Source organism: Streptomyces mirabilis, from assembly GCF_018310535.1.
Classification (GTDB): domain Bacteria; phylum Actinomycetota; class Actinomycetes; order Streptomycetales; family Streptomycetaceae; genus Streptomyces.
This window is the reverse complement of sequence record NZ_CP074102.1, coordinates 4,294,362-4,406,943: the sequence shown is the minus strand read 5'-3', so window position 1 is coordinate 4,406,943 and position 112,582 is coordinate 4,294,362. Positions and strand designations below refer to the sequence as shown.

The following is a 112,582-nucleotide window of genomic DNA, read 5'->3' as shown; positions in this document are numbered from 1 at the left end:
CGGCCGCCGTCCGCGCCTGGGCCCGCTCCAACAAGCTGGACGTCCCCCCGCGCGGCCGCATCCCCAAGAAGGTCTACGAGGCGTTCGCCGAGGCGCACTGAATCCGAGGCTCCGGCGGATGGCTCGCCGGGCTCCCGCTCCGGCCGGCTCGCCGGGGCCCCGCTCCGGCCGGCCATCCGCCCCCGCACGCAACCGACTTGCGCTGACCCCCCGCTGATCAGCTAGAGTCTGGAGCACGCCGAGGGGCAAGGCCGAAAAGCCGGACCCCGAGGAGTTACGCGGGTGTAGTTCAGTAGCAGAACATCCCCCTTCCAGGGGGAAGGCGCAGTGTGCAATTCCTGTCACCCGCTCTGCAGCCCTTACCGACCACTGTTGTGGATCAGGTAGGGTGGTGCTCGCACCGACCGGTGAAAGCTGGTCGGAGGCAATGCGGACGTAGCTCAGTTGGTAGAGCGCAACCTTGCCAAGGTTGAGGTCGCGAGTTCGAGCCTCGTCGTCCGCTCCAGGAAGCAAAGACCCCGGTCATCGACCGGGGTCTTTCTCGTGTACGCGCACGACCGTCCCCTGACATTTGTCATGCGGAGTGATGACACCGCGCACTGCTGTCGGGTCCCGTCCGCGGGGACGCTGATTTCATGAACACGAACGAGCGAGATGACGTGATCGAGGTCACTGATCTGCGGCGCGTGTACGGGGGAGACCGGGGAGCCGGCGGCGATTTCGAAGCCGTGCGCGGAATCACCTTCTCCGTGGGCCGCGGTGAGCTCTTCGCGCTGCTGGGGACCAACGGCGCGGGCAAGACCTCCACCGTCGAACTGCTGGAGGGCCTCGCCCCTCCGGCGGCCGGCCGGGTGCGGGTCCTCGGACACGATCCGTACGAGGAGCGCGCGGCCGTCCGGCCCCGGATCGGCGTGATGCTGCAGGAGGGCGGCTTCCCCTCCGAGCTGACGGTCGCGGAAACCGTACGGATGTGGGCGGGCTGCACGAGCGGAGCCCGGCCCACCGCTCAGGCCCTGGAGATGGTCGGGCTCACCCGGCGGTCCGGGGTACGGGTGAAGCAGCTGTCCGGGGGCGAGAAACGGCGCCTGGACCTGGCCCTCGCGCTCCTCGGCCGCCCCGAGGTCCTCTTCCTCGACGAGCCGACGACCGGCCTGGACGCCGAAGGACGCCGGGACACCTGGGAGTTGGTGCGCGAGCTGCGCGACGGCGGCACGACCGTGGTGCTGACCACGCACTACCTGCAAGAGGCGGAGGAGCTGGCCGACCGGCTCGCGGTCCTCCACGAAGGGCACATCGCGGCCTCCGGCACCCCTGCCGAGGTGACCGCGTCCTCACCGTCCCGGATCTCCTTCGAACTGCCCGACGGCTACTTCCTCGGAGACCTGCCCCCGCTCGCCGGACTCGGCGTGACCGATCACGAGACGGCGGGCCGCGCCGTCAGGCTGCGCACCGACGAGCTCCAGCGCACCGCCACCGCGCTGCTCGTGTGGGCCCACCAGAAGCAGGTCGAGCTGCGGGGGCTCGATGTGCGGTCGGCCTCACTGGAGGAGGCGTTCCTGCGGATAGCGCGGGACGCTTCGGGCCGGGGCGCGGGTGTGCGGGAGCGGGAAAGGGGGACGGCGGCATGAGCGCGACAGTCCCGGCGACCGGGAACCCCGGTACGGACAAGGGTGCGGGTGCGGGTATGACGACGGCCGCGGGGCGGATGGCCGCCCTGGCGCGCGCCGAACTGACCCTGCTGGGCCGCTCGAAGGCGACCCTCGCCGCCGCCGTGTTCATGCCGCTGCTCTTGCCGTTCAGCCTCCGCTCGACGGTCGACCAGATGGACCTGAAGGGCACCGGGCTCTCGGTCGGCTCGGTCGTCCTGCCGTCCTCCGTCGGCTTCTCACTCCTCTTCGCGGTCTACAGCTCGCTGGTGAGCGTGTACGCGGCCCGCCGCGAGGAGCTCGTCCTCAAACGGCTGCGCACCGGGGAGCTGCGGGACACGGAGATCCTCGCGGGTGCGGCCCTGCCCTCGGTCGCGATCGGCCTGGTGCAGTGCCTGGTCCTGACGGTCGCGTGCGCCGCGCTGCTGGACGTCGGCGCGCCCCGGGCACCCCATCTCGCCGTCCTGGGGCTGCTCCTGGGCCTGGCGATGTGGCCCCCGCTCGCGGCGATCACGGCGAACTTCAGCAAGAGCGTGGAGGGTGCCCAGGTCGCCGCCATGCCCTTGATGCTGGTGTCGCTGTTCGGTTCCGGCACCTTCTTCCCCCTCCAGGTCATGCCGGACCAGCTGGCCTCGGCCTGCGAACTGCTGCCCCTGACCCCGGTGATCACGCTGATTCGCGGTGGCTGGACCGGTGACCTCTCCGCGCACGACACCCTGGGCGCGCTCGGGACGGCGGTGGCCTGGATCGTCCTCGCGGTGTTTGCTGTACGGCGGTGGTTCCGCTGGGAGCCGCGGCGTTGACCAGGGGCTTGGTGGTGGGCATGGGCGGGCGCGATGGCTGGTGGCGCGGCAAGAGCACACCGGCGAAGGTCGAGACGTACACGCGGTGGTCGTTCCACACCTTCCCGTTCGTCGAGGTCGCCGCCTTCGCGCTGCCGGCCTTCGGATATGTGCCCGCCCCGGTGAACTGGTTCCTGTTCCTGCTGGTGAGCGCGCACGCCGCGCTCGGCGCGGTGACCGCCTCGCTGACCCTGGACTGGACCCGCGGCCGACGCCCCCTGCCGGTACGGCTGCTCTGGGCGCTGGGCACCGCCACCGTGGTGATCGCCGTCGTGAGCCTGGTGGTCGCGCTGCACGGCCCGCGCGGCGCGGACAACGGGGCGGCGGCGGGCACGGTGTTCGTCGGCGTCCTCTCCTTCGGGATCGGCACCCTGGCGCTCGCGGTGCGCGAGACACGACGCATGGTGTACGGCGTGCTCGCCGCCGCCCTGGGCGCCGGCGCCGTGGCCGTCCCGGCGGGTGTCCCGGCACCCGGCGCCGCCGTCGCCGCCGGTGCGGTCGTCCTCGCCGCCGGTTTCTTCACCTTCACCTCCGCCTTCTCCGTCTGGATGCTGAACGCCGTCTACGAACTCGACGAGGCCCGCGAGACCCGGGCCAGGCTCGCGGTCGCCGAGGAACGGCTGCGCTTCGGGCGCGATCTGCACGACGTGATGGGCCGCAACCTGGCGGTGGTCGCGCTGAAGAGCGAGCTCGCCGTGCAACTGGCGCGGCGCGGGCGGCCTGAGGCCGTGGAGCAGATGATCGAGGTCCAGCGGATAGCGCGGGAGACGCAACGGGAGGTCCGCGAGGTCGTACGCGGCTACCGCGAGGCCGACCTCCGGACCGAACTCGCGGGCGCCCAGGGCGTGTTGACGGCCGCCGGCATCGACTGCGAGGTCAGCGGCCCGGTGACCGGTCTGCCCGCGGAGATCCAGTCCGCGCTCGGCTGGGTCGTACGGGAGGCGACGACGAACGTGCTGCGGCACGGGGACGCCGGAAGGTGCGCGGTGTCCCTGCGCGTGGCGGAGGGCCGGGTGACTCTCACCGTCGAGAACGACGGGGCGCCCGGTACCGGCAGCGGGTCCGGTACCGGACCCGCTGCCGCCGAGCCGGGAAGGGGGTCCGGGCTCGCCGGGCTGCGGGAGCGGCTCAGGGAGGTGGACGGGGTGCTGCGGGCCGGGCCTGCCGGGAGTGACCTGTTCCGCCTGACCGCCGAGGTGCCGCTGCCCCCTGCCTCGGCGCCGGTGCCGGCACCGGCACCGGGTGGCTCGCCCCCGCCCGTCCCCCACCCCGTGAGTGAGGTCACCCCATGACGCCCACCCCACCCGCCTCATCCACCTCATCCGTCCCGTCCGCACCGCCCGTGCGGCTGTTGCTCGCTGACGACGAGCACCTGATCAGGGGTGCGCTCGCCGCGCTGCTGGGACTGGAGGACGACATCGTGGTGGTCGCCGAGGCCGCGACCGGGCCCGAGGCGCTGGCGATGGCGCTGGCGCACGAACCCGATGTCGCCGTCCTGGATCTGCAGATGCCGGGGGCGGACGGTGTGAGGGTCGCCACATCACTACGGGCCGAACTGCCCGGCTGCCAGGTGCTGATCGTGACGAGTCATGGGCGGCCGGGGCATCTGAAGCGAGCGCTTGCGGCAGGTGTGCGCGGGTTCGTCCCGAAGACGGTCAGCGCACAGCGGCTCGCGGAGATCATTCGTACCGTGCATGCGGGAAACCGTTATGTGGACCCGGAATTGGCCGCGGACGCGATCTCCGCCGGGGACTCGCCGCTGACCGCGCGCGAGGCCGAGGTGCTCGAGTTCGCCGCCGACGGGGCGCCCGTCGCGGAGATCGCGGAGCGGGCGGCGCTGTCCCAGGGGACGGTACGCAACTATCTTTCGTCGGCCGTCTCGAAGCTGGGGGCGGAGAACCGTCACGCGGCGGTGCGTCTCGCACGGGAGCGAGGTTGGGTATAGTTGGTCTCGCACCACAGCGCATGCGGACGTAGCTCAGTTGGTAGAGCGCAACCTTGCCAAGGTTGAGGTCGCCAGTTCGAACCTGGTCGTCCGCTCGGAGAAAGAAGCCCCCGGCCCTTCAGGGTCGGGGGCTTCTTCGTGTGCTCCTTCGCGTCCTCAGCTCCAGCCGATGCCGGTCAGGCGCTCGTACGCCTCGATGTACTTGGCGCTGGTCGCGTCCACGATGTGCTGCGGCAGCGGCGGCGGGGGCTGCTCGCTCTTGCGGTCCCAGCCCGACTCGGGAGACGTCAGCCAGTCGCGGACGAACTGCTTGTCGAAGGACGGCTGGGCGTGGCCCGGCTCCCACTCGTCGGCGGGCCAGAAGCGGGAGGAGTCCGGGGTCAGCACCTCGTCGGCGAGGACGAGCGTCTCGCCCTCGTAGCCGAACTCGAACTTGGTGTCCGCGAGGATGATCCCGCGCTCGCGCGCGATGTCACGGGCGCGGCCGTAGACGGCGAGGGTCGTCTGACGCAGCTGGGCCGCCGTCTCGGCGCCGACCTGGCGGGCGACCTCCTCGTACGACACGTTCTCGTCGTGCTCGCCGACCGCGGCCTTGGTGGCGGGGGTGAAGATCGGCGCGGGGAGTTCCGAGCCGTCGACGAGGCCCTCGGGGAGGGCGAGGCCGCAGACCGTGCGGGACTCGACGTACTCGACGAGGCCCGAGCCGGTGAGATAGCCGCGCGCGACACACTCGACCGGCGTCATCCGCAGGGACTTGCAGATGAGGGTGCGGCCCTCCCAGTCTGCGGGGGCGCCCGGCGGGAGCTCGGTGCTCAGCACATGGTTGGGGACCAGGTCGGCCAGCTTGTCGAACCACCACAGCGAGAGCTGGGTGAGGACCCGGCCCTTGTCGGGGATCTCGGTGGGCAGCACCCAGTCGTAGGCGGACATGCGGTCACTGGCGATCATCACGAGGTCGCCCGCCTCGTTCTGGTACAGGTCGCGCACCTTGCCGGTGTGCAGATGCACCAGACCCGGGACCTGGAGGGGCTCGGGCTTTTCGACGAATCCGGACACGGTTCCTCCCCGTGGTTCTGTCCAAGTGGCTCGATTCTCCCGTATTCGGGGAGCGGCTTTGGCCAGGGGGGTGGGCGGGGGCCCGTGGTGGTCGTGCGGGGTGCGCGTTCTCAGTCGCGTTTGCAGATGCGGTCCAGGAGGTTCGCGGTGGCTCGCTGGATACGGGCGTCGACGTGGCCGGGCCGGTCCAGGGCCGGGGACCAGGCGAACGTCCCGGCCGCGAAGACCAGGGCGCCGGAGGGGGCTCGGTAGAGGGAGGTCTCCTGGTGGCGGGTGACGCCCTCGCTGTCCTGGTACGGGGAGTGGGCGAGGAGGATGCGGCCCTGGTGTTCGGGCAGCGGGGTGCGCGGGAAGTAGCGGTCGGCCTCGCCCGCGACCATGCAGTCGAGTTCGTCGCCGTCCTGTGCGCCGGTCGCCTCCCACAGCCAGTGGTCGGCGTTGCGCACGACCAGGGGGTGGGGTTCCGGGACCCTGCCCGCGTACTGGATGCCGATGAGCTGCTGCTCAGGACGGTCGATCTCGCGCCACAGCGCCGGCCTTCCCGGGCCTCTGCGTTTGCGGCAGGTCAGCAGACGGTCGGCGACGCCGGACGGGGACGGGGCCAACTCCACCTGCCAGTACATGGTGTTGGCGGAGAGGAAGACCAGGGAGGTGCCGCTTTCGCGGGCGAGTTCCACGGTGCGGCGCATGGCCGACGACCAGTACTCGTCGTGCCCCGGGAAGACCAGGCCGCGGTAACGGGTGGGGTCGACGCGGCCGGCGTGCAGGTCGCGGGCGTCGGCGTAGGCGATGTCGTAGCCGTAGCGCTCGGCCCAGCGGATGAAGTCGTAGGCGTGGCCGACGTGGAGGGGGAGGCCCGCACCGGCGTACGGGCGGTCGAAGGAGACCGTCGTCGCGGCCTCGGACTCGCCCAGCAGACGGCCGTTCTCGTCCCAGGCGTGGTAGAGGCTGGCACCGGTGTGCCCGTCCTCCGGATAGAGGTTGTACGCCTGCCAGGTGATGTCCGGGAGCAGGAGGAGAAGGTCCGCGGGGTGGTTGTCGCGGACGGTGAAGGGGATGTGGGAGCGGTAGCCGTCGGCGGTGGTGAGTACGGCCACGTACGCGCCGATGTTCCAGTAGCTCGGGATCTGCAACCGCCAGGAGAGCCACCAGTGATGACAGGAGACGGTTCTGTCGGCGGTGAGGGGTGGCGGCTGGACGATGCCCGACAGGCGGGGGCTGGTGGTGATCTTGCTGGCCCCGTCGCCTCCGTAGTGCCCGATGCGGTAGATGTCGACGCTGAATTCCTGGGGCGGGTCGACGGTGACGTGGAAATCGATGGCCTCGCCCGGCGCGGCCGCTCCGTTGGAGGCGAAGCCCTTGATCTGGCGGTGCACGTCGTCGGCCGAGCGGGGACCGCCGGCGCGGGGGTGGGGGATGGGGGGCCTGCGGGAGCCCTGGAGGGTGGCGGAGCCGCCGGGGCCCCCGGACTGACCGGCCTGACCGGCCCGACCTGTCTGATCGACATGATCAATGTGATCGATGTACCACGGGACGACATGACCGGTGTCGTCGAAGTACTGCTCGTCGCCCCTGAGCCAGGGAACGGGGCCCTGGCCGAAGGGGTCCGTCACGGCGTGCGCGAGTGCGCCCGACTCCCAGCGGCGGATCTGCTCCGACCCCATGCCTGCTCCCCTCCCTCGTGCCCCCGTCGGTTCTGTAAGCCTCTGCCCTGCGCGCGATCGGTCCCAGCACATCACATTACGCACGCACTCCGTCACCGTTCGTCGCGAATTGACGTGAACGGAACGCGGTCCTCCGATCCTGGAGGCGGATACGGGCGGCTGGGAGCAGGGACGGTGGTGGCGGCGTCAGACCAGGCGGACCGGTTTCTCGGGGCGGACGCCCAGGTGGCGGAGCCAGTCGCGGAGAGGCTCCGGGTCACCGTCCTCGACGAGGGTCAGGATCCGCGGCCCCAGATCCGCGGCCCGCACCCCGTCGACGAGAAGGGCGGGTCCGTCGAGCCAGTCGAGTCCCGGCGCCGCCCCGGCGGTGTCCATCGCCGCACAACAGACCATCGCGGTGACATGGTCGGCCAACAGCTCACGCCCACTGCGCGGCGGCTGGAGCGGAAAGAGCGGCAGCATCCCGTCGTCCCAGAACGACCAGTCGGGGCCCGGCTGCTCCGCGCCCCCGCTCGGCCCGGACGCGACGGCCGGCGCCGCCGCCTCCTCACGGGCCAGCTCCGCGCTGAGCCCGGCCGCGAGCGCCGCCGTCCGCTCGCTCCCGAGCACGGGCTCGCCGTCCTCCCCGACCTCCTCCTCGACCTCGACCTCGTTCACGCCCGTGCCCCTCTCCTCGTACGCCTCGCGCCGATCGATGGAGAGGCCGGCGTCGTCCGTGGCCGGCGTGGCCGGCGCGGTCAGATGGTCGAGCACGCGTGCCAGTGTCGGACCGCCCTGGTCGGGCTGGGTCGGATCCGTGGGGTGGCGGACGCCCAGTGCGTCCAGCACCCGGTGCAGCCGGGCCGCTTCGGTGCGCCAGGTGCGGTCGACCACCTCGTCCGGATACTCCTGCCAGTCCACCGGCGCCCAGTCGGGCCCGGGCTCCGCGGGCCCGCCGTGGAAGAGGCGCGCGGCGAGGAGCGAGGCCGCCTCGTCCACGGAGCCGGGCTCTTCGAGCAGGTCGCAGGCGGGACGTTCGCCGAGGCGGGAGGCGAAGCCCTCGGCCAGCCGGTCACGGCGCGACAGCTCGGTGAGGGCCGCGACGACACCCGCGTCCAGCCGGGACGGCCAGCGGCCCATCCGCCAGGCGGGCAGCGCGACCCTGGTCAGCAGCCGGTCCCAGCCCGCGTACGCCAGGCCGACCTGTTCCTGGGCGACGATCCGCAGACCGTAGTCCACAGCCTGTGCACGCTCGGCCGCCGCAGCGGCCACTCCCCGTTCCATCTCGGCCGCATGACCCCGACAGCTGCGCAGCAGCAGGCGGGTCACCCAGCCGACACCGGCGAGGACCGTGCGGACCAGGGGGCCGCGGGCCGGCTCGGAGGTCACGGCCACGGCCGCGTCCAGACCCCTTACGAAACGGCGGGCCGCGGCTATGTCGGGGTGCGCCGAAGGGCCCGTACCGGCGACGACCGGGGCGAGGACCGCACGCAGCTCCCCGACCCGCATCCACCACAGGAAGGGCGAGCCGATGACGAGGACCGGAGCCGCGGGGGCCCGACGGGAACGCCCGGCTCCGCCTCCTACCCCTCGTGCCCCCGCTATTTCGTCGCGGTGCTCGGGTGGCGGCGGCCCGTGCGCGGGGTGGGTGCGGTCCTCCAGCCAGCTGTCGCAGTCCGGGGTCAGCGCTATCGCCGAGGGCGGCGGGACGTCGAGGCGGTCGGCTAGGTCCCGGACCAGGCGGTAGAGGTCGGGAGCGGACGCCTCCGCGATCGGGACCGTGGGACTCACGGCGGGCCGCGCGCGGGCGACGACGAGCGCGATGCCCGCGGCGGCGAGCAGCACGAGGGCGGCGAGGACCGTCACGATCCAGCGAGTGACGGGCCAGCTTCCGCCGGTGATGTGCCCGGTCGAGCCGCCGACGAGCAGCACGACGGCGACGGCCGCGGGCAGCAGGGCGACGGCCAGCGCCCTGCTGCGGATACGCAGCACGGCGAGCGCCCGGGAGCGCGCGGCCTGCGCGCCCACCTCCACACCCATACCGGTCACGACCGGATGTCACCCCCTGCTGTCGGCCCGGCCCGGGCTGTCTCGCAGCCCGCGCCGAAGGATGCCCTGGTGTTGCTCACTCCCCCACTGTGGCACCCACCACCGACATCGCAATGCCGGTGGGCCAAGTGCCGGAACGCTTTCGCCGCACCCTAGTTGGGGCCTCGGCCCCCGTCAGCCGGATGGGGCATCGCTCACTCGATGGAATGGCTTTGGGGAAAGGTGGATGACCGTGGGCAAGGATCAGGCCCCGGATTCCGTACAGAATCCGGGGCCTGGTGGCGCGTGCGGGGGTGGGGGCTACGCCTCCGTCAGGGGCTCTACGCCTCGGTCGTGGCGTCGGTCGTGGCGTCCGCCGCCGCCTTTGCCGCGATGTCCGTACGGTGCTGCGAACCGTCGAGACCGATGCGGGCGACCGCCGCGTACGCGCGGGCGCGGGCCTCGGTGAGGTCGGTGCCGGTCGCCGTGACGGAGAGCACCCGGCCGCCCGCGCTGACGACCGCGCCGCCGTCGTGCTTCGTCCCTGCGTGCAGGACGTACGCGTGCGGGGCGTCCAGCGCCGCCACCTCGTCGAGCCCGGTGATCGGGTCGCCCGTGCGCGGGGTGTCGGGGTAGTTGTGGGAGGCCACGACCACGGTGACCGCCGCGTCGTCGCTCCAGCGCAGCGGCGCCAGATCGGCGAGGGTGCCCTCGGCGGCGGCGAACAGGACGCCCGCGAGCGGGGTCTTCAGCCGGGCCAGGACCACCTGGGTCTCCGGGTCGCCGAAACGGGCGTTGAACTCGATCACCCGTACACCGCGGCTCGTGATCGCCAGACCCGCGTAGAGAAGGCCGGAGAACGGGGTGCCGCGGCGGCGCAGCTCGTCGACGGTCGGCTGGAGGACGGTCTCCATGACCTCCTCGACCAGCTTCGGGTCCGCCCACGGGAGGGGCGAGTACGCACCCATGCCGCCGGTGTTCGGTCCCTCGTCGCCGTCCAGCGCGCGCTTGAAGTCCTGGGCGGGCTGGAGCGGGACGACCGTCTCGCCGTCGGTGATCGCGAAGAGGGAGACCTCGGGGCCGTCGAGGAACTCCTCGATGACGACGCGGTCGCAGGCGATGGCGTGCGCGCGGGCCTTCTCCAGGTCGTCGGTCACGACGACACCCTTGCCGGCCGCGAGTCCGTCGTCCTTCACGACGTACGGGGCGCCGAAGGCGTCGAGCGCCTCGTCGACCTCCTCGGGCGTCGTGCAGACATACGAACGTGCCGTGGGGACGCCCGCCCCCGCCATCACATCCTTGGCGAAGGCCTTGGAGCCTTCCAGCTGCGCGGCCTCCTCGGAGGGGCCGAAGCAGGGGATGCCCGCCGCGCGCACGGCGTCGGCGACCCCGGCGACGAGCGGCGCCTCCGGGCCCACGATCACCAGCTCGGCGCCGAGCTCCGTGGCCAGCGCGGCCACGGCGGCGCCGTCGAGGGCGTCGACCGGGTGCAGCTCGGCCGTCTCCGCGATGCCTGCGTTCCCGGGGGCGCAGTGCAGGGCGGTGACGTCGGGGTCGAGGGACAGGGAACGGCACAGGGCGTGTTCGCGGGCGCCACTACCGATGACGAGGACCTTCACGGGGTCAGCCTATCCGTCGGGGCCGGGTGCCTTTGTGGGGGCTTCCGAAGCGGGGGGTGGGGAGAGTTGGTGCGATCCTCCGAGAGAGGCTCGGGTGTTCACTCGTTGGAGAACTCCTCCACCACCGTCGCGCCCAGTTCGCGGACGATCAGGTCGTGGCCCGAGAGGGCGGACTCGTCGAGGTCGGGGTCGTCGTCCTCGGGGATGTCGTCCTCGGGGGCCACCGGAGGCGGCTCGTAGGCGGCGGGAGGTGGGGCGGGCGTCGAGGCGGGCGCGGCCGAGGCCTGGCCCGCGGGCGGGCCCTGCGGCGCGGCGGGGCGCGGAGCCGGGGCCGGGGGCTGCTGGGGGGCGGGGCGTGAGCCGGCCGGAGCTCCGCCGTAACCGCTGCCACCACCAGCGCCGTAGCCGCCGCTGCTGCCGCCGCCGAACCCGGGACCAGGGCCGGAGGCCGACATCGGTGGCGGTGCCGAGCCACCGGAGGTGTCGACGATCGCCTCGATCTTCCACTGCACGTTGAACTGTTCGGACAGCGCCTGCTTCAGGACTTCCTCGCTGCCGCTGCTCGCGAAGTTGTCGCGCGCACCCGCGTTGACGAAGCCGATCTGCAGGGTCGTGCCGTCATAACCGGTGACCTGCGCGTTCTGGCTGAGCAGGATCCAGGTGAAGCGGCGGCGGTTCTTCACGGCCTCCAGGATGTTCGGCCAGAGCATGCGGGGGTCGACGCCTCCGGCGGCGGAGGCCGGCGCGGAGGCGGGGCCGGGGCCCGGGCCGGGGGTGGACACCGTCGGCGCGGCAGCGGGTGCGGGTGCGCTGGGGGCGGCGGGGGCCTGTCCCCCGCCCGCGGGTGTCGCGGTCGGCCAGCCGCCCGGACGCCGACCGCTGCCCACGGCCGTCGCAGTGGGCCAGGCGCCGGGCGCGGCTCCGGACGGGGACGCGGGCGGAGCCGTAGCGGCAGCCGGAGCAGCCGCGGGCGAGGCCCCGGCAGCCGCGGGACCCGGAGCGGGTGCCGGGGCCGAGGCAGGAGCAGCCCCAGCACCCGGTGCCGCGGCAACCCCGCCGGCACCCCCCGCACCACCGGCCCCGTACCCCTCGTTCGCCGCTCCCTGCCCGCCGGGCCCCGTCGCCCGCACGGCGGCCCGGGCCGCGGCGACCCCGCCGCCCGGCGAAACCATCGGAGCGCCCGCCGGAGCCCCTCCATGCACTTCGGGGCCGGGTACGTACCCCATGGTGGGGGCGCCCGCGCCGGCACCGGAGAAGTTCACCCCGCGCTCGATACGGTCCAGACGGGCCATGACGGATCGCTCGTCCCCGTACGCCGCGGGCAGGAGCACGCGCGCGCAGATGAGCTCTAGCTGGAGTCGCGGCGAGGTGGCGCCGCGCATCTCCGTCAGCCCCTCGTTGACGAGATCGGCGGCGCGGCTCAGCTCGGCGGCGCCGAAGACCCCGGCCTGGGCCTGCATGCGCTCGACGACATCCGACGGGGCGTCGATGAGCCCCTTCTCGGCGGCGTCGGGAACGGCGGCCAGGATCACCAGATCGCGCAGCCGCTCCAGCAGGTCCGCGACGAACCTCCGGGGATCGTTGCCCCCCTCGATGACGCGGTCCACGATCTCGAAGGCCGCGGCGCCGTCGCCCGCGGCGAACGCCTCGACCACGGAGTCCAGCAACGACCCGTCCGTGTACCCCAGCAGCGAGGTGGCCATGGCGTACGTCACACCGTCGGTGCTCGCCCCCGCGAGGAGCTGATCCATGACGGACATGGAGTCACGCACGGAACCGGCGCCGGCCCGCACGACCAGCGGCAGCACGCCGTCCTCGACGGGAATGCCCTCACGCCCGCAGACCTCGCCCAGGTATCCCCGCAGGGTCCCCGGCGGCACGAGCCGGAACGGATAGTGATGGGTCCGCGACCGAATCGTCCCGATGACCTTCTCGGGCTCGGTCGTGGCGAAGATGAACTTGAGGTGCTCGGGCGGCTCCTCGACCACCTTCAGCAGGGCGTTGAAGCCCGCCGGGGTGACCATGTGGGCCTCGTCGATGATGTAGATCTTGTATCGACTGCTCGCAGGCCCGAAGAAGGCCTTTTCCCGCAGGTCACGAGCGTCGTCGACACCACCGTGCGAGGCGGCGTCGATCTCGATGACGTCGATCGACCCCGGCCCGTTGCGCGCGAGGTCCCTGCAGGACTGGCACTCCCCGCAAGGAGTCGGCGTCGGCCCCTGCTCACAGTTCAGACACCGGGCCAGAATCCGCGCACTGGTCGTCTTCCCGCACCCGCGCGGACCGCTGAACAGGTACGCGTGATTGACCCGGTTGTTCCGCAGCGCCTGCTGCAACGGGTCGGTGACATGCTCCTGCCCGATGACCTCGGCGAACGACTCCGGGCGATAACGGCGGTACAGCGCGAGAGACGACACACATACGAGGTTATAGGCGCCCACTGACAACAAGGACCGCTCACCGAGCCCCGGGCCCCGGCGGCCGGACCCCCGTGCCGCATCCCGCCCCGCGAACGCAAGCGCCCCCCACGCACCCGCCAGAGCCAACCTACCCTTGCTGCCTTCCGGCCCTGGGGGAGTTCAGTCAGATAGCGCCACGTGAGGGGCTCCGCACAGAGTACCTGATCCGGGAGGGGGGAACGAGTTCGCGAGCACTCCTCAACGTCTTGTATTGTTTGCCGCGGAGGATTCGCCTAGAGGCCTAGGGCGCACGCTTGGAAAGCGTGTTGGGGGCAACCCCTCACGAGTTCGAATCTCGTATCCTCCGCCAGTGCCTCACCGGGCACGATGTCGAAGGGCCCCACCGTTCGCGGTGGGGCCCTTCGACGTTGTCCGTCCCGGTTCTGGTCGGCACTGTCCGACGGGGCAGACGGCAGGCGGGGTCAGTCGCGCAGGGAGTGCAGCATGGTGCCGATCCTCGCCGCGACCGTCTCGGCCGAGCCCTGGGCGTACGACGAGTCCATCGCCTCGTACGTGATCCGCGCGTAGCTCTGTGCCTCGGCCATGTTCTTCGAGCCGCCTTCGAGCATCGACATGACGGCGGTGTGCGGGAACGGCGAGTGCTTCTTGACGGCCAGCGCGGTGTCGGTGGACAGCTCCGGTTCCACCCCCACGAACACGCCGTTCCCGACCTGGAGGATCCAGACCGGCACGTCGGCCGTGCCGTTCGGGGTGAAGTCGTACGTCTTCGTCGGTCCCGTCGGGTGTCCCATCGCCATCGTGTTGACCGTGACGGTGTCGGTGAGCAGGCGCACCGTCGAGCCCGAACCGCCGTCGGAGGTCTTGATGGTCTCGCTGACCCGGACGACCTCGGCGCCCAGCCGCTCGCCCTGCACCGTGAGAAGCAGCCAGCCGGCGTCCTGGGCATCGACCTGGGACCACTTCTTGTCCTTGTCGATGGTGTACCGCTTCGACCTGAACGCCGGTGACTGGTCCCCGCAGGAGCCGACCAGGAAGAACCCGACGGCGGCACCGGCCGTACGGCCGAGGAAGCCGCGACGGGCGAGGGCCGTGGGGGCCGGGTCGCAGGGATGGACGTCGCGTAAGGACACGGGAGCTCCCGAGTGGGGGTGGGGGATGGAGGAACAGAGGGTTCTCGCCCACTCTGTGCCCGGTCCCGGGAGGCGGCAAAGAGCTCAGCCGTGACTCACAGTGTTCAGCCTGGGAACTCAGGTTGCGCACCGGGCGGGTTGACTGCCGCGTCCGGACGGGTCGCCGGTAGCTCTCCCCCGGGGCGGGGTACAGCTGGCTACACCCCCGGTTCGGGAGTACACCTCATCGTTTCGGCGCGCGGACGACGGCATCGTTGAACCCAGCTGGTCCCAGAGGTTCACAGCTCCCCCCGTCCGGAAGGAAAGCCCCCATGAACGCGCTGCTCTCGTCGAAGCCGGAGACGGAGACGGGCACGGAGACGGGCACGGACATGGGGGCGGAGACGGGGGCGAACACGGCGTCCACGGTGCGGGGTGCGGAGCCGACCGGGACCGTCGTCTACGACGCCCGCCTGATACCGGCGGCCCCGGCAGCCCCCGGTCCGCTCGCCTCCTTCGCCCGGTTCGTCCTCTGCGGCGGCGGCATCGGCGTCCTCTCCAGCTTCGCCGTCCCCCTCGTCGCCGGACTGATGACCTGGGCGGTGGCCAACGCGGTCGTCACCGTCGCGTCGACCGTCCTCTGCACCGAGCTGCACGCACGCTTCACCTTCGGAAGCGGGAAGCACGCCGGATGGCGCCAGCACTGCCAGTCCGCAGGATCAGCCGCGGCCGCCTACGCCGTCACCTCCGTCGCCATCCTCGTCCTGCACACCCTCCAGACCTCTCCGAGCATGCTCACCGAACAGATCGTCTACCTCAGCGCTTCCGGCCTCGCCGGCATCGGACGCTTCCTCCTCCTGCGCCTCTACGTCTTCGCCGGCGGACGGACCAGGGCCACGGAACCGGTACGGATGAACAGCCCGGCACGCCGGCCGCACCGGGCCCTGGCCTGGGCCTAGGCCCCGCCGGCCCGGAGAGTCGGAGGGTGACCGCGACCGCGTTGGCCGCACCCGTACGATCACCCGTCATGGAGGACTGGCTGGAGCGCGCGGCGAAGCTGAGGCAGTGGGCCGGCAACGGGGTCCGCGCCCCGCACAAGCCCCTGCTCCTCCTCTACGCCCTCGGCCGGTTCCAGCGGGACGCCGACGGCGAGTTGCGCTACAGCGCGGTCGAGGACGACCTGAAGCGGCTGCTGGCCGAGTACGGTCCCGCCAACCGGACGACACCGGCGTACCCCTTCCACCACCTGGTCGGCGACGGGGTGTGGGAGGTGCGGACCGATCGCGGGCCCGGCAGCCCCGGCAGCGGGGTGCGGGAACTGCGGTCGACGGGCGCGGCGGGACGGCTGGCGCCGGAGCTGCGGGCGGCGTTGCGCCGCGAGCCCGCGCTCCTCGGCCGGATGGCCCGGATCCTGCTCGACCTGCACTTCCCGCCCTCGCTCCACGACGAACTGTGCGAGGCCGTGGGCCTGGAGTGGGAGCCGGAGGGGTCGGCGCCCCTGCCGGGCGCGGGGCCTCGGGACCGGCGCCGGCGTGACCCGCGGATGCGGGAGCTGGTCCTGACGGCGTACGAGTACCAATGCGCGTTCTGTGGGTACGACGGCCGGATCGGGGCGGTGCCGGTCGGGCTGGAGGCCGCGCATGTGCGCTGGTGGGCGTTCGACGGGCCGGACGACATCGACAACGGCCTGTGCCTGTGCTCGCTGCACCACAAGCTGTTCGACAAAGGCGTCCTCGGCATCGGGGACGGGCACCGCATCCTGGTGTCGCAGCGCTTCGTCGGGCGGAGCCCGGCGGCCCGCGACCATGTCATCGCGCTGGCGGGCCGTCCGCTGACCGGCCCCCAGCCGGGCACCGCGCCCGTCGCGGCGCGCCACCGGACCTGGCACACCCGACAGGTGTTCCACGGAGCTCCGCGCCTTGCCGCGCCGGCCTGAACCGCACACGACGGGGTGTGACGCAGGTCACGGGAAGTCGGTGTGGGGTGCCGGACAGCTCATAGGGGTGAGCATTGATATGCGTACCCGGGTACGGGCCGGGGAATCGAGCGCCTTCGCGGAGCTCTTCGACAGTTATGCGCGCGCGGTCTACAACCATGCCTTCCGGCTGACCGCCGACTGGTCGACGGCCGAGGACGTGATGGCCGCGACCTTCCTGGAGGCATGGCGGCTGCGCGACCGGGTCGACCCCGAGGGCGGCTCGCTGCGCCCCTGGCTGCTGGGCATCGCCACCAACACCGCGCGCAACCAGTACCGGAGCAACCGGCGTTACCGGCAGGCGGCCCAGGCCGCCGCCGCGGCCGAGCTGTCGGTGCCCGACCACGCCGAGGACGTGGCCGGGCAGGTCGACGACCGGCGCCGTCTCGCGACCGCCCTCGCCGCCCTCGCGAAGCTGCGGCCCCCGGAGCGCGAGGTCATCGCGCTCTGCCTGGGGGAGGGCCTGGACTACGAGGCCGCGGCGGAGGCGCTGGGGATTCCGGTCGGCACGGTCGCCTCCCGGCTCTCCCGCGCCCGCAAGAAGCTGCGCACCCTCACCGACCCCGGACCGGCGCGCCAAGAACCCGGACCGCCGCTGAAAAAAGTTCGCGGAAGACGGGAAGGCAGCCGCCTCGACCGACAGATAACAGGCGATCGCACCCAAGTGATCCGGCCCGCACAGGAAGGAAACCGATGAACGAGAACACGCCCCGGCAGAGTCCGGCCGAGCGGGACGAGAGCGCCCAGCAGCTCCTGTCACGCACGGCGCGCGATCTCCCGGCGGGCCGTCACCAGTTCCACAAGGAGCGCCTGATGGCCCAGATTCACCAGATCCAGCAGGAAGAGCGCACGGCGGCCGCCGAGGCGGTGGCCCCGGCGCGGACCCGACGGTTGCGGCTGCCGCGCCCGGCGATCACGCTGCCCGCTCTGGCCGCCGCCCTGGCCGGTACGGTCGTCGCCGGAGTGGCGATGAACGACGCCGGCGGGGTCAGGGACGGCGGTGTCGCCACCGGACCCGCCCTCACCACCCACATCGGTGTCGCGACCTCCAAGGGCGTCCCCCAGTTGCTGGGCCAGATCTCACTGGCGGCGGCCGAGACCGGGGGAAGCCACCCGGCCGTCAAGCCCGGCCAGTACGTCTACATAGAGTCCAAATCGGCCGACTCGTTCGTGAAGACCGTCGACGACAAGAGCAGCCTCGCCAGTCACGCGCTGCACCGCCGCCAGGTCTGGATGTCCTCCGACGGCACCAAGGGCTGGCTGATCGACCCGGCCGTCAACGACAGCTCCGAGGGCGAGACCCTGAGCCTGCCCGACGAACAGGGCAACACCCCGGTCGGCGGCCTGAACCACCCCACGTACGACTACCTGGCCAAGCTGACCACCGACCCCGACAAGATCCTGGCCAAGATCTACAAGGAGACCAAGGGCCACGGCAACTCACCCGACCAGGAGGCGTTCACCACCATCGGCGACCTGCTCGTCGAGAGCTACCCGCCGGTGGAGCTGTACTCGGCCCTGTTCAAGGCCGCCGCAAAGATCCCCGGAGTCGTCGTGGTGAACGACGCGGTGGACGCGGTGGGCCGGCACGGGATAGCGGTGGCCCGGCTGGACGAGACCAGCGGCGAACGCGAAGAGTGGATCTTCGACAAGAAGACCCATGTCTTCCTGGGCGACCGCTCGGTCAAGGTGACTGCGAGCACCGGCGAGGACGCTCTGATCATGCCCGGCACGGTGACCTTCACCAACGCCATCATCACCCGGGCCGTCGTCGACGGCATGAAGCAGACCCCGTGAGCCGACGCGGTGGTCCCGTCAGCTGATCTTCACGGTCTTCGACACCGTGACCTGGTCGATGTCGGTGGTGCGGACGGTGACCTTCATGGTCCAGGTGCCGCCCACCGGGAGGGTGACGCCGTCCGCGGCCCAGTAGCCGCCCTTGTCCGTCAGCTCGGCGTCGATCGGGCCGATCTGCTGGGATTCCAGAGTGAAGGTGAGGCGCAGTTCGGGCACGGTGGCGAAGCCGCCGTCGGGGCCGTAGATCACGGCCTGCACGGAGTTCTCGCCCACCCGGCTCGGTGTCAGTTCGATCTGCACCTTGCCGTGTCCGCCCTTCGTGCCGACGTCGAACGGGATCGTCGTCGTCGAGGCCGTGGTCTCCCCGGCGGCCGCGGTGGCGGAGGCCGCCGCGGCCTCGGTGGCCGCGCGGCCCGGCTGGGTACCGGTGAGCAGGGTGGTGATCACCAGCACGACGATGCCGACGAGGACCTCGACCAGCACCGAACGGCGCAACGCCCGCCGGTACGGGTCGGCCTCGTCGGAGGCCGTGCCCGAGACCTTGTCGGAGATCTTGCCCGAGCTCTTTTCGCAGGCCTCGTCCGAGGGCTCGTGATCCGGATCCGGTGCGCCGTCGTCCGATGCACCGTCGCCCGATGCACCGTCGCCCGATGCACTGCCGTCCGAGGGGCCACCGTCCGAGGGGCCGTCCGCCCTCCCGACCCGTACGTCGGCGGGGACGGCCGAGGCCCCCACCGTCTGCGGCACCCGTTCCTCCACCAGCACCGCCGCCGCTGTCCGTGCCTCCTCCGCCGCGAGCATCAGCCGCCCGGTCCAGCGCCGCGAGGCCCCCGCCCCCGCCAGCAGCACCAGCACCGCCACCAGCTTGGCGAGCAGGAGCCGGCCGTACGAGGTGGAGGTCAGCGCGTCCCAGGAGCCGAGGCCGCGCCAGGACTGGTAGACGCCGGTGACGACCAGGACGGTGACCGAGGCGAGGGCGAGGCGGGAGAAGCGGTTGACGACGGCCGCGGGGAGCGGCTCGGCCGACCGGTACAGCGCGGTGAGCAGGGCCGCGAGGCCGCCCAGCCAGACCGCCATGGACAGCAGGTGCAGTACGGAGGAGACCATCGCCACGGGGACCTGGATCCCGGCGGACGCGTGCTCGGCGACGGCCCAGGTGACGGCGAGGGAGACGGTGAGCAGCCCGCCGAGCGCGAGGACGAGCCGCCCCCGCGCCTGCTCGCGCACCGGATAGAACACCGCCGCCCCGAGCAGCACCAGCCGCGCCAGCAGGGCCAGTCCCGGCCTGCTGGTCAGGGTCTCGCTGAGGACGGACGGGTCGAAGGCGTCCGCCGGGCCGCTGCCGCGCTCGTAGGGTCCGCGCAGGAGCAGCAGCGCGACGGTGGACCCGGCCAGGATCCACCAGCCGGTGAGGAGCAGTCGCCGCACCGGGCCCGGGAACCCGCAGACCAGGACGAAGGTGGCCGCGCCGATGAGGAGGGCCAGACCGCCGTACGCCAAGTAGCGGGCGGCGTCGTAGAGCGTGCCCGCGACGGTGTTCCCGGAGGGGTCCACGGGAACGGGCGGGGCGGTCGCGGAGGGTTTGCCGATGGAGAAGGTGAAGGCGCCGGAGACCGGGTGGCTGTCGGCCGAGACGACCCGCCAGGCCACCGTGAAGGTGCCCGTGCCCAGGCCCTTCGGCAGGGTCACACGGGCGGTGTCGGAGCGGTCGCCCGCATGCCCCGGATCCCCGGTGTGCACGCGCCGGTTGTCCGGGTCGAGCACGCGGAAGGAGTCGTCGAGGAGCCCGATGGACTCGCTGAAGGACAGCGTCACCTCGGTGGGCGCCGTCTTCAGCACGCTGCCGTCCTGCGGATCGGTGCCGGTCAGCGCGGCGTGGGCGGACGCGCCGCCGACACCGCCGAAGAGCAGCAGGACCAGCACCGTGCCCAGCAGCGCGAGCCCTTGGGCGATCCGCCGTCGGTCCCGCTGTCCGCCTCCGCGTACGCCCACACGCCGTCTCCGTCGTCTCCGCGGCGTCCGCACAGGCCTGCGCGGGCTCCGCATTTCCAGAGTCACGGATACGTACGGACGAATCCGGCGCCGTGCTCACTCTCCCGGCGAGGAGCCCACCGGGGAACCCGCCGACGAGCCCAGCGGGGAAACCCCTGCGAGGGCCGCCTCCCGCGTCAGGAAGGCCAGCCGGGCCCGCTTCTCGGGCAAGTAGACCTCGGGAAGGTCGATTTCGGGAAGCACGATCTCCCGGCCGGGTACGAAGCCCTGCCGGATCAGGCGCGTGATCGCCTTCTCGTTGCGCGCGTCGGGTTCGACCACGACCCGCTGCCGGTCGAGGCCGATCAGCACGTACACGGTGAACGCGGTCAGCAGCGCGGACGACCAGCCCGCCCGGCCACCGCCGGACCCCGCGGGGCCGATCAGCAGGTGGACGCCGATGTCGCCGGGCTCGACGGCGTAGCACTCGCTGACCCGGTCGGCCTCGGGCTCGTACGTCTGGAAGAGCGCGGCGGGCTCGCCGTCCTTGAGCGCGAGGAAGGCGTGGTGGGTGTCGAGCGAGTCCAGGTGGACGTACGTCTCCAGCACCTGCTGCTTCGTGAGCCCGTTCATGCCCCAGAACACGGCACGCTCCTCGCTCACCCAGCGGTGGATGACGTCCAGGTCGGCGTGCGGCTCGACGGGCAGGACGCGCACGGTCCCGAAGCCGTCGATCTTCTGCTCGTGCACGGCCTCGCGGTCGGCGGCGTACGGCTCACTGCTCATGGTTGTCCTCAACCTTCTCTGTCTCCTGCTCCTGTGTCAGCCGGCTCCAGTCGGTGACGACCGGGGCCAGTTCTCCCTTGAGCCACAAGGGGAGTTGGTCGCGGTGGTGGGCCGAGCCCGGGACCCCCGAGGCGCCGAAGGGGACCACCCAGAGGCTCTGGCGGCGGTCGGCGAGGTCCCAGACGTAACGGGCCGCCGGGCCGCGCGCGCTCAGGTCGGTCAGGCCGGGGACCGTCGAGGTGCACAGCACGCAGTCGTGGTCTCCGGAGAGCCCCGGTTCGTCGTACGAGGTGGTCGTGAGCGCGCGCCAGGGCGCGAGGCGGTGGGTGTCGCCCCAGACGCCGAGCGGTTGTGCGGCCGCCTCCTCGACGGCCTCGCGGACGAGGGCGGCGCGGTCGATGCCGTACAACTCCTCGGCCTTCAGCAGGTGTTCGAGGGCGAGGCCGACGCGGGGGAGGAGGGCGAGCCAGGGGCGGAAGACCTCGGGGTACGCGGGCGGGTCGGCCAGCGCGGCGAAGGCGGGGTGCGCGGCGAGCCGCCGTACGACCGCGCCGCGCACCGCGGAGTAGGCGGCCGCCGCCATGCTGTCGGCCGCCATCCGGCGGTCCCAGCCGAGCAGCCAGTCGCGCAGGGCGGTCGCCTCGATGCCGAGTCCGTCGAGGGCGGCGAGGTGGCCCATCAGGGGTGCGGCGGAGGCCAGATGGGTGTCCATATGGATGTCCGCCATGTCCTGGGCCGACCACTTCGGCCGCTCGTCGAGGAGTTGCCGGATCCGGGCGGCACGGTGGAACGGGGCGAACTCGACGCCGAGCGGACCGGCGGGGCCGCGCTGGTTCGCCATCACGGCGACGCCGTCCTCGACCGTCCCGTACGGCATTTCGTGCCAGCCCAGCCATTCGTGCCCGGGCTCCCAGGCGGCGACGATCCGGGTGCGGTTGTCCGCGCCGCGCAGCGGGACCCGGCCGGCGACCCGGTGCAGTACGCCGCCCTCCGTGTCGGCGGCCTGGACGACGTTCACGGGCTCGGCCCAGTGGTCGAACGCCCGGTCGACGTCGGCGACTTCGCGGGCCCTGAGGAGGGGGAGGAGCGCGCTGAAGCCGAGGTCTTCGGTGACGCGGGCCGGGTAGCGGAGGCTGATGGGTTCGACGCCCTCGGTCATCTCCGCTCCCCCGATGACGACCGGTCCGCGCGGGGTCTCGACAACCTCGACCTCGACGGGTTCACCGCCCGCCACCTCGACCGTCTCCATGTGCCGGGCGACGGCCCGCCACTCCCCGTCCGGGTCGAGCGCCTCCCAGCTGCCCGTTCCCTCCGGTCCCTGGGGTCCGACGCGTCGCAGTCGTTCCCGGTACAGGTCCTGGTAGTCGGCCATCGCGTTGGTGATGGCCCAGGCGACCGTGCCCGTGTGGGCGAAGTGGGCGATTCCCGGGACGCCGGGGACGGCGAGGCCGACGACGTCGAACTCCGGGCAGGAGAGGTGGATCTGCTGGTAGACGCCGGGGTCCTCGATGAAGCGGTGGGGGTCGCCCGCGATGACGGGCTGCCCGGCGCCGGTCCGCTCGCCCGTGACGAGCCAACCGTTGCTGCCGGAGGTGCCGGGACCGTCGGCGGCGAAGAGGTCCACGGCCTCCGGTCCGATCCGGCGGACGACCTCCTCCCTCCACAGCTTGGCGGGGAAACCGGCGAAGAGGATGTGCGCGCCGAGCCAGACGCCGAGCGGGGTCCAGGGCTCCCAGCGCCCCGGGGCGAGCCCGGTCTCCGCGAACTCCGGTGCGCGCCCGGCGCCTTCGGCCAGTCCCTCGTTGACCCCGTCGACGTACGCGACGACCCAGTCGGCGGTCTCCGGATCCCGTCTCTCCAGCGCCGTGAAGCAACGTCTCGCGGTGTCGTCGAGCCGGGCCCGGCGTGCGAACCGGTCCCAGCCGACGGCCTCGGCGCCGAGGAACGCGGCGGACGTGCCCTGCGAACGGTGCCGTTCGACCTCCAGTTGCCAGGCACGGTCGAGGGCGGTGACACGCCCCTGGGCACGGGCGAGGGCGCGGGCGCCGGTGGCGCGCAGGTGGGGGATCCCCCAAGGGTCACGGTAGAGCTCGGCGGTCACAATCCATCCCCACTTTTATGAGGTTAGGCTAACCTAACTTCCATTGGGGCGAAATCGTACGCGAGGGGTGGAGAGCCGATGGGCCAGGGGCATGGCTGGGAAGGCGCGGTACTCAAGCTGCTGCGCGGCAAGGACTTCGAGTTCACGGTGACCGGAGCCGATGACATCACCCCGCGCCACCGGCGCCTGCGCCTCACCGACGGCGGCATGCTCGCGGCGACCGGAGTGCACCCGACCATGTGGGTCCGGCTGTGGTTCGACAACGCGGGCAAGCCGCACCAGCGGGCGTACACCCTGGTCGACCCCGACCCGGCGAACGGCACCTTCGGACTGGAGTTCGCACTGCACGAGGGGCGCGCGAGCGACTGGGCGCGGGCGGCGAAGCCCGGGGACACCATCGAGGCCACGGTCCACGGCACCGCGTTCACGGAGCCGGACCCGGCCCCGTCCCACGTCTTCGCCGTCGCCGACTCGGCCTCCCTCCCCGCCCTCAACTCCCTCCTGGAGGCGGTCGGTACGGTCCCGGCGACGATCTGGTTCGAGACGGACCACGGCACGGACGGGCTCCCGCTCCGCACCCGCCCGGCACTCCACGACCTGCGCGCCGTCCCGCGCCGGGGTGCCCCTCTCGTCACCCGGGTCAAGGAGTCCCTCCCCGACCTCCTCAAGGACCAGTCCGCCCCGTACGTCAGGATCACCTGCGACACCACCACGACCCGGGCCCTCACGACGTACGTCCGCAAGGAACTCTCCGTCCCGAGACAACGGGTGAATGCCATGGGCCACTGGCGCACGGGGGCCTGAGAGGCGTTCCGCACCCTCACGCGGGATCATCGAGGCATGGACGTCAGCCTTCACATCGCCCAGGATCCCGAAGCGGACGCGCTGCTCAGCCGCAGTCCCCTCGCCGCCCTGACCGGGATGCTGCTGGACCAGCAGGTGCCGATGGAGTGGGCGTTCAAGGGACCGCGCACGATCGCCTCGCGCATGGGTGCGGACGAGTTGGACGCGCACGAGATCGCCGCGTACGACCCGGAGAAGTTCGCCGCGCTGCTCACCGCGAAGCCGGCCGTGCATCGCTATCCCGGGTCCATGGCCAAGCGGATCCAGCAGCTGTGCCAGTACCTCGTGGAGCACTACGACGGGAACGCGGCCAAGGTCTGGGAGGGCGTCACGACCGGCGAGGAGTTGCTGCGGCGGCTCAAGGAACTGCCCGGCTTCGGCGCCCAGAAGGCCCAGATCTTCCTGGCCCTCCTCGGCAAGCAGTTCGGTGTGCGGCCCAAGGGCTGGCGCGAGGCGGCGGGGGCGTACGGCGAGCTCGACTCCTTCCGCTCCGTCGCCGACATCACCGACCCGGAGTCCCTGGCGAAGGTCCGCGCCCACAAACAGGAAATGAAGGCCCAGGCGAAGGCCTCCGGCAAGTAACCCGCCACTTTCCGACCCCGGGGCGAGTTTGTCGGCTGCGGGATGGTGGGGGCTGGTCGCGCAGTTCCCCGCACCCCTCGGGCGGGGGCTTCGCCCCGCGTCTTCAGCCCGTCCGGCGTTCGCGGACGAGGCCGCCCGTGGGTCCGTCGGATGGGTCACCGCGGTGGCAGGGCGGCCCCGCCCGGCCAGAGCATGGAGCATGAGTGAGGTACCGAACGCTCCCCGCCACGGCCCGCAGTACGACGACCGCCACATCCACGACCGCCACATCCACGACCGCGAGCCGCACGTCGCCCCCGAAGGCCCCCTGCACCTCATCGCCCGCAGCGCCTGGCAAGCCGTCCTGCTCGCCGGCATCGCGGCCTTCGTCCTGGGCGTGCTGGTGCTGGTCTGGCCGGGCGCCTCCCTGCTCGCCGCGGGCGTGCTCTTCGGCCTCTACCTGCTCTTCAGCGGCGTACTCCAGCTCGTCGCCGCGTTCGGCACCCACGTCGCGACCTCGCTGCGCGTCATGGCCTTCATCAGCGGTGCCCTCTCGATCCTGCTCGGCCTGTTCTGCTTCCGGGGCCCGATGCAGTCGACCCTCCTGCTCGCCCTGTGGATCGGCATCGGCTGGCTGTTCCGCGGCATCACCCAGACCCTGGCCGCCGCGTCCGACCCGACCGTGCCGGCCCGCGGCTGGCAGATCTTCCTCGGAATCGTCAGCTTCCTCGCGGGGATCGTCCTGATCGTGTCCCCGTTCACCTCGGTCGCCGTCCTCACCCTCGTCGGCGGCTGCTGGCTCATCGCGGTCGGCGTCACGGAAATCATCACGGCGTTCGTGATCCGCGGCCGCGCCAAGCACATCCCGGCCGTCGTCTGACCGAACGACGCGTCCACGCCGTACGTCAACTCCGCGCCTCACCGGTAGCCCATGAGGGCGGATCTCGCCGCCGACCCGATGAACCACCCACTCCGGATGGGGACACGACCTCCTATGAGCCCCTCTCCGCACCGCCGGCCGCGCCCGCCGCACCGGCACGTGTGGATGCGGGTTCTGACGCTCCTCGTCGTCACGATCCTCGCGGCGGGCACCCACGTCGACGCCCTCGCCCCGACCCCCGTCGCGGCCTCCGCCGAAACGGACTGTGGCGCCGAACACGACGTACTCGACACGGCCCTTCGCCCGCCCACCCGGCAGGACCACCACCCCCTCAACCCGCTGCGCCCCGCACCGACCGCTCCCGACGGCCCGGAGCCGGCGTCCCGCCCCCGTCGCGTACCGCCGTCGCACTCCCGCACACTGCACGCCCTGCGCTCAGTGGTCCTGCGCTGCTGACAGGCCCGGCCCGGCCTCCGGACCGTCCCCACCAGCCAGTCAGTGCACCAGCGAACGCAAGGACACAGTCATGCCCACCGACCCGTACGCGGTCCTGCGCGCCCTCCTGCGCGCGGAAGCCGTCCGCAACACGCCCAAGCCGCAGCCCGAGTCCAGGACCGCTCCTGACGCCCGGCAGGTGCGGACGCCCTCGCCCAAGGAGCACGGAAACAGCTAGGCACAACGGCCTGGCACAACCGAGGGAACACCGAGGCGGGCGCCCCGACCGCGTGCGGGGCGCTCGCCTCACTTCCTGTCAGCTGACAGGTCACAGGTCACAGGTCACAGGTCACAGGTCACAGATGACAGATGACAGATGACAAACACCGACTACCAACTACCGGCTGGCGGCTACCGTCTGCGCCGAGCCGTTCCGAAGAGGGAGCGGGTGATCTCCCTGCCGATCTGCGTGCCCATCGACCGCGCCAGGGACTTGAAAATGCCGCTGCCGACGACCTGTTCGACGACCGAGGGTTCCTCCTTCGCCCGGCCACCGCCCTTCGCGGGCGCCCGCCCGGCCTCCGGAGCCGCCTGGGCGGCGGTCTGCGCGGCTGCCGCGTCCCGGGCCGCGAGCTTCTCGTACGCGGACTCGCGGTCGACCGCCTGCGCGTAGCGCCCGTACAGCGGGGACGCCTGCACCGCCCGGTCCAGCGCGGCCGGATCGACGGGGCCCATCAGGGACTGCGGGGCCCGCAGCCGGGTTGCCGCGACCGGCGTCGGCGCGCCCTTCTCGCTCAGCACGGTCACCACGGCCTCCCCGGTGCCGATGCCGGTGAGGACCTCCTCCAGGTCGTACGCGGAGTTGGGGAAGGTCTTCACCGTGGCCTTCAGCGCCTTCTGGTCGTCCGGTGTGAAGGCGCGCAACGCGTGCTGGACACGGTTGCCGAGCTGGGCGAGGACGTCGGACGGCACGTCCTTCGGGGTCTGCGTCACGAAGAAGACGCCGACCCCCTTCGAACGAATGAGCCGCACGGTCTGGGTGATCGACTCCAGGAAGGCCTTCGACGCGTCGGTGAAGAGCAGGTGCGCCTCGTCGAAGAAGAAGACCAGTTTCGGCTTGTCGATGTCGCCGACCTCCGGGAGGTCGTGGAAGAGATCGGCGAGCATCCACATCAGGAAGGTCGAGAAGAGCCGCGGTTTGTCCTGGACCTCGGGGAGTTCGAGGACGGACACCGTCCCGCGCCCGTCCGAAGCCGTCCGCAGCAGCTCGCTCGTGTCGAACTCCGGCTCCCCGAAGAACGGGCTCATGCCCTGCGCCTCGAAGGCGGTCAGGGAGCGCAGGATCACGCCCGCCGTCGCGGGCGACAGGCCACCGATGCCCTTCAGCTCCGCCTTGCCCTCGTCCGAGGTCAGGAAGGTGACGACGGCCCGCAGGTCCTTGAGGTCGAACAGTTCCAGACCCTTCTGGTCGGCGTAGTGGAAGATCAGGCCGAGCGACTGCTCCTGGGTCTGGTTGAGCTGGAGCACCTTGGACAACAGGACCGGGCCGAAGCTGGTGACCGTCGCCCGTACGGGGATGCCCTTGCCCATGCCGCCGAGCGCGTAGAACTCGGCCGGGCAGGCGGTCGGCGTCCACTCCTGGTGGACCTCCTGGGCACGCGCCAGCACCTTGTCGTTCGACACGCCCGGCGCCGAGATCCCGGAGACATCACCCTTGATGTCGGCGAGGAACACCGGCACGCCCTGCGCGGACAACTGCTCGGCGATCAGCTGCAGCGTCTTGGTCTTACCGGTGCCGGTGGCTCCGGCGACCAGCCCGTGCCGGTTGAGCACGAGCAGCGGAATGCGGATCCGGGCGTCCGGCAGACACCGCCCGTCCCAGAGCAGTGCGCCCAGGTCGAGCGCGGGTCCGGAGAACGCGTAACCGGAGGCGATCTCCAGGGCCTCCTGGGGGAGCCCACGGGCGCCGCTCACACCTTCGGGTGCCACCGCGGGAGGTGCTTCGCTGTCGCTCATATCAGGCCCCTGTTCCCGGTTTGCACTGATTTAAGGCGTCTTTTCCAGCGTCGCACTACGTCGCCATGGCTGCGCCCGGAAGGTCTGGGCCGGTAGGCTTTCCGTGTGATCTTCAAGCGCATCGGAAACGGACGGCCGTACCCCGACCACGGCCGGGAAAGCACCCGGCAGTGGGCGGACGTCGCGCCGCGCCCGGTCCGCCTCGATCAGCTCGTGACGACCAAGGGCCAGCTGGACCTGGAGACCCTCCTCGCCGAGGACTCCACGTTCTACGGCGACCTGTTCGCGCACGTAGTGAAGTGGCAGGGCGACCTGTACCTCGAGGACGGCCTGCACCGCGCCGTACGCGCCGCGCTGCAACAGCGCCAGGTGCTCCACGCACGTGTGCTCGAACTCGACTGAGACGGCGTCGGCCGAGACGGTCTCGACAGAGACGGACTCGGCCGAGACCGGGCGCGGGGACGCGAGGGCCTCTTCGAGGCCCGGGATCCCCGCTCGTTGACCCTTTTGGGTTGGACTGAGCCTCGACCGATGATCATTTAGTAGGAATCACCGCCGCGGCACACTACGCTGCGCCCATGAGCATGCTCACTCCCCCTGGCATGGGCGGCCAGTACCGGATCACGGGGGACAAATACCCACGGATGCGCCGACCCCGGGGGCGTCGCAGGCTCGTGTTCCTGGTCGTCGCCTCCGTCACCGCGCTAGGGCTGATCGGGTGGGGAACCCTGCAGCTCATCGATGTCTTCACGGGCAAGGGCGACAAGGCCACGGCGGCCGGTGCGAAGGACGACTGCACGTCCAAGGCCGGCCCGTCGGCCAAAGCGACCACGGCGTCCACGACGTCCACCGCCGCCGGGACGCTTCCCAGGCCCGGACAGATCACCGTCAACGTCCTCAACGCCACGCCGCGCAGTGGGCTCGCCAAGCAGACCGCGGACGAGCTGAAGAAGCGCGGGTTCCGCATCGGTGACGTGGGCAACGCGACGGCCACGTACGACAAGAAGGTCAACGGCGCCGGGATACTGCTCGGCGCCAAGGGGGCCGCACAAGCCGCGCTGCCGGTACTGGGCACGCAACTGTCCGGCGCCGAGGTGAAGACGGACGGCCGCGCCCAGGCCGACCGGGTCGACCTGATCATCGGCACCAGCTTCAAGAGCCTCACGAAGAAGGAGGACGCCGACAAGGCCCTGGCCACCCTGTCCGGGCCCCAGCCGGCCGCGTCCGCCTCTCCGAAGAACTGCTGAACAGCCGAGAACAGCGAGGGCTGTCGGCGCCCCATAAGGCCGCCGACAGCCCTCGTGAGACCGCTGAGGACCCAAGGGACGACTCAGTGCCCCGTAGGGCCGCGACGGTCCCGCGCAGGCCCGTCGCGGGTCCCGCCGAGGTGCGGGAACCTACTCGGCCGCCCCGTACATCCGGTCCCCCGCGTCGCCCAGCCCCGGCACGATGTAACCGTGCTCGTTGAGCCGTTCGTCGACCGACGCGGTCACGACCGTCACCGGCGTGCCCGCGAGCTCGCGCTCCATGACCTCGACGCCCTCCGGGGCGGCGAGCAGCACCACGGCGGTGACGTCGTCGGCGCCGCGCTTGATCAGCTCCTGGATCGCCGCGACGAGCGTGCCGCCGGTGGCCAGCATCGGGTCGAGGACGTACACCTGGCGCCCGGAGAGGTCGTCCGGCATCCGGGTCGCGTACGTGGACGCCTGGAGCGTCTCCTCGTCGCGCACCATGCCCAGGAAGCCCACCTCGGCGGTCGGCAGCAGCCGCACCATGCCGTCGAGCATGCCGAGGCCCGCACGCAGGATCGGCACGACCAGCGGGCGCGGGTAGGACAGCTTGACGCCCGTGGTGGAGGCGACCGGGGTCACGATGTCGACCTGCTCGGTGCGCACGTCCCGGGTGGCCTCGTAGGCGAGCAGGGTGACCAGCTCGTCGGCGAGCCGCCGGAAGGTCGCGGAGTCGGTGCGCCGGTCGCGCAGGGTGGTGAGCTTATGGGCGACCAGGGGGTGGTCGACGACGTGGAGACGCATGCCCATAACAGTAGCCGTGCCCCCGTGTCCCTCGCGCTGGCATCAAACCGCCCGTCAGAGGGAATGCGGTAGGGACCGACCTGGGGTGGTGGGCCTATGCCGGACCGGGAAAAGGAGTCCCCGGAGCAGCTGGAGCGACTCGGAGGAGCCGAGGGGGCCGAACCCGCCCAACGGCCCGTACGACTTCGCCGCGTCGAACAATCCGAACGGTCCGGACGTGCCGAGCAGGCCGAACGATCCGATCGGTCCGGACGTGCCGAACGGACCGAACGGATCGGGCAGCCGGAGACGGACGCCGAGCGCCGGCGGCGCCGGGCCCAGTTCCTCCGGGACCTGACCGAGGCGCGCGAGCTGCGTGACCGCGTCCAGCCCCGCCGCGCCAAGGTCGCCCGCCTCCGTCACGCCATGCGCATGCGCACCTTCCGTTGGTAGCTCCGTTGGTAGCTCCTTTGCAGCTCCTTGGTGATCCGCCCACGCCGTGAGGGCGGGGACATGCACACACGACGCCGAGGGCCGCGTACGATCCGCTGTTAGCGATCAAAAGAGGCAGACACAGCAGGCCGAAGACGTCCCCTGAACGCTCTGTTTCTGCCACGATTCCGAGTGGGTGGGGTCTCGGAGCAGCACTCCCCGCCCAATCGACCTCCGCCGGGGGGACCCCCAACCGGCACGCCTATGACCAGTGGGAGAGTCACGGTGTACTTCGCCGCACTGCTCGCGCGCACCGAAGACGGGTGGGAAGCGAGCGACACAGAGCTCGACGATGTGGAGACCCTGTCGGATCTGACCGATCTGGCCCGTGAAGCCTCGGAGGAGGACACGGTGCTCGTACTCATCGAGCAGGAGGACGCGTGGTTCGGCGTCGTCCGCGTGGACGGTGAGGAGGACCCTCGCATCTACGTCTCGGACGCCGCAGCCGCTGCCCGCAGCTCGTACGGCGAGATCCTGCTCACGGACGAACTACTAGGACGGGAGCCCGGCGACGACGACGCCGACCTGGACTCCCTCGACCTGGACGGCACCGAGGACGGTGAACCCGACGACGCAAACGACTCCGAGGACGACGAGGAGGAGAGCGTCTCCGGCGAGATCGTCTCGCACAGCCCCGTCGGGGACCGCGAGATCCTCGCCGACCTCGGTGTGAGCGAGAAGGAACTGCTCGCCCTGGACGAAGGCGACGCGCTCAGCACGATCGCCGAAGCCCTGGGAGCGGCGGAGGTCCTGGAGACCGTCCGCTAGTTCCTGATCCGCCGGACAGGTCCTGGGACCTGATCCGGAAGGCAGGTCCCGGCTCCCGCGGTTTCCGGGGGAGGCGGTTTTCCGGGCGAGCCCGATAGATTTCCCGGGTGAGCCCGACAAAAGAGACCTTTCCAGCAGATCCGGCAGATCCGGTACGCGACCGCTGGCGGGCCGCGATGCGGCTCGCCCTGGACGAGGCCCACCGGGCCGTCCAGGGCGGGGATGTTCCCGTCGGCGCCGTCGTGCTGTCCACGGACGGTACGACGGTGCTCGCGACCGGACACAACGAACGCGAGGCCACGGGCGATCCGACGGCGCACGCCGAGGTGCTCGCGATCCGCGGGGCCGCCCAGCGGCTCGGCGAGTGGCGGCTGACCGGCTGCACGCTCGTCGTCACCCTGGAGCCCTGCACGATGTGCGCGGGCGCACTCGTCCAGTCCCGGGTCGACCGGGTCGTCTACGGCGCCCGCGACGAGAAAGCGGGCGCGGCCGGTTCCGTCTGGGACCTCGTACGCGACCGCCGGCTCAACCACCGCCCCGAGGTGATCGGGGGCGTACTCGAGGACGAGTGCGCGAGTCTGCTCACCCGTTTCTTCCGCGACCGCTGACTCCGCGGGGCGGCGGGACCGGCGGCGGGAAACGGATTTCAGACCATGCCCCACCTTGGGGTAGGGTCTCCCTCGGTAGCGTGTCCGAGCGGCCGAAGGAGCTCGCCTCGAAAGCGAGTGTGGCGCAAGTCACCGAGGGTTCAAATCCCTCCGCTACCGCTTGAGAAGGGCCCCGTCGCAAGACGGGGCCCTTCGTGCGTACGGCAAAGGACCTCGACCAGCGGGCCGTTGGTCCAAAAAAGTGGGGTGAAGGTTACACTCGCCGCCGGCACAGGGGGCCCAGTGGGCGCAGCAGTCACAGGGAGGCCGCGATGGCGGTGAATTCGAAGAAGATCGCCGTCTACATACTCGTCGTCTTCGCGCTGTACGTGATCATCACGGATCCGGCGAAGGCGGCCGACTACGTCCAGATAGGGTTCGAGGGCATTTCGACCGCCGCCCGGTCCATCGGCGACTTCATGACGTGGATCGCCGACGGGGCCAAGAACTGATCGGCCGCCCCCGCACGGCCCGTACCACCAGGGAGTACCCGTGATCCGCCATCTGGTCCTCTTCAAGCTCAACGAAGGCGTCGAGCGTGACGACCCCCGCGTCGTCGAGGGCGCGGCCGCCTTCCGCCCGCTCGGCGACCAGATCCCCGAGCTGCGGTTCTGGGAGTGCGGCTGGAACATCACCGACCGGCCCGTCGCGTACGACTTCGCGATCAACTCCGCGGTCGACGACTCCGACGCCCTGAAGCGGTACTTGGAGCATCCCGCACACCAGGCGGGCGTCGCGCTGTGGCGCGAGTTCGCGACCTGGGTGATCGCCGACTATCCGTTCTGAACCGATCCGAGCCGACGCGCTCTGGGCCCCTCACCGGAAACCGGTGGGGGGCTTTTCCGCTTCTTATGCCCCAACTCTCCCTAAATCCTGTTCAACACGGTGTTATCCGGTGCTTGCACACAGTGCACATGTCTTGTGATGCTATGACCGCTTTTGACGGATGAGTTGATGGATCTGACGGATCATAGAGGTGGAGTTGACCGTGCCGGCCAGTACTGCGCCTCAAGCACCGCCACAGGAAATCCCCAAGGAACACATCACCACGGAACCCATCGCCCAGGAACGCGTCACCCCGGAGCAGATCGCCCCTGAGCACATCGCCCACGAACGCGTCACCCCTGAGCAGGTCACCCCGGAGCGACGCCGCGGCGCCGACACCCGGGCCCTCACCCAGCTGCTCTTCGGCCAGCTCAAGACGCTGGAGCCGGGCACCACGGAGCACGACCGCGTACGCGGGGCACTCATCGAGGCGAACCTGCCGCTCGTGCGGTACGCGGCCGCCCGCTTCCGCTCCCGCAACGAGCCGATGGAGGATGTGGTCCAGGTCGGCACCATCGGCCTGATCAACGCGATCGACCGCTTCGACCCCGACCGGGGCGTACAGTTCCCGACCTTCGCGATGCCGACCGTCGTCGGAGAGATCAAGCGGTACTTCCGCGACAACGTCCGCACCGTCCACGTACCCCGCCGGCTGCACGAGCTGTGGGTGCAGGTGAACAGCGCGACGGAGGACCTGACGACGGCCTTCGGGCGCTCCCCCTCGACCGCCGAGATCGCCGAGCGGCTGCGTATCACCGAGGAGGAGGTGCTGTCCTGCATCGAGGCCGGACGCTCGTACCACGCGACCTCCCTCGAAGCCGCCCAGGAGGGTGACGGGCTGCCGGGACTGCTCGACCGGCTCGGCTACGAGGACCCGGCCCTCGACGGAGTCGAACACCGCGACCTCGTCCGCCACCTCCTCGTACAACTGCCCGAGCGCGAGCAGCGGATCCTTCTCCTCCGCTACTACAGCAATCTGACACAGTCACAGATCAGTGCCGAGCTGGGAGTCTCCCAGATGCATGTGTCAAGGCTGCTCGCCCGGAGCTTCGCACGGCTGCGATCCGCAAATAGGATCGAGGCGTAACCGACAAGAGCGAATCGCTCAAGGGCTCCTTTTCCGACAGTTCAGCGTCGAAAAACCGTCAGACCCTTCTTTTCCAGGGCCGATTCACCCCTTCCATGTCGACATGTCACTACAGCGTGTTGCCGACATGTGACATTCTCCCCGAAGAGCGTTTGCCGCGGCCCCGCCGCCGGTATTCAGGTGGAGGCTGCGTTCCTCCGACGGGAGCGTCCGCCGCTACCGTCCGCGACCCAAAGGGGGTGGCATGTCCGCAGACCAGGGCAGCTCGAAGGTGCTCACGCTCACGAAGAGCGAACCGGCGCCCGACGCGCTTCACGATGTCCCGGCCCTCCCGGCCCCCGATGCCGCTCCGGCCCTCGAAGCCGTCCCGGCGGCCCCCGAAACCTCGGGAGCCATCGACACCCGCACCCTGTCCCGCTCCCTGTTCCTGCGGCTCGCCGCACTCGGCGAGAACAGCCCTGAGCGTGCCTACGTCCGGGACACCCTCATCGAGCTCAACCTCCCGCTCGTGCGGTACGCGGCGGCCCGCTTCCGCTCCCGCAACGAGCCGATGGAGGACATCGTCCAGGTCGGCACCATCGGCCTGATCAAGGCGATCGACCGCTTCGACTGCGAACGCGGCGTGGAGTTCCCGACGTTCGCGATGCCGACGGTCGTGGGCGAGATCAAGCGGTTCTTCCGTGACACCTCGTGGTCCGTCCGCGTCCCGCGGCGCCTCCAGGAGCTGCGCCTGGCCCTCACCAAGGCCAGCGACGAGCTCTCCCAGAAGCTCGACCGCTCCCCGACCGTCGCCGAACTCGCCGCGGTCCTGGGCGTGTCGGAGGAGGACGTCGTCGACGGCCTCGCGGTCGGCAACGCCTACACGGCCTCCTCCCTCGACTCCCCGGCCCCCGAGGACGACGGCGGCGAGGGCTCCCTCGCGGACCGCCTCGGCTACGAGGACACCGCCCTGGAAGGCGTCGAGTACCGCGAGTCGCTGAAGCCGCTGCTCGCCAAACTCCCGCCCCGCGAGCGCCGGATCATCATGCTGCGCTTCTTCGCCAACATGACCCAGTCACAGATCGGCGAGGAGGTCGGCATCTCGCAGATGCACGTCTCCCGCCTCCTCACCCGCACCCTGGCCCAGCTCCGCGAGGGCCTGATCTCCGACTGAGACCCCCTGCTCGACCCTTCATAATTGACGGATCGTCAGCCACACTGGCGCGATGCGTCGAGCGACTTGGCTCCGTGGCCGTCGAGGCGCCCTGGTGGGCGCCTCGACGGCTGTTGTCTGCCTGGGTGCCGTACTGGCCGCGTGCGGGGACGGTGGGAGCGGCGGCGGATACGTGGCGGTGGGAGCGCCGGCCGATTCGGGACCCGTCGTGGCCCCGACCGGAAACGTCTCGCTGACCCCGCTGCCCGGGTCCACGCCACCCACGCCACCCACCAAAGGGGCTCCTCAGCAGGGCAGTTCACCCCCGCAGCCCCCACTTTCCGCTTCGCCCGGTGCGGCAACGAACCGCGGTGACGACAACTCGTCCCGCACGAGCGCCGGTTCGGGCACCGCGTCCGCGCCCCCCACTCGGCCGACCCCGGGTTCCACGGCAAGTACCAGTCCCCCTGGTACCCCCAGTCCTCCCGGCCCCGTCGGTCCCGCCGTTCTCGACGTGGGCGAGCCCACGCGGGAGGCCACCGACAGGCGCTGGTGCGAGAAGGTGACCGTCTCCTTCCGCAACACCGGTGGCACCGCTGTGCGTTCGGGCACGGTGACCCTCGGGACGCACATCATCGGGGCGCTCGGCATCGACTGGGCGACGATCGACTCGACGCGGGATCTGCCGGCGCCGATCGCGGCCGGAGCGGGCAGCACGAAGACCTGGACGGTGTGCGTCGACGACTGGCGCGTGCCGCTCGGCATGCACATCGAGACGCGGGACGTGTCCGTCCAGTGGAAGTGACCCGCCTCCACCGGTCCTGCCGGCGAGGCGGGCGGGTTGCCCTTACGCCAGCGCGAGCCACGCCACGGCGGCCACGACCGCCACGGCGACGACGATGCCGATGATCAGGCCGATGCGGGGGCCCGCCGGGGCGGCCGCCTGCTGCTGCCGGGCCTGGGGGCCCTCGTCGACGAAAGCGCGGAACATCTGGGTGCTACCCGCGGGGTCGTAGTTGCCCTCGGGGCCCTGGGTGTTTGCCATGGCCCAGGACCCTAGCGAATAGACGCCCCCTACCCAAGCGCCGGGTTCCCCTCGCCCCCCGTTCCCCCGGTTCCGGATGGCGTGGGCGGCGAGCTGGATGCCCCCGGCAGGCAGCGCGCCCCCCCGGGGCGCGGGGAACTGCGCGCCCAACCCCACCGGTGATCAGCCGAAAAGCTCCGGATGAACGGTTGGCGCACACGGAGGCCGGGATGGGCCCGGGTGCGGGAGTTCCGCCGGTCCACAGCGGATTCAAAGCCGTGCGCACCGCCCACCAGCAGGTTTACGTTCGCCAATACTTGCCTTTGCCATCTTTTTAGCCCAGCGGCAGCGATATCGTTTGCCTGCAGCAACCAACTGGATTTATGGTTGCCCCAAGCAACGAATACGGGAGGTGTGATGGCCGCGCAGGCGCAGTACGAGGAATTGGCTCGTCAGCTCAGTGCCATCGGCGCTGTGAAGCGGGAGCTCGGGCGGATCCTGCCGCACGACTGCCCCACGGGCTCCGCCGCCGTACTGACCCTCCTCGGCCGGCACGGCGACATGCGGATGAGCAAGCTCGCCGAGCTGCTCGCCGTGGACATGTCCGTGACCAGCCGCCACGTCGCCCACGTCGCCGACCGGGGCTGGATCGAACGCCTCCCCGACCCCGCCGACAAACGCTCCCGCATCCTGCGCCTCACCGACGCGGGACGCGAGCAGCTCACCGAACTCTCCCGCCGCTCCTCGCGGCTGTTCGCCGACCGGCTGAGCGACTGGTCCGACCACGAGGTCGGCCTGCTCATCCACCTGATGGGCCGGCTGCGCGAGAGCTTCGGCGACTGCCGTGCCGTACCCCGGCCGCCCTACATGCCGGAAGCAACCGAACTGACCACCCGTACACCCGCGTAAGACAAGAGAAGGAAGCCCATGGCAACGACCACACCAGCCGGTGTGCGGGCTCACGCCAAGCACGGAGGTGGACCCTCCGACGGCACTCCGATGACACACCGACAGATCATGGAGGCGCTCTCCGGCCTGCTGCTCGGCATGTTCGTCGCGATCCTGTCGTCGACGATCGTCACCAACGCACTCCCCGAGATCATCGGCGACCTGGGCGGCGGCCAGTCCGCCTACACCTGGGTCGTCACGGCCTCGCTGCTGGCCATGACCGCGACCACGCCTCTGTGGGGCAAGCTCTCCGACCTGTACAGCAAGAAGGCGCTCGTACAGATAGCCCTCGTCATATACGTGCTGGGATCGGCCGCCGCCGGTCTGTCCCAGAACCCCGGCATGCTCATCGCGTGCCGTGTGGTCCAGGGCGTCGGCGTCGGCGGTCTGTCCGCCCTCGCCCAGATCGTCATGGCGGCGATGATCTCCCCGCGTGAGCGCGGGCGTTACTCCGGCTACCTCGGCGCGACCTTCGCTGTCGCCACGGTCGGCGGCCCGCTGCTCGGCGGTGTCATCACCGACACCTCGTGGCTCGGCTGGCGCTGGTGCTTCTACGTCGGCGTGCCGTTCGCGATCATCGCGCTGATCGTGCTGCAGAAGACCCTGCACCTGCCCACCGTGAAGCGGGACGTGAAGGTCGACTGGGGTGGCGCGTTCTTCATCTCCGCCGCGGTCTCGCTGCTGCTGGTCTGGGTCACCTTCGCCGGCGACAAGTACGACTGGGTGTCGGGGCAGACGTACGCGATGGTCGGAGGCGCGATCGTCCTCGGCCTGCTGTTCGTGCTCGTCGAGTCCAAGGCGAGCGAGCCGATCATCCCGCTGCGTCTGTTCCGCAACCGCACCATCACGCTTTCCTCCCTCGCCTCGCTCTTCGTGGGCGTCGCGATGTTCACCGGCACCGTCTTCTTCAGCCAGTACTTCCAGCTGGCCCGGGACAAGTCCCCGACGATGTCGGGCGTCATGACCATCCCGATGATCGGCGGCCTGTTCATCGCCTCCACGGTCTCCGGCCAGGTCATCACCAAGACCGGCCGGTGGAAGTACTGGCTGGTCAGCGGTACCGTCCTGATCACCGCGGGCCTGGGCCTGCTGGGCACCATCCGCTACGACACGACCTACTGGCACGTCGCGATCTTCATGGCGCTGCTCGGTCTCGGCGTCGGCATGACGATGCAGAACCTGGTGCTGTCCACGCAGAACCAGGTGGCCCCGTCCGACCTCGGCTCGGCCAGCTCCACGGTGACGTTCTTCCGCTCCCTCGGCGGTGCGATCGGCGTTTCCGCGCTCGGCGCGATCATGTCCACCCGGATCACCGACTACGTCAAGGACGGCCTGGCCGGCATCGACCCCAAGTACGCGGCCGCCGCGTCCGGTTCCGGCTCCGGCACCATCCCGAACATGGACTCGCTGCCCGCCCCGCTGCGCACGGTCCTCGAGAGCGCGTACGGCCACGGCATAGCCGACGTCTTCATGATCGGCTCCGCCCTGGCGCTGCTCGCCTTCTTCATCGTCCTCTTCATCAAGGAGGTCCCGCTGCGGACCTCGGGCGCGCTGGCCCAGGCCGCGGAGGCGAAGGCGGAGGCCACCGAGCCGGAGGCTTCGGCCACCGCCGAGGCACCCGCCGAGGAGAGGATCCCGAGCTGGGCGGCCGTCGCCGAGACGAGCCTCGCGGCCGGACCCGAGGGCACGCAGCGGCTCGCCGCCGTCGCCACCGCGACACGGGAGAGCGCCCCGCTGCCCGCCTCCGGCGGCATCCCGGTCCGGGGTCACGTCCGCGGCGCGGAGAGCGCCCCCGTCCCGCAGGCCGCGGTCACGCTGATCTCGCTCGCGGGACGGCAGCTGGGCCGGTCGGTCGCGCAGGCCGACGGCTCCTACGCGGTGGACGCGCCCGGCACGGGCTCGTATGTCCTGATCGCCTCCGCCGACGGTTTCCAGCCGCAGGCCTCGACGATCATCGTGAACGACGAGCCGGTGGCGTACGACATCCTGCTGAGCGGCACGAGCGGGCTGAGCGGATTCGTCCGGGCCGCCGGGACCGGTACCCCGGTCAAGGACGCCATGGTCATCGTGACCGACGTCCGCGGTGACGTGCTGGCCACCGGGACCACCGGTGAGCAGGGCCAGTTCGCCTTCGCCGAACTGGTCCCGGGTCCGGTGACCATCGCGGTGAACGCGGCCGGCCACCGCCCGCAGGCCCTCCCCGTCGAGGTCGGCGGCGCCGGGGTCACCCGGGTCGAGGTCGAGCTCAGCGCGGGCGCCCAGCTCCAGGGTGTCGTACGGGCTCCCGGCGGTCCCCTGGGCGATGCCCGGGTCACGCTGGTCGACGCGGCCGGCAACGTGATCGGCACCGCCAGGACCGGCATGGACGGCGCGTACGCCTTCACCGACCTGGACGGCGGCGAGTACACCGTCATCGCGACGGGTTACCCCCCGGTGGCGACGGCTCTCACGGTCTCCGGCCGCGGCGTCGACGACCACGACATCACCCTCGCCCACCCCGGCGAGTAGTCGATACCCCGGCCCGTGGGGAGCGCGCACTCTGAGCGGAGGTGCGCCCCCCACGGGCCGGTCTCATTGCGACCAATTTTTAGTGCTTTGCAGGGAGAAAACGGGATGGGACTGACCGCACGGATTCGCACGCGGGACGGATGGGCCGTGTCGCACGCGGTCGTCACGGTGACCGACATGACCGGGACGCAGGTGCTGCGCGCCGAGGCGGACACCGAAGGAGCCGTGCACGACCCGACCGTCCTCACGCCCGGTGCGTACACCGTGATCGTGACCGCGGTCGGGTACGCGCCCGCCGCCTCCAGCGCGATCGTCACGGCGAGCGGCCGGGCCGAGATCGGCAACGTGACCCTCGCCCGCCAGGGCGGCAACGAACTGCCGCCGCCCGGCCCCTGGACCGTCGACCCGGCGCACTCCTCCGTCGGCGCCGTCGCCCAGCACCTGGGCATCTCCAGCGTGCACGGCCGTTTCACGGACTTCTGGGCGACGATCGAGATCGCCCCGGACGACGTGTCCAAGTCCCGCGTCGAGGCCGTGATCTCCGCCGCCTCGATCGACACCGGCAACGGCATGCGCGACGGCCACCTGAAGTCCCCCGACTTCCTCGACGTCGAGACGTACCCGCAGATCACCTACCGCTCGACCGGCCTGACCCCGGCGGGCTCCGACCGCTGGACCGTCCACGGCGAACTCACCATGCGCGGCATCGCCCGCCCGGTCGACCTGAACCTCGCCTACCTGGGCACGGGCGCGGACCCCTGGGGCGGCACGCGGGCCGCCTTCCGGGCGACGGCCGAACTCCACCGCGAGGACTTCGCCATGAACTACAACCAGGTCATCCAGGCAGGCATCTCGGCGATCGGCACCACGCTGAAGGTGGAGCTGGACGTCCAGGCGGTACAAGGGGAGTCCCTCCCACAGGCGTGAGTCGAGCGCACGTTCCCGGCGGGCAGCCTAGGCTGACTCACATGGCACCGAACATCGCTACGAACACCGCCGTGTCCCTGGACGAACTGCTCGACTTCGTACGCCCCCGCCACCGCGCCATCCTCCTCACCCGCCGTACCGACGGCAGCCCCCAGGGCTCCCCCCTGACCTGCGGGGTCGACGACGCCGGGCGGATCGTCGTCTCGACCTACCCCGAGCGCGCGAAGACCCGTAACGCCAAGCGGGACGAGCGTGTCAGCCTGATCGTGCTGAGCGACGAGTGGAACGGACCCTGGGTCCAGATCGACGGCACGGCCGAAGTCATCGACTCCCCCGAATCCGTCGAGCCGCTCGTCGAGTACTACCGGAACATCGCGGGCGAACACCCGGACTGGGACGAGTACCGGGAGGCCATGCTCAAGCAGGGAAAGTCGATCATCCGGGTCACGCCGGTGAAGTGGGGCCCGGTCGCGACGGGCGGCTTCCCGGCCCGACTGACACCCCAGGAATGACCCGGGAGTGACCCAGGAAGCCGAGGAGGAGCGGACAGGCCCTAGGCCCGGGCGACCATCGTCTCGATCCCCGCGATCAGCGTCTCCAGCGCGAACGTGAAGTCCCGCTCCCGCATCTCCTCGACCGTGTCACCGCCGCGGGCCTCCATGAGGTCCGCGGCGTTCTCGAAATTGGCGGAGAACTGCGGCTGTTCGCCGATCGTGCTCATGGCCTGACGGAAGTACTCGTCCTGGGTCATCCCCGCCGAGGCGCAGCGCTGCACGAAGTGGCCCTCGATGGTGCCGAACCCGTACACGAACTGGAAGACCGCCGAGAGCGCGCCCATCTGGCCGTGCCGGGGCAGGCCGGTGTTGCGGATCACCTGCTGGACGCAGAGCGAGAAGGCCATGGAGTGCGGGCCGATGTTCAGGAAGGTCCCGATCAGCGGGGACACCCAGGGGTGGCGGACCAGCAGCGCGCGGTAGCCGGTGGCGAGGGAGCGGAGCTGGTCGCGCCAGTCCTCGCCCGACTCCGCGTCGGGCAGCTCCAGTTCGCCGAAGACCGCGTCGAGGGCGAGTTCGAGCAGGTCGTCCTTGGTGTCGACGTACCAGTACACGGACATCGCGGTGACGTTCAGCTCGGCGGCCAGCCTGCGCATGGAGAACCTCGCCATGCCCTCGGCATCCAACAACCGTACGGTGACCTCGGTGATCCGGTCCCGGTCGAGCCCCGACGGCTGCCCGCCCCCGCGCGCCGCAGCGCCCCGGGGAGCCTTGCCCTCCAGCCAGACACTGGTCCGCGCCGGACGCTCGGCACGGTCGGCTGCCCTCACCATGGCGCACCTTCCTCGGAACTCGAAACTCGCAACTCATCACTCATGACTCATCACTCATGACTCGGAACCCTGATGCTAAGCGGGCGCTACGCCGATACCGCCACCGCGGAGTCTGCCCTCTCCGCACGTCGTAGCAACGCCGCGGCCAGCAGTCCACCGAGAAGGACGGCCGCCGCGCCCACCAGTTGGCTGGTCTCCACTCCCGACGAGAACGCGTCCGTGATCCGCCCGCGCTCCTCGTCCGAGCCCGCCGAGGCCAGTGCCGCCGGGAGCGAGGTCGCCGCCACCGGAATCAGCGCCGCGAACCGGGAGTTGAGGATCGCCCCGAGCACCGCCACTCCGAGGCCGTTGCCGAACTCGGCGAGCGTGCCGTTGACGCCCGCGCCCACGCCCGCCTTCTCCGGCGGAATCGCGCTCATGATGGCGTGTGCCATGGCCGGGTTGGCCACGGCGGCGCCCGCGCCGATCAGCAGCAGCCCGAGCAGTGTGCCGCCGTACCCGTGCGCGGCGAGCGTGGCGATCGACACCAGCCCGGCCGACATCAGCGTCATGCCGAGCGCGATCGACACCGGTGTGCCGAGTCTCGCCGTCCACTTCGCCGAGAGGCCGGAGAAGTTCAGCGCCACGACCGCGAGCGCGAGCGGCGCCGTACGCAGTCCGGCTTCCAGGGGGCCGTATCCCAGGACGAATTGGAGGTGTTGGGTGAGGAGGAAGAGGGCCCCGCCCATGCCGAAGGCGATGAGGACGGCTCCCGCGACGGCTCCGGTGAAGCGCCGGTCGCGGAAGAAGTGCAGGTCGAGCATGGGGTACGGGATCCGGCTCTCCCAGTACGCGAAGGCGGCCAGCACCAGCACGGCGACCGCGTCCGTGGCCAGCACCCGGGCCGACGTCCAGCCGTGTTCGGGGCCGGAGATGATCGCGTACACGAGTGCGGTCATGCCGATCGTGGAAAGCAGCGCTCCCAGGAGGTCGGGGCGGTCCCCGCGGTCCGGGGGTCCGGAGGTTGTCCCCCGGAAAGACGCGGCCTTCGACTCCGGTACGAGGGCCATCACCGCGGCGAGGCCCAGGGCCACCACCGGCAGGTTGATCAGGAAGATCGCGCCCCACCAGAAGTGGTCCAGTACGAAGCCGCCGAGGAGCGGTCCGGCCGCGAAGCCGAGGGCGTTGACGGCGCTCCAGATGCCGATGGCCTTCGGGTGCTCCGCGGGGGTGAAGATCTGCATGGCGACGGCGAGCGTGGTGGTCAGCAGGAGCGCGCCGCCGACGCCCATTCCGGCCCGTGCGGCGATCAACTGGCCGGTGGAGTCGGCGAGTCCGGCCACCACCGAGCCGATCCCGAAGAAGACGAGCCCGGTGATCAGCATCTTCTTGCGGCCGTAGCGGTCGGCCGCGCTGCCCGCCGTGAGCAGCAGCCCGGACTGCACCAGCGAATAGGCGTTGATCATCCACTGGATGTCGGGGGTGGCCGCGCCCAGCTCCCGGGTGAGGGAGGGGATCGCGACGTTCAGGACGGTGTTGTCGAGCAGCACGGTCAGTTGGGCGAGGCAGATGACGCCGAGGATCAGCCAGCGTTGGGGGTGGCCTTGTGCCTGATCCTCTGGGTGCCCTGGGGGAATCGTGGACATGTTGTACACCGTAGAACAGGTCCCATACGGCGTACAACGCGATTCTCCTGGGGTAGGAAAAGGGCGGTGACCCGGAGCTGGATCGCTCCGGGCCACCGCCCCGCGTACAAGACCTGCCGTCAGCTGCTGGTCGGCTGCGTCAGGTCGTAGAAGGTGGCCGAACCGACTGTCACCTTCTTGAAGTTGGCCGTGACCCACGAGCTGATCTGGGAGGAGGTGGAAGTGGTGGAGGAGGAGTTGCCGCCGCCCATCCCACCGCCCATGCTGCCGCCCGAGATGAAGTAGTGGATCTTGCCGTCCGTCACGTACTTCTTGAACTGGGCCAGCGTCGGGGACGGGTCGGTGCCGTTGAAGCCGCCGATCGCCATCACCGGCTTGCCGGTGGCGAGCTGGTAGCTCGCGGAGTTCTGGGAACCGATGGCCGCGGCCGCCCAGGTGTAGTCGCCCGCGTTGGTCTCCAGCAGCTTCTTGGCCGCGGAGCTGACGGTCGCGCCGTTGAGCAGACCGCCCACACCGCCACCGCCCATGCCGCCCTCGCCCGTCGCACCACCGCCGGGCATGCCGCCCTGCTGGTTCTGGCCCTGGGTATTGCCGTTGCCCTGCTGGTTCTGACCGGGGAAGCCGCCGGTACCGCCCGTCGGGGGCTGGCCCATGCCGCCGCCCTGCTGGGTGGTGCCGTTACCGCCCTGCTGGTTCTGGCCCTGAGTGTTGCCGCCACCGGGGAAGCCGCCCCGCATGCCACCGCCGCCACCGGGACCACCCCGGCCGCCCATCATGCTGGCGCCCGCCGGACCGGCCGTGACGATCGAACCGGTGTGCCCGGTGTTCACCGTGGACAGCGTGTACGCCGTCGGGCCCGCGACCGAGGCCACGAAGCTCAGCCCGACCGCCGCGAGGGCCAGTTGACGGCCCAGCCTGGCCGCGAAGATCAGGCCGAGCGCGCCGACCAGACCGCCGATGAGGACCAGCCACTTCAGCCACGGCAGGTAGGTGGGGGTGCGGTTGAGGAGGACGTATCCCCAGGCGGCGCTCGCGGTGACCGCGCCGGCGAGGGTGAGCGAGGCCCAGACCTTGCTCCGCTCCTCCCACAGCACCGTCGCGCCCATGCCGACGACAGCCGCGATGTAGGGGGCCAGGGCCACCGTGTAGTACTGGTGGAAGATGCCGGCCATGTAGCTGAAGATGATCGCCGTCATCAGCAGCGCGCCGCCCCAGGCGAGGAACGAGCTGCGCGTCAGGTCGGTCCTCTTGGCCTTGCGGGTGAGCACGATCCCCGCGACGAACAGGATCAGCGCGGCGGGCAGCAGCCACGAGATCTGGCTGCCGATCTCCGAGTTGAACATCCGGTTCCAGCCGGTCTCGCCCCACTGGCCGGTGCCACCACCACCCCCACCGCCACCGACGCTGCCGGTCTCGTCGCCGTTGATGCGGCCGAGGCCGTTGTAGCCGAAGGTCAGCTCGAGGAAGGAGTTGTTCTGCGAGCCGCCGATGTACGGGCGGGAGGACGCGGGCCACAGCTCCACGATCGCCACCCACCAGCCGCCGGCGACGACCATCGCCACCGCCGAAAGACCCAGCTGGGCGAACCGCTTCTTGAGCCGCACCGGCGCGCAGACCGCGTACACGACCGCGAGCGGCGGCAGGATCAGGAAGGCCTGCAGGGTCTTCGCCAGGAACGCGAAGCCGACCGCGGCACCCGCCCAGACCAGCCACTTCGTCCGGCCGTCCTCCAGAGCGCGGACCACGCAGTAGATCGTGACGGTCATCAGCAGCGCGAGCATCGCGTCCGGGTTGTTGAACCGGAACATCAGCGCGGCGACGGGAGTGAGCGCGAGCACCGCGCCCGCGATCAGACCGGCCGCTGGGCTGAAGCGACGGCGCAGTGCCCCGTACAGGACGCCGACCGTGGCGACGCCCATCAGCACCTCGGGGACGAGGATCGCCCACGAGTTGAGACCGAAGATCCGTACCGACAGGGCCATCGGCCACAGCGAGGCCGGGGGCTTGTCGACGGTGATGGCGTTGGCCGAGTCGAGCGAGCCGAAGAAGAGCGCCTTCCAGCTCTGGCTGCCGGCCTGGACGGCCGCGGAGTAGAAGGAGTTGGCGTACCCGGAGGCGCTCAGGTTGTAGAGGTAGAGCAGGCCGGTGGCGACGAGCAGGGCGAGGAAGGCGGGGCGCACCCAGCGCGGGTCCTCGGGCCGGCCGCGCCAGGCGCGTCGGAAGAACGGCTGCTTGGGGTCACCGGACCGGGGGGCCGCGCTGGGCGGCGCCACGGGCTCCTGCAGAGCCGTCGAGCTCGGTGGTCCCCAGGAGGGCTCGGCGCCTCCGAAGGGGCTCGCGCCCCCCTGGTGGCTCGTGTCGGACTGAGTCGTCATCGTGCGTCCCTCGTGTCCCTCGGGTCGTGATCGTGCGGGCGCACCGCTTGCAGCTGCATGGTTGCGTCCCCCCAGGTGCGGTCCGCGGCTTCACCGGCGCGGAACTCGTTGGTCTGGTTGTGGTCGTAGTCGATGTACGGAGCTTGGGGCGCCGTCGCGTTCGGGCGCTGGGGCAGCGGCGTGTGCGGGTGCTGCTGGTGCGAGTGCGAGTGCGGGTGCTGCTGGTGCGCCGCCGTCGTCGTGCCGTAGGTGGGCGAGGCCGGGTTGTGCGAGGCGACGACTGTCGAGGCCGCCGTCTCGTCACGCCGGTCCGGGAAGACCCAGGCGCGGAAGAGCAGGAACCGCAGCACGGTCGCCGCGAGGTTGGCAGCGATGAGCACCGCGAGTTCGGTGGAGTGCGCCGGGCTGCTCGTCGCCGCGTTCAGGGCGGCGAGCGAGCCGCTGGTGAGGGCGAGGCCGATGCCGAAGACGACCAGGCCCTGCGCCTGGTGCCGGACCGCGCTGCCGCGGCCGCGGACGCCGAAGGTCAGACGGCGGTTGGCCGCGGTGTTGGCGACGGCCGAGACGAGCAGGGCGAGCGCGTTGGCGATCTGTGAGCCCGAGAACGAACGGAAGGCGCTGTACAGGAGCAGGTAGAAGAGGGTGGACAGGGCGCCCACCACGCAGAAGCCGACGAGCTGGCGGGCCAAGCCCTTGGGTACGTCGGTCAGGTCGCGGTCGCGCGGATCGTCCCCGAAGGGGCGCGCGAGCCGGTCGAGCGGGAGCGAACCGGTGGCGAGGGCGCGCCCCACGCGCCACACGCCCTTCAGGTCGTCGGTCGCGGTCTTCGCGATGTGCACGGTCGAGTTCGGGTCGTCGACCCAGTCGACCGGCACCTCGTGGATGCGCAGTCCGGCGCGCTCGGCGAGCACCAGCATCTCGGTGTCGAAGAACCAGCCGGTGTCCTCGATCAGCGGCAGCAGTACCTGGGCGACATCGCGGCGGATCGCCTTGAAGCCGCACTGCGCGTCCGAGAAGCGGGCCTGCAGCGAGCCGCGCAGGATCAGGTTGTAGGTGCGGCTGATGAACTCCCGCTTGGCACCGCGCACCACGCGCGAGCTGCGGGCGAGCCGGGAGCCGATCGCGAGGTCCGAGTGGCCCGAGATCAGCGGGGCCACCAGCGGGAGGAGGGCGTTGAGGTCGGTGGACAGGTCCACGTCCATGTAGGCGAGGATCGGAGCGTCCGAGGCCGACCACACGGTGCGCAGCGCGCGCCCGCGGCCCTTCTGCTCAAGCCGGAAGGACCTGACTTCCGGTATCTCCGACTCCAGCCGTGCGGCCACCTGAGGGGTGGTGTCCGTAGAGGCGTTGTCCGCGACCGTGATGCGGAACGCGTACGGGAAGGTGCGCTTGAGATGCTCGTGCAGTCTCACCACACACGGCTGGAGATCCTTCTCCTCGTTGTAAACGGGGATCACTACGTCCAGGACAGGCGTACCGGCGGACCCGGCCGGGAGGTGCTCCCGCGCCGGCAGGTTGCCGGGAGAAGAGTCGGTTCGCATGCGAACGACTCTCGTCAAACGCCCTGTTGCACCCATGTGGTGGCGCTGTGCTGTGCCTGTGAGAACAGTTGCGCCTTTGTTTCCACGAACGGATCGACGGCGATCGCGGGCAAATGAAGGGTGAACACCGTCCGTCCGGGCATGCTGTCCACGGTGACGGCACCGCCGTGCGCGGCGGCGACGGCCTGCACGATGGCCAGTCCCAGGCCCGTCGAGCCAGAGGACCGGGAACGCGAGGAATCACCGCGTGCGAAGCGTTCGAAGACGCGCGGAAGCAGGTCGGGCGGGATGCCGGGCCCGTCGTCCTGGACGTCCACGCACAGCCACGGCCCGTGCCGGTGCACGCGTGCGGTGACGGTCGTACCGGGCGGGGTGTGCGTTCTGGCGTTCGCGAAGAGATTGACCATGACCTGTTGCAGCCGTGCGGCGTCCGCGAGGACGAGCGCGGGCTCCTCCGGCAGTTCGAGCCGCCAGTTGTGGTCGCGTCCGGCCGCCCGGGCGTCGCTCACGGCGTCGATGACGAGCGGTACGAGATCGGTCTGGTCGTACTGGAGCGGGCGTCCGGCGTCCAGCCGCGCGAGCAGCAGCAGGTCCTCCACCAGTCCGGTCATCCGGCTGGCCTCGGACTCGATCCGGCCGAGGGCGTGCCGGGTGTCGGGTCCGGTCTCCTCGCGGCCGCGTCTGGTCAGCTCGGCATAGCCCCGGATCGACGCCAGCGGTGTACGCAGCTCATGACTCGCGTCCGCGACGAACTGCCGTACGCGCATCTCGCTCTGCTGACGTGCGTGCAGGGCGCTGTGGATGTGGTCGAGCATGCGGTTGAGCGCGGCGCCGACCTGACCGACCTCGGTGTGCGGGTCGGCCTCGGACTCCGGAACCCGCTCGTAGAGGGTGACCTCGCCGGTGTGCAGGGGGAGTTCGGAGACGCGGGTGGCGGTGTTGGCGACCTTGCGGAGGGGGCGGGTGGCCACGCCGACGAGCACGTACCCGGCGATGCCGGCAGCGACCAGGCCGGCGGCGGTGACGCTGATCTCGACGAGGATGAGGGTGTCGATGTTCTCATCGACGTCCTTGGTGGGCAGCGCGACGTAGTAGGCGTCGCTGCTGTCCCGGCTCGCCACGTACTTCACGAGGTAGTTCCCGAGCCCCGGGATCTCCACGCTGTGGGCCTTGTTGTCCTTCGGTACGGCGTCCAGCGCCTTCTTCTGTACCGCGGTGAGACCGCCGGCGAACATCCTCTTGAAGAGGCCGTCGTTGTCGTTCTGCTGCTTGGCAACGGCGGCGGAGATGATCGAGCCGTTCTGCACATACGCGGCGACGGTCTTGGGCTGCGTAGGGCCCTTGGTCAGCAGGTTGTCGATCTTCTCGCTCGGTGTGGCAGTGGCCGCCGAGGAGGAGTTCGGGTTCCCCGGCTCCGCACCGGGGCTCGCGCCACCCGGAGCCTGCTGCATGTGACCGACCGCGCGCATGGCGATGTCGGTCACCTTGACGTCCAGCTGCTGATACAGGTGGTCGCGCAGGGCCAGGGTGGTCACGGTGCTGATCACCGCGCACACCACGGCGATCAGCGACACGGACGCGACGACGAGCCGCGTCCGCAGCGTGCGCGGCTGTCGTCCTCGCCCCTGCTTACGCGGCCGTCGTCGCCCGCTCATGACGCCGCGGGCTTGATCAGGTAACCGGCCCCACGCCTGGTGTGGATCATCGGCTCACGTCCGGCGTCTATCTTGCGGCGCAGGTAGGAGATGTAGAGCTCGACGACATTGGCCTGGCCGCCGAAGTCGTACGACCACACGCGGTCGAGTATCTGTGCCTTGCTGAGCACACGTCGGGGATTACGCATCAGGAACCGCAGGAGTTCGAACTCCGTCGCGGTGAGGTGGATGTTCTCCCCGGCACGCGAGACCTCGTGGCTGTCCTCGTCGAGAGTGAGGTCGCCGACGACGAGCACGGAGTCGGAACGCCGGTCGGCGGCACCGGAACGGCGGATCAGTCCGCGCAGCCGGGCCACGACCTCCTCGAGGCTGAAGGGCTTGGTGACGTAGTCGTCGCCGCCGGCCGTCAGCCCCGCGATGCGGTCCTCGACGGCGTCCTTGGCCGTGAGGAAGAGGACGGGCACGTCGGGCAGATCGCGGCGCAGGCGCCCCAGGACCGCGAGGCCGTCCATGTCCGGCAGCATCATGTCGAGGACAACGGCGTCGGGCCGAAACTCGCGCGCGGTCTGCACCGCACCCTGTCCGTCACCCGCGCTGCGGATCTGCCAGCCTTCGTAGCGAAGGGCCATGGAGAGCAGCTCGGTGATCGACAGCTCGTCATCCACTACCAGCACTCGGACGGGGCTCCCGTCCGGCCTCAGCAGTTCGGTGCGCCCCTGGGGCGAGGTCGTGGTCATAGCGGACACCTTGTCGGGGTCCTCTGAGAGCACGCTTTCGGGAACCTGTGATTTCCCTGAGAAACACACAGGTGCCTCTCAGGGAACTCCTGGGAAGATCACGAAGTCCCCGAGGGGCGTTCCGAGGCGCCCCGTTCAAGGACTGATCGGGCGTCCGCTCAGGGGCTGATGGGACATCCCGTTCAGGGACTGATGGCGAAGAGACGAGCGCCGTTCTCGTAGCAGACCGCCCTCAGCCAGTCGTCCCCCAGCCCGAGCCGTTCGAGGGCGTGCAGCTGGTGGACGTACGGATAGGGGATGTTCGGGAAGTCGGTCCCCAGCAGGACCCGGTCACCCAGGGTGGCGAGGCGGGTCCTGGCCTCCCGCGGAAACGGCGCGAACCGCTCGCTGAAGTCCGTGAACGCCATCGTCGTGTCCAGCCGCACCTCCCCGTAGCGCTCCGCGAGGGCGAGGAAGTCCTCGTACTCGGGCATCCCCATGTGCGCCACGATCAGCCGCAGCCGGGGATGCCGGGCGAGGACACGGGCGACCGGCTCGGGCCCGGTGTGTTTGCCGGGCGCGGGACCTGACCCGCAGTGGATCACGCCGGGGACCCCGGCCTCGGCGAGCAGCCCCCAGGTGGAGTCGAGGAGTCGATCACTCGGGTCGTACGCCCCCACCTGGACGTGCGCCTTGAAGACGCGAGCCCCTTGCTCCAGGGCCTCCCGCACATACCCCTCGACGCCCGGCTCGGGGAACAGGGTCGCGGTGTGCAGACAGTCGGGCGTCCGGCGGGCGAAGTCGACGGCCCAGGAGTTGAGCCACTGCGCCATGCCGGCCTTGTGCGGGTAGACCATCGCGGTGAAGGCCCGTACCCCGAACTCCCGGATCACCGCGAGGCGTTCGCTCTCCTCCGCGCGGTAGGTGATGGGCCACTCGACGCCGCCGGTCAGCGGCCCGAGCGCGTCGAAGTAGTCCCACACCTTGTGCAGGACACGCTCGGGCATGAAGTGCGTGTGGACATCGACGAGCCCCGGGAGCCCCAGCCGCTCCCAGAACCGCCGTACGTCCTCCCCGCCAGACCCGACCTCCCCGCCCTCTCCGCCCTCCCCGTCAGCCGCGCGCACGCTCGCTCCTGCCACTCCGCCCTGCCTCCTTGTTCCGTCCAGTCCCCGTGTCCTACTCGGTCCCCGTGTCCTACTCGGTCCCCGTGTCCTGCTCGGGCTCGATGCCCTGCTCAGTCCCCGGAGTCCGCTCGAACTCATGGCTCCGCTCGACCTTGGCGATGTGCAGCGTGTAACGCTCGTACCATTCGGCGCGGCCTCGCTGCTGTGCCGCGCGGTGCTCGGCGTGCCCCCTCCACTCCCGGAGCGCGTCCGCGTCCCGGAAGTACCCGACGGTGATCGCCAGCCCGCCCGGCGTGCGCGCGTAGTCCATGCCGAGGTAGCCCGGGATGTCCTTCACCAGCTCCTCCATACGCTCGTTGGTCTCTGCGTACCCTCTGTCGCCCTCGGTCCTGACGGAGGTGAACACAGCGGCGTAGTAGGGGGGTTCGTGGGCTGCGACAGGCGCAATGGAGTGATCGCTCATGGCAACCACTGTCGGGCCGGGCCTCCCCACTCGTCCAGGCCCTTTCCGAACGGGATCCAAGAGGGATCCAACTCTTGACCCTCGGAGAACGGCACCGCGCGGGCACTCACACTCGGGCACTCAGAAGAGTCCGTCCTGCTTCACGCTCCTGTCTTCCCACTCCCTTACGGGAACCGTCAGTTGCTCACCCCTGACCGCGGTCAGCTCCCACCCGGTCATGAGCCGCGTATCGACCACGACGACCCCACGCCCGGTCGAAAGGTGCAGATCGGGCCCGGCCGCGGCGACCAGCTCTCCGCTCACCACACCGCCCGCGACCAGCTCGCTCACGACACCGACGGCGGGCGGGAGCCCTTCGAGCCCGAACACCTCGGTGTGATCGACGGCCTGGAAGGGCGCCCGCTCCAGGGACTCGGGCCAGCCTTCGAGCTCCATGACCCGCGCGTGCAGCTCCCGGATCTCCTCCAGCCGCTCGCCCGCCCCCGGCAACGCGGCCCGCACCGCCCTCTTCTCGGCGTACGGGATCCGATCCGGCACCCGGAGCGCCGCCCGCAGCAGCTCCTCGGTCCGCCGCGCCGCCATCAACGGCCCCTGCCCCAGCCAGCTGAAGACGACAGCCCCCTGCTCCAGCAGCCGAGCCGGCCCGCGCGCGACTCCGGTGATCCCGACCTTGACCATGCCGGGCCCGAACCACGCGAGGTACACGCGGTAGGGCCGCGGGTCGTCGGCCATCGTGTCGGCGGCCACGGAGTGCGCGCGGTCCAGCCGCGCGCACTCCTCACAACGGGCCCCCGCACTCCGCCCCGACACCACCGCCCGCACCGGACACGCGTTCCCCCGCGCCCCCACACACGTCCGTACGCCCTCGTCCACCACCCCAAAGGCCACCCGCTTCCCCCAGGACAGCGCACTGCTCCGCCCGCCGCCCCACATCAGCACGGGGCCGTCGGCCGACCACCGCAGACCCGAACATCTCCACGTCTGTGCCATCACTCACGAGCGTAGGCGTTGCCACCGACAACGGAGCCGGGCGGCGAGCGGGCAGCCGTTCAGGTGGCGGACTCGGTCACGGGTTCACCACTCACAGGCTTACCGCCGACAGCCACGTCCGACCTGACCGCGGGCCGCCCACGCCCCGCCAGCCGGCACCCCAGACACCCGAGATGCCCCTCCCTCGCGCGCAGGTCCCTGACCCGCAGTCCCCACTCCGAGGCCGGCCGCCGCCCGGGCGGCTTGCCCCACCCGGCGAGATGAAGCGCCCAGGTGACCAGCACACTCACGGCCACGACCGCCAGCCCGCCCCACTCTCCGAGGGCGTTGTCGGCGCAGACCCCCAGCCCGATGCCCGCCACCCCCACGGTGGCGATCCCGAATCCGATCCAGCCCGCGAGGGTGTGCCCCTCGTCATGCTTGCTCACGTATTGCCTCCCTCTGTCCGAACAGCGGAGTTTCGTGACGTGAAGGACTAGAATCCCTCACAAGCTAAGAAATCTACTCCAGAAACATCTCACGCACTAAGGGAAATGCGCATGCAGCAGGGCACGCCGCGCCCACCCGCGACTCCGGCCCAGGCGCTGAGCGCCATGGACCACCTCATCGCGACGGGCATGATCGGCCAGCAGGAGATGGCCCAGCGGCTGAACCTGAACGTCACCGACCTCACCTGCTTCGGCTTCGTCCTGGAGGCGGGCGACACCCTGCTCACGGCCGGCGACCTCGCAGAGCGGGCCCACGTCACGACGGGCGCCGTCACGGGGATCCTCAACCGCCTCGAACGCGCCGACTACGTCACCCGCCGTCCCGACCCCGACGACCGCCGCCGTGTCCGCGTGGCCGCGAACCCGGACGCGGTCGCCCGTGTCATGTCCCTCTACGAGCCGCACTACGCCCGCGTCACCGAACTCTTCTCCGACTACTCGCCCGCCGAGATCGCGGTCCTGTACGACTGGTTCACCCGTACGGGAAGGCTGATGGGCGAATACCTGGAGGAGCTGCGGAAGAGCGACTGAGCCTGCGCGCCTTCACCTAACGTGGGAAGGGCCCGAAGCCGCAAGTATGGGATGCGACTTCGGGCCCGTCTCCTTCGTCCTGCGTCCTTCCGCGTCCTTCGACGTTCCTTCGGTGTTCCTTCGGCGTTCCCTGGCCCCCTTGGCGTCCTTCTGGCAACCCCCTAAGGCAGCACGTACACCGGCGCCCCGTCCGCCGCGCACCCGCTCTGCTTCATGCATCCGCGTTTGAGCAACATCCGCACCCTGTCGTGCACGCGCTCCACCGTCAGCCCGGTTCGCCCCGCGATGTCCTCCAGCCGGTACTGCGCCTTCCCCCGCACGAGGGCGGGCGCGAGATACGCCGCCACGGCGTGCACATCCGCGGTGACGACACGATTCCTCGCCTGCCACCCCGTCGGCAGTTCCTGCGGAGTCATCACCAGCGGCTTCCCGCCCCCGCCGCCCGCCCCGACCGCCCCGCGATCCGGTCCGACGACTCGGCCATGCGCCCCAGGGCCGCCGCCATCGCGTCCTGACTCCGGGCGATCACCCCCTGGCCGCGAGCGATCACCTCCTGACTCCGAAAGATCATTTCTTGGCTGCGCGCCATCGCGTCCTGGCGCGCCGCGGCGACGGCGTGCGGGCCGGGGATTGTGCTCAGCCCGACGGCATAGGTCAAGTCCCGACTTCTCGCGTCACGTGATTCAGGGGCATGACCCGATTCAAAGGACCGGGCCTAATGGACACATGCGACGCACGGCCGGAAACCCGTAAGTCGCAGACCATTCGTCAACCCACTGCCCCCCTCCCTCCACTTCCACGGGATGTGAATTTCCATGACTCGCCGTTCCCATTTCCAGCGCCTTCTGCTGCTCGCCGCCTCGACCACCGTGATCGCCGGAGGCGCGGTGCTGCCCAGCAGCGCGATGGCCGCCACGGCGGCACCGCACACGGCCGCCGTCACCGCGGTCGCCTCCGATCATGACGCTCACCGTCCGCACGGCAGCCCCGGCTCCGCCAAGCAATGGGTGGAGACCACCGACGCCGCGAGCGGCATCACATTCCGGCTTCCCGAAAAGCCCAGGGTCACGAAGTTCACCGAGGCCGTGGACGGAATGAGCGGTCGCCTTTACAAGGTGAAGACCGATAACGGGGTCATCGTCTTCGCGGTCTTCGACCTGCCCCGCGCGAAGGGGGACCTCAACGACGGTCTTCGGGGCTTGGTGGACGGCTACAACGAGGCCGTCCAGTCCTCCAAGCACAAGCTCTCCAGCACCGGCGTCCACAAGATCACGGTCCACGGCCAGCCGACCCTCGACGCGCGTCTCTCCGCCCCTGACGGCGCTTCGGGCTCCGCCCGCCTCATCGCCGGCGACGACCACTTCATCGAGATCATCTCTCTCAGCCCGAAGGGGAAGGAGAAGCCCATGAGTGAGACGTACCAGAAGCTCCTCGCTAGCGTCCGCAACCCGGACGCCCATGCCACCCATGCCGACTGACGCCCACAGGACCGAACACTCCGACGACGACCAAACCCACAGCCCCGTACTCCCCCAATGCCAGAGGCCCCGAATCCCTCCGGGGCCTCTGGACTCCCTACGCGACGCCTGCACACCTGGTCTCCGTTAGCGCAGGCCCATTCCGAGATCCTCATGGTGTGGATATCGAATTCGACGTCGATCGATAACCTCGGCGGAGAGAGCGCGATACCGCCGACGACGCCCGACACTTCGTCTGCGCACTTCCTGCGCGGACACCGACCGGTCAAACCGAATGCTGTCGAACTGCGCAATACTCTCGGCAAGCCGGGCTGGAACTTCACGTTCGGTCGTTGCCGTCGGCCCGGCAAGGACGTCGTTGCCTGGGCCGCCGCACGGCAGGTCGTCGCCGCCGCGCCCGTTGATGGTGTCGCCGCCGCCGAACCCGAAGATCGCATCCCGTGCCTGGGTACCGATCAGGATGTTGGGGCGGTCGTTGCCGGTGATGACGTTGAAGCCCTGGGCATGCAGGTCGGCGGGGCTGGTGGCGCAGGTAGTGGGGCGGGGGACTGCACGGTGAGTGTGAACTGCCGCGAGGCCACAGGCACGTTCGGATTGGGGTCGGCGGCCGTGACGGTGAACGTGAACGTGCCATTTGTGGTGGGAGTGCCGGAGATCTCTCCGCTGTCCGGGTCGAGGCTCAGGCCGGGGGGGGCAGGAAGCCGTCAGTAACCGCGAAGGTGGAGTTCCCGATGCCTGCCGCCGGTGGTCTGCAGAGTGGTGGAGTAGGCGACGTTCTGGGTCGCGTCAGGCAGCGGGCTTACCGTGCTGAAGGCCAGGTCCTGGACCGTGTAGGCAATGGTCCCCTGACCATTCGCGTCAGGGGTTCCAACTGGCGAGGTGTCACACACAGGGGCGTCGCAGTGCCACCGCCGGCCGCCGAGCCTCCCGTGGTGAGGCACTGATCGCACACGACAACAGCGACGCGGCCGGCCTCGACTCGCGAAGGCGCCAGCTCGATCCGGGTGACTATGGGCCGGTGTCCCGGTAGCCGTCTGATCGACTTCCAGGGCTATCCGATGAGGGTCTCCTTCGGACGGACTACGCAGAACTCGTTCCCCTCCGGATCGGCCAGCACGGTCCATGACTCGTCGCCGCCCTGCCCGACGTCCGCTCTGCGAGCGCCGAGGGCAAGGATTCGCTCGATCTCGGCTTCCCGGTCCTCCGCCGTCGAGGTCAGATCGAGGTGCAGGCGGTTCTTGACGACCTTGCGGTCGGTCACCGGCATGAAGCAGATTCCCACCGGGGCCGTCTCGTCCGGCCCGATCACGACCTCCCGCTCCCGCTCGGACAGGATCCGCCAGCCCAGCACCTCAGCCCAGAACCGGGACAGGGCGGGCAGGTCGTGGGCGTCGATGACGATGTGATGCAGCGAGACAGGCATGCCGGACAGTGTTCCCCTTTTAGGGCGTGGACAGAAGGAAGGCGGTTGCCGTCAAACACTGCCGTCAAGGCAAAAGCCAGAGGCCCTGTGGATCACTCCACAGGACCTCTGGTCTGATGTGCACTCGGCAGGATTCGAACCTGCAACCTTCTGATCCGTAGTCAGATGCTCTATCCGTTAAGCTACGAGTGCTTGTTTTCTTGTTTCCTGCTTCGTCCCGCTTCCCGGGCTTTCGGCCCGCTCGCGGCGACAGGAAGAACATTACATGACTGCCGCCGCCATGTGAAATCCGTTTGCCGCACCCCTTGTGAGCTGGGCAAACGCGCTCCACAGGTACTCAACACCGAAGCCCCGGTCCAGGTGGACCGGGGCTTCGGATCTTGGCGCGGAGGCGGAGGGATTTGAACCCTCGATGGGCTTTAAGGCCCAAACCGCATTAGCAGTGCGGCGCCATAGACCGGACTAGGCGACGCCTCCCGCACAACCGCCCGCGCGAGCGCAAGCGGTGCGTGCAGATGATGACACAGCCGGGTGGGGTGTCACCAATCGGCTCCCACGGTACTAGGCAGTCGGGCCACAGAGCAAAGTCCCGAGGAGTCGGAGAGCCGAGGAGTCGGAGAGCCGGAGAGCCGGTACTCCTGAGAGACGCGGGGCGCAGGCGTCGGCCGCGCGCAACCGCTCGCGCCCCCTCGCGTTAGTCAGGTCATGTTGCGTCGTCTCGTCCTCACCGCCGCCGCGTCCGTCGCGGCACTGTCCGCCGTGCCCGCCCTGCCCGCCGTCGCCCACGCCGGAGCCGCCCGCGCGGAGCCGGCCTCCCTGAGCCTGATGCCTCCGCCGGCCCGCGACGAGGATTTCGGGGACCGGCTGACCGTGACCGTCCAGCACGCGGAAGGCGGCGACGGGACGTACGAACTGCGATGTCATCCCGATGGCGGCAGTCACCCCGACGTGGGCAAGGCGTGCACGACGCTGGACCGGCGGACCACCTGGGGCAAGGACCCCTTCGCCCCCGTGGCGCCCGGCACGATGTGCACGATGATGTACGGCGGTCCGGCCACCGCCCATGTGACCGGGACCTGGGCCGGGCGGCCCGTCGACGCGCGGTTCGACCGGGCGGACGGCTGCCAGATCGCGCGCTGGGACGCCCTCGTCCCCCTGCTCCCCGGCTCCGCCCACAGCCGCGGCACGGCTCGGGCATGGTGACGCCGTGGTTCGGCGAGGTAGGGAGGGAAGGGGTGAAATGCGCGGTCACAGGTTCTTCCGTTCTTCTGCGTGCGACCTCCCTCTCATCCGGCGCCGCGAGCGCAACCTCTGCCCGTAGACTCCCTCGCGTGACACGCTGCGGGCAGGTTGGCAAGATGGCCCTCGCGGTCGGCAAGGTGCGGTAACAGGGAGGAAGCGTCTCGTGAGCAGCAGGCCATCCCGAGGCGCTGCTCGCCTCGCAGCCATACTGGACGCGCTGCCCGATGCGTTGGTGCTGGTCAACGCCAATGGCACGGTCGTCAACGCCAACACCATCGCCCTGGAGGCCTTCGAGGCCCCGGGTACGGCTCTGGTGGGTCGGGGGCTGCTCGATCTGCTCCCGCAGTTCGACTCGCGGCTGATCCCCGGGTCCATGCGGCGGCCCGAGACGATCGACCAGAGCGGGCGGACCAAGCCGACCAGGATGATCGCGCGGCGGACCGACGGCAGCGAGTTCCCGGTCGAGGTCACCAGCGCGAACCTGGAGAACGGCCAGCAGGCCTACGACAGTTACGGTCCCGCCCCTGACGAGCTGCTCATGCTCGTCGTACGCGATCTGTCGGGCACCGTCGACACCGAGGCCGAACTCGCGCGTTCGCAACGACAGACCGAGATGATCCTGCGCGCGGCGGCCGAGGGTGTCGTGGGCACGGACACGGAGGGGCGGGTCGTCCTCGTCAATCCGGCGGCCGCTCAGATACTGGGATACCGGGCCAGTGATCTCGGCGGGCAGGACCTGCACGCCCTCATCCTTCACTCGCGCGCGGGCGGCGAGTCCTTCGCGTACGAGGAGTCCCCGCTCGCCGACACCCTGCGCTCCGGGCGCAAGCACCGGGTGCGCGGGCAGGTGTTGTGGTCCAAGTCCGGGGACAAGGTGCCGGTCGACCTGACGACCGCTCCGGTGCGCGACGGGGACCAGCTCGTCGGCGCCGTGATGACCTTCACCGACCGACGGCCGTACGACAGCCTCGTCGAGGAGAAGGACGCCGAGGCCACCCTGCACGCGGAGGAGATCGAGCGGATCGGCGAGGAGCACGCGGCGGAGCTGGAGGCGCTGCGCGAGCGGCACGCCGCCGAGCTCGCCGAGGTGCGCGAGCGCCACGAGGAGGAACTCGCCGCGGGTGATGAGCGGTACGCGGCGCTCGGCGAGCGCGAGAAGGACCGCTACGAGGCACTGACCGCCCGGCACGACCAGCTCCTGTCGGTGCTCGGCCAGTCCCTGCGCGGGCCCCTCGACCAGCTGCGCGGTGAGCTCTCCAAGCTCGCCGCCGACGACGCCGGACAGCTGTGGCCCGAAGCCAACCAGGTGCTTCACCACCTCGCGGCGGGCTACTCGCGGATCACGACCCTCGTCGACAACGTGCTCGGCTATCAGCGGCTGGACGCGGGGGCCGAGCAGATCGTCCGTACGAACGTGATGCTGGACGCGGTCGTCGCGGCCGGTGTCGACGGGGCCGTCGAACTGATCGGGCCCGGGCGTGTGCAGTTCGCCGTACACGCGCCGCCCATCGAGGCCGAGGTCGACCCGCAGCGGCTCGCGCAGGCGCTGGCGCACCTCATCGCGGACGTGGCCGGCGTCGACGCGACCGGCAACGCGCCGGTGTCCGCGGGCGGCTACATGGACAACACCGTCGTCGTGGCGGCGGCGCAGCGTGGCGAGGTCGTACGGATCGAGGTGCGTGGGCCGTACAGCGGGGGAGACCCGGTGCACGAGCCGATCGTGCGCGGGATCGTGCGGGCGCACGGCGGCGTGCTGCAGACGCACGAGGTGCCGGGGATGAGCGGCAGCGCGTTCGTGCTGGAGGTGCCGATCGGCGACGGGGCCGGAGCGATGGCCCCCGAGGCCCCGGTGTCGACCGGTGCCGAGATCGCCCTTCCCGAGCAGGCCTCGCACCAGAACGGCGGCAACCAGAGCGGGGGCAGGCGGCGGGCCCGGCGGTCCTCCGTGGACGCCTTCCTGGAGAGCGAGGTCGCCCCCGCTGAGCCGGTCACGGCCGAGGGCGATGCGGCCGCTCCCACCGGGCGGCGCAGGCGCCGTACGGCCGCGGAGCAGGACGCCGCCAAGGTCTCCGTGCCCGCGCAGGCCCAGGGCCCCGGTGACGGCGACGCCGTCGCCACCGGGCGCCGTCGTGGACGGCCGAGCCCGGTCGAGGGCGCGGACGGCGACGCGGCCGAGGGTGTGTCGGAGGGCGAGGTCGTCATGGCGGCCGAGCACGCGGCGGGAACCGCGGCCGTGGGTACGGGACTGGGCGGGACGGTGCCTCCGCAGGGGGTTCCCGTGGCCTCTCCGCAAGGGGTGCCCGTGCCGTCCGGGCGGCGGGCACGGCGTGACGGCGAACAGCACGCGCTGCCGCCCGCGTTGCCCGCGGCTCCCAGCGCCCCTAGCGCGCCCGGTACTCCGGGTGCCCCGGAGGCCGTCCCCGCCGAAGGTGCCGGCGCGCAGCCGACCGGGCGGCGTCGGCGGGCGCTGGCCGCGGCGGCCGAGCGCGCCGCCGCGCAGGACGGGGGCGCCCGGACCGTGTTCGCGCTTCCGCCGGCTGAAGCGGACCGCTCACCCGAGTACGTCCAGGCCGAACAGGCCCAGCAGGCACAACGAGCCCAACAGCAGCTCCTGGAGCAGGCGGGCGACGCCCTCGGTGGCGTCGCCGGTCGTGACCAGGGGGACGAGGGCCGGCACGACGGGATGCCGCACAACCCGGCCGACGATCACACTCCGCCCCAGCCGCACCCGGTTCCCGCGCCGTCGGGACTGCGGACCCGCCAGGCCCCGGCACCCGCCGCGGCTCGGCCCGCCGCGGCAGCGGTTCCGGCCCAGGGCGTCCCCGTACCGGCCACTCCGGCACCCGGAGCCCAGGCACAGGCCGTCCCCGCGCAGGCCCCGGCCCCTTGGCCGGCCCCGAACGCCGACGACACCTCCGGCGCCGGCACTCCCGTACCGCCCGGCACCCCCGTGCCTCCGGGAGCGCCCGTAGCGCCCGGCGCACCCGCCGCCGCGGCGGCGGCCGCGCGCCAGGCCCAGCCGCAGGCGCAGACTCCTGCCGCCGGCACGCCCCTCCCGCCGGAGCAGCCCGCACAGCAGGTGCCCCGGCCGGGGGCTCAGCCGCGGATCGCCCAGCCGCTGCCCGCCGAGGCCGCCGCGCCGGTCGACCCCAACTCGACGCAGGGGCGCGCGTTCAGCGTGCGGACGCTCGGGCAGGGCGTACCGTTCAGCCGCCAGCCGGCCCCGAACCAGCCGGGGGCCGTACCGGCCCAGGCGCAGCAGACCGCCACGCCTCCCCCGCACCAGACCAACGGCTCCGGCCGCCGCCGCAAGCTCGGCACTCCCCCCGAGCCCGCCGCCGAGCGCCCCGAAACGACGGCACGTCCGCACCCGCAGGCCGGGCAGACCGCCACGGCTCCCGGGCCGAGGCTGCCCGGAGCGACCGAGGGCGCCGGTCGGTCGTACGCCATAGGAGCCCCGGACAAGAACGCCGACGAGGGTCCTGAGCCGCTGGACGGTCCCGGTGGCGCGGTCGAGGTCGCCGACCAGCCGCAGCCCCGGCCCGTGGACGACGAGCTGCCCCCGGAGCCGCTGGACAACCCGCGCCGCCTCCTCGTGTGGCCCGCGCCGGACGTGACGACCCAGCAGGCGCTGAGCGACCGCGGCTACCGGCCCGTCGTCGTGCACTCGCGCGAGGAGGTGGACGCGCAGATCGCCGCGTTCCCGGCCGCGCTGTTCGTGGACCCGCTGACCGGTCCGATCACACGCACCGCGCTGCAGTCGCTGCGCCAGGCCGCCGTCGCCGCCGAGGTCCCGGTACTGGTGACAGCGGGACTGGGGCAGGCAACGCGGGAGGCGGCGTACGGCGCCGATCCCGCCGTACTCCTGAAGGCGCTCGCGCCGCGGGATTCCGAGCAGCACCCGCCGCGCGTGCTGCTCATCGAGGAGCACGCGGAGATCGCGCTGGCATTGACCTTGACGCTGGAGCGGCGCGGAATGCAGGTGGCGCGGGCGTCCACGGACGCGGACGCGGTCACGCTGGCCTCTCAGATGCGGCCGAACCTGGTCGTGATGGATCTGATGCAGGTACGGCGTCGGCGCGCCGGGATCGTGGACTGGCTGCGGGCGAACGGGCAGTTGAACCGCACCCCGCTCGTCGTCTACACCGCGGCTGTCGACCAGGCCGAACTGCCGCGCCTCGCCGCGGGTGAGACGGTCCTGTTCCTGGCCGAGCGCTCGACGAGCGTCGAGGTGCAGGACCGGATCGTGGATCTGCTGGCGCGCATCGGCACGAACTGACCCGCTGCGCTCCGGGCCTCGAACTGGGTCCATTCATACGAAGGTTGGGGTGCTGTTTCACGTGAAACAGCACCCCAACCGTCATTCCGCCGCCGAGGGCCTCAGAGCTGGGTGACGTCCAGCGCGCCCTCCGCGTACTGCCTGCGCAGCACCTTCTTGTCGAACTTGCCGACGCTCGTCTTCGGGACCGACTCGATGATCGTCCAGCGCTCGGGGAGCTGCCACTTGGCGATCTTGCCCTCCTGGGCGAGGAAGGTACGCAGCGACACGAAGTCGGCGGTGGCGCCCTCCCTGAGGACGACCGTGGCGAGAGGACGCTCGCCCCACTTGTCGTCGGGGACGGCGACGACGGCGGCCTCCGCGACGGCCGGGTGGGACATCAGCGCGTTCTCCAGGTCGACGGAGGAGATCCACTCGCCGCCCGACTTGATGACGTCCTTGGCGCGGTCGGTGAGGGTCAGGAAGCCGTCGTGGCTGATCGTGCCGACGTCGCCGGTCTTGAGCCAGCCGTCCTCGCTGAACTTGTCGGCGGGGCGGACCGGTTCGGCACCCTGGCCGCCGTAGTACGCGCCCGCGATCCAGGGGCCGCGCACCTCCAGCTCGCCCGCGGACTCGCCGTCCCAGGGGAGGCGTTCGCCGCCGGGGCCGGTGAGGCGGGCCTCCACGCCGGCCGGGAAGCGGCCCTGGGTGAGGCGGTACGCGAACTCCTCGTCCGTGCCCATGACACTGGCCGGCGGCCGGGCGATCGTGCCCAGCGGGGAGGTCTCCGTCATGCCCCAGGCGTGGCAGACGCGCATGCCCAGCTTGTCGAAGGCCTCCATGAGAGAGGGCGGACAGGCAGAGCCGCCGATGGTGACCTGGGTGAGCGAGGAGACGTCCCGGGGCTTGGCGTGCAGTTCGCCGAGCAGGCCCTGCCAGATGGTGGGGACGGCCGCGGCGTGCGTCGGCCGCTCGGACTCGATCATCTCGGCGAGCGGCGCGGGCTGGAGGAAACGATCCGGCATGAGGAGGTTGACGCCGGTCATGAACGTGGCGTGCGGCAGACCCCAGGCGTTGACGTGGAACTGGGGGACCACCACGAGCGAGGTGTCCTGGTCGGTGAGCCCCATCGACTGGGCCATGTTGACCTGCATGGAGTGCAGGTAGATCGAACGGTGGGAGTAGATGACGCCCTTGGGGTCGCCGGTGGTGCCGGAGGTGTAACACATGGCCGCGGCGGCACGCTCGTCCAGCTCCGGCCAGTCGTACGTCGTCGGCTTGCTCGCGATCAGCTCGTCGTACTCGTGCACCTGGACGCTCGCGCCCTCGAGCAGCGAACGGTCACCGGGGCCCGAGACGACCACGTGCTCGACCGTCGGCATATGGGGGAGCAGCGGCGCGAGCAGCGGGAGCAGCGAGCCGTTGGCGATGATCACGCGGTCGGCGGCGTGGTTGACGATGAAGACGAGTTGTTCCGCGGGAAGGCGGAGGTTGAGCGTGTGCAGGACGGCGCCCATGGAGGGGATCGCGAAGTACGCCTCGACGTGCTCGGCGTTGTTCCACATCAGCGTCGCCACACGGTCGTCGTCCTCGACACCGAGGTCCTCGCGCAGTGCGTGCGCGAGCTGGGCGGCCCGGTCGCCGATCTCGGCGTAGGAACGGCGCTGCGGCTCTCCCTCACCCGTCCAGGTGATCACCTGCGATGTGCCGTGGATGGCCGACCCATGGGTCAGGATCCTCGAGATCAGCAGCGGTACGTCCTGCATCGTGCTCAGCACGGCGTCCTCCCGGGGCGACATTGCCTACGAGGTGGTAAGGGATGCGCTGATTCTGCGCACATACCACGCGGTATGTCACTAGCTCCGGACGATCGATCAGGTCACAGGGGTCGTTCGGCGCGGACGGGAACTTTTCCGCGGGGGCCGTTGGGCCCGGATCTGCCGAAGGTCAGCGCACGGGTTCCAGTTCGGGGTCCTCGCGCAGCTTGCCCAGCGCCCGTGACACCGCCGACTTGACCGTGCCGACGGAGACGCCGAGTACCTCCGCGGTCTGCGCCTCGCTGAGGTCCTCGTAGTACCGCAGGACGACCATGGCCCGCTGCCGGGCCGGGAGCTTCATGATGGCGCGCCACATCGCGTCGTGCAGCGCCTGTTGCTCGGCCGGGTCCCCGGCGGGGACGCCCTCCGGCTCCGGCAGTTCGTCGCACACGAACTCGTCGACCTTGCGCTTGCGCCACTGTGAGGTCCGGGTGTTCAGCAGCGCACGCCGTACATAGCCGTCGAGCGCGCGGTGGTCCTCGATCCGCTCCCACGCGACGTAGGTCTTTGTCAGCGCGGTCTGCAGCAGGTCCTCGGCGTCGCTCGGGTTCGCGGTCAGCGAGCGGGCGGTACGCAGCAGCACCGGCTGGCGTGCCTTCATGTACGACGAGAACGACGGGTACGGAAGGGTCCGCGTCCCGACGTTCGAACCGCTGGTGCAGACGAGTGTGGTCATGGCTCCACGCTAGGAGTGACCCCTACCTTTTCGGATCGGCCGCAGGTCCCGAAGGGATGTCCCCCTCAGGTTGTAGGAGGGGGGCTGGCCCCACCTCCTGAGGGTGGACGAGCGGCCCCTGCACCCTGAGGGTTCACCCCTGAGGGACCCATACGGCAGTAGTACGGCGGCGGCTGCCGTACTACCCGGGGTGTCCCGGAGAGGCCCCGGGGGCTCCGCGACGCACGGAGAGCGGAGCGAGCCCGACAGCGTACTCATCCCCCGTCCGCCCCCAGGATCAGCCCCGACGTGGGGACCCCGGTGCCCGCGGTGACCAGGGTGTGGCGGGCGCCCGGTATCTGGTTCACGGACGTGCCGCGCAGCTGGCGTACGGCCTCCGCCACCCCGTTCATCCCGTGCAGATACGCCTCCCCGAGTTGGCCCCCGTGGGTGTTCAGCGGCAGCCGCTCCTCGGCGACGAAGTCCGCGGCCTCCCCCGGCTTGCAGAACCCGAACTCCTCCAGCTGCATCAGCACGAACGGCGTGAAGTGGTCATACAGGATGCCCACGTCGATGTCCTTGGGGGTCAGCCCCGAGGTCCGCCACAGCTGGCGCGCCACCACCCCCATCTCCGGCAGCCCGGTCAGCTCGTCCCGGTAGAAGCTCGTCATCTGTTCCTGCGCCCGGCCCGCACCCTGGGCGGCCGCGGAGATCACCGCGGGTGGGTGCGGCAGCTCCCGGGCGCGCTCCAGGGAGGTGACGACCAGCGCCTGGCCGCCGTCCGTCTCCTGGCAGCAGTCCAGCAGCCGCAGCGGCTCCACGATCCACCGCGAGGCCGCGTGTTCGGCGAGGGTGATCGGTCTGCCGTGGAAGTACGCCGCCGGGTTCGTCGCCGCGTACTTGCGGTCCACCACGGCGACGTGGCCGAACGCCTCGGGCGTCAGTCCGTAGGTGTGCAGATACCGCTGGGCCGCCATCGCCACCCAGGACGCCGGGGTGAGCAGCCCGAACGGCAGCGCCCAGCCCAGCGCGACCCCCTCGGCGGACGGCTCCCGCTGCTCCACCCCCGCCCCGAATCTCCGCCCCGACCGCTCGTTGAACGCCCGGTAGCAGACCACGACCTCGGCCACCCCGGTCGCCACCGCGAGCGCCGCCTGCTGGACGGTCGCGCAGGCCGCCCCGCCCCCGTAGTGCACCCGGGAGAAGAAGGACAGCTCGCCGATCCCCGCCGCCTGGGCGACGGTGATCTCCGGGCTGGTGTCCATGGTGAACGTGACCATCCCGTCCACCTCGGCCGGTGTCAGCCCCGCGTCGTCGAGCGCCGCCCGCACCGCCTCCGCGGCGAGCGTCAGCTCGCTGCGCCCGGAGTCCTTGGAGAACTCGGTGGCCCCGATCCCGACGATCGCCGCCCGGCCGCCGAGCCGGTCCCTCGTGCGCACGCTCACGAGACACCTCCGGGCGGCAGGGTGACCGTCACGGTCCCGGTCACATGTCTGCCGATGCCGTTCGCCCCGACGACGCGCACGGTCGCGGTGTCGCCCTCGACCTCTTCGACCCTGCCCGTCAACACCATCGTGTCGCCGGGGTAGTTGGGCGCCCCCAGTCGAATGGCCACCTTGCGGAGGACGGCGTCCGGCCCGAAGTGGTCCGTGATGTACCGCCCGACGAGGCCGTTGGTGGTCAGGATGTTCATGAAGACGTCGGGGGAGCCCCTGTGCCGCGCCAGCTCGGCGTCGTGGTGCACGTCCTGGTAGTCCCGGGACGCGATCGCCCCGGCCACGATCAGCGTGCGCGTGATCTCGATCTCCAGCGGCGGCAGCTCGTCACCGACCCGCACGCACTCGCCCTCTCCGCCCCGAACGCGCCCGCCCTCTCCGCCCCGAACGCGCCCGCCCTCTCCGGCCCGAACGCGCCATCCCTCGCCCCGCACGCGCTCCCCTTCCCCGGCCCTCATGTCTCCTCCTCCCCGCTCGCGATCAGCTCCCCCAGTTCCTGGAGGACCTGGCTCCCGCACCCCAGATACGCGTCCAGCTGCCGCCCCCACAGGAAGTGCCGGTGCACCGGGTGCTCCAGGTCTGCGCCCGTCCCTCCGTGCAGATGCTGGCCCGTGTGCACGACCCGCTGCCCAGCCTCGGACGCCCACCAGGCCGCGGTCAGCGCGTGCGTCGCGTACGCGAGCCCCTCGTCGCGCCGCCACGCCGCCTCGTACGCCGTCACCCGTATCGCCTCGGTGTCCATGTACGCGTCCGCGGCCCGGAGTTGGACACCCTGCTTGGCGGCGAGCGGACGTCCGAACTGCTCGCGTGTTTTGGTGTGCTCCACGGCTCGTGCCAGCGACCCGGCGCACACGCCGGCCTGCAGCCCCGCGAAGGCGGTCCGGGCGGTGGCGAGCACGTCGTCGTACGCGTCCGCCCCGCCCACCGGCTCACCCGGCGTCCCGTCGAGCGTCAGCCGTCCCGCCGCCCAGGGTGCCGTCAGCTCGACCGGCGCGCACCGCGCGTCAGCGGCCCGTACGAGCCACAACCGGCGCCGGTCGTCCGCGACGAGCACATGGGTGGCGTCCCGCAGCCACGGCACCACAGGGGCGTCTCCGCTCAACCGCCCCGCCGCGTCCGCCCGTACGCCCCCCGGCTCGAAGACCGCCCCGCACACCACCGCCGTCCCGTCCCCGATCCCCGGCAGCAGCCGCTCCCGCAGCTCCGGTGAACCGTGGGCCGACACCGCCAGCAGCCCGTACACACAGCTTGCCGCGAACGGCACCTGGGCCGTGGTGCGCCCCTGCTCCTCCAGGAGCAGCACCAGACCGAGCAGCCCCGTGTCCGCGACGGCCGCCACCAGCCCGGCCGCGCAGAGCGCCTTCCACGTCTCGGCGTCGCTGCCGGTGCCGGCCGCGGCGAGCCGCTCCGGGGTGGAGAGGTCGCCGAAGATCCGCGCGGCCAGGTCGCGGGCGGCCGTCTGTTCCTCGGTGGGCGTGAAGTCCATGTCAGCCTCCCCCCTCCGCACCGGCCCGGAAGACCGGCAGCACCAGCTCCTCGTCGTACCGCTCGAACCGGAGCCGCACGGGCATACCGATCCGCACCTTGTCGTACGGCACCCCGATGACGTTGCTGACGATCCGGACGCCCTCGGCCAGCTCGATCAGGCCCACGGCGTACGGAGGGTCGAAGGCGGGGAACGGCGGGTGGTGCATGACGACGTACGAGTAGACCGTCCCCTCTCCGCTCGCCTCGACCGTGCCCCACTCCGGGGAGCCGCACGCGCCGCACCCCGGCAGCCAGGGAAACCGCAGCGTCCCGCAGCCCCCGCACCGCTGGATCAGCAGCTGGTGGCGGCCGACGCCCTCCCAGAACCCGGCGTTGTCCCGGTTGACGACCGGTCGCGGCCGGGCCGCCTTGGACTTGGTGCGTGCCGGGGCGTACTTGAGGATCCGGAACCGGTGCGTACCCGCCGGCTCCCCGTTCGCCCGTACGTCCATCCGTGTCGTGACGAAGTGCCCGGTGCCCAGCTTGGTGGTCTTGCGCTCGGAGACCGACTCGATCACCGCGTCGAAGGTGATCTCGTCGCCGGGCCGCAACGGACGCAGATACTCCTGCTCGCAGTCGGTGGCCACCACGGAGGTACACCCGGCCTCGTCGAGCAGGCCGAGCAGCTCGTCGTACGCGTCCGAGCGGCCCTCGTGCCCGGACAGGCCGCCCATCGTCCACGCCTGGAGCATGGTGGGCGGCGCCACGGCGTCCGGACCCGTGTACGCCGCGTTGGTGTCGCCCATCGCCTCGCACCAGTGCCGGATCATCGGCTCGTTGACCGGGTCCTTGCCCACGCCCTCGACGGCCGCCGCACGCCCTTCGTACGCCTTGAGCCGCGCCGCCGGCCCGGCCGCCTCGTCGCTCACCGCCGCCCCCTCGTCATCCCGAGCCGCATGGTCGCCACGATCTCCCGCTGCACCTCGCTCACCCCGCCCCCGAACGTGTTGATCTGCGCCGCCCTGTTCATCCGCTCCAGCTCGCCGTCCCCGAACACGCCCGGCGAACCGGAGCGCACCAGTGCACCCGCACCCACGACTTCCTGACACATTCGGTACGAAGCGACCGCCGATTCCGTTCCCGCGACCTTCACCCCGCTCGCGTCGCCGGGGGCCAGCCGGCCGGCCCCGACCTCCCCCACCAAACGCCAGTTGAGCAGGCGTGATGCCGCCAGCCGGGCATACACCTCGGCCAGCCGAAAACGCACCCAGGGCTCGTCAACCCGACGCCGTCCCGTCACCGGATCGGGGGTGCGTACCGCCCGCAGCGCGGCCGCGTAGAAATCCTCGGCCTGCATGCCGATCGCGGCGAGCGCGACCCGCTCGTGGTTGAGCTGGTTGGTGATGAGCTCCCAGCCGCCGTTCTCCTCGCCGACGAGGTGCGAGGAGGGGACGCGGATGCCGTCGTAGTACGTGGCCGTGGTGGTCAGCCCGCCCACCGTCTCGATCGGTGTCCACGAGAAGCCCGGCGCGTCCGTGGGCACGAGGACGATCGAGATGCCTCGGTGCTTGGACGCGTCGGGGTCGGTACGGCAGGCGAGCCAGATCCAGTCGGCATGCTGGGCGTTGGAGGTGAAGATCTTCTGCCCGTCGATCAGCCAGGACTCGCCCTCCCGCACGGCGCGGGTGCGCAGCGAGGCCAGGTCCGTGCCCGCCGAGGGCTCCGAGTACCCGATCGCGAAGACGAGGTCACCCCTGAGGATGCGCGGCAGGAAGTACTCCTTCTGCGCCTGGCTCCCGTACTTCATGAGGGTCGGTCCGACGGTGTTCAGCGTGACCATCGACACCGGCGCTCCGGCCCGGTACGCCTCGTCGAAGAACACGAACTGCTCGTCGGCTCCGCGCCCTTGGCCCCCGTACGCGACGGGCCAGCCGATGCCGAGCAGTCCGTCGGTGCCGATGCGACGCAGCAGCGCCCGCTGCCTGCCAGGGTCGTCGGCGGGCGGGGGACCGTCGGGCATCAGGTCCCGGAAGTACGTACGCAGTTCGGCGCGCAGCCGTTGCTGGCGCTCGGTGGGGGCGAGGTGCACGGCGGCGGCCCTCCCGGACCTCGTACGAACAAGGTTTTCTGACTGTCCGTCAGATCCCGGGAGCTGTCAAGGTCACGACGGGAGGGGACAGCGGAGGACGGACACGCGAAAACGTCTGCGCGACGGCACCGAAGTGCCGTCGCACAGACGCGTTTCCACTCCACGGAGCACCCCACACGGTGCTTCAAGGCCGATGAGCCCGTCGAGAGCGGGCGAATCGGCCCCGACTCACCAGAGGTTGGTGAAGTTGACGACGGCGGTCGACTGGTCGATGGCCGTGAACGCGGAGTCGTTGACCTGGGCCGTGTTGTTCTGGTTCGAGGCCCCGGAGCCGATCGCCTGCTGTTGCGTGGTGGAGGAGTTGCCGCTGTTGTTGTGTCCGACCCCGCTGCCGCTGACGGTTGCCACGCCCGCGTTCGATCCGTTGTCCGCGAATGCGCCGTTGTCCGCCGCGGCGACACCCGTGAAGAGAGCGGCGGCGAGGGGCAGGGCCGAGACGGCGGCGAGAACGCGGGCGGTACGGATGCTTGCCATGTGAATTCCTCCAAGAACCGGATGTACGGACCGGCGCGAACCGGGAAGTACTGCTCGTTCCAAGGCGGTTGGCCGACCGCCCCGGCGCTGATCACGACGTCGCGACTCCAGAGTTGCCCACCGAATCCCCGGCGAACCACCCCGGAAGCCGTGATTCGCCCTCAAGCGTGATTACATGTCGATAAACCCTCTTCATGACAAGAAACCCCAGCTCAGACCGGATCGGACCGGTTCGGACAGCTCGATCCCCGGCACCCCAAGGGAGGAACCGTTCCGGCACCTTTTGGCCAATCTCTCCCGAATCACCTTCCGGATGTCCCCGCGCCCGGCAGGCCCTTCCCTTTTTCGAACACTCGTACGAACATGGATGCATGGCCACCATCGACCGGCAGGCCACGACCCTGGCCCTGGCCCACGCCCTGTCCGCCGCCGAACGCGGCCTCGCGGTGATCCCGCTGTCCCGCACGAAGCTCCCGGCCCTGCGTTCCCCCCACCGCGACGACCCCGATCCCGACCCGACGACCCCTCCCTGCCGCGGCGAATGCGGCCGCTTCGGACACGGCGTGTACGACGCCTCCACCGACCCCCGCCGCATCCGCGCGCTCTTCACCGCCGCGCCCTGGGCGACCGGCTACGGCATCGCCTGCGGCCTCGACCCGCACCGCCTCATCGGCATCGACCTCGACACCAAATCCGGTACGGACTCCTCGGCCGCCCTGCGCGAACTGGCCCTGCGCCACCTGTTCACGATCCCGGAGACAGTGGTCGTGCTGACCCCGAGCGGCGGCCGCCACCTCTGGCTGACCGGACCGCCCGACGTGGTCGTCCCCAACTCGGCGAGCCGACTGGCCCCGGGCATCGACATCCGCGGCGCCGGCGGTTATCTGGTCGGCCCCGGCTCCCGCACCGAGCACGGTGTGTACGGAACCGCCCCGGGCACCGCCCAGTTGGCGCCCGCGCCTTGTCCGCGCGAACTCCTGTGCCTGCTCACGCCCCCGCCCCGCACGCACCACCGCGCGCCCCCGGCAACCGGCCAACACGGTCAAGGACTGGTCCAGTTCGTGCTCGCCGCCCACGAGGGCCAGCGCAACACCCGCCTCTTCTGGGCCGCCTGCCGCGCCTACGAGAACGGCATCGGCCCGGAGCTGAGCACCGCCCTCGTCGAGGCCGCCGTCCGTACCGGCCTCACCGAACGCGAGGCCCGCTCGACGATCGCCTCGGCGTCCCGGATGACGTTCCCACGCCCCGAGCCACCGGAAAACGGAACGACACCACGAACCGCCCGTCCCTAGGCTGCGCGCCATGGCACTGACCCACGTCACCCTCACCTCGGGCAGAACCGTCGAGATATCCGAGCTGCGTCTCACCTCGACCTACGGCGGAATGCTCGAGGGCTACCCCTTCAAGCGCTGGAACGACGGCATCGTCGACGGCCTGGCCCGGCGCACGGCGGCGGCGTTCCCGAACACCCCGACGCACCTCGTCACACCCCACCGAGACCATCCGGACCTGCCCGCCCGCGGCTTCGGCCCGGTCGAACTGCTCCCCGCCGTGACCTGCGTCGGCTTCTTCCGTTCCAGCGCGGTCGACCCCGCCCTCGACCCCGTCCTCCACCGCTCGGCCCTCGCGGTCGCGTGGTTCCACACCCCCGACATCCCGTCCGGCCACACCGCCGATCCGGCCCTGCGCGCCATCCCCTGGGAGGAAGCCGCCCAGGACTTCGAGCTGTGAGCCGTCGCGGGCATGCCGAAGGGGGTGCCCTGCGGCTCTGCAAGCACCCGGCTGCGCCGACGCCCGCCCACACGTGGATAGGGCCAGGGCCAAGAGCCGACTGCATCTCGACTTCGTGCCTGATGATCAGGACGCCGAGGTGGCTCGCCTTGAGGCTCATGGCGCGAAGCGTGTCGACATTGGTCAGGGTGACCAGTCGTGGGTTGTCATGGCAGACCCCGAAGGCAACGAGTTCTGTGTCCTTGGCCGACGACCTCAGTGAGAACCCCTGAGAGCGCACGCGTCCAGCCTGGCGAGCTTGCAGTTCAGAGCCTGGGTCACCGACAAGACGTCCATGGTCGTCTGGCTCGGCGACGACCACCCGGGTGCGCTGCTCGAACTGCTCCAGGAGTTCGCCGTGCGCGGCGTCAACCTGATGCGGATCGAATCACGACCGACCGGCCAGGGACCATCAGCGACCGAACCACATAGAGCTACGGATCAGAAGATGCGCCTCTGCCGTGCCCGATCCACCGGTAACTGACGGGGAACCACGGTGGTTGACGGACAACGCACATGAGGACGGCCCCCGACCGATTTACCTGGTCAGGGGCCGTTCACCTGCGGTGGGTGTGGGATTTGAACCCACGGTGACATCGCTGCCACGACGGTTTTCAAGACCGTTCCCTTAGGCCGCTCGGGCAACCCACCTGCGCCCCGCCCACCAGGGACGGAGCGGATACAGCGTACCGGCTCCAGGCGTTTGGCAGCGGCCATGGTCCACACGGGGTCCACTGGCTCTGCTCCGCGCACCATGCCTGCTTCGCCGATCACCGGCACCCGGTCCGCGGCCCCAGGCCGACGCAGGTAAGCCTAGGGCTGTGTCGGCCTTGTCGGCATCCCCGGGAGAAGGGCCCGCTGGGCCCTGTGCCTGCGCCCTCCCGCGGCCCCGTGGAGTAAGAGCGCAGAGAGGACCCTGCGACCTTCTGATCCGTAGGTTCGGGCAACGCCTTGCGGAGGGGCCCTGGCCTGGCTGGATGGCCAAGGTTGGTGATCACCGGCCTCTGCTGCCCGCACCCGTCGGGCGCAGCGGGCGTGACGCCACTTTCGGCGACGGCGGGTGGTGAGCAAGTGACTTGCGCACGGTAAGGGCGTGATCACATAATCGCGAATCTCGCACATCTGTGCGGAAGTTGAGGGGGATAGATGAAGCTGAGGAAGACTACCGTTCTCGCCAGCGCGGTGCTGCTGAGCCTGACCATGCTCAGCCAGGCAGAAGCCGCAGGCCAAGAGGACGAGTTGCAGCAGCAGATCGACCAGGTGCTTGCCAAGACATCTGGTGGTGTCCAGATCAGCCGGAATGAGATTGCCTGGAACGGCGGAGAGGCAATCATGTCGTTCCCGCTTCCCGGAGAGGACACCGCGCCGCCCAGCAGTGACGCTGCCGTCAAGCTGCAGGCAAAGGTTGCTGGCGTGTCCGCGAAGTCGGTAGCGGCTGCGGCCGCCGACGGAAAGGCGCTTGCCGCGGACGACGGCTGCCCCACGCAGACCTTCGGCAACGACTGGTACTGCTTCTACCAGTATGAGAACTTCGGTGGCAGGCGCCTACAGTGGAACGAGTCGCACCCTCACACCGACCTGGTGTTCTTCTCCGTGTACGACTTCGACAACAAGACGTCGTCATGGTCCAACAAGGGAGGGAAGTACATCTACGTCGACGGCAGGTCTGTGACTGGGCAGGACCGATCCTGCGACCAGGGCTCGATCAGTCTCTGGCAAGAGGCGCCACACTCCAGCAAGGCTTATGTCGGCGCGAGTCTCGACAACAAGGCCGACTGCTTCTGGACGTCATAGTGACCTGACAGTCGATCTTTGCACTGCGGTGGGCCGCTGGAGTCGGTGCGGCCCACCGCAGTGCCGTTCGCGACACTTCCGGTCAGCCTCGCAAGAAGGTGACGTAGTTGATGACGGCCGGCGTCTTCACCTTGAGTGCCCCCGGATCACTAGTCAGGATTTCCTCGTAAGCAAGAATCTTCCCGTCATCCGGGTTGATGACGAGGGTGTGCTTCGAAGGAAGTCCACTGCTGTCCGACTCTACGGTGAAAGCCAATCCCTCTCGCCCAGCACGGTCCTTCGCCGCGCCAGAGATCTTGAGATCTTTCTTCGTCTCGAGAACGCGAAGAGACGCCGCGCGCTGCTTAGGTGTGAGGTGATTGGTCATGAGCTTCTGTACGAGCGATTCAGAGATGAACCCAGCTGTATCGCCAGGGGAACCCTCCTCCAACCAGTGTTTCATTTCGGCCGGATCTGGTGGATTACTGTACGAGGATCCACCCTTCCCCGTGCGAGTCGTAGGTTCGCCAATGGCTGCCCACTGTTGCTCCCACAACTTCTTTTGGTCGGAGTTCTGAAACTTCGGCTTCTCTTCCTTGACTGACCAGGCGATGGAACCGTCGGCTTTCTTCCAGGAATCGCGGTGTTCGGGAACGACCGCAGATGTGATCTGGTGGCCCCCAATGCGAGTGGTCAGCGACCAGCTCTCCTGTACAAAATGATTGTCCCAGGAGGAGGTGTCTGAGAGTTTCTCCGTCCGGCGAGCAATATCTTCCAGAACTTGGGCCGCAGGTAGGTTCTTCTCATCGCTGATCTTCATCAGCGGTGGGGTCGCAGCGTATGCCGTCTCGGGGAACGACGGCTTCATGAGACTGTTAGCTGCAACAATCGCCGCAATCGCTGCCGCAGACACCCCGAGTACAGCGAGACTTTTGACTCGGAGGTTGCGAGGCTTACGGTTACGTTCGGCTCGGTGAGTCGCATACTGTGGCTCCGAAAGGATCCTCTCCAGGAGGGCGTCCACTTGTTGCGGCGCGGCGGGCCGCACCTTAAGCCGAGAGCCGATGGCTGTCAAAGATTCTTCATAGTCACGCATGAGATTCCTTCCGCGAGCGAACCTCGTCACTCAGAGAACGAGCGGAGTCCATTTCTGAGAGAAATCCGCCAAGTCGCTTTCTTGCCCGAAAGAGGCGCACTCGTGCTGTGGCGGTTCCACAGCCCATGGCTAGCGCACATTCGTTTATGGGCAACTTTTCCCAGAGAGTCAGGCGGAGGATCTCCTGATCACGAAGACTGAGGCAGTCGAACGCCTTCGCTAGATCCATCTCGATGATGACGTCATCAGGCTGGCGCTCACCACTGAAAGCCGAGGGCTGGACGGCCAACAATTCGGCGAGACTGAGCTGGCGTTGCCGGGAGCGCCGATCATTGGCCAGCGTGCGCCGGGCGACACCGTACAGCCAGGGCAGTTCCTTTCCCTCAGGCATGTCTGCGAAGCGTCGCCACGCCGTAAGGAATACGTCCGCCACCACGTCCAGCACACTGCTGGGGTCTGCGCGTTTCGTGACGTAAGCCTCAACTGCCGCGTAGTTTCGCCGATATAGCTCGGTGAACCGCTGCTCGTCGCTCAAGTTATCCGCCCTCCACCCAAGACATGTCCGGCCGTAGTGCGGGCGTTACACCCGTCCTCTGCAATAGGACTGTGACGGCAGTCACAGTGCACGGCCACCTCTCGACTCTGGGGCCTGATCCTCCCAACCCCGTATAGCGTCCCGCGACGCCATACGGGGTTTCCGCCGAGGGCTGGCCGTTAGGCAAGGTCAGGTGCTACTTGCCTGTGCACCAGGTCGCTGCGCACACCCACCGCTCGTGCCAGACCGGTGCCAGATCGTGCGGGGAACCGGGAACAACCGGGCACCAAGTCGGCGGCCGACTGGACATCGACACCGCTCCGCCGCAGTTCAGCAGGGCAACCCGTCCTAGATCACCTGAGCTTCCCAAGCCGATGTTCCCTGGTGTGCTCCAGGCCCGTATCAGGGGAGACCCCAGCTCGACGACACACCTCTACTCCCTAGATTCCTCCTCTTGCCGCTTGGCCGCTCCAGCCGGAATGCGACGCACGGCGGGGCATCTCGTCAAGGTGACGCGAAAAGTGCCGAACATGCGCCCTCCTCCGGATCGGTCTGAGATCCTGGAGACCGATCGAGAGGGGTCGAAGGCATGGAGTGGAAGACGCACGGCGAGCGACAGATCTACACCAACAAGTGGGTGAATCTGTGTCTGGTCGACGTCCAGCAGCCTGACGGACGCAGGTGGGAGTACCACGTCGTTCGCCTCCGGCATCTGGCCGTGGCCGCCGTGGTCAACGATCGCCAAGAGGTCCTGATGATGTGGCGGCACCGCTTCATCACAGACTCGTGGGCTTGGGAGTTGCCCATGGGCCTGGTCGAGGACGACGAGTCCCCGGAGGAAGCGGCGGCCCGTGAAGTCCTGGAGGAGACGGGCTGGCGTCCTGGTCCCATCAAGCCCCTGATCTACGCCGAGCCGGCCAACGGGATCACCGACTCGCAGCACCACGTCTTCCGCGCGGACGGCGCGACCTACGTCGGCCCGCCCACGGAGAAGAACGAGTCAGACCGCATCGAGTGGGTACCCCTCGGCGAGATCCGGGGCATGATCGACCGCCGCGAGATCGTGAGCAGCGGATCGCTCGTCGGCCTGCTGTACCTGCTCATGGATGAAGCGATCCGCTGACCGGTGGGAGGAGCTCCCGTAGCCGCGACTCGAAGGCCAGGGCTACGGGCTCTTGCCTGTACGGGGCCAACTGGTCGTAGAACTCCCTGAGATGGCCCGACACTCGCTCGGACGCCACCGCCGACGCGGGCACCAGAGCCTGCGTGGCGGTGTCGCACGCCTGACCAAGCTTGCCCTGATCCAACTGCGTACGAGCCAGCCAGAACGCGTGAAACGCACGGCCGCGCTGGTTCGTGCGGTCTTCCCGCCGCAAAGCATCCGCGATCAAGGGCTCGGCGGTTGCTGCTTCGCCCAGTCGGCCGTGGGCGATGCCCGTGTCCACGATGAGCTTCGGCTCATCGAAGTAGTTCACCCATGACGGGTCCGGGTCACCTACCCCGATCTGCTCGAAATGGCGGTGCGCTTCCCCGATCGCCCGGTGAGTGGAGTCCCGGTTGCCGAGGCTGGCATGGGCGAACGCCTCGCGCATGGACAGCATCGACAGGACGCGTGGGGTGGTGCCCAGGGCTGAGCGGGCCTGGTCCTGGGCGGCGGTCACGAGTGCCAGAGAGTCCGCGGGCTTGTCCTGGTAGGTCGCCTGCAAGCTCATGCAGGCAAGCACGTTGGCCATGAACTGCCGGTCGTCGGTTTCCTTGGCCAGTTGCAGCGCCTCGGTGAAGTACGCGCGGGCCTGGTTGTACTGGCGGGCGTCGAAGTAGGTCCAGCCGGTGAGGCGTGCCAGCTCGGCCGCGATTCCGTACAAGCCGTTCTGGATGGACGGCCGTCGGCTTTCCTTGAGGAGCCCGACCACATACCGGAGCTGACCGACGATGGCCGGCCTCAGGGCTTCGCCGCCGTGCTGGTCATCCCGTCGCCAATAGTCTTCGATGGACGACTGGAAAGCTTCCAGTGTGGCTGTGCTGAGGCTTGCCCGGGTGGCCAGCGCAAGGATGCTGTCCACGTCTGGCCCCGGTAAAGAAGCGGGTGTCTGCTTCTCTGGCTCCGGTTCTTGCGGTGCCTCGCGCTCGGTGACGACGAGTGCCTGAGGCGTCTCCCAAGATCGTCTGGCAAGCCCGAGCATGTGGCCTGGGATGCGCAAGCCGTCCGCGATGCGCTCGACGACGTCCATGTGGAGCAACTGACGGCGGCCTGCGATGACTTCACCGACTCGGCTGGGCGTCAGCTCGCATCGCCTGGCGATCATCGATGGGTAGATGCCCGCTCTCGTTTTCACCAGTCGGAAGACCCTGGCGAAGTCCCGTACCCGACACGCGTTGAGCATTTCGGGATCGGTGAGCAGCCTGGCAGGCAGTTCCTGCGGCCGGTCGGCTTCGGGCATTGGGCAAGCTCCCACACTGCGAGGGCTACGCAACGTCGCTGATTCTCTACTTCCCGCGATATTACCCAAGTTGGGTAATCACCCTGACCTTTTGGCGACGGCCCCCAGGTCGCGATGCTCCTGTGCATGGCGAGCAATCAGCAGACCAGACCAGGCGTCGGTGAACTGGCGAAGGACAGTGCCAGGGGACGTATCGGCGTCGTCATGGGTGAGATCGGCGGCCGTGTACAGATAAGGCCGATCGGCGGCGGCAGGGAGTGGGATGCCATGCAGGACAACGTGGTGGCGCTCAGTGCGCGAGAGGAACTGAGCGCACGCCTGGCCGTGAAGAACGGCAACAGTCGGGTCGGGCTGTGATGCGCGCCATCGGCCGGTACGCCGGGGTCCTGTTCATCATCTGCATCAGCGGTTCGTGCGGCTTGGTGATCGGCATGGCCCTCGGTACCAGCCCGTAGACCGGCCGCCCCCGGACGGGTGCCAACTCCCCGGCTCCCCAACCCGTTCGGGGTCGGCCATCCAAGCCCGCTCCCCGGTCGTCTATGAGCCGAGCTCGGCGACCGGGGGCGGGAGGTAAATGCCATGCACCACCTCACACGAGGAGATTGCACATGACGGCAACGGCGAACGATCAGAAGACCGGTCGTGCGGTGGCTGGTGAGGAGCTGTTCGAGAGCCTCGCCCACTTCGTGGTCATCCACAACGGGCAGTCGTCCGAGCGTGCCGAGCGGATCGCGGACCAGGCGGTCGCGTTCCTGGTCACGGCGGCCACTGCCACCGTCCCCATGGTCCCGTCGGACGACGTGGACCTCGGCCTCCACGCACTCATCCTGCACACGAAGGAGTACGCCGAGCTGTGCGAGAAATACGCGGGCCGCTTCCTGCAACACAGCCCGATGCCGGGTGGAGGGGCCCGTGATCCTGAGAAGGTCGCCGCCTCGGCACACGCCATGAAGGCGGCCGGTTTCGCGGTCTTCGACGACCTCTGGACCGTGAACGGCGCGAACCTCGCACAGTGCGACTCGGACTGTGGCCGACCGTACGGTCGGGCGTAGCACACGACAACAGCGATGCGGCCGGCCTCGACTCGTGGTCGGCCGCGTTCGCTCGGAAGGAGAAGAGACGTTGCCCGGCTCAACCGCTGAACTGCCGATCGTGGTGCTCGACGCGCTCATGCCCACGGCTCAGCACCTGGTCATCAACCGTCGGGGCTCCACGGTCTGGGAGGTGGAGAGCCCTCGGGGCCACTACGCCGTGAAACTCGGCTATCCCATCGAGGCCACCGCCGACTGGCCTGCCCAGCCCTGGACTGCGCTCGCGCCCGCACGCGAGGGAGCCGTGCTGCATCGCCTCGGCTTCGATGAGATCGCGTACGGCGAATGGGAGCGCGGAACGTGGAACTTCCAGCCGTGGCATGAAGGGCCGGACCTATACAGGCTGTGGGAGCCATGCCGTGGGCGAGACTCGTCCATCGAACCGCACACCAGCGTGGCGCTGGGATGTGTGGAAGCGCTGGCCGAGCTCCACGCGAAGGGCTGGGCCCACGGCGACGTGCAGCCCGCGCACTTCATCATCGGGCCGGGACGGACGCACCTTATCGACCTCGCCCTTGCCCGGGGCGGACAAGTGCCCGAGGGGTACGACTTCCCGTTCCGCGGCTGCCTCGTCCACTACGAGGCACCGGAGATCGCGCGCAGCGTGCTCGCCACCGGTGAAGCCGAGCCCACGCAGGAAGCCGACATCTACGCACTCGGCGCCTCCCTGCTCATCTCCGCCACCGGCTGGCGGGCGGTCGAATACCCGGACGACGCTCCGCGCCCCGTGCAGAGAGAAGCGGTGGCGAACGGTGGGCGTCGTCCCGTGAAGGCGCCTGGTGAGCTGGGCGAGCTGATCGACGCGATGCTCAGCCACGCCCCCGAGGATCGGCCCACCATCTACGAGGTGGGCAAAGCCCTGAGCTGATCCCAAAGCCCTGATTCATCCGTGCCGCTCGCGCGGCGAAGCCAACAACAAAAGACCGGACCACCCCTCAGCCTGGACAGCATTCCGGGTGGTCCGGTCGTGGAATCCCTGATCAGGACCCCGGTGCCGATGGTACCGGGGCGGTCGGCGTGCTCGGATGCGGGTGCGGCTACAACCCTGGCTTCCTGTTGTCGAGTTGGAGAGGACGACCCTTGCAGTACGGCCGACGGCAAAACGGTTCTGGCCTCAGCCACCGAAAGTCAGCCATAGCGGTGGGTGCGCCGAACGAGCACCCGTCACGTGTGTCTCCAGCAACCCCGTACCGGCCTCAGCCACGCTTCCCGAATACGACACAGACCGCGCCCCTTCCGGCCTGCGCGTTGTCGACCCACGCACGGTGCTTGGCGCAGCCTCGGGTCCCGGTTGCAGAACGGCGGCCGATGGGACGGTGTGGTCGCTCTCAGCGCGACTCGGCATGGTCCTGGTGCTCGGGCTGGTCGGGTTGCTTCCTGCTCTGGCCGTCCGCCTTGGCGGTGTTGCGCGCTGAGTGGCCGGGGGCCGCCGGAGCGGTGGCGGAGACAGGGAGCGGCGGCGGCCTGTGGCCGCCAGCGCGCGCGGACCGCCGTAGGCGGGCCGCCTTGATCCAGTAAAGAAACTCTGAACAGCCCACAGGGCAGTGGTCGATCAACCTGAGAGACACGCGGATGCCGTGGGCCAGCCCCCGGTTCGAGCAAGCGCGGTACGGAACGACGGCACGGCGGCAAGCGGGGAGCGATGACCGAGCACATACCGGACAACGAAATGGGGTTGACCAGCATTCACGTCGGGGACACGGATCAGATGGCCGCGCTGATCAGGGAGATGCGGGCCATGGTCGGCCGCCTCAGCAAGGAGACCAAGGAGTTGCGAGAGGAAGTGGCCCAGCTCAGGACTACGGCTTCGACTGCTGAGCAGCCTTCAGATCCTCGACCTCACGGCGCAGCTCCTGATGATCAGCGCTGAGGGCACGGATCTCGTCGCGTAGCGCTGTGAGCATTTCAGTGAGGGTGGCCCCGGCGGCTTCGGCGTCGTCGGGTCCTCCTTCCCCCTGTTGCTCCTGGTGGGGCTTCCCGTCCTTGTTCGCCAAGTACCAGGCTGGAGCGTTGTAGTTCGCGGAGAACTCGCCGCCGGCATCGTGGTCTGCGACGAAGCTGCCCCGGCCATGGATCGTGTAGATCAAGCCGTCATCGCGCAGCACGTTGAGCGCGGCCCTCGCGGTCATGTTGGCGACGCCAAAGCGTTCCTGTAGCTCGCGAATGGACGGCATCTGCTCGCCCGGCTTGATCCGCCCCTGCAAGATGTCGCGCCGAAGCTCGTCGGCAGCGTGCTGATACGGCGGCCGGCGGTCCTGCTTGCTCTCTGGCGCGGGGCTCATGGCCCAAGAGTAGCGATTCCTAGCACCCGTAGCACACCCCACTGACATAGGTGGCCTATGTCAGCTGACACCTAGCTCACCCGATTCACTTGACACTGCTAGGTCAGCTATGTTCAATGGTGATCACGCCCCGCCGCTCTGGTGGAGCGCAATCGAAAGGATCAACTCCCATGGCACGCATCCGTGTTGGCCTGCTCCCTACCTCGTCGTTCATGGTCGGCACCCTGCCGGTGCCGAAGTACGCGGACCAGGAGAAGACGCAGTTCGCGACCGACCGTGAGACCGGCGCGAAGCTCTACACGATCACCCTCTTCTTCATGGAGGAGGACCGTGCCGAGGCTCTGAAGATCACCGTTCCGGAGACCGGTCTGCCCAACGGCCTTCGGCCGGGTGTCCCGGTCATGCCGGTCGAACTGTTCGCCACCCCGTGGGCGCGGATCTTCAACGGCTCGCTCTCGGACGGCATCGCCTACCGCGCGGGTCGGCTGGACCTGGTGTCCCCGACGTCTGAGGCGGCGTGAGCGGCACGGCTCACCGGTCCGGCGCTGAGCGCAGCTACCCGCTGCCTCACGCCGGGCCGGATGCCCGGTTCACCGAATCGCTCGTGAACTCGGTAGCGGCCGTGCTCGTCGGCTACGGCTACCCCCGCCTCGACGTCTCGGCGTCTCGGCGGATCGGGCGGCCCTCGAATCGGCTCTCGTGGCCTTCCTTTACAACCCGTTGGAGAAGCGCATATGAAGGATCCGAACGCCCCGGCGGAAGGCGTCCTCGGCTACGGCCCGCTCGTCGTCGATCTGGCACTTGCCGTGCTCGTCGGATGGGCGGTGTGGTGGGTGGTCCGCTACCTGCGCGCCGACGCCATGACCCGGCAGTCGATCCGGCAGGCCGTACGTGTGCGGTGGGGCTGGAAGCGTCTCGCACCGATGCTCAAGCTGTCGGCCACGGACAAGACCCCGACCGCACTGGCGTCGCTGGCGAACACGAACGGCAAGCCCATCAAGCCGCGCGTCCTCATACCCGCTTTGAGGGTGAAGCACGACGCGTACGGAGTGATCGCGCGGGCGAACTGCCTGCCCGGCGTGGGGCTCGAACAATTCCAGAGGGCGGCCCCGCACCTCGCGGACGCGTGGCGCTGCACGCGGGTCGCAGTCACCCAGGACAAGCCTGGGCAGGTAGTCATCCGGGGTGTGCGACTCGATCCGCTGAAGTTCCCCACCGAGCACCACCCCACAGGTGAAGTACCGGACGAGACAGCCCGGTGGGATCTGGGCCTGGACGAGTACGCACAGCCTGTGTCGGTGAACCTCACACAGGTGCCCGGCGTGACCGTGGCCGGTCTTCCCGGCTTCGGTAAGACCAGCCTGGTCAACCGGCTTCTCTCGGACTGGGCGCCCTCGCGTGCGGTGCAGTTCGCCTGCGCGGACGGCAAGGTGTCGGCTGCGTACGAAGGCGACTATGCCGACTGGGTCCAGCGCATGTTCGCCTTCGTGGGCGATGACCTGGAAGAGGCCAACAGGCTGTTCCGTCGGTTGGTGGAGCTGCGGCGTGCTCGGTCCGCGTCGGTGCGCACGGTGCTCGGAGTGAAGTCCATGTGGGACATCGGCCCGTCCGACCGCTGGCCGCTCGTCGTGCTGATCGTCGACGAAGCCCACACCTACTTCCGCGACCACAAGGGGAGCGACCCGAAGACCAAGAAGCTCGCCGCGTTGGCTGCGGAGAATGCCCGGCTCGTCGAGGACCTGGTGAAGAAGGGCCGTTCCGTTGGCCTGCTCGTCATCCTCACCACCCAGAAGTCCACCGGCGACGCGATCCCGACGTTCATCCGCGACGTGTGCCCGGTGGGCCTGAGCTTCGCGCAGAAGACCGCCGAAGCCGCCGTGGCCGCGCTCGGCGAGGAGATCCGGGAATGGCCGGACGCCAACCCGATCAACCTCCAGGACCCCACCTATGTCGGCGTCGCATCCATGAACCACCAGTCCCAACCCGGCTTCACCCGCATCCGCACGCCGTACGTGCCGGACGTGGACGCGGCCCGCGTCGCCGAGCAGACCGCACACCTCACCGCCGACCCCTACGCCCTCCTCGAATCCGTCCTCGGCTCTCCCGTGGGAGACCTGGACCTGATCAAGGCCGACGCCGAAGCGGCCTGACCGACCGCCCTGCACGTTCACGACGCCAAGCGAAGAAAGTGAGGTGAACACCCATGACAGAGGACCGGATCACTCAGCGCACCATCACTGCCGTCATGATCGTCATTGCCGCGCTGGCGTTCGTCTTCTCCTTCGGCAACGTCTGGTCCCTCGCTCTGCGTCTGGGCGTCCCCGGCCCGATCGCACCGCTCATCGCTCCGATGGTGGACCTGTCCGTGGTCGGTCTCCTGGTCGCTCTGCGCTATCTCTCACTGCGCGGCCTGCCCGGCGAACAGATGACGGCTGCGACCCGTCTGATGCACTTCTCCGGCTTGCTGACCCTGGCCCTCAACGTCGCCGAACCCATCGTCGCCGGACACTACGGTCGCGCCGCCGTTGACGCGGTGGCCCCACTGCTCCTCCTCGGCTGGGGCGCGGTCGGCCCTCAGCTCCTGCGCGCCTTCCACACCGTTGCGCGCCCCGCAGAAGCGGCGCCCTCGCCGGACGAGATCGAGTCGGAGCCTGAGACAGCCTCTGACACAGCCCTCCCTGCGGTGCCGCTCACCGTTCCGGCCCCGACCCCGGTCACTCCTCACATCGCCCCGGCTCCCTCCTCGCCTGCGCTGAAGGTGCCTGAGCCGCTACTGACCGAAGCCCGCTCCATCGCCACGTCCCACCACACCGAGCACGGCGAACCCATCACGGCGGCCCAGCTCAAGCTGCGACTCGGCATCGGCCTGCCCATGGCCACCGCACTTCACGCCGCCCTGTAGGGCCGCCCCCTTCCGCCGCCCTCCCCGGCACCTCACACCCTCGCCCGCCCCTGGGCCCGATCAGCCATGCCTGCGGGCAGCAGCCCGAGCGCACTGAATCGCTGCTGCCCGCGGGCCCACCCTCGCGCCAGAAGGGACACCCCGCCACTCATGCGCCGCTCCCTTGACCTGCGCCACGTGATCAGCCCCGGCCTGCGGGACCTGGTCGAACTGGCCAAGACCGACGACTTCGACCGCGTGACCGAGCAGATCCGCAACCTGCGCGGCTGCTCAAGCCCCGTCAACCTGCACGGCTGGACGGTCACGACCGACCAGGCAACCAAGCAAGTGGTCCGCTCCTACCGCTCCGAGGACGAACCCTCCGGACGCCTGCTCACCACCTGCGGCAACCGCCGCGCCTCCCGCTGCCCCGCCTGCTCCCGTCTCTACGCCGCCGACACGTACCACCTCATCAAGGCCGGACTGTCCGGCGGCAAGAACGTCGCCGAAGCCGTCCGCGACCACCCCCGTGCCTTCGTCACCCTCACCGCCCCGTCCTTCGGCCCCGTCCACAACCGCCCCACGACCAACGCGGGCAAGCCCCGCCCCTGCGCATGCGGCGAGAGCCACCCCCAGGACGCCCCCGAACTCGGCACCCCGCTGCACCCGGCAAGCTACGACTACACCGGCGCCGTGCTGTGGAACGCTCATGCCGGGGCCCTCTGGGCACGCTTCACGACCTATCTCCGCCGCGCCCTCGCCGAGCACCTCGGCATGACGCAGAAGGCACTCAACGCGGCCCTCCGCGTCTCCTTCGCCAAGGTCGCCGAGTACCAGCAACGCGGCCTGGTCCACTTCCACGCGGTCGTCCGCTTCGACGGTCCCGACGGCCACACCGCCTCGCCCCCAGCCTGGGCCACCTTCGACGCCCTTAGCGTCGCCGTCGGCCTGGCGGTCGACCGTGCCCGGCTCACCATCGAGTCGGACGCGGTCGGCGAACGCGTCATCCGGTGGGGCGACCGTTTCAAGGTGGATCAGATCTCCGCCTTGGGGGACGGCGAACTCACGGACGCCAAGGTCGCCGGATACGTCGCCAAGTACGCCACCAAGAACGCCGAGGGCGCGGGCACCGTGGACCGCACCCTCGTATGCCGTCCCTGCTCCGGGCGCGGCTACGTACGCGGCCCCGACGGCTTCCGCGACCTGTGCGACGACTGCGAGGGCTCCGGCCAAGCCGAACCCCTCACCGACCTCCCGGTACAGCAGCACGCCCGCCAGATGATCCGTACCGCTTGGGCGCTCGGCCACCTTCCGGAGTTCGCCGACCTCAAGCTCTGGAAGTGGGCCCACATGCTCGGCTTCCGAGGCCACTTCTCCAGCAAGTCCCGCGCCTACTCCACCACCCTCGGCGCACTCCGCGACGTACGCCGTGCCTGGCGCTCCGCACAAGCCGACCGCGCTCGCGCCCTGGCCGGCCTCCCCGTCGACGACGAGAACACCACTCTCGTCACCGACTCCTCATGGACCTACCTGAGCAGCGGCTACCGCCCCGGCGAAGAACTTCTCGCCGCCCAGGTTCGCCACGACCTGGCCCACGTCCAACGCACGAAGTCCGAAGGAGAACCCTGGCTGTGACCACTCCAACCAAGGCCGACAAGCAGACGCTGAAGCTGGTCGAAGCGCTGGATGAGATCGGGGTGTCCCGCGCCGCCTTCTACCGGATGCGCGCTCGGGGGCAGGCGCCCAGGCACCTGAAGCTGCCCAACGGCCAGATCCGCATACGCCGGGTCGACCTCGACGCCTGGTTCGACGCCTGCGAGGTGCAGGAAGCGTGCTGACCTACGACGTTCAGATCTGGGGCATCCGCAAGCGGCCCAACCGCGCGGCGGCCTATCAGCTCCGGTGGCGCGTCGGCCCCCGCCCCTTCTCCAAGAGCTACAAGATCAAGGCCCAGGCCGACGGTCGACGCTCCGAGCTGCTGACCGCCCTGCGCAACCGCGAGCAGTTCGACACGGAAACCGGCCTGCCCGCCTCCGAAGTCCAGGCGCTCAACTCCTCCACCTGGTACGCCCACACCCGCGCGTACGCCGAGATGAAGTGGCCCGGCGCCTCGGCCAAGCACCGCGCGAGCATCGCTGACACGCTCGCCACCATCACGCCGAAGCTGGTCAAGGACAACCGCGGGGCTCCGGTTCCGAAGGTGCTCCGGATCGCGCTCTACGCGTGGGTCTACCGGTTCGTCCTCGGCGATGACGGAACGCTGAGGCCGCGTCTCGACGTCGAAGAGCCGCCTGCCGACATCGTGGCCGCGTTGGACTGGATCGGCCGGAAGTCCGTGGACATTACCGACCTCAACACGCCCTCGGTGGTGCGGACGGCGCTCGACGCGCTGAAGCTAAAGCAGGATGGCACGGCCGCTGCCGAGAACACGGTGAACCGCAAGCGGACGGTCTTCAGCAACTGTCTCCGGTACGCGGTGGAGCGGGAGTTGCTGACGGCCCTGCCCCTCGACAAGGTCGACTGGAGCGCGCCCGAAACCGACGACGAGATCAACTTCCGGTTCGTCCCCGGCCCCAAGCTGGCGAAGGCGCTGATAGACGCTGTCGGTGAGCAGGGCGAACGCGGACGGCACCTGACGGCGTTCTTCGGCTGCCTCTACTACGCGGCCAATCGCCCTGGCGAGGCGGCCAGTCTCTGTGCGGATGACTTCACCCTTCCCGAAGAAGGCTGGGGTGAAGTCCTGCTCTCCACGAGCATGGCCCGAGTCGGCTCCGGATGGACCGACACAGGCGAGTCGTTCGATACGCGCGGCCTGAAGAAGCGGGCCCGTAAGGCGACCCGGCCGGTGCCGATTCCGCCGGTTCTCGTGCGCCTGGTCCGCCAGCACGTCAAGGAGTTCGGCACCGCCGAGGATGGCCGGCTGTTTCGTGCCGCGCAGGGTGGCCACCTCCTGTCCAAGGAGTACGGGGAGGCGTGGAAGGCCGCCCGGCTCGCAGCGCTGACGGAGTCCGAGGCAGCCTCACCGCTGGCTGACGTGCCGTACTCCCTGCGCCACGCGGGTGTCTCGCTCTGGCTTGAGTCCGGCGTCTCCCCGGCCGAAGTCGCACGCCGAGCAGGCCACAGCATCGCGGTCCTGTTCCGCTTCTACGCCAAGGCGATTCACCGTAACCAGCAGCGGGCGAACCAGCAGATTGAACGGGCCTTGGAGGCTGCCGACGGCGAATAGGCCGTACGGCCCGTCCAACCACAGGCGCCACCCTCACCTACGCCGAGGTGGGGGTGGCGCCTTTGCGCTGTCGGGGGCCCGGTCTCCTCCGCCAAGGAACTGGGCTCCGTCTAAGGTGACCTGGTGGGGTTTTGGCTGCGGGAACGATGGGGCGGACAGCCGGTCTGGGCGAGATGGGTTCTCGCGGCGTACATCACGGGCTTCCTTGAAGGCACCTGCGCTCACTTCCTCGACTTGGCCCGTCGTGGGCTGCACGCTTATGCGTCGTTTCCGCTTCCCTTGCAGGTGTTCTTCATGAGCTTGGTGGTCCTCGATCCGCTGACCGCCGTGTTGGTGGGACTCCTGCGGAGGAACGGCATCTGGCTGGCCGGCGGCGTGACGGTGCTGGACGTCTGCGCGAACTGGATCGGCAACTGGCAGTGGGTACAGGACGATCCCACAAGGCTGTTGCGCCCCGTCGGGCTGCTGCCCATCACCCTCTTCGGCCTGTTCGTCATCGCGTTCTTGGTTCCCTTGCATCTCACGGTTACCAGGACGGTGGGCAGGTCCGGGCCACGATGCCGTCCGGGTGATGACTCGCGGGTCCCGGCGCCCCTGGGACGGTCCACGCCTCGGATCAGGCAGGGCCGCTGACCAGCAGATTCGCGTACCTGGTCCGCCCGTTCTTGGTCCACGCCTGGTCCACACGCACTGATGCACAACGCGACAGGGCCAAATCAAGGTGAGACAGGCGCCATGCAGATGGGGTGCCACTCACTGAGTGACACCCCATCTGACCAGCACGTCTATGACCTGCGGTAGCGGTGCGATCCGAGCCCACGGAGGCGCTTTCGCGTCCTCACGTTTTTCAAGACCGTTCCCTTAGGCCGCTCGGGCAACCCACCCCGCGCCACCGGCGATCGTCGGTGGCGCGGGGACAAGACTAACCGGTCAGCTGTCGCCGTCGCGCTGTCCGAGGGTGACCTCGGCGGTGTGGGCCTTTCCGTCACGCGTGTAGGTGAGCTTGACGACGTCGCCGGGCTGGTGCGTCCAGATCTCGCCGATGAGGGTCGGGCCGCTGTCGATCACCTGGTCGTCGAGCTTGGTGATGACGTCGCCGGGCTTGAGACCGGCCTTGTCGGCGGGGCCGCCGGAGGTGACCGCCGCGGAGCCGCTCGCGCCCTGCTCGGTGATCTTCGCGCCGCCGGTGCCGTCCTCGAGGGAGACCGAGGCGCCGATCACCGGGTAGACCGGCTTGCCGGTCTTGATCAGCTGCTGGGCGACGTGCTTCGCCTGGTTGACCGGGATGGCGAAGCCGAGGCCGATGGAGCCGGACTGGCTGGTGCCGCCCAGACCGCCGCTGCTCGAGGACTGGATCGCCGAGTTGATGCCGATGACCGCGCCCTGGGCGTCCAGGAGAGGGCCACCGGAGTTGCCCGGGTTGATCGAGGCGTCCGTCTGCAGGGCGCTCATGTAGGAGGCCTTGCTGCTGGCACTGCCGTCGCTGGAGGCCACGGGGCGGTTCTTGGCGCTGATGATGCCCGTGGTCACCGTGTTCGAGAGGCCGAAGGGCGCGCCGATCGCGATCGTGGAGTCGCCGACCGCCACCGAGTCGGAGTCACCCAGGGTGAGCGGCTTCAGGTCCGACGGCGCGTTCTTGAGCTTGATGACCGCGACGTCGTAGCCCTGCGCGTGGCCGACGACCTCGGCGTCGTACTTCTTGCCGTTGGGGAAGGTCGCGGTGAGCTTGCCGCCGTCGACCGCGTCCGCCACGACGTGGTTGTTGGTGAGGATGTGACCCTGGGTGTCGAAGACGAACCCGGTGCCGGTGCCGCCCGAGCCGCTGCTGCTCTCGGCCTCGATGGTGACGGTGCTCGGCAGCGCCCTGGCGGCCACGTTCGCGACCGTGCCCGAGGCCCGCTTCACGTCACCGCTGCCGCTCGGCGCGGAGACCGTCGTCGAGTCGGTGGAGCTGTCGTTGTTCTTGGCCAGCGAGTAGCCGATGCCGCCGCCGACGCCGCCCGCGACCAGCGCGGCCACCAGGATCGCCGCGACCAGGCCGCCGCGCCCGTTCTTGGGCTTCGGCGTGGGCTGCCCGTAGGAGGAGCCCCAGCCGCCCGCTCCCGAGCCGCCACCGTCCGCGTACGACGGAACGGCGGGCGGCGGGGGCGGCCAGCCCGCCTCGGCGGCGGAGAGCGGCGCTCCGGGCGCCCCGGAGTCGTGCCCCTGCGCCCCGGGAGCCCCGGCGCCGAACGACGCGTACGCCGGTGTCTGCTCCGGTGCGCCGGGGGCGCTCGGAGGCACCGTCGGGATCTGGGCGGTCGGCGCGCCCCCTTCGGGCGCAGCGCTCTGCGCGGAAGCAGCGGGAGTTTCCACCGGCACAGGAGGTGCGGACGGGGCCGGGGGTACTGCAGTGCCCTCGTTCTCGGTGCTCACAGCTCTTCTCCTCGGTCCACGGCTGTTGTTCTCGGTCGCACTCGGTCACGCTCACTCACGCTTGTCAGACGGTCCGGCGCGATGCAGCTGTGCTGGTGTGCATGTGCTTTTTGTACGCCGTCAGCTTTTCCCACGGGACGTCAGAGCACCATAAGCGGTGGCTGTGGGTCCAGGACCATCCTTTATATCGGGCTTTTTATACTAAAAGAAACATTCCTGGTGTCTCGGCCCCCACGTCGACCCCGCGACGGTGGCACCATGACGCGGTGACCCACGCACGACAGCACCCGATTCAGGTCGTCGCCCACCGCGGGGCCTCCGAAGAGGCTCCCGAGCACACCCTGGCCGCGTACAAGAAGGCGATCGAGGACGGTGCGGACGCCCTTGAGTGCGATGTACGGCTGACCGCGGACGGACATCTCGTCTGCGTGCACGACCGCCGCGTCAACCGTACGTCCAACGGCCGCGGAGCCGTCTCCGCCCTGGAGCTCGCCGAGCTCGCCGCCCTGGACTTCGGCTCCTGGAAGAACCGCGACGAGTCCCCCGACTGGGAGTACGGCCCCGGGGACCCGGAGGACACCTCCGTCCTCACCCTGGAGCGGCTGCTCGAACTCGTCGCCGACGCGGGCCGCCGTGTGGAGCTGGCCATCGAGACCAAGCACCCCACGCGCTGGGCGGGCCAGGTCGAAGACCGGCTACTGCTCCTCCTGAAGCGCTTCGGCCTGGACGCGCCGGCGAGCGCCGCCGCGTCGCCGGTGCGCGTCATGAGCTTCTCGGCGCGCTCCCTGCACCGCGTCCGGTCCGCGTCCCCGGCGCTACCGACGGTCTATCTGCTGCAGTTCATCTCGCCCCGACTGCGCGACGGACGGCTGCCGGCCGGTGTCCGGATCGCGGGCCCCTCGATGCGGATCGTACGCAGTCACCCCGGATACATCGAACGGCTGAAAAGAGCCGGTCATCAGGTCCACGTCTGGACGGTGAACGAACCCGAGGACGTCGATCTCTGCGTTGAACTGGGCATCGACGCCATCATCACCAACCGCCCGCGCGCGGTGCTGCACCAACTCGGCCGCTGACCTCGCGGCTCGCCGTCCGGAAACCACCGCTCGAAGCGCCGGCAACGGCCGTCCGACCGCGTCAATCACCGCCGAAATCCAGCCACATGATTACAGGGAGTGCACCGGCGCGTTCGTTCCGTATTCGATCGTTACGAGTGCGTCAGCAGACGTGGATTGGCCGGTTTCCGGCCCAGTCCAAAGGGGCATCCACTCCGTGGCGTGGGGCAAAGGAGGTCTCGGGGGTGGCGTTGGTGGTGGCACAGGAGGTGCCCACGTCGTCGAGCATGGCCGTTCCCCATGGCCCTGCGGGCGTGGGGAGAGCAAGACATCGGATGCGCGACCAGCTGCGCACCGGTGGAGTGACGGAATCGGTCATCGACGACGCCGTACTGATCCTTTCCGAACTTTTGAGCAATGCGTGCCGGCACGGCAGGCCCCTCGGCGACGCCCTGGCCGGGGACGGCGACGTCCGGGCCGCTTGGCGCGTCGACGCGTCCGGGAGGCTCACCGTCGAGGTGACGGACGGCGGTGGTCCGACCCGCCCGGTTCCCGCCACGCCCTCGGTCACCGCGCACGGCGGCCGTGGGCTGAACATCATCACGGCGCTGGCCAAGGACTGGGGCGTACGGGACGACACCCGGGGAGAGGTCACCGTGTGGGTCGTCGTCCAGGACGACGTGACGGACACGGCCGCCGCGCGCCGGCGGGACGACTTCGCTACGCGCGTCGCGTCACCGGGCGTGACGGGGCTGCCCGGGCTGGACTTCGCGGACGTCTTCGACGACTTGGACTGACGACGGCGCACGAACCGAACACCCACCACACGCACCGCACCCGCCGGACGGACCGACCACCGCGCACACCAGGACGGGACGGGGAGGAAACCCCCGACGGGACGGGGGAGGAAACCCCGGACGGAGGACTCTGTTCCGGGACGACTCGGTGCGTTGTCCACAGGGTCCCGTCGGCCGACGTACGAGCGGCTAGGCTCGCGCCAGTACGAGACGAGCCGTGATCGGGAGACACCCACGATGGCCAAGAAGCGACCCCAGACGAAGGCCAAGCAGCCTCAGCTCAAGGACGGGGAGATCCCGGTAGTCGGCGCTCGCGAGCCCTGCCCCTGCGGCAGCGGCCGCCGCTACAAGGCCTGCCACGGCCGGGCGGCCGCACACGCGGTGACGGAGCTGGTCCAGCGCCCCTTCGAGGGCCTGCCGAGCGAGGGCGACTGGGTCGCGCTGCGCGAGCTGGTACCCGCCGCAACGGTCGAGCTGAAGCTCAAGGAGAGCCTGCCCGAGGGAGTTCCCTCGGTGACGCTCGCCACCGTCCTGCCGATGGCCTGGCCCGCGCTGCGCCGCGACGACGGCTCGGTCCTGATCGGCCTGCAGAACGACACGGCGTCCGGCGACATCAGCCGCGACCTCGCCGACACCCTCCAGCGCGCGCTCACGGCGCAGCCCGGCACCCCGATCCAGGGCCGCCGCGCCCCGGCCGACGGCCCGCGACTGCAGGAACTGCTCGACCCCGAAGGCACGTTCGAGCCAGTTGTGCACTCGGGCTTCGAGTTCTGGGTCCCGGACGCGGAGCACTCGACGCCGGAGGTCACCGCCTCCCTGGAGCGGGCCAACGCGGCGGCGATCCCGACCGTGAAGCTCTCCGGCGTGGACGCGGCGTACTGGTGCGAGACCCCCGACAAGAACCACCTGCGCTGGGTGATGCCGTACCCCGAGGAGCAGCTTCTGGACGCGCTCGCCCGGCTGCACGCGGCCGGTCGCTCGAGCCTCGGCGAGGGCACCCGGCTGGTCGGTTCCTTCCGTGCGCACGGGCTCACGGTGCCGGTCTGGGACCTGCCGACGGGCGTCACGGCCGACGATGTGGAAAAGCCGGCGGCCGAGTTCGCCGAGCGCCTCGCGACCGCCCTGGCCTCAGACGCACCGCTCACCGTGGACGAGCGGCGGGCACGGGGCGGCCTCACGAACCGACAGGTCACGCTCAGCTGACACACAGCGGGGACACTGACCGACCGGTCAGCTGGTCGGTGCTTCGCGGAACAGGTGACTCCTGTCACAACTCCCGGCGGCGACAGGTAAATCCGTGTCCGAATAGCCGAGATCGAATTTGCGAACCGCCGATCTCTTGTTACCGTTCGAGTAGCCCGGTTGCTGGTGCATCCCCCGTCGCCAGCAACCGGGTCTTTCCATGTACGGATCTCCCTGCGGCGTCAACCGCCTTGCTACGGGGGCGAGTTGCTCCCCGAGGGGCTCTACGGACCGCTCTCCGGTCCGCTTCCCCAGGTGCTCTCGGAATCGCTCCCCGAGGCGCTCTCCGCCTCGCTTCCCGACCGCAGCAGCATCGGCCCGCTCCCGACGCTCCTCGCGAACTCCGCGACCGCCGTGTACGCCCCCACACCCCCCGCCGTACGCCCTCTGGGCGTCTCGCACACCCCCGGGTCGTCCTCGGCGCCCACCACGCAGTTCATCTCCACGGTGCGGCCACCGGGGCCCATGAGGCTCAGTGCGGAGCTCAGCTCGTCACCGGTCGCGTTGCGGTAGTAGGTGCGCGCCCAGGTGTCCTCCCCCTGGGTCATGACACAGGTCTGCGCCTCGACGCCGTCGGGGGAGGAGAGTTCGGGGCCGCAGCGGGCGGCGGTGGCCCGGCCGAGGCCCAGAAGCCGGGGCACGGGCGCGGAAGCGGGAGGGGTCGCGGAAGCGGAACGGGGCGCGGCGGGGGCGGCCGTTCCCTTGTCGTCGATCCTCCGGGACGCGCGTACGGCCTCGGAACTCCCGTCACCGACGGGTCCCGCGGAGGCCACGGTCAGTGGCAGGGCGACCGTGAACACCACGAGGCCCGCCAGCGCCACCAGGCGAACCCTTTGGGAGTCCGGCCCGGCACGTAGAGACGATGGGGCTCTGTGTCCCCCGGAATGACGCTGCATAGTGCGGAACATAACGAGCGCGGGTGGGCGCGCGGCTCACCGCGCGCCGGGCACCCCTACAACTCGGGCGCGCTCACACCCGTACGAGTGAGCGCCTCCACCACCGCGTCCACCACGGCCTCCACATCGGGCACCCAGGGCGCGGCCGATCCGGGCAGGGGTGCGCGCTCCCAGCGGATCTGGCCCTGACCGGTCTCGGACGGGGGCAGCGCGATGTAGCCGCCCTCGCCGTGGAAGCGCAGGGACCCCGGCACGAAGTCCTTGGCGTAGAGGAGCTCGCCGAGCTGCTCCATGGAGTAGGGCGCGACGAGGATCGCCCAGCGCGTGGGCGCCGCGACGACCGGGCCGAGGCGCATGCCCGTGCGGTCGAGCGCGTCGAGTGCGCGGGCCGCCGCGAGGGCGGGCAGGCTCACCGCGCAGGGAGCCCTGCCTCCGGTGGCCAGCACGATGGGTGCGGACGGCCGGTTGGTCCACCACCAGCGCACCATGCGCTCGTCGGTGGTGGCCGCGAGGAGGCCGGGGTCGAAGGGGTGAGCACCGGGCACCGTGCACTCGGGGTCCGGGCACCCGCAGCGGGCACGCCCCTGCGGGTCCGGTGCCACACCCGGGAGTACGGGCCACTGCCAATCGGTCGCGAAGGTCAGGGCCGCGCTGAGCATCTCAGGCCTCCCGTTGTTTCGCCTGGACAGGAGCCTGCGTCGCCTTCCGAGGATCTCGCGCATGAGCGCTCGTTCCTTTCCGTTGCACGCCTGGCAACACCGTGGATCACATCACACCATGTGTCGATCACTTCACTGTGCGTACCTGCTGGCGCATCACACCCTTGCGCGAGGCAAGGGGAACCCATCTGGGCCGAGCATTGGCTGCGTCCGCGTCCATACTGCGTCTGTCTAAAGCATGGGCATGGCGTGGGGTGGCGGCGCCTGGCGTTTTGCCGTCCCGCTGTTTCTTGCCGCCTCCGCCACGGGAGGATGGGGCACGGTCGTCGGTGGTTAAGACGCCCGGGTCCGTCGCCAGGTTCCGGGCGGATCCCAACCACCCCTGGCCTTCACCGAGTACGTACCCATCACGACCGCTGTGACGCTCCGTCGAACGAGGCCAGTCGACCTCAATAACCCGTTACCCGAGTCAGTTTTAAGCCAACTTTGCTTTCCCGCAAGGGTTACCGACGGTCTCATGGACACCAGGAATCCCAGCAGGACAATGCTGGACATCCCCTCACGAGTGCGTGTACATGTGGAGACACTGCTAGCGGCGCAGAACGACATAGGGGTTTGCGATGCTATTGAGCAATACGCACCGGTCGGAAAGCCGGACGCCATGAACGCCCCTCACGTTCCGAAAGTGGCCGGAATCGATTCAACAGTTCCCGCGCCCGCACACACTGTCGCGCCGACGACGTCCGTCACGGGTTCCGCGACGGGCTCTGCTTCGGCCACCTCGTCCACCGGCCCCGGAGCCGTTCTCCAAGATCGGCTCGCCGGCTGGGTGTCCGACCTCACCACCCTCCACGAACTCACCGAGCGCCTGGTGCGCACCGCGACACTGAGCGACGCGCTGCAGGAGCTGCTGCGCGCCGGAGCCGCCCTCGTGGGCGCCCGACGCGGTCTCGTCGTCATGGAACCGGGCGACGGACTCGGCCCGGACACCACCATCGGCCTGGGCCTCGCCCGCGCCGACCTCGGCCACATCGAGACCGTCCCGCGCAGCGCCATGTCGTACGGCAGGATCCTGGACGGACTGCCCGGCGGCGAGGCCGAGATCTCCCAGCCCGACCTCCTCTCCGAGGACGGACTCGACCCCCGCCACCGCGAGGTGGCCGCCCGGCTCGGCTACGCCGCGAGCTACGCGCTGCCCCTGTCCACCAAGGCGGCGGGCCGGCTGGGCGCCGCCGTATGGCTCTACGACGAACCCGCCGAACCGGTGGAGCGCCAGCGCCACCTCGTCGGCCTCTACGCCCGCTACGCGACCGAGCACCTGGCGCGGCTGCTGGAACTGGACCGCACACGCGCGTGCATGAAGACGATCTCCCGGGAGCTGCTTCCGCCGCGGCTGCCCCGGGTCTCCGGTGTCCAGCTCGCCGCCCGGCACCGCACGGGCCCGCGCGGCGGCGGCGACTGGTACGACGCGCTGACGCTGCCCGACGCCGCGCTCGGCCTCGCGGTCGGCTCCGTCACCGGGGCCGGGCCCAGCGCGGTCGCCGCCATGGGCCGACTGAGGGCCTCCCTGCGGGCGTACGCCGTGATGGAGGGCGAGGACCCCGTCGCCGTCCTGTCCGACCTCGAGCTGCTGCTGCGCCTGACCGAGCCCGCCCGTTCCGCGACCGCCCTCTTCGCGTACTGCGAGCCCGCCCTGCGCAAGGTCACGCTCGCCGGTGCCGGACACAGCCCGCCGCTGGTGATCGGCGCGCGGCGCACCGAGTTCGTGGAGACCTCCCTGTCCGCGCCCCTGGGCATGCTCGCCTGCTGGGAGGCGCCCAGCGTCGAACTGACGGCCGAGCCCGGCGAGACTGTGCTGCTCTACACCGACGGTCTGCTGCACCGCACCGGCGACCCCATGGACCGCGCCTTCGCCCGGCTGCACGCGGCGGCCGCCAGCGTCCCCAGGACACTGCGTGCGGACCCCGGCGCGCTCGCCGACCATGTTCTGCGGTCCGTGCTGCCGGACGGGCTGGACGAGGCGGACAGCGCGGAGGACGTCGTACTGCTGGCGGCTCGCTTCGAGTGAGGCCCTCGGGCCGCGCGCGCTGAGCTCTGCGCGTAACAGGACTTCCGGCCCTGGGCCCACCTCTGTACGACCGTACGATGATGGGTGTCCCCCTGCTCCGGCACAGCGGAGAGCTGGGGGGAAAGGTCCAGAGTCGTATCTAGGAGGCAGACCGTGTCGGAGGCGCTCAACCCGGAGACCCCGGAAGCCGTGCTCGACGATGCCGCTGACGAAGCGGGCGAAGAAGAGCCGATCAAGCAGCGCAAGAACGGCCTGTACCCGGGCGTGTCCGACGAGCTCGCCGAGAACATGAAGTCCGGATGGGCCGACACCGAGCTGCGCGGCCTCACGCCGATCGCGCAGGCCGAGTGCACCGCCGCCCGCCGCGCCGCGCTCTCCGCGCGCTTCCCGGGCGAGCGCCTGGTGATCCCGGCGGGCAACCTGAAGACCCGCTCGAACGACACGGACTACCCCTTCCGCGCCTCGGTCGAGTACGCGTACCTCACCGGCAACCTGACCGAGGACGGCGTCCTGGTCCTGGAGCCCACCACCGACGGGCACAAGGCGACGATCTACCTGCTGCCGCGCTCCGACCGCGAGAACGGCGAGTTCTGGCTGTCCGGGCAGGGCGAGCTGTGGGTCGGCCGCCGCCACTCCCTCACCGAGGCCGAACAGCTGTACGGCATCCCCGCCTCCGACGTGCGCGAGCTGGCCGACAAGCTGCGCGAGGCCACCGGACCGGTCCGGGTCGTGCGCGGCTACGACGCCGGCATCGAGGCGGCCCTGACCGACAAGGTCACCGCCGAGCGCGACGAGGAGCTGCGGGTCTTCCTCTCCGAGGCGCGGCTGATCAAGGACGACTTCGAGGCCGGCGAGCTGCAGAAGGCCGTCGACTCGACGGTGCGCGGCTTCGAGGACGTCGTGAAGGTCCTGGACAAGGCCGAGGCGACCAGCGAGCGCTACATCGAGGGCACCTTCTTCCTGCGCGCCCGGGTCGAGGGCAACGACATCGGCTACGGCTCGATCTGCGCCGCCGGCCCGCACGCCTGCACGCTGCACTGGGTGCGCAACGACGGGCCCGTGCGCTCCGGAGACCTGCTGCTGCTCGACGCGGGCGTGGAGACGCACACGCTCTACACCGCCGACGTCACGCGCACGCTGCCGGTCAACGGCCGCTACAGCGAGATCCAGAAGAAGATCTACGACGCCGTGTACGAGGCCCAGGAGGCCGGTATCGCGGCCGTGCAGCCCGGTGCCAAGTACCGCGACTTCCACGACGCCGCGCAGCACGTGCTGGCCGAGAAGCTCGTCGAGTGGGGTCTGGTCGAGGGTCCGGTCGAGCGTGTCCTGGAGCTGGGTCTGCAGCGCCGCTGGACCCTGCACGGCACCGGCCACATGCTCGGCATGGACGTCCACGACTGCGCCGCCGCACGGACCGAGACGTACGTGGACAGCACGCTGGAGCCGGGCATGTGCCTGACCGTCGAGCCGGGCCTGTACTTCCAGGCGGACGACCTGACCGTCCCCGAGGAGTACCGGGGCATCGGCGTGCGCATCGAGGACGACATCCTGGTGACCGAGGACGGCAACCGGAACCTGTCGGCGGGGCTGCCGCGCCGCTCCGACGAGGTCGAGACGTGGATGGCGGCCCTGAAGGGCTGACGTGGGCTGACGTAGGGCTGATGGCCGGGTACGAGAAGTGCCCGGCCATTCGTCTGCGGGTAGGTCTTGGCTGGTCGCGCAGTTCCCCGCGCCCCTTTGGGCGCGGGAAACTCACGGGGGGGGATTAGTGGGCGACGACTTCTGGTCCGGTGTCGGGGTGGATCTGCATCTGGAGCCGGACGTGGCCGCGGGGCGCAGGACCGGGCTCGAACGGGCTCTGCGGGACGCGGTGCGCGACGGACGGCTCGCTCCGGGCACACGATTGCCCCCGACCCGGCGGCTCGCGGCCGAACTCGGCATCTCGCGCGGAACGGCCAAGGGGGCGTACGACCAACTGGTCGCCGAGGGGTACCTGACGGCCCGGCAGGGGTCGGGCACCGAGGTCGCGGTGCTTCCCGCGGACGCCGTGTCGGAGGCCGTCGGGGCTCCCCGCGCGCGTGCGCCCCGTTTCGATCTGCGGCCCGGCAGCCCGGACGTCGGTACGTTCCCGGCCGCGGCGTGGCTGCGGGCACTGCGCCGCGCGATCGCGACGGCGCCCTCCCTGGCGTACGACTACGGGGACCCGCGCGGCCGGATCGAACTGCGGACGGCGCTCTCGGGCTACCTGGGACGGGCCCGGGGCGTGATCGCGCCGCCCGAGCGGATCGTGATCACCTCGGGGTACGTGCAGGGGCTCGCGCTCCTCACGCGTGTGCTGGACGGCGGGGTGGTGGCGATGGAGGACCCCGGGCTCCCGTTCCACCGGGACGTGGTGCGGCGGGGCGGGGGCACGGTGGTGCCGCTGAAGGTGGACGAACGAGGCGCCTGCGCGGGGGAGTTGACTTCCTCGCAGGCGGACGCGGTCGTCGTCACGCCCGCCCATCAGTACCCGACCGGGGTGACCCTGCACCCCGAGCGGCGGCGGGCGCTCACCGACTGGGCACGCGCGAGGGGCGGGCTGATCGTCGAGGACGACTACGACGGTGAGTTCCGCTACGACCGGCAACCCGTCGGCGCCCTCCAGGGCATGGCACCGGGGCAGGTCGCCTACCTGGGTACGGCGTCCAAGACGCTCGGACCCGCGCTGCGGCTCGGCTGGATGGTGCTGCCGCCGCACCTGGTCGACGCGGTGACCGACGTGAAGCTGCACAGCGACCATCACACCGAGTCCATCGGCCAGTTGGCGCTGGCCGAGATGATCACCAGCCACGCGTACGACCGTCATGTGCGCGCCTGCCGGCTGCGATACCGGCGGCGCCGGGACCAGCTGCTCGACCGGCTTGGGGCGCGCAGGAGCGTACGCGGTATCGCTGCCGGGCTGCACGCGCTGGTGGACGTGGCGGACGAGGCGGAGGTATTGGCGCGGGCGGAGGAGGAGGGGCTCGCCGTCGGGCATCTCGGCGAGCACTGGCACGAGCGCGGCGAGGGGCGCCCTCAGGGCTTGGTCGTGGGCTACGGAACTCCCCGGGAGCGCATCTATCCGGAAGCGCTGGAGGCGTTGGGGCGAGTGCTGGACGGGAGCCAGGGGGTGTCGGGCGGGAGTCAATTGGGCCGCAAAAAGGTGTGAGGATTGGGCCTGTTGACGGGTCCACCGGGCCCGTAGCGTCGAAGCCATGACGAATCCGGCAGCATCCGCGCAGTCGAGCCGCCTCGTCCCGCCCCCGGGGCCGCAACGCGTCCTGGCCCTCGCCCAGCTGACCAACTCCGTGGGCGACGGCGCCTATTACGTGACCTCCGCGCTGTACTTCACCCACGTCGTGGGACTGGCCCCCGCGCGAGTGGGGCTCGGACTGACCGTCGCCTGGGCGATCGGCTCTCTCGTGGGCGTACCGCTGGGGCGGCTCGCCGACCGGCGCGGGCCGCGTGGCACGGCGGTGCTGCTGGCCCTTGCGACCGGAGCGGCGGTGGCGTCCTTCCTGGTCGTCCGCGGCTTCCTGCCCTTCGTCCTCGCGGCCTGCGCGTACGCCTCCGCGCAGTCGGGGCTCGGGGCGGCCCGGCAGGCGCTGCTCGCCGGGCTGATACCGGCCGGGGAGCGGACCGGGCTGCTCGCCCATCTTCAGTCGACCCTCAACGCCGGCCTGGCGGTGGGGGCGGGCCTCGGCGGCCTCGCACTGCACGCCGGAACACGGCACGCGTATCTCGGGGTGTTCGCGCTGGACGCGGTGAGCTTCCTGCTCTGCGCGGGTGTGCTGCTGCGGTTGCCGTCCGTGCCGCGAGTGACCGTACGACGCGGTCACGGGGCCGGTGTCCTGCGCGACCGCCCGTACGTGCTCGTCACGTTCCTCAACACCGTGCTGCTGCTGCGGATGCCGCTGCTCAGTCTGGGCGTCCCGCTGTGGATCACCGAGCGCACCCAGGCGCCCGCCTGGCTGGTCTCCGCGCTGTTCGTCCTCAACACCGGTGCGGTGATGTTCTTCCAGGTGCGGATGGCGCGCGGTGTCACGGGCCTCGCCCCGGCCACGCGCGCGATACGCCGTTCCGGACTCATGATGCTGGTGTCCTGCGCGGTCTTCGCGCTGTCGGCCGGTGTCTCGGCGTGGGTCGCGGTCGGGGTCCTGGTGGCGGGCGCGGTGCTCCAGGTCGTCGCCGAGATGCAGCAGTCCGCAGGCTCCTGGCAGGTGGGCTTCGGCCTCGCCCCGGCCGACCGCATGGGCGAGTACCAGGGCTTCTTCGGCACGGGCGTCACGGTGGCGCGCACCGCGGGTCCGCTGGTCCTGACCGCGCTGCTGGTGGGCTGGGGCACGCCGGGATGGCTGCTGCTGGGGGGACTGATGCTAGGGGCTTCGTACGGGATGGGCCCGGCGGTGCGGTGGGCCGCCACACGCGAGGTGACCGCCCACCGCCGGGACCGGAATCAGGACCGGGACCAGGACCGGGACCAGGACCGGAATCAGGGCCAGGACCAGGACCGGGTCAGGCAGCAACCCGTACCGGTGAACTGACCACCACCGGAAGCGAGTCCACGAACAGGGCGCCGGCGAGCAGTCCCCCCGTGCCACGGGGGCTCCACGCGCGCGTGTGGAGGTCGTCGTCGAAGGCGGCCAGAGCCGCGCGGCCGGCCTCCGTCGCCGTACCGCCCGCCTCCAGCACGCCCCGGGCACCCGCCTGGACGTGCCGGAGCCCGTGCGGGCCCGCCGTGTACAGCAACTCGGTGTCCTGAAGGGTGGACATGACGGTGAGGAGGGCGTCGAGCCGGGCGTACGGCTCGGACGCACCGGCGGAGCGCGAGGCGGCGAGCGCGTCCAACGCCCGCCGTACGTGCGGGAATCCGGCGCGTGCCTCACCCCGCGCCCCGGCCGCGCCGTACTTCGCGGACATGGACGACCCCCGGGAAGGCCGCCGGGGCGCCCGCCGGTCGGGGTGCGCCGCGATCCGCTTGGCGGTGGCGGCGACCGCGGCACCCTTGGCCCCTGGGTCCAGGGCCGCCGCCGCGACCAGGAAGCCCAGGACCCACAGCGCCCCGCGGTGGCCACCGCCCGCCAGCGTCACCGAGTGTTCGGTGGACCGGCCGATCGCGCCCAGTTCCGTGCGGAGTTCGGGCGTGGGCCGGCCGGTGCGGCGGGCGGCGGCCGCCATGGCCGCGAGGCCGGGCGTCAGTGCCTTGGCCGACCAGCGCAGGGAACACAGGTCCCGACGGGTCGCCCGGGCCCCGAGATCGCGCGGATCGGGCAGGCCGGGCTTGGGGGTGAGCTCCAGTTGCCCTGTCAGCGCGGCCACGGCGGCCCACGCCAGCGTCTCGTCCTCGCGGCTGCTCATCCGCGAGCCCTAAGAGGACGAGGACGCCGAGGCGGACGGACTGGCACTGTCACTCGGGGCGCCGCTCGGCGGCGTACCGGTCGGAGCGCCGCTCGGCGCACCGCTCGGGGGCGTCCCACCGCCACCGCTGCCCGCGCCGGTGCTCTCGGCGTCGGGGTCGATGCCCAGGATGATGGACCCCTTGAAGCCCTTGGACGGGTCCTTCTTGTGGACCGGCTTCAGGATGAGCAGCCCGCTGGAGGCGCCGCCGCCGTCGTACACCATGTCGTCGGCGAGCTTGGTGTAGCTGCCGGTGTGCTTGGAGTACGGCTCCAGGGCCTGGACCTCGGCGGCGATGTCGTCGTCGAAGAAGAGCTGGCCGGTGAAGTTGACCTTGCCGCCCTCGTAGGTGCCGTCCGCCTTCTCGCCGCCGGTGTGCACCTTGACGTGGATGTGCGTGGTGCGGGGCGTGTACCAGCCGGGGAAGATCGTCTCGAACTTGACGACCCCGTTGGCGTTGGCGACCTGATAGCCGCGCAGATACGTCTGGTCGTCGGCGGTCGAGCCGTCCTCGCTCTCGGCGGGCGCGGAGCCGCCGGGGTTGGCGGTGGTGTAGCCGGAGTAGTAGCCCCAGGCGTCGCAGTGCCAGATCTCCACGGCCGCGCCCGCGACCGGGCCGCAGGAGTCGGTGGTGTCCTGCACCGTGATGCGCAGCGTCAGCGGGACGCCGCCCTTGCCCTCGGTGATGTCCTTGCGCACCAGAGCGCCGTCGAGGTAGTACGGCCCCTCCGTGACGCTGGACATCAGCACGCACTGGCCGCTGCTGGTGGAGGTCGCCGAGGCGGTCGCCACGGCGTCGGCGGCGGTGGTCGTCTCGTCGGCGAACGCCGATTGGTAGCCCGCCACCGCGAGCCCGCCCGCGGCGACCGTGCCGCCCGTCACCGCGAGCGCACGGCGCCGGGTGACCGATGTGTCTTTGTGGCTTCTCGTCATGATCGGAAAGCTAGGAAGGGCAGCCGTCAGGGGCATGGGGTGGGGCTGTGAGGAGGGTAAGAATTCTGAGGAAGCTGAAGTCGACGGAAAATCGCCCTCTCCAGGGAGCACGAAAACGCCGGAGGTGTCACCACGCGTACGGCAGGTCCACCTCGATCACCGTCGGCCCCCCGACAGGGCTGGTCAGTCGCACGGCCCCGTCGAGCGCGGCGACCCGCCGTCGCATGCCGAGCAGTCCCGAACCGGCCGCCTCGTCGGCGCCGCCGCGGCCCTCGTCACGGACGACCACGCTCAACCCCGTCGGTGTACGGGCGAGCCGTACCGCCGCCCGCTCCGAGGCGCTGTGCTTGCCCGCGTTCGTCAGGGCCTCGGCCAGCACGAAGTACGCGGCCGCCTCGATCGCCGCGGGGGCCCGGACCCCGCTCTGCGCCCCGTCCTCCAGACCGTCCACGTCCATGGTCACGTCGAGCCCGCTGCTCGCCGCGAGCGCCCGCGCCGCCCCGACGAGACCACGGTCGGTGAGGATCGGCGGGTGGATGCCACGGACGACGTGACGCAGTTCGGTCAGCGCCTCTTCGGCCTGGTCCTGGGCGTCGTCGAGGAGTTTGCGGGCGGCGTCCGGGTCGCGTTCGTACGCCCGTTTGGCGATACCGATCCGCAGGGAGAGCGACACCAGCCGCGCCTGTGTACCCTCCTGCAGGTCCCGCTCGATGCGGCGCAGTTCGGCCTCGTGCGCGGCGACCGCGCCCGCCCGGGTCTCGGTCAGTTCCTCGACCCGCTCCGCGAGCAGCGCCTTGGGTGAGGGCTTGAGCAGGTTGGTGGACCAGGCGGCGTCGAGGTCCGCGAGACGGCTGATCAGCGGCAGGACCAGCGGTGAACGGCCCAGCACACCCTGCCGTACGCCGTCGACGAGCAGGCCCGCAGGCCACAGCGGCAGCGCGAGGACGCCCAGGAAGCCGTAGGCGTAGTGGGCGACCATCCAGCGCAGGTCGTTGAAGGTGCCCGGGTCTCGGACCGCCGTGCGCATCCGCCGACGGAGCGGGCCCTCGATGCGCTGGTACGCCTCGGGAATCTCCCGGCCCGTCCACTCGGCGACCTGGCGCCGCTTGGAACCGGCGAAGCGGCGCACCAGGAGCACCGTCTCGGGCAGCAGTCCGGCACCGACCACCACGAGGGTGGCGACCGTCGTGCACAGCAGCACCGTGATGAAGATGATCGAGCCGAACGCCAGTACGGCGGCCCGTCCCAATTGGATGGTGGCTCGCGCTGCCTGCCGCACCGTCGTACCCATGCCGTCCAGGCTAGGCACGCCTGGTGCGGCTGCGGGGGAGAGCAGGCTCCAGATAGATGGTGTAGCCCGCTACACCACAGGTTCGGGAGAGCACTCACTCGTGGCGGCGAGCTTCCGACGGGATCGTTGAATCCGGAAGCTCACGCCCCTACAGACTCCCCGCCGAAGGAAAAGGTTCATGAAGTCGCTGCTCTCCTCGATCGTGCTCTGGTCGCTGTTCCTGGTCGGCCTCTCCGCCACCGTGGCCTCCGGTGCCGTACTCGACGGCACGCAGAAGGACGTGGCCACCTACGGCGGGATCGCCCTCTCCCTCGTGGCCGGCTCCCGCATCGCCAAGAAGGAACCGATCAAGTCGTTCCTCTCCTCCCGTCCGGTGCTCTGGTTCCTGTTCCTCTTCAACGCAGTCGTCGCCGCGGCCGCCGGCTTCGCCCTCGACGGCGTGCAGGGGATCACGGCCGCCGCCGGTATGGGCCTCGTCTCACTCGGCGCGGGCTTCGGTCTCCTCCAGAGCCGCGGGACGAAGAGCCGCGGGACACCGAACCGCGGGACACAGGGCCTCGAAACGCGGGGCCGCAGGACCCCGACCCCGGCCTGACGCGCCTGCCACGCCCACTCCGGCCCGACGCTCATCCCCCTCGGCCTCCGACCCCGGCGCCGACGACGCCGCCTCCGGGCCACGGGACACCCCGGCATGCCCGCCCCCTCGCATCGTCCGCATGGCCTTCGTACCAGCCGTCCTGGCCCTGCTCGGCAAGGCCGCCTGGTGGATGCCGCGCCGGCTGGACCGGATCCTGCCCAAGGTCGACGTGGAAGGCGAAGCGCTCACCCACCAGTCCGCCGCCGCCCCAGCACACGACGACCCGGCCACACAGGAACCAGCCCCCGTCTGACCGTCCCACACGCCGGAAGGCCACCCGCTCCGAACACGGGCGGCCCTCCGGGCCGTTCGCCGGCCGCCTTCAGGCTCGTACGCCCCGTCCCAAGGCCCTCTCTGACCTCACCACGCCCCCCGCAAGTCCCAGGCCCGTACGCCCCCGCAGGACCGAAGACGGCACCCGACAGGAAACCGGTGATGATCGCCAACTGGCAGCGACATGTACGAAGCAGTCCCCGCGCCCAGGACACGACATCGGCCCTGCTGCTGTTCGCCGTCTCCTTCCCCGGCAGCCTGTACGTCGCCACCGGCTCCCCCGCACCGGCCGCTCCGTGGTGGACCGCCGCGCTCCTGTCCTGTGTCTCCTGCACCGCCCTGCTGTTCCACCGCGACCACCCGCGCACCGCCCTGGCCCTGGCCACCGCCGCCGCCGTGACCTCGGCCGCGTCGGGCCGGCTGCTCACCGTGCTGTCGCTGGGCCCGCTCATGGTGGCGCTCTACTCGTTCGCGCTCCGTACCGACCACAACGCCCTGCGCAGGAGCTATGCCTTCGGTGTCGCCGCGCTCCTGATGACCACGGAGATCATCGCCGGGCCCGCCGACCGCCCGTTGGACCTCAAGACGGTCGGCCCCGCCGCCTGGGTGCTGATGCCGACCGCTCTGGGCAGCGCGGTCCGGCTCCGGCGCGCCTACCTCGACGCGGTCCGGGAGCACGCCGAGCGCACCCGTGAGGAGGAGGCCCGGCGCCGGGTCGCCGAGGAGCGGCTGCGCATCGCCCGCGAGCTGCACGACGTCACCGCCCAGCACCTCGCCCTGGCCAACGCCCAGGCCGGCACCCTCGCCCACCTCCTGCGCGGCCAGCCCGACCGGGTGCACAAAATCCTCGCCGAGCTCGCCACCACCACCTCCGCGGCACTGCGCGAACTCAAGGCCACCGTCGGCCTGCTGCGGCACGAGGACACCGAGGGCACGTCCTCACCGACCGCTCCCGGACTCGCCCGCCTGGCCGACCTGACCGCCTCCTTCCGGTGCGCCGGTCTCGACGCCACCGTCAACACCGAGGGGGAACCCCGGCAGCTCACCCCGGCGGCGGATCTCACCGCGTTCCGGATCGTGCAGGAAGCGCTCACCAACGTCACCAAACACGCAGCCACCAAAACCGCCCGGGTCCGGCTCGCCTACTCCCACGACCGGTTGACCCTCACGGTCACCGACGACGGAGGCACCGTCCGATCCGCCCCGCCCACACCGCCGGTCCCGGGCGGCGGCTTCGGTCTCGTCGGCATGCGCGAACGCGCCCAGTCCGTGGGCGGCCGCCTGCGGGCCGGACCCCGTCCCGGGGGAGGCTTCGAGGTCAGGGCCGAACTCCCGTTGAGCGAGACCGCCTTGGCGATCCGTCCCTGCCCGGGCACCAGGGCCTGTCCGGCGGACAGGCCCTAAACCGCCATCAGCGGCGCGTCCTTCTTCCACTTGAGGATCTTGTCGAAACTGACCACCGCGCCTCCCCGTCCCGGTTCGTTGCCGATCTGGACGTGATCGGCGAGTTCCCGGATCAGGCACAGCCCCCGGCCGTGCTCGGCATCGGTGCGGACCGGGCGGAGCGCGGGACGCGCACGGCCCGGGGCGAAGCCCGGGCCGGAGTCGGAGACCTCGATGCGGCACTTCTCACCGTCGAGGTAGGCGGTGACCCGATAGGCCTCGGACGCGGTACCGGGAGCGGCGTCGCCGCCGTGCTCCACGGCGTTGGCGCAGGCCTCGCTGAGGGCCACGGAGAGGTCGTACGAGACGTCCGGATCGACGCCCGCCGTCTCCATCGTGCCGAGCAGCAGACGTCTGGCGAGCGGAACGCTCGCAGCCTCACGCCGCAAATGGAGTGACCACCAGATGCTCATGCTCCAGCCTCCCGGCCGCGGCTCGACATACCGTTACGTATTGCCGCAACCACCTGTGCGCAATCGCCTGCGTGACGTGATGCCGCCCATACGGCGGATGCGCACGCGACAACGCTCGGTGTATGTGCGGGTGGTTCGGCCCAGATCGTGATCTTCCGGACCACGGCTCGCGGACCGTCATCTTGCGGACCTGCCGTAGGAAGCGGGTAGGTCCAGTGCGATGATGAGCCCGCCATGACTGCCCCCCACCAGCGCAGGGCGCGCTCCGGACACGAGCTCCGGATTCTGCGGGCCGCGGTGTTCGCCGCGGTCTGTGTCGTGCTGGCCGCGGCCGGTCATGGGCTCGCCTCCTGCGCCACCGTCCCGCTGTGGACACTCGGCGCCGGATTCCTCGCGGTCTTCGCCGTCGCCGCCGCGCTGGCGGGACGGGAGCGTTCGCTGCCCGGCATCGCCGCGCTGCTCGCGGGCGGTCAGACCGCCCTGCACACGCTCTTCGGGCTCGCCGGAACCGCTACGGCGGGCTCGGGCTCCATGTCGATGGCCGACACCTCGCTCGTGGAACGTGCCGCTCGCCTCGTGTGCGGCACGACCGCGGCGGCGATCAGCCCGGCTCAGGCCATGAAGATCCTCGCTGACGCGCGGCTCGACACGGGCACGACTCCGTCCATGTCCATGCCCATGCCCCACTCCTCGGACGCGATGTCGGCCGCCACGGGGTCCTCGATGTCCGTGTGGCCGTCCCTGCCGATGCTGCTCGGCCACGTCCTCGCGGCCGTCGCCGCCGGTTGGGTGCTGCGCCGCGGTGATCTGGCGCTGCTGCGGCTGATACGGCTTTCCGCGCACGGGGTCTCGGAAGGGGCGCTCGTACGGTCCCTGCGCGGGGCGCTCGCGCTCGTACGCGCCCTGCGGGCCGGACTTCCGGGTACGCCCGACGCGGCACCGCGCCCCCGGCGCACCGCGCTTCTGACGCCACCCAAGCCCCGTACCGCCGAGCTCCAGCACAGCGTCGTCCGCCGCGGACCGCCCCACTCCACCACTCTCGTCCTCGCCGCCTGACACGACGCGCCACTCCACCGGACCGATCCGAAGAGGATGCCGTCGTGCGGCACGCGCGCGTGCACGCGAAAACATCCCCCAGGGGCCCATCGCGCCTTTCGCACGCGCACCCTCCTTCTCTTCTCATCGGACTGAAAGTGGAGTGCTCTCTTCCATGAAGGCTTCCCGTATCGCCGCCGCCGGTGCCGTCGCCGCCTCGGCCGTCCTCGCCGTCTCCGCCCCCGCCTTCGCGCACGTCAGCGTGCAGCCGGAGGGCGAGGCCGCCAAGGGTGGTTACGCCGTCGTCGACTTCAAGGTCCCCAACGAGCGCGACGACGCCTCGACCAACAAGGTCGAGGTGAACTTCCCGACCGACCACCCGCTCGCCTCCGTCATGCCGCAGCCCCTCGACGGCTGGTCCGTGAAGGTCACCAAGAGCAAGCTGGCCAAGCCGCTCACGATGCACGGCGAGAAGATCTCCGAGGCCGTCACCAAGGTCACCTGGACCGCCACCGGCAAGGGCATCGAGCCGGGCTTCTTCCAGAAGTTCCCGCTCTCCGTCGGCGCGCTCCCCGAGGACACCGACGAGCTCGTCTTCAAGGCGATCCAGACGTACGACAACAAGGAGGTCGTGCGCTGGATCGAGCCGCAGAAGGAGGGCCAGGAGGAGCCCGAGAACCCGGCTCCGGTGCTCACGCTCTCCGACGCGTCCACGGACGGCCACCACGGGTCCTCCGGCACTGCCAAGGACGCCTCCGACACCTCCACGGCGGCCCCCGCCTCGTCCTCGTCCACCTCTGCCTCCTCCTCCGACAGCAGTGACACCACCGCGCGCGTCCTCGGTGTCGTCGGCATCGTCGTCGGCGTGGCGGGCGTGGCGTACGGCGTTCTGGCCGGCCGTCGGCGCACCGAGGCCTGAGGCCCACCGCACCCCTCCGTTGTGCACCGGTAGGTCGTACGCCCTCGTCAGAGAGGTCGTACGACCCCGGTGCACACCGGAGCCCTCACATCTGGGACATTTTTCTATGCGCAAGAAGACGTATGCCGCGGCCGCCCTGTTCGCCGCCGCCGCACTGACCCTTTCCGCCTGCGGCAGCGGCGACGACAGCAACAAGCCCATCGCCGACGTGTCCGCCGAGGCCGGCACGGGCAAGGCAGCCACGGTCCTCGACAAGGCGTTCGAGAAGCCCGACCTGGTCCTCACCGACACGAACGGCAAGAAGTACGACTTCCGGGCCGAGACCAAGGGCGTCCCGACGCTGATCTACTTCGGCTACACCCACTGCCCCGACGTCTGCCCGACGACGATGAGCAACCTCGCCGTCGCCAAGAAGCAGCTGCCCAAGGCCGAACAGGACAAGCTCAAGGTCGTGTTCGTCACCACCGACCCGGCCCGCGACACCCCCGCCACGCTCGGCAAGTGGCTCAAGGGGATCGACCCCGCCTTCGTCGGCCTCACCGGCGACTTCCCCACCATCCAGGCGGGCGCCCGTACCCTGGGCATCTCCATCGAGCCGACGGCGAAGGACAAGAACGGCAAGCTCGTCTCCGTGCACGGCACCCAGGTCATCGCGTTCTCGCCGAAGACCGACGGGGGCTATGTGATCTACGGCGAGGACGCCACCGTCGACGACTACACCAAGGACCTCCCCAAGCTCATCAAGGGAGAGAATCCGTGAGCCGACCCGGAGCCCCTTCGAGGCGTCTCGCGGGATGCGCGGCGCTGACGGCCACGGCGCTGGCGCTGGCGGGCTGCGGCTCCAACGACTCCTCCTCGGACAACGCGGGCAAGCCCGAGCTGAAGATCACCGGCGCCTACATGCCCGCCCCCGTCATGGACACCATGGCGGCCGGCTTCTTCACCGTCACCAACTCCGGCGGCGCCGACACCCTGGCCTCCGTCACCAGCGGCCTCGCCTCCGACGTCACGCTGCACTCCACCAAGGGCGGCGCGATGGAGGAACAGAAGTCGTTCGCCGTGCCCGCCGACGGGTCACTCGACTTCGCGAGCGGCGGCAACCACCTCATGTTCGAAAAGCTCACCCACAAGCCTCTGGAGGGCGAGAAGGTGTCGGTGACGCTGCACTTCACCAAGGCGGGCGCGGTGAAGGTCTCCATGCCGGTGAAATCCGCGACGTACAACCCGAAGACCGGGCGCTGAGGGAGGGATCACCGTGACACAGACCATCGCTCCCCGTACGGCTTCCACCACCACTGGAAGGGTCGCTTTTCGGGTACGGGCACTGCTGTTGCTGCTCCTCGCCGTGATCGGCGCGGTCCTGGCCGGCGCAACGCCCGCCTCCGCGCACGCCGCGCTGACCGGCAGCGACCCCCAGCAGGGAGCGGTGGTCGGCCAGGCCCCCGCCCAGATCTCGCTGACGTTCTCCGAGAAGGTCGCGATGTCCGACGACTCGGTGCGCGTGCTCGACCCCAAGGGCAAGCGCGTCGACACCGGCAAGGCGGCCGACCTGGGCGGCACCACCTACGGCGTGAAGCTCCACTCGGGGCTGCCCGACGGCACGTTCACCGTCACCTACCAGGTGGTGTCGGCGGACAGCCACCCCGTCTCCGGCGCGTTCACCTTCTCCATCGGCGCGCCCTCGCAGACCTCCGTCGCGCTCTCCGACCCGGCCGTGGGCGGCGGAGTCGTCGGCGCACTCTATGGGTTCGGGCGGTATGTCTCGTACGCCGGATTCATCCTTCTCGTGGGTGGCGCGGCCTTCGTACTGGCCTGCTGGCAGCGCGGCGCCGGGGTCCGTCCGGTGCAACGGCTCGTGGTCTGCGGGTGGCTCACGCTGACCGGCGCCACCCTCGCGCTGCTGCTCCTGCGCGGCTCCTACGTCGGCTCCGGCAAAGTCGGCGACATCTTCGACCTGACACTGCTCGGGCAGGTGCTGCAGACCAAGGCGGGCGCGGCACTGGTCTCGCGGCTGCTGCTGCTCGCCGCGGGCGCGCTGTTCATCGCGGTGCTCTTCGGGGCGTACGCGCGGCGGGACGAGGCCGTCGCGTCGGATGAGACCGACGGGTCCGACGGGGGCGACGAGGGCGGCGTGTCCGACAGGAGCCGCGCCGATGCCGATGCCGAGAAGAAGGACCTCACCTTCGGGCTAGCGATCGGCGGCGCCGTCGTCGCGGCGGGCCTGGCGGCGAGCTGGGCGATGGCCGAGCACGCCTCCACCGGTATCCAGGCGGGCCTCGCGATGCCCGTCGATGTGCTGCACCTGCTGGCGGTCGCCGTCTGGCTCGGCGGGCTGTCGACGCTGCTCGTGGCGCTGTTCCGGGCGCCCGCCGAGACGCAGATCGACGCGGTGGCCGTACGGCGGTTCTCACGCGTCGCGTTCGCCAGCGTGACCGTGCTGGCCGCGACCGGGATCTACCAGTCCTGGCGCCAGGTCGGCTCCTGGTCCGCGCTGACCGGAACGTGGTACGGACAGTTGCTGCTCGTCAAGATCGGCCTGGTGGCCGTCCTCGTCGGCATCGCATGGATCTCGCGGCGGTGGACGGCCCAGCTGTCCGAGGCGCCGCGGGCGAAGGCCATGGCGACAGCCGGGGCCACGGTCGGGACGACAGCCGGGGCGCCAACCGGGGCGACGGCTCTCGCCGGACAGCGGACGAAGCAGCCGACGAAGGTGCCCGCGAGTTCCAGGGACTCAAGCTCCGGGGACTCAAGCTCTGAGGACTCGAACTCCGCGGGCTCGGATTCCAGGGACTCGAACTCCAGGGACTCGAACTCCGGAGACTCCCGACGCGCCGATCAACTCGCCCGGCAGCAGGCCGCCGTGGCCACCGCGCGTCAGAAGCGCCTCCGCGACGCCGACCCGGCCCGGGCCGGCCTGCGCCGCTCGGTGCTCGCCGAGACGGGCGTCGCCGTCGTCCTGCTGGCCGTGACGACCGTGCTGACGTCCACCGAGCCGGGGCGCACGGAGGAAGCGGCCCAGCAAGCCACCACGTCCTCCTCGCAGCGGTCCGGGACGCTCTCTCTGAAGCTCCCGTTCGACACGGGTGGCCAGGACGGCAAGGGCACCGCGGAGGTCACCCTCGACCCGGCCCGCGTCGGCGGCAACGAGATGCACGTCTTCGTGGAACGGCCGAACGGCAAGGCCTTCGACGTCCCCGAGGTGAAGGTCGCCTTCACCCTGGAGGCCAAGAAGATCGGCCCGCTGCCCGTGACCCCCGACCGCATCGCCACCGGCCACTGGTCGGCGATCGGGGTACAGATCCCCATGGCGGGCGACTGGGAGATCGCGGTGACCGTGCGCACCTCCGACATCGACCAGACGACCGTCACCAAGAACGCGAAGATCGGCTGAACCTCACCATGGCTGACCAGCCCACTCCGGAAGCCACCACGGAAAACACCCCTCCAGGAGAGGCCCTTTCCCAGAAGCCCTCTTCTGGCGGGGTCTTTTCCCGGCGCCGGCTGCTCGGCACCGCCGGTGCCACCGGTCTCGCCCTGGGCGCGGCCGGAGGTGCCGCCGGGTACGCGGCAGCGCCCGCCGCCGACAAGGCAGCGCCCCTGACCTCGCTCGGCGCGGACACGGTGATGTTTCACGGGAAACATCAGCCCGGCATCACCACCGCGCTCCAGGCCCGTGGCCACCTCGTCGCGTTCGACCTGGCCGCAGGCTCGGGCCGCAAGGAGGCCGCCGCGCTGCTGCGCCGCTGGTCGACGACGGCCCAGCGGCTGATGGCGGGCGAGGCCGCCGCGCAGGACGACACGGACGTCGCCCGTGACGCCGGACCGTCGTCCCTGACGGTCACCTTCGGCTTCGGAAACAGCTTCTTCGCACGGACGGGTCTGGAGAAGCAGCGCCCGGTCGCCCTCGACCCACTGCCCGACTTCTCCTCCGACCACCTCGACAAGGCGCGCAGCAACGGCGACCTGTGGGTGCAGATCGGCGCCGACGACGCCCTGGTCGCCTTCCATGCCCTGCGCACGCTCCAGAAGGACGCGGGCAGCGCGGCCCGGGTGCGCTGGCACATGAACGGCTTCAACCGCTCGCCCGGCGCCACGGCCCAGCCGATGACGGCCCGCAACCTGATGGGCCAGATAGACGGCACCCGCAATCCGAAGCCGTCCGAGTCCGACTTCGACCGGCGCATCTTCGTTCCGGCCGCCGGCGACCCGGCATGGATGGCGAACGGCTCGTACGCCGTCGTACGCCGGATCCGGATGCTCCTCGACGACTGGGAGAAGCTGTCGGTCAAGGCCCAGGAGGACGTCATCGGGCGCAGGAAGTCCACCGGGGCGCCGCTGACCGGTGGCACCGAGACGACCGCCATGAACCTCGACAAGACCGACGCCGACGGCAACCTGGTCGTCCCCCTCAACGCGCACGCCCGGATCACCCGGCCCGACCAGAACGGCGGCGCCGCGATGCTGCGCCGCCCGTTCTCCTTCCACGACGGCTTCGACACGGACGGGGTGCCCGACGCGGGCCTGCTCTTCGTCTGCTGGCAGGCGGATCCGCTGCGCGGCTTCGTCCCGGTGCAGCGCAAGCTCGATCGTGGCGACGCCATGTCCACGTACATCCGCCACGAGGCGAGCGGGCTGTTCGCGGTGCCGGGCGGGGCG

General features: G+C 70.4%; 106 protein-coding genes, 8 tRNA genes, 1 other RNA gene and 3 pseudogenes (2 of these 118 only partly in view). 70 read left to right on the top strand and 48 right to left on the bottom strand.

Translation table 11 applies throughout. The annotated features are described in order from the left end of the window. The 8 genes from SMIR_RS19530 to SMIR_RS19495 all read left to right on the top strand — a co-directional run. Window positions 1-101: the 3' portion of a histone-like nucleoid-structuring protein Lsr2 gene (locus SMIR_RS19530; RefSeq protein ID WP_101404193.1), read on the top strand. 217 nt of this gene lie to the left of the window's left edge; only the last 101 of its 318 coding nucleotides appear in the window; its start codon lies off the left edge, out of view; its stop codon occupies window positions 99-101. Window positions 102-278: 177 nt separating this feature from the next. After that, window positions 279-350: transfer RNA gene (locus SMIR_RS19525), tRNA-Gly, on the top strand. Window positions 351-429: 79 nt separating this feature from the next. Continuing rightward, window positions 430-505: transfer RNA gene (locus SMIR_RS19520), tRNA-Gly, on the top strand. A gap of 130 nt (window positions 506-635) precedes the next feature. Then, entirely contained in the window at window positions 636-1,628 is a 993-nt protein-coding gene (locus SMIR_RS19515; protein WP_168493234.1) for an ABC transporter ATP-binding protein, read from the top strand. Next, window positions 1,625-2,449 (top strand): ABC transporter permease, encoded by an 825-nt coding sequence (locus SMIR_RS19510; protein WP_211118747.1) that lies wholly within the window; start codon window positions 1,625-1,627, stop codon window positions 2,447-2,449. Before SMIR_RS19515 ends, SMIR_RS19510 begins: the two co-directional genes overlap by 4 nt. Before the next feature lie 20 nt (window positions 2,450-2,469). Then, window positions 2,470-3,780 (top strand): sensor histidine kinase, encoded by a 1,311-nt coding sequence (locus SMIR_RS19505; RefSeq protein WP_212728376.1) that lies wholly within the window; start codon window positions 2,470-2,472, stop codon window positions 3,778-3,780. Then, complete coding sequence (locus tag SMIR_RS19500) at window positions 3,777-4,433, top strand: response regulator transcription factor (RefSeq protein ID WP_212727190.1); 657 nt, start codon at window positions 3,777-3,779, stop codon at window positions 4,431-4,433. Before SMIR_RS19505 ends, SMIR_RS19500 begins: the two co-directional genes overlap by 4 nt. A gap of 22 nt (window positions 4,434-4,455) precedes the next feature. Then, window positions 4,456-4,528 (top strand) — tRNA-Gly (locus tag SMIR_RS19495). A gap of 61 nt (window positions 4,529-4,589) precedes the next feature. On the opposite strand, the gene SMIR_RS19490 is transcribed toward SMIR_RS19495, so the two are convergent. The 6 genes from SMIR_RS19490 to ffs all read right to left on the bottom strand — a co-directional run bounded on the left by SMIR_RS19490 (window position 4,590) and on the right by ffs (window position 13,389). Then, on the bottom strand, window positions 4,590-5,489 hold the full coding sequence (locus tag SMIR_RS19490) for a phosphoribosylaminoimidazolesuccinocarboxamide synthase (protein WP_168493237.1): 900 nt from the start codon (window positions 5,487-5,489) through the stop codon (window positions 4,590-4,592). A 110-nt stretch (window positions 5,490-5,599) separates the two neighbouring features. After that, complete coding sequence (locus SMIR_RS19485) at window positions 5,600-7,153, bottom strand: N,N-dimethylformamidase beta subunit family domain-containing protein (protein WP_168493239.1); 1,554 nt, start codon at window positions 7,151-7,153, stop codon at window positions 5,600-5,602. A 186-nt stretch (window positions 7,154-7,339) separates the two neighbouring features. After that, complete coding sequence (locus SMIR_RS19480; RefSeq protein WP_168501145.1) at window positions 7,340-9,172, bottom strand: M48 family metalloprotease; 1,833 nt, start codon at window positions 9,170-9,172, stop codon at window positions 7,340-7,342. A 329-nt stretch (window positions 9,173-9,501) separates the two neighbouring features. Then, window positions 9,502-10,779 carry a phosphoribosylamine--glycine ligase gene (gene purD, locus SMIR_RS19475; protein ID WP_168493241.1) on the bottom strand — a complete coding sequence of 426 codons (1,278 nt, stop codon included), beginning with the start codon at window positions 10,777-10,779 and terminating at the stop codon, window positions 9,502-9,504. Between the two features lie 98 nt (window positions 10,780-10,877). Further along, window positions 10,878-13,196 carry a DNA polymerase III subunit gamma and tau gene (locus tag SMIR_RS19470; protein WP_168493243.1) on the bottom strand — a complete coding sequence of 773 codons (2,319 nt, stop codon included), beginning with the start codon at window positions 13,194-13,196 and terminating at the stop codon, window positions 10,878-10,880. A 94-nt stretch (window positions 13,197-13,290) separates the two neighbouring features. Beyond that, window positions 13,291-13,389: signal recognition particle sRNA small type (gene ffs / locus SMIR_RS19465), an RNA gene on the bottom strand. 71 nt (window positions 13,390-13,460) lie between these two features. On the opposite strand from ffs, the gene SMIR_RS19460 reads away from it, so the two are divergent. Next, window positions 13,461-13,548: transfer RNA gene (locus SMIR_RS19460), tRNA-Ser, on the top strand. A 112-nt stretch (window positions 13,549-13,660) separates the two neighbouring features. On the opposite strand, the gene SMIR_RS19455 is transcribed toward SMIR_RS19460, so the two are convergent. Continuing rightward, window positions 13,661-14,329: a hypothetical protein gene (locus SMIR_RS19455; RefSeq protein WP_168493245.1), complete on the bottom strand. Its 669-nt coding sequence runs from the start codon at window positions 14,327-14,329 to the stop codon at window positions 13,661-13,663. A gap of 452 nt (window positions 14,330-14,781) precedes the next feature. Between SMIR_RS19455 and SMIR_RS19450 the strand changes: the two genes are divergently transcribed. From SMIR_RS19450 to SMIR_RS19435, 4 genes are all read left to right on the top strand, one after another. Next, a complete protein-coding gene (locus SMIR_RS19450; protein WP_248003668.1) occupies window positions 14,782-15,267 on the top strand; it encodes a GtrA family protein in 486 nt (161 codons plus the stop codon). Between the two features lie 68 nt (window positions 15,268-15,335). Beyond that, window positions 15,336-16,244, top strand: coding sequence for a phosphorothioated DNA-binding restriction endonuclease (locus SMIR_RS19445; protein ID WP_168493247.1), 909 nt, complete (start codon window positions 15,336-15,338; stop codon window positions 16,242-16,244). A gap of 79 nt (window positions 16,245-16,323) precedes the next feature. Next, window positions 16,324-16,980 carry an RNA polymerase sigma factor gene (locus tag SMIR_RS19440; RefSeq protein WP_075031388.1) on the top strand — a complete coding sequence of 219 codons (657 nt, stop codon included), beginning with the start codon at window positions 16,324-16,326 and terminating at the stop codon, window positions 16,978-16,980. Beyond that, window positions 16,977-18,080 (top strand): CU044_5270 family protein, encoded by a 1,104-nt coding sequence (locus SMIR_RS19435; protein ID WP_168493249.1) that lies wholly within the window; start codon window positions 16,977-16,979, stop codon window positions 18,078-18,080. Before SMIR_RS19440 ends, SMIR_RS19435 begins: the two co-directional genes overlap by 4 nt. Window positions 18,081-18,098: 18 nt before the next feature. Here SMIR_RS19435 and SMIR_RS19430 read toward each other — a convergent pair whose 3' ends face one another. The 3 genes from SMIR_RS19430 to SMIR_RS19420 are packed head-to-tail and all read right to left on the bottom strand — an operon-like array spanning window position 18,099 to window position 22,938. Continuing rightward, on the bottom strand, window positions 18,099-20,126 hold the full coding sequence (locus SMIR_RS19430) for a copper resistance CopC/CopD family protein (RefSeq protein WP_168501147.1): 2,028 nt from the start codon (window positions 20,124-20,126) through the stop codon (window positions 18,099-18,101). Between the two features lie 42 nt (window positions 20,127-20,168). Then, window positions 20,169-20,837, bottom strand: a complete 669-nt coding sequence (locus SMIR_RS19425) for a GNAT family N-acetyltransferase (RefSeq protein ID WP_168493251.1) — start codon at window positions 20,835-20,837, stop codon at window positions 20,169-20,171. After that, window positions 20,827-22,938 carry a penicillin acylase family protein gene (locus tag SMIR_RS19420; protein WP_168493253.1) on the bottom strand — a complete coding sequence of 704 codons (2,112 nt, stop codon included), beginning with the start codon at window positions 22,936-22,938 and terminating at the stop codon, window positions 20,827-20,829. The genes SMIR_RS19425 and SMIR_RS19420 overlap by 11 nt, the downstream gene beginning before the upstream one ends. 78 nt (window positions 22,939-23,016) lie before the next feature. On the opposite strand from SMIR_RS19420, the gene SMIR_RS19415 reads away from it, so the two are divergent. The 5 genes from SMIR_RS19415 (at window position 23,017) to SMIR_RS19395 (ending at window position 25,895) form a co-directional block, all read left to right on the top strand. Next, a complete protein-coding gene (locus SMIR_RS19415; RefSeq protein WP_168493255.1) occupies window positions 23,017-23,742 on the top strand; it encodes a siderophore-interacting protein in 726 nt (241 codons plus the stop codon). 36 nt (window positions 23,743-23,778) lie between these two features. Next, a complete protein-coding gene (locus tag SMIR_RS19410) occupies window positions 23,779-24,363 on the top strand; it encodes an HhH-GPD-type base excision DNA repair protein (protein WP_168493257.1) in 585 nt (194 codons plus the stop codon). A gap of 199 nt (window positions 24,364-24,562) precedes the next feature. Continuing rightward, the gene (locus SMIR_RS19405; protein ID WP_168493259.1) at window positions 24,563-25,222 is read left to right on the top strand and encodes an HdeD family acid-resistance protein; all 660 of its coding nucleotides are present in this window, start codon (window positions 24,563-24,565) and stop codon (window positions 25,220-25,222) included. Window positions 25,223-25,336: 114 nt separating this feature from the next. After that, window positions 25,337-25,678: a hypothetical protein gene (locus SMIR_RS19400; protein ID WP_168493260.1), complete on the top strand. Its 342-nt coding sequence runs from the start codon at window positions 25,337-25,339 to the stop codon at window positions 25,676-25,678. 70 nt (window positions 25,679-25,748) lie between these two features. Further along, window positions 25,749-25,895 carry a hypothetical protein gene (locus tag SMIR_RS19395; RefSeq protein ID WP_168493261.1) on the top strand — a complete coding sequence of 49 codons (147 nt, stop codon included), beginning with the start codon at window positions 25,749-25,751 and terminating at the stop codon, window positions 25,893-25,895. Between the two features lie 173 nt (window positions 25,896-26,068). On the opposite strand, the gene SMIR_RS19390 is transcribed toward SMIR_RS19395, so the two are convergent. Beyond that, window positions 26,069-27,673, bottom strand: coding sequence for a helicase HerA-like domain-containing protein (locus tag SMIR_RS19390; protein ID WP_168493262.1), 1,605 nt, complete (start codon window positions 27,671-27,673; stop codon window positions 26,069-26,071). A gap of 105 nt (window positions 27,674-27,778) precedes the next feature. On the opposite strand from SMIR_RS19390, the gene SMIR_RS19385 reads away from it, so the two are divergent. Together SMIR_RS19385 and SMIR_RS19380 are read left to right on the top strand one after the other, a co-directional pair. Beyond that, a complete protein-coding gene (locus SMIR_RS19385; protein ID WP_003999914.1) occupies window positions 27,779-28,075 on the top strand; it encodes a type II toxin-antitoxin system VapB family antitoxin in 297 nt (98 codons plus the stop codon). 200 nt (window positions 28,076-28,275) lie between these two features. After that, window positions 28,276-28,920: a LytR C-terminal domain-containing protein gene (locus SMIR_RS19380; RefSeq protein WP_168501148.1), complete on the top strand. Its 645-nt coding sequence runs from the start codon at window positions 28,276-28,278 to the stop codon at window positions 28,918-28,920. Window positions 28,921-29,070: 150 nt separating this feature from the next. On the opposite strand, the gene upp is transcribed toward SMIR_RS19380, so the two are convergent. Then, window positions 29,071-29,706, bottom strand: coding sequence for a uracil phosphoribosyltransferase (upp, locus tag SMIR_RS19375; protein ID WP_101403573.1), 636 nt, complete (start codon window positions 29,704-29,706; stop codon window positions 29,071-29,073). Between the two features lie 96 nt (window positions 29,707-29,802). Between upp and SMIR_RS19370 the strand changes: the two genes are divergently transcribed. From SMIR_RS19370 to SMIR_RS44605, 9 genes are all read left to right on the top strand, one after another. Beyond that, on the top strand, window positions 29,803-30,138 hold the full coding sequence (locus SMIR_RS19370) for a hypothetical protein (RefSeq protein ID WP_168486605.1): 336 nt from the start codon (window positions 29,803-29,805) through the stop codon (window positions 30,136-30,138). Window positions 30,139-30,402: 264 nt separating this feature from the next. Beyond that, window positions 30,403-30,945 carry a tRNA adenosine deaminase-associated protein gene (locus tag SMIR_RS19365; RefSeq protein ID WP_168501149.1) on the top strand — a complete coding sequence of 181 codons (543 nt, stop codon included), beginning with the start codon at window positions 30,403-30,405 and terminating at the stop codon, window positions 30,943-30,945. A 176-nt stretch (window positions 30,946-31,121) separates the two neighbouring features. After that, window positions 31,122-31,553, top strand: coding sequence for a tRNA adenosine(34) deaminase TadA (gene tadA, locus SMIR_RS19360; RefSeq protein WP_101398907.1), 432 nt, complete (start codon window positions 31,122-31,124; stop codon window positions 31,551-31,553). A gap of 74 nt (window positions 31,554-31,627) precedes the next feature. Continuing rightward, window positions 31,628-31,712 (top strand) — tRNA-Ser (locus SMIR_RS19355). 152 nt (window positions 31,713-31,864) lie between these two features. Beyond that, entirely contained in the window at window positions 31,865-32,044 is a 180-nt protein-coding gene (locus SMIR_RS19350; protein WP_067377012.1) for a hypothetical protein, read from the top strand. Window positions 32,045-32,084: 40 nt separating this feature from the next. Beyond that, a complete protein-coding gene (locus SMIR_RS19345) occupies window positions 32,085-32,378 on the top strand; it encodes a Dabb family protein (protein ID WP_168493263.1) in 294 nt (97 codons plus the stop codon). A gap of 301 nt (window positions 32,379-32,679) precedes the next feature. Next, window positions 32,680-33,504 carry an RNA polymerase sigma factor SigF gene (locus SMIR_RS19340; protein WP_360269670.1) on the top strand — a complete coding sequence of 275 codons (825 nt, stop codon included), beginning with the start codon at window positions 32,680-32,682 and terminating at the stop codon, window positions 33,502-33,504. A gap of 244 nt (window positions 33,505-33,748) precedes the next feature. Then, the gene (locus SMIR_RS19335; protein WP_168493265.1) at window positions 33,749-34,657 is read left to right on the top strand and encodes an RNA polymerase sigma factor SigF; all 909 of its coding nucleotides are present in this window, start codon (window positions 33,749-33,751) and stop codon (window positions 34,655-34,657) included. A 493-nt stretch (window positions 34,658-35,150) separates the two neighbouring features. Beyond that, window positions 35,151-35,441: a hypothetical protein gene (locus SMIR_RS44605; RefSeq protein ID WP_348774728.1), complete on the top strand. Its 291-nt coding sequence runs from the start codon at window positions 35,151-35,153 to the stop codon at window positions 35,439-35,441. A 42-nt stretch (window positions 35,442-35,483) separates the two neighbouring features. Here SMIR_RS44605 and SMIR_RS19325 read toward each other — a convergent pair whose 3' ends face one another. Then, window positions 35,484-35,681, bottom strand: coding sequence for a hypothetical protein (locus SMIR_RS19325; RefSeq protein ID WP_054235117.1), 198 nt, complete (start codon window positions 35,679-35,681; stop codon window positions 35,484-35,486). 396 nt (window positions 35,682-36,077) lie between these two features. On the opposite strand from SMIR_RS19325, the gene SMIR_RS19320 reads away from it, so the two are divergent. The 4 genes from SMIR_RS19320 (at window position 36,078) to SMIR_RS19305 (ending at window position 40,555) form a co-directional block, all read left to right on the top strand. Then, window positions 36,078-36,569, top strand: coding sequence for a MarR family winged helix-turn-helix transcriptional regulator (locus SMIR_RS19320; protein ID WP_168493268.1), 492 nt, complete (start codon window positions 36,078-36,080; stop codon window positions 36,567-36,569). Window positions 36,570-36,659: 90 nt separating this feature from the next. Beyond that, entirely contained in the window at window positions 36,660-39,116 is a 2,457-nt protein-coding gene (locus SMIR_RS19315; RefSeq protein ID WP_527252124.1) for an MFS transporter, read from the top strand. 105 nt (window positions 39,117-39,221) lie between these two features. Next, on the top strand, window positions 39,222-40,043 hold the full coding sequence (locus tag SMIR_RS19310) for a YceI family protein (protein WP_168493272.1): 822 nt from the start codon (window positions 39,222-39,224) through the stop codon (window positions 40,041-40,043). A 41-nt stretch (window positions 40,044-40,084) separates the two neighbouring features. Continuing rightward, window positions 40,085-40,555, top strand: coding sequence for a PPOX class F420-dependent oxidoreductase (locus tag SMIR_RS19305; RefSeq protein ID WP_168493274.1), 471 nt, complete (start codon window positions 40,085-40,087; stop codon window positions 40,553-40,555). 41 nt (window positions 40,556-40,596) lie between these two features. On the opposite strand, the gene SMIR_RS19300 is transcribed toward SMIR_RS19305, so the two are convergent. The 10 genes from SMIR_RS19300 to SMIR_RS19255 all read right to left on the bottom strand — a co-directional run bounded on the left by SMIR_RS19300 (window position 40,597) and on the right by SMIR_RS19255 (window position 52,290). Continuing rightward, on the bottom strand, window positions 40,597-41,370 hold the full coding sequence (locus tag SMIR_RS19300) for a TetR/AcrR family transcriptional regulator (protein ID WP_101398925.1): 774 nt from the start codon (window positions 41,368-41,370) through the stop codon (window positions 40,597-40,599). Between the two features lie 86 nt (window positions 41,371-41,456). Beyond that, on the bottom strand, window positions 41,457-42,995 hold the full coding sequence (locus tag SMIR_RS19295) for an MFS transporter (protein WP_168493276.1): 1,539 nt from the start codon (window positions 42,993-42,995) through the stop codon (window positions 41,457-41,459). A gap of 119 nt (window positions 42,996-43,114) precedes the next feature. Beyond that, window positions 43,115-45,370 carry an ArnT family glycosyltransferase gene (locus SMIR_RS19290; RefSeq protein WP_168493283.1) on the bottom strand — a complete coding sequence of 752 codons (2,256 nt, stop codon included), beginning with the start codon at window positions 45,368-45,370 and terminating at the stop codon, window positions 43,115-43,117. Then, entirely contained in the window at window positions 45,367-46,911 is a 1,545-nt protein-coding gene (locus SMIR_RS19285; RefSeq protein WP_168493285.1) for a bifunctional glycosyltransferase family 2/GtrA family protein, read from the bottom strand. The genes SMIR_RS19290 and SMIR_RS19285 overlap by 4 nt, the downstream gene beginning before the upstream one ends. A 14-nt stretch (window positions 46,912-46,925) precedes the next feature. Next, window positions 46,926-48,566: a sensor histidine kinase gene (locus SMIR_RS19280; RefSeq protein ID WP_168493287.1), complete on the bottom strand. Its 1,641-nt coding sequence runs from the start codon at window positions 48,564-48,566 to the stop codon at window positions 46,926-46,928. Further along, entirely contained in the window at window positions 48,563-49,303 is a 741-nt protein-coding gene (locus SMIR_RS19275; RefSeq protein ID WP_054235077.1) for a response regulator transcription factor, read from the bottom strand. Before SMIR_RS19275 ends, SMIR_RS19280 begins: the two co-directional genes overlap by 4 nt. A 182-nt stretch (window positions 49,304-49,485) precedes the next feature. After that, entirely contained in the window at window positions 49,486-50,409 is a 924-nt protein-coding gene (locus tag SMIR_RS19270) for an amidohydrolase family protein (protein WP_168493289.1), read from the bottom strand. Between the two features lie 70 nt (window positions 50,410-50,479). Beyond that, on the bottom strand, window positions 50,480-50,872 hold the full coding sequence (locus SMIR_RS19265) for an antibiotic biosynthesis monooxygenase family protein (RefSeq protein ID WP_168493291.1): 393 nt from the start codon (window positions 50,870-50,872) through the stop codon (window positions 50,480-50,482). 120 nt (window positions 50,873-50,992) lie between these two features. After that, entirely contained in the window at window positions 50,993-51,862 is an 870-nt protein-coding gene (locus tag SMIR_RS19260) for a DUF2797 domain-containing protein (RefSeq protein ID WP_168493293.1), read from the bottom strand. A gap of 59 nt (window positions 51,863-51,921) precedes the next feature. Continuing rightward, complete coding sequence (locus tag SMIR_RS19255) at window positions 51,922-52,290, bottom strand: HGxxPAAW family protein (protein ID WP_168493295.1); 369 nt, start codon at window positions 52,288-52,290, stop codon at window positions 51,922-51,924. A 111-nt stretch (window positions 52,291-52,401) separates the two neighbouring features. On the opposite strand from SMIR_RS19255, the gene SMIR_RS19250 reads away from it, so the two are divergent. Beyond that, window positions 52,402-52,881 carry a MarR family transcriptional regulator gene (locus SMIR_RS19250; protein WP_248002998.1) on the top strand — a complete coding sequence of 160 codons (480 nt, stop codon included), beginning with the start codon at window positions 52,402-52,404 and terminating at the stop codon, window positions 52,879-52,881. A 161-nt stretch (window positions 52,882-53,042) separates the two neighbouring features. Here SMIR_RS19250 and SMIR_RS19245 read toward each other — a convergent pair whose 3' ends face one another. Continuing rightward, window positions 53,043-53,297, bottom strand: coding sequence for a hypothetical protein (locus SMIR_RS19245; RefSeq protein ID WP_168493297.1), 255 nt, complete (start codon window positions 53,295-53,297; stop codon window positions 53,043-53,045). Further along, complete coding sequence (locus tag SMIR_RS19240; RefSeq protein WP_168493299.1) at window positions 53,297-53,539, bottom strand: hypothetical protein; 243 nt, start codon at window positions 53,537-53,539, stop codon at window positions 53,297-53,299. Before SMIR_RS19240 ends, SMIR_RS19245 begins: the two co-directional genes overlap by 1 nt. A gap of 157 nt (window positions 53,540-53,696) precedes the next feature. Between SMIR_RS19240 and SMIR_RS19235 the strand changes: the two genes are divergently transcribed. Continuing rightward, window positions 53,697-54,359: a hypothetical protein gene (locus tag SMIR_RS19235; RefSeq protein ID WP_168493301.1), complete on the top strand. Its 663-nt coding sequence runs from the start codon at window positions 53,697-53,699 to the stop codon at window positions 54,357-54,359. 153 nt (window positions 54,360-54,512) lie between these two features. Further along, window positions 54,513-55,070, top strand: coding sequence for a hypothetical protein (locus SMIR_RS44315; RefSeq protein ID WP_283959562.1), 558 nt, complete (start codon window positions 54,513-54,515; stop codon window positions 55,068-55,070). 340 nt (window positions 55,071-55,410) lie between these two features. Here SMIR_RS44315 and SMIR_RS19225 read toward each other — a convergent pair whose 3' ends face one another. The 3 genes from SMIR_RS19225 to SMIR_RS19215 all read right to left on the bottom strand — a co-directional run bounded on the left by SMIR_RS19225 (window position 55,411) and on the right by SMIR_RS19215 (window position 56,259). Further along, a complete protein-coding gene (locus tag SMIR_RS19225; protein ID WP_168493303.1) occupies window positions 55,411-55,782 on the bottom strand; it encodes a VOC family protein in 372 nt (123 codons plus the stop codon). A gap of 119 nt (window positions 55,783-55,901) precedes the next feature. Next, a tRNA-Arg gene (locus tag SMIR_RS19220) sits at window positions 55,902-55,974 on the bottom strand. 194 nt (window positions 55,975-56,168) lie between these two features. Further along, window positions 56,169-56,259, bottom strand: a tRNA-Ser gene (locus SMIR_RS19215). 228 nt (window positions 56,260-56,487) lie between these two features. Here SMIR_RS19215 and SMIR_RS19210 point away from each other — a divergent pair. Next, complete coding sequence (locus tag SMIR_RS19210) at window positions 56,488-56,985, top strand: SSI family serine proteinase inhibitor (protein ID WP_168493399.1); 498 nt, start codon at window positions 56,488-56,490, stop codon at window positions 56,983-56,985. Between the two features lie 202 nt (window positions 56,986-57,187). Next, entirely contained in the window at window positions 57,188-61,303 is a 4,116-nt protein-coding gene (locus SMIR_RS19205) for a PAS domain-containing protein (protein WP_212727189.1), read from the top strand. A gap of 101 nt (window positions 61,304-61,404) precedes the next feature. On the opposite strand, the gene SMIR_RS19200 is transcribed toward SMIR_RS19205, so the two are convergent. From SMIR_RS19200 to SMIR_RS19165, 8 genes are all read right to left on the bottom strand, one after another. Then, window positions 61,405-63,081, bottom strand: a complete 1,677-nt coding sequence (locus tag SMIR_RS19200) for a long-chain fatty acid--CoA ligase (protein WP_168493410.1) — start codon at window positions 63,079-63,081, stop codon at window positions 61,405-61,407. Window positions 63,082-63,229: 148 nt separating this feature from the next. Next, window positions 63,230-63,775 carry a SigE family RNA polymerase sigma factor gene (locus tag SMIR_RS19195; protein WP_168493412.1) on the bottom strand — a complete coding sequence of 182 codons (546 nt, stop codon included), beginning with the start codon at window positions 63,773-63,775 and terminating at the stop codon, window positions 63,230-63,232. Window positions 63,776-64,029: 254 nt separating this feature from the next. Next, on the bottom strand, window positions 64,030-65,199 hold the full coding sequence (locus SMIR_RS19190) for a lipid-transfer protein (RefSeq protein WP_168493414.1): 1,170 nt from the start codon (window positions 65,197-65,199) through the stop codon (window positions 64,030-64,032). Next, a complete protein-coding gene (locus SMIR_RS19185) occupies window positions 65,196-65,591 on the bottom strand; it encodes a MaoC family dehydratase (protein WP_168493416.1) in 396 nt (131 codons plus the stop codon). The genes SMIR_RS19190 and SMIR_RS19185 overlap by 4 nt, the downstream gene beginning before the upstream one ends. 113 nt (window positions 65,592-65,704) lie before the next feature. Further along, window positions 65,705-66,736, bottom strand: a complete 1,032-nt coding sequence (locus tag SMIR_RS19180) for an acyl-CoA dehydrogenase family protein (RefSeq protein WP_168493418.1) — start codon at window positions 66,734-66,736, stop codon at window positions 65,705-65,707. 1 nt (window position 66,737) lies between these two features. After that, window positions 66,738-67,646, bottom strand: a complete 909-nt coding sequence (locus tag SMIR_RS19175) for a bifunctional MaoC family dehydratase N-terminal/OB-fold nucleic acid binding domain-containing protein (RefSeq protein WP_168493420.1) — start codon at window positions 67,644-67,646, stop codon at window positions 66,738-66,740. After that, the gene (locus tag SMIR_RS19170) at window positions 67,643-68,806 is read right to left on the bottom strand and encodes an acyl-CoA dehydrogenase family protein (RefSeq protein WP_168493421.1); all 1,164 of its coding nucleotides are present in this window, start codon (window positions 68,804-68,806) and stop codon (window positions 67,643-67,645) included. The genes SMIR_RS19175 and SMIR_RS19170 overlap by 4 nt, the downstream gene beginning before the upstream one ends. 228 nt (window positions 68,807-69,034) lie before the next feature. After that, window positions 69,035-69,340, bottom strand: coding sequence for a hypothetical protein (locus SMIR_RS19165; RefSeq protein WP_168493423.1), 306 nt, complete (start codon window positions 69,338-69,340; stop codon window positions 69,035-69,037). Window positions 69,341-69,711: 371 nt separating this feature from the next. Between SMIR_RS19165 and SMIR_RS19160 the strand changes: the two genes are divergently transcribed. From SMIR_RS19160 to SMIR_RS19145, 4 genes and pseudogenes are all read left to right on the top strand, one after another. Then, window positions 69,712-70,632, top strand: coding sequence for a bifunctional DNA primase/polymerase (locus SMIR_RS19160; protein ID WP_168493425.1), 921 nt, complete (start codon window positions 69,712-69,714; stop codon window positions 70,630-70,632). Between the two features lie 10 nt (window positions 70,633-70,642). Further along, the gene (locus SMIR_RS19155) at window positions 70,643-71,071 is read left to right on the top strand and encodes a hypothetical protein (RefSeq protein WP_168493427.1); all 429 of its coding nucleotides are present in this window, start codon (window positions 70,643-70,645) and stop codon (window positions 71,069-71,071) included. Window positions 71,072-71,147: 76 nt separating this feature from the next. Next, window positions 71,148-71,333 (top strand): annotated as a pseudogene (locus SMIR_RS19150) (VOC family protein); the annotation flags it as partial. A 60-nt stretch (window positions 71,334-71,393) separates the two neighbouring features. Further along, window positions 71,394-71,519: pseudogene (locus SMIR_RS19145) on the top strand (prephenate dehydratase); the annotation flags it as partial. 155 nt (window positions 71,520-71,674) lie between these two features. On the opposite strand, the gene SMIR_RS19140 reads toward SMIR_RS19145, so the two are convergent. After that, window positions 71,675-71,761: transfer RNA gene (locus tag SMIR_RS19140), tRNA-Ser, on the bottom strand. Between the two features lie 495 nt (window positions 71,762-72,256). Between SMIR_RS19140 and SMIR_RS19135 the strand changes: the two genes are divergently transcribed. Then, window positions 72,257-72,904 (top strand): peptidase inhibitor family I36 protein, encoded by a 648-nt coding sequence (locus tag SMIR_RS19135; RefSeq protein ID WP_168493431.1) that lies wholly within the window; start codon window positions 72,257-72,259, stop codon window positions 72,902-72,904. Between the two features lie 82 nt (window positions 72,905-72,986). Here the strand turns inward: SMIR_RS19135 and SMIR_RS43580 are convergent, their stop codons facing one another. Together SMIR_RS43580 and SMIR_RS19125 are read right to left on the bottom strand one after the other, a co-directional pair. Then, window positions 72,987-73,979: a hypothetical protein gene (locus SMIR_RS43580; RefSeq protein WP_248003002.1), complete on the bottom strand. Its 993-nt coding sequence runs from the start codon at window positions 73,977-73,979 to the stop codon at window positions 72,987-72,989. Beyond that, window positions 73,972-74,514 carry an RNA polymerase sigma factor gene (locus SMIR_RS19125; protein WP_168493433.1) on the bottom strand — a complete coding sequence of 181 codons (543 nt, stop codon included), beginning with the start codon at window positions 74,512-74,514 and terminating at the stop codon, window positions 73,972-73,974. The genes SMIR_RS43580 and SMIR_RS19125 overlap by 8 nt, the downstream gene beginning before the upstream one ends. Before the next feature lie 589 nt (window positions 74,515-75,103). On the opposite strand from SMIR_RS19125, the gene SMIR_RS19120 reads away from it, so the two are divergent. Then, a complete protein-coding gene (locus SMIR_RS19120) occupies window positions 75,104-75,637 on the top strand; it encodes an NUDIX hydrolase (RefSeq protein ID WP_168493434.1) in 534 nt (177 codons plus the stop codon). Here the strand turns inward: SMIR_RS19120 and SMIR_RS19115 are convergent. Then, the gene (locus tag SMIR_RS19115; protein WP_168493435.1) at window positions 75,615-76,955 is read right to left on the bottom strand and encodes a helix-turn-helix domain-containing protein; all 1,341 of its coding nucleotides are present in this window, start codon (window positions 76,953-76,955) and stop codon (window positions 75,615-75,617) included. The genes SMIR_RS19120 and SMIR_RS19115 overlap by 23 nt on opposite strands. Window positions 76,956-77,069: 114 nt before the next feature. On the opposite strand from SMIR_RS19115, the gene SMIR_RS19110 reads away from it, so the two are divergent. The 3 genes from SMIR_RS19110 (at window position 77,070) to SMIR_RS19100 (ending at window position 78,914) form a co-directional block, all read left to right on the top strand. Further along, the gene (locus tag SMIR_RS19110; RefSeq protein WP_168493436.1) at window positions 77,070-77,312 is read left to right on the top strand and encodes a hypothetical protein; all 243 of its coding nucleotides are present in this window, start codon (window positions 77,070-77,072) and stop codon (window positions 77,310-77,312) included. A gap of 251 nt (window positions 77,313-77,563) precedes the next feature. After that, on the top strand, window positions 77,564-78,007 hold the full coding sequence (locus SMIR_RS19105; RefSeq protein ID WP_168493437.1) for a glycine-rich domain-containing protein: 444 nt from the start codon (window positions 77,564-77,566) through the stop codon (window positions 78,005-78,007). Between the two features lie 118 nt (window positions 78,008-78,125). Beyond that, window positions 78,126-78,914: a protein kinase domain-containing protein gene (locus SMIR_RS19100; protein ID WP_422664519.1), complete on the top strand. Its 789-nt coding sequence runs from the start codon at window positions 78,126-78,128 to the stop codon at window positions 78,912-78,914. Between the two features lie 931 nt (window positions 78,915-79,845). Here SMIR_RS19100 and SMIR_RS19095 read toward each other — a convergent pair. Continuing rightward, window positions 79,846-80,328 (bottom strand): winged helix-turn-helix domain-containing protein, encoded by a 483-nt coding sequence (locus SMIR_RS19095; protein ID WP_168493439.1) that lies wholly within the window; start codon window positions 80,326-80,328, stop codon window positions 79,846-79,848. Window positions 80,329-80,498: 170 nt separating this feature from the next. On the opposite strand from SMIR_RS19095, the gene SMIR_RS19090 reads away from it, so the two are divergent. From SMIR_RS19090 to SMIR_RS43575, 7 genes are all read left to right on the top strand, one after another. Continuing rightward, window positions 80,499-80,849 (top strand): SCO3933 family regulatory protein, encoded by a 351-nt coding sequence (locus tag SMIR_RS19090; protein ID WP_054233111.1) that lies wholly within the window; start codon window positions 80,499-80,501, stop codon window positions 80,847-80,849. Between the two features lie 213 nt (window positions 80,850-81,062). Then, window positions 81,063-82,478, top strand: a complete 1,416-nt coding sequence (locus SMIR_RS19085) for an FtsK/SpoIIIE domain-containing protein (RefSeq protein ID WP_168493441.1) — start codon at window positions 81,063-81,065, stop codon at window positions 82,476-82,478. Between the two features lie 53 nt (window positions 82,479-82,531). After that, window positions 82,532-83,230, top strand: a complete 699-nt coding sequence (locus SMIR_RS19080) for a DUF2637 domain-containing protein (protein ID WP_168493443.1) — start codon at window positions 82,532-82,534, stop codon at window positions 83,228-83,230. A 150-nt stretch (window positions 83,231-83,380) separates the two neighbouring features. Next, the gene (locus SMIR_RS19075; protein ID WP_168493445.1) at window positions 83,381-84,844 is read left to right on the top strand and encodes a replication initiator; all 1,464 of its coding nucleotides are present in this window, start codon (window positions 83,381-83,383) and stop codon (window positions 84,842-84,844) included. Continuing rightward, window positions 84,841-85,047, top strand: coding sequence for a helix-turn-helix transcriptional regulator (locus SMIR_RS19070; protein ID WP_248003003.1), 207 nt, complete (start codon window positions 84,841-84,843; stop codon window positions 85,045-85,047). Before SMIR_RS19075 ends, SMIR_RS19070 begins: the two co-directional genes overlap by 4 nt. Continuing rightward, the gene (locus SMIR_RS19065; protein ID WP_168493449.1) at window positions 85,041-86,435 is read left to right on the top strand and encodes a tyrosine-type recombinase/integrase; all 1,395 of its coding nucleotides are present in this window, start codon (window positions 85,041-85,043) and stop codon (window positions 86,433-86,435) included. Before SMIR_RS19070 ends, SMIR_RS19065 begins: the two co-directional genes overlap by 7 nt. 294 nt (window positions 86,436-86,729) lie before the next feature. Further along, window positions 86,730-87,068: a hypothetical protein gene (locus tag SMIR_RS43575; protein ID WP_240363975.1), complete on the top strand. Its 339-nt coding sequence runs from the start codon at window positions 86,730-86,732 to the stop codon at window positions 87,066-87,068. 297 nt (window positions 87,069-87,365) lie between these two features. Here the strand turns inward: SMIR_RS43575 and SMIR_RS19055 are convergent, their stop codons facing one another. Continuing rightward, entirely contained in the window at window positions 87,366-88,850 is a 1,485-nt protein-coding gene (locus SMIR_RS19055) for a S1C family serine protease (RefSeq protein ID WP_212727188.1), read from the bottom strand. A gap of 266 nt (window positions 88,851-89,116) precedes the next feature. Between SMIR_RS19055 and SMIR_RS19050 the strand changes: the two genes are divergently transcribed. The 3 genes from SMIR_RS19050 (at window position 89,117) to SMIR_RS19040 (ending at window position 91,905) form a co-directional block, all read left to right on the top strand. Then, window positions 89,117-89,926 carry a glycerophosphodiester phosphodiesterase gene (locus tag SMIR_RS19050; protein WP_168493451.1) on the top strand — a complete coding sequence of 270 codons (810 nt, stop codon included), beginning with the start codon at window positions 89,117-89,119 and terminating at the stop codon, window positions 89,924-89,926. 137 nt (window positions 89,927-90,063) lie between these two features. Further along, window positions 90,064-90,702, top strand: a complete 639-nt coding sequence (locus tag SMIR_RS19045) for an ATP-binding protein (protein WP_211118750.1) — start codon at window positions 90,064-90,066, stop codon at window positions 90,700-90,702. Window positions 90,703-90,939: 237 nt separating this feature from the next. Then, window positions 90,940-91,905 carry a DUF5926 family protein gene (locus tag SMIR_RS19040; RefSeq protein ID WP_168493454.1) on the top strand — a complete coding sequence of 322 codons (966 nt, stop codon included), beginning with the start codon at window positions 90,940-90,942 and terminating at the stop codon, window positions 91,903-91,905. A 263-nt stretch (window positions 91,906-92,168) separates the two neighbouring features. On the opposite strand, the gene SMIR_RS19035 is transcribed toward SMIR_RS19040, so the two are convergent. Together SMIR_RS19035 and SMIR_RS19030 are read right to left on the bottom strand one after the other, a co-directional pair. Further along, window positions 92,169-92,840: a hypothetical protein gene (locus SMIR_RS19035; protein WP_248003004.1), complete on the bottom strand. Its 672-nt coding sequence runs from the start codon at window positions 92,838-92,840 to the stop codon at window positions 92,169-92,171. Between the two features lie 56 nt (window positions 92,841-92,896). After that, window positions 92,897-93,562, bottom strand: a complete 666-nt coding sequence (locus SMIR_RS19030; protein ID WP_075031436.1) for a bifunctional DNA primase/polymerase — start codon at window positions 93,560-93,562, stop codon at window positions 92,897-92,899. Between the two features lie 481 nt (window positions 93,563-94,043). Here SMIR_RS19030 and SMIR_RS19025 point away from each other — a divergent pair, with 481 nt between their 5' ends. From SMIR_RS19025 to SMIR_RS19010, 4 genes are all read left to right on the top strand, one after another. Beyond that, entirely contained in the window at window positions 94,044-95,567 is a 1,524-nt protein-coding gene (locus SMIR_RS19025) for a PP2C family protein-serine/threonine phosphatase (RefSeq protein WP_212728374.1), read from the top strand. A 153-nt stretch (window positions 95,568-95,720) separates the two neighbouring features. Further along, window positions 95,721-97,208, top strand: a complete 1,488-nt coding sequence (locus SMIR_RS19020) for an aminopeptidase P family protein (protein WP_422664447.1) — start codon at window positions 95,721-95,723, stop codon at window positions 97,206-97,208. A gap of 127 nt (window positions 97,209-97,335) precedes the next feature. Further along, the gene (pdxR, locus tag SMIR_RS19015; protein WP_168493456.1) at window positions 97,336-98,754 is read left to right on the top strand and encodes a MocR-like pyridoxine biosynthesis transcription factor PdxR; all 1,419 of its coding nucleotides are present in this window, start codon (window positions 97,336-97,338) and stop codon (window positions 98,752-98,754) included. Between the two features lie 46 nt (window positions 98,755-98,800). Continuing rightward, entirely contained in the window at window positions 98,801-100,129 is a 1,329-nt protein-coding gene (locus tag SMIR_RS19010) for an MFS transporter (RefSeq protein ID WP_168493458.1), read from the top strand. Here SMIR_RS19010 and SMIR_RS19005 read toward each other — a convergent pair. The 3 genes from SMIR_RS19005 to SMIR_RS18995 form a co-directional block, all read right to left on the bottom strand. Then, window positions 100,101-100,943 carry a triphosphoribosyl-dephospho-CoA synthase gene (locus tag SMIR_RS19005; protein ID WP_212727187.1) on the bottom strand — a complete coding sequence of 281 codons (843 nt, stop codon included), beginning with the start codon at window positions 100,941-100,943 and terminating at the stop codon, window positions 100,101-100,103. The genes SMIR_RS19010 and SMIR_RS19005 overlap by 29 nt on opposite strands. Before the next feature lie 9 nt (window positions 100,944-100,952). Further along, window positions 100,953-101,915 carry an intradiol ring-cleavage dioxygenase gene (locus tag SMIR_RS19000; protein WP_248003005.1) on the bottom strand — a complete coding sequence of 321 codons (963 nt, stop codon included), beginning with the start codon at window positions 101,913-101,915 and terminating at the stop codon, window positions 100,953-100,955. A 127-nt stretch (window positions 101,916-102,042) separates the two neighbouring features. After that, window positions 102,043-103,206: a sensor histidine kinase gene (locus SMIR_RS18995; protein ID WP_168493460.1), complete on the bottom strand. Its 1,164-nt coding sequence runs from the start codon at window positions 103,204-103,206 to the stop codon at window positions 102,043-102,045. Window positions 103,207-103,384: 178 nt separating this feature from the next. On the opposite strand from SMIR_RS18995, the gene SMIR_RS43570 reads away from it, so the two are divergent. The 3 genes and pseudogenes from SMIR_RS43570 to SMIR_RS18980 all read left to right on the top strand — a co-directional run bounded on the left by SMIR_RS43570 (window position 103,385) and on the right by SMIR_RS18980 (window position 105,520). Further along, window positions 103,385-103,801, top strand: coding sequence for a hypothetical protein (locus tag SMIR_RS43570; RefSeq protein WP_248003006.1), 417 nt, complete (start codon window positions 103,385-103,387; stop codon window positions 103,799-103,801). 112 nt (window positions 103,802-103,913) lie between these two features. Further along, window positions 103,914-104,096, top strand: a pseudogene (locus SMIR_RS18985) (hypothetical protein); the annotation flags it as partial. Between the two features lie 182 nt (window positions 104,097-104,278). Further along, entirely contained in the window at window positions 104,279-105,520 is a 1,242-nt protein-coding gene (locus SMIR_RS18980; protein ID WP_168493462.1) for a sensor histidine kinase, read from the top strand. On the opposite strand, the gene SMIR_RS18975 is transcribed toward SMIR_RS18980, so the two are convergent. Continuing rightward, window positions 105,517-105,972, bottom strand: a complete 456-nt coding sequence (locus SMIR_RS18975; RefSeq protein WP_168493464.1) for an ATP-binding protein — start codon at window positions 105,970-105,972, stop codon at window positions 105,517-105,519. The genes SMIR_RS18980 and SMIR_RS18975 overlap by 4 nt on opposite strands. A 234-nt stretch (window positions 105,973-106,206) precedes the next feature. Between SMIR_RS18975 and SMIR_RS18970 the strand changes: the two genes are divergently transcribed. From SMIR_RS18970 to efeB, 6 genes are all read left to right on the top strand, one after another. After that, the gene (locus tag SMIR_RS18970; RefSeq protein ID WP_168493466.1) at window positions 106,207-107,028 is read left to right on the top strand and encodes a hypothetical protein; all 822 of its coding nucleotides are present in this window, start codon (window positions 106,207-106,209) and stop codon (window positions 107,026-107,028) included. A 154-nt stretch (window positions 107,029-107,182) separates the two neighbouring features. Then, a complete protein-coding gene (locus tag SMIR_RS18965; RefSeq protein WP_168493467.1) occupies window positions 107,183-107,926 on the top strand; it encodes a YcnI family copper-binding membrane protein in 744 nt (247 codons plus the stop codon). A gap of 106 nt (window positions 107,927-108,032) precedes the next feature. After that, on the top strand, window positions 108,033-108,686 hold the full coding sequence (locus SMIR_RS18960; protein ID WP_101398987.1) for an SCO family protein: 654 nt from the start codon (window positions 108,033-108,035) through the stop codon (window positions 108,684-108,686). Continuing rightward, window positions 108,683-109,168: a copper chaperone PCu(A)C gene (locus SMIR_RS18955; RefSeq protein WP_211118752.1), complete on the top strand. Its 486-nt coding sequence runs from the start codon at window positions 108,683-108,685 to the stop codon at window positions 109,166-109,168. Before SMIR_RS18960 ends, SMIR_RS18955 begins: the two co-directional genes overlap by 4 nt. A 13-nt stretch (window positions 109,169-109,181) precedes the next feature. After that, on the top strand, window positions 109,182-111,317 hold the full coding sequence (locus SMIR_RS18950; protein ID WP_248003007.1) for a copper resistance CopC/CopD family protein: 2,136 nt from the start codon (window positions 109,182-109,184) through the stop codon (window positions 111,315-111,317). An 8-nt stretch (window positions 111,318-111,325) separates the two neighbouring features. Further along, on the top strand, window positions 111,326-112,582 hold the 5' portion of the coding sequence (efeB, locus tag SMIR_RS18945; RefSeq protein WP_212727186.1) for an iron uptake transporter deferrochelatase/peroxidase subunit. It continues 42 nt past the right edge of the window; only the first 1,257 of its 1,299 coding nucleotides appear in the window; the start codon lies at window positions 111,326-111,328; its stop codon lies off the right edge, out of view.

Bases quoted from the DNA above. Each gene is read 5' to 3' on its own strand.
- SMIR_RS19085 (WP_168493441.1), top strand. From the start codon at position 81,063: ATGAAGGATCCGAACGCCCCGGCGGAAGGCGTCCTCGGCTACGGCCCG.
- SMIR_RS19120 (WP_168493434.1), top strand. From the start codon at position 75,104: ATGGAGTGGAAGACGCACGGCGAGCGACAGATCTACACCAACAAGTGG.
- SMIR_RS19000 (WP_248003005.1), bottom strand. From the start codon at position 101,915: ATGACGAGAAGCCACAAAGACACATCGGTCACCCGGCGCCGTGCGCTC.
- SMIR_RS19160 (WP_168493425.1), top strand. From the start codon at position 69,712: ATGGCCACCATCGACCGGCAGGCCACGACCCTGGCCCTGGCCCACGCC.
- SMIR_RS19300 (WP_101398925.1), bottom strand. From the start codon at position 41,370: ATGGTGAGGGCAGCCGACCGTGCCGAGCGTCCGGCGCGGACCAGTGTC.
- SMIR_RS18970 (WP_168493466.1), top strand. From the start codon at position 106,207: ATGACTGCCCCCCACCAGCGCAGGGCGCGCTCCGGACACGAGCTCCGG.
- SMIR_RS19245 (WP_168493297.1), bottom strand. From the start codon at position 53,297: ATGACTCCGCAGGAACTGCCGACGGGGTGGCAGGCGAGGAATCGTGTC.
- SMIR_RS19310 (WP_168493272.1), top strand. From the start codon at position 39,222: ATGGGACTGACCGCACGGATTCGCACGCGGGACGGATGGGCCGTGTCG.
- SMIR_RS19445 (WP_168493247.1), top strand. From the start codon at position 15,336: ATGGAGGACTGGCTGGAGCGCGCGGCGAAGCTGAGGCAGTGGGCCGGC.
- SMIR_RS19485 (WP_168493239.1), bottom strand. From the start codon at position 7,153: ATGGGGTCGGAGCAGATCCGCCGCTGGGAGTCGGGCGCACTCGCGCAC.
- SMIR_RS19090 (WP_054233111.1), top strand. From the start codon at position 80,499: ATGGCACGCATCCGTGTTGGCCTGCTCCCTACCTCGTCGTTCATGGTC.
- SMIR_RS18960 (WP_101398987.1), top strand. From the start codon at position 108,033: ATGCGCAAGAAGACGTATGCCGCGGCCGCCCTGTTCGCCGCCGCCGCA.
- SMIR_RS19155 (WP_168493427.1), top strand. From the start codon at position 70,643: ATGGCACTGACCCACGTCACCCTCACCTCGGGCAGAACCGTCGAGATA.
- SMIR_RS19415 (WP_168493255.1), top strand. From the start codon at position 23,017: ATGGGCCAGGGGCATGGCTGGGAAGGCGCGGTACTCAAGCTGCTGCGC.
- SMIR_RS19135 (WP_168493431.1), top strand. From the start codon at position 72,257: ATGAAGCTGAGGAAGACTACCGTTCTCGCCAGCGCGGTGCTGCTGAGC.
- SMIR_RS19505 (WP_212728376.1), top strand. From the start codon at position 2,470: ATGGGCGGGCGCGATGGCTGGTGGCGCGGCAAGAGCACACCGGCGAAG.
- SMIR_RS19480 (WP_168501145.1), bottom strand. From the start codon at position 9,172: ATGGGTGTGGAGGTGGGCGCGCAGGCCGCGCGCTCCCGGGCGCTCGCC.
- SMIR_RS19410 (WP_168493257.1), top strand. From the start codon at position 23,779: ATGGACGTCAGCCTTCACATCGCCCAGGATCCCGAAGCGGACGCGCTG.
- SMIR_RS19510 (WP_211118747.1), top strand. From the start codon at position 1,625: ATGAGCGCGACAGTCCCGGCGACCGGGAACCCCGGTACGGACAAGGGT.
- SMIR_RS19425 (WP_168493251.1), bottom strand. From the start codon at position 20,837: ATGAGCAGTGAGCCGTACGCCGCCGACCGCGAGGCCGTGCACGAGCAG.
- SMIR_RS19025 (WP_212728374.1), top strand. From the start codon at position 94,044: ATGCTGGACATCCCCTCACGAGTGCGTGTACATGTGGAGACACTGCTA.
- SMIR_RS19035 (WP_248003004.1), bottom strand. From the start codon at position 92,840: ATGCAGCGTCATTCCGGGGGACACAGAGCCCCATCGTCTCTACGTGCC.
- SMIR_RS19285 (WP_168493285.1), bottom strand. From the start codon at position 46,911: ATGCGAACCGACTCTTCTCCCGGCAACCTGCCGGCGCGGGAGCACCTC.
- SMIR_RS19295 (WP_168493276.1), bottom strand. From the start codon at position 42,995: ATGTCCACGATTCCCCCAGGGCACCCAGAGGATCAGGCACAAGGCCAC.
- SMIR_RS19005 (WP_212727187.1), bottom strand. From the start codon at position 100,943: ATGAGCAGCCGCGAGGACGAGACGCTGGCGTGGGCCGCCGTGGCCGCG.
- SMIR_RS19105 (WP_168493437.1), top strand. From the start codon at position 77,564: ATGACGGCAACGGCGAACGATCAGAAGACCGGTCGTGCGGTGGCTGGT.
- SMIR_RS18965 (WP_168493467.1), top strand. From the start codon at position 107,183: ATGAAGGCTTCCCGTATCGCCGCCGCCGGTGCCGTCGCCGCCTCGGCC.
- SMIR_RS19320 (WP_168493268.1), top strand. From the start codon at position 36,078: ATGGCCGCGCAGGCGCAGTACGAGGAATTGGCTCGTCAGCTCAGTGCC.
- SMIR_RS19390 (WP_168493262.1), bottom strand. From the start codon at position 27,673: ATGAGCGACAGCGAAGCACCTCCCGCGGTGGCACCCGAAGGTGTGAGC.
- SMIR_RS19265 (WP_168493291.1), bottom strand. From the start codon at position 50,872: ATGAGCGATCACTCCATTGCGCCTGTCGCAGCCCACGAACCCCCCTAC.
- SMIR_RS19315 (WP_527252124.1), top strand. From the start codon at position 36,660: ATGACACACCGACAGATCATGGAGGCGCTCTCCGGCCTGCTGCTCGGC.
- SMIR_RS19195 (WP_168493412.1), bottom strand. From the start codon at position 63,775: ATGACCACACTCGTCTGCACCAGCGGTTCGAACGTCGGGACGCGGACC.
- SMIR_RS19225 (WP_168493303.1), bottom strand. From the start codon at position 55,782: ATGCCTGTCTCGCTGCATCACATCGTCATCGACGCCCACGACCTGCCC.
- SMIR_RS19115 (WP_168493435.1), bottom strand. From the start codon at position 76,955: ATGCCCGAAGCCGACCGGCCGCAGGAACTGCCTGCCAGGCTGCTCACC.
- SMIR_RS19200 (WP_168493410.1), bottom strand. From the start codon at position 63,081: ATGTCGCCCCGGGAGGACGCCGTGCTGAGCACGATGCAGGACGTACCG.
- SMIR_RS18980 (WP_168493462.1), top strand. From the start codon at position 104,279: ATGATCGCCAACTGGCAGCGACATGTACGAAGCAGTCCCCGCGCCCAG.
- SMIR_RS19335 (WP_168493265.1), top strand. From the start codon at position 33,749: ATGTCCGCAGACCAGGGCAGCTCGAAGGTGCTCACGCTCACGAAGAGC.
- SMIR_RS43570 (WP_248003006.1), top strand. From the start codon at position 103,385: ATGAAGTCGCTGCTCTCCTCGATCGTGCTCTGGTCGCTGTTCCTGGTC.
- SMIR_RS19400 (WP_168493260.1), top strand. From the start codon at position 25,337: ATGAGCCCCTCTCCGCACCGCCGGCCGCGCCCGCCGCACCGGCACGTG.
- SMIR_RS19260 (WP_168493293.1), bottom strand. From the start codon at position 51,862: ATGGCACAGACGTGGAGATGTTCGGGTCTGCGGTGGTCGGCCGACGGC.
- SMIR_RS19235 (WP_168493301.1), top strand. From the start codon at position 53,697: ATGACTCGCCGTTCCCATTTCCAGCGCCTTCTGCTGCTCGCCGCCTCG.
- SMIR_RS19040 (WP_168493454.1), top strand. From the start codon at position 90,940: ATGGCCAAGAAGCGACCCCAGACGAAGGCCAAGCAGCCTCAGCTCAAG.
- SMIR_RS19250 (WP_248002998.1), top strand. From the start codon at position 52,402: ATGCAGCAGGGCACGCCGCGCCCACCCGCGACTCCGGCCCAGGCGCTG.
- SMIR_RS19010 (WP_168493458.1), top strand. From the start codon at position 98,801: ATGACGAATCCGGCAGCATCCGCGCAGTCGAGCCGCCTCGTCCCGCCC.
- SMIR_RS44315 (WP_283959562.1), top strand. From the start codon at position 54,513: ATGGTGTGGATATCGAATTCGACGTCGATCGATAACCTCGGCGGAGAG.
- SMIR_RS19325 (WP_054235117.1), bottom strand. From the start codon at position 35,681: ATGGCAAACACCCAGGGCCCCGAGGGCAACTACGACCCCGCGGGTAGC.
- SMIR_RS43580 (WP_248003002.1), bottom strand. From the start codon at position 73,979: ATGCGTGACTATGAAGAATCTTTGACAGCCATCGGCTCTCGGCTTAAG.
- tadA (WP_101398907.1), top strand. From the start codon at position 31,122: ATGCGGCTCGCCCTGGACGAGGCCCACCGGGCCGTCCAGGGCGGGGAT.
- SMIR_RS19440 (WP_075031388.1), top strand. From the start codon at position 16,324: ATGCGTACCCGGGTACGGGCCGGGGAATCGAGCGCCTTCGCGGAGCTC.
- SMIR_RS18995 (WP_168493460.1), bottom strand. From the start codon at position 103,206: ATGGGTACGACGGTGCGGCAGGCAGCGCGAGCCACCATCCAATTGGGA.
- upp (WP_101403573.1), bottom strand. From the start codon at position 29,706: ATGCGTCTCCACGTCGTCGACCACCCCCTGGTCGCCCATAAGCTCACC.
- SMIR_RS19100 (WP_422664519.1), top strand. From the start codon at position 78,126: ATGCCCACGGCTCAGCACCTGGTCATCAACCGTCGGGGCTCCACGGTC.
- SMIR_RS19500 (WP_212727190.1), top strand. From the start codon at position 3,777: ATGACGCCCACCCCACCCGCCTCATCCACCTCATCCGTCCCGTCCGCA.
- SMIR_RS19350 (WP_067377012.1), top strand. From the start codon at position 31,865: ATGGCGGTGAATTCGAAGAAGATCGCCGTCTACATACTCGTCGTCTTC.
- SMIR_RS19275 (WP_054235077.1), bottom strand. From the start codon at position 49,303: ATGACCACGACCTCGCCCCAGGGGCGCACCGAACTGCTGAGGCCGGAC.
- SMIR_RS19395 (WP_168493261.1), top strand. From the start codon at position 25,749: ATGCCCACCGACCCGTACGCGGTCCTGCGCGCCCTCCTGCGCGCGGAA.
- SMIR_RS19165 (WP_168493423.1), bottom strand. From the start codon at position 69,340: ATGGCAAGCATCCGTACCGCCCGCGTTCTCGCCGCCGTCTCGGCCCTG.
- SMIR_RS19515 (WP_168493234.1), top strand. From the start codon at position 636: ATGAACACGAACGAGCGAGATGACGTGATCGAGGTCACTGATCTGCGG.
- SMIR_RS19305 (WP_168493274.1), top strand. From the start codon at position 40,085: ATGGCACCGAACATCGCTACGAACACCGCCGTGTCCCTGGACGAACTG.
- SMIR_RS19435 (WP_168493249.1), top strand. From the start codon at position 16,977: ATGAACGAGAACACGCCCCGGCAGAGTCCGGCCGAGCGGGACGAGAGC.
- SMIR_RS19110 (WP_168493436.1), top strand. From the start codon at position 77,070: ATGCTCCTGTGCATGGCGAGCAATCAGCAGACCAGACCAGGCGTCGGT.
- SMIR_RS19430 (WP_168501147.1), bottom strand. From the start codon at position 20,126: ATGCGGAGCCCGCGCAGGCCTGTGCGGACGCCGCGGAGACGACGGAGA.
- SMIR_RS19405 (WP_168493259.1), top strand. From the start codon at position 24,563: ATGAGTGAGGTACCGAACGCTCCCCGCCACGGCCCGCAGTACGACGAC.
- SMIR_RS19080 (WP_168493443.1), top strand. From the start codon at position 82,532: ATGACAGAGGACCGGATCACTCAGCGCACCATCACTGCCGTCATGATC.
- SMIR_RS19290 (WP_168493283.1), bottom strand. From the start codon at position 45,370: ATGACGACTCAGTCCGACACGAGCCACCAGGGGGGCGCGAGCCCCTTC.
- SMIR_RS43575 (WP_240363975.1), top strand. From the start codon at position 86,730: ATGAGCTTGGTGGTCCTCGATCCGCTGACCGCCGTGTTGGTGGGACTC.
- SMIR_RS18975 (WP_168493464.1), bottom strand. From the start codon at position 105,972: ATGAGCATCTGGTGGTCACTCCATTTGCGGCGTGAGGCTGCGAGCGTT.
- SMIR_RS19280 (WP_168493287.1), bottom strand. From the start codon at position 48,566: ATGAGCGGGCGACGACGGCCGCGTAAGCAGGGGCGAGGACGACAGCCG.
- SMIR_RS19030 (WP_075031436.1), bottom strand. From the start codon at position 93,562: ATGCGCGAGATCCTCGGAAGGCGACGCAGGCTCCTGTCCAGGCGAAAC.
- SMIR_RS19180 (WP_168493418.1), bottom strand. From the start codon at position 66,736: ATGGACTTCACGCCCACCGAGGAACAGACGGCCGCCCGCGACCTGGCC.
- SMIR_RS19210 (WP_168493399.1), top strand. From the start codon at position 56,488: ATGTTGCGTCGTCTCGTCCTCACCGCCGCCGCGTCCGTCGCGGCACTG.
- SMIR_RS19095 (WP_168493439.1), bottom strand. From the start codon at position 80,328: ATGAGCCCCGCGCCAGAGAGCAAGCAGGACCGCCGGCCGCCGTATCAG.
- SMIR_RS19370 (WP_168486605.1), top strand. From the start codon at position 29,803: ATGCCGGACCGGGAAAAGGAGTCCCCGGAGCAGCTGGAGCGACTCGGA.
- SMIR_RS19075 (WP_168493445.1), top strand. From the start codon at position 83,381: ATGCGCCGCTCCCTTGACCTGCGCCACGTGATCAGCCCCGGCCTGCGG.
- SMIR_RS19380 (WP_168501148.1), top strand. From the start codon at position 28,276: ATGGGCGGCCAGTACCGGATCACGGGGGACAAATACCCACGGATGCGC.